General features: G+C 60.0%; 91 protein-coding genes, 1 tRNA gene and 1 pseudogene (1 of these 93 only partly in view). 31 read left to right on the top strand and 62 right to left on the bottom strand.

Annotated elements, in window-relative coordinates; translation table 11 throughout:
- Positions 1–388 precede the first annotated feature (388 nt).
- The gene (locus QYH43_RS10480; protein ID WP_003223300.1) at positions 389–604 is read left to right on the top strand and encodes a ribosome modulation factor; all 216 of its coding nucleotides are present in this window, start codon (positions 389–391) and stop codon (positions 602–604) included.
- Between the two features lie 160 nt (positions 605–764).
- Here QYH43_RS10480 and QYH43_RS10475 read toward each other — a convergent pair whose 3' ends face one another.
- On the bottom strand, positions 765–1,784 hold the full coding sequence (locus QYH43_RS10475; RefSeq protein ID WP_095059390.1) for a quinone-dependent dihydroorotate dehydrogenase: 1,020 nt from the start codon (positions 1,782–1,784) through the stop codon (positions 765–767).
- A 226-nt stretch (positions 1,785–2,010) separates the two neighbouring features.
- Between QYH43_RS10475 and QYH43_RS10470 the strand changes: the two genes are divergently transcribed.
- From QYH43_RS10470 to cobA, 5 genes are all read left to right on the top strand, one after another.
- Positions 2,011–3,222, top strand: coding sequence for a CmpA/NrtA family ABC transporter substrate-binding protein (locus tag QYH43_RS10470; RefSeq protein WP_301157020.1), 1,212 nt, complete (start codon positions 2,011–2,013; stop codon positions 3,220–3,222).
- Between the two features lie 15 nt (positions 3,223–3,237).
- Complete coding sequence (locus QYH43_RS10465) at positions 3,238–3,813, top strand: ANTAR domain-containing response regulator (protein ID WP_095059388.1); 576 nt, start codon at positions 3,238–3,240, stop codon at positions 3,811–3,813.
- A gap of 193 nt (positions 3,814–4,006) precedes the next feature.
- The gene (locus QYH43_RS10460; protein ID WP_095059387.1) at positions 4,007–5,218 is read left to right on the top strand and encodes a NarK/NasA family nitrate transporter; all 1,212 of its coding nucleotides are present in this window, start codon (positions 4,007–4,009) and stop codon (positions 5,216–5,218) included.
- A gap of 7 nt (positions 5,219–5,225) precedes the next feature.
- Positions 5,226–6,896 carry a bifunctional protein-serine/threonine kinase/phosphatase gene (locus tag QYH43_RS10455; protein WP_095059386.1) on the top strand — a complete coding sequence of 557 codons (1,671 nt, stop codon included), beginning with the start codon at positions 5,226–5,228 and terminating at the stop codon, positions 6,894–6,896.
- Between the two features lie 57 nt (positions 6,897–6,953).
- Positions 6,954–7,727 (top strand): uroporphyrinogen-III C-methyltransferase, encoded by a 774-nt coding sequence (gene cobA, locus QYH43_RS10450; protein WP_301157019.1) that lies wholly within the window; start codon positions 6,954–6,956, stop codon positions 7,725–7,727.
- 77 nt (positions 7,728–7,804) lie between these two features.
- Here the strand turns inward: cobA and QYH43_RS10445 are convergent, their stop codons facing one another.
- From QYH43_RS10445 to ppsA, 8 genes are all read right to left on the bottom strand, one after another.
- Positions 7,805–8,833, bottom strand: coding sequence for an OmpA family protein (locus QYH43_RS10445; RefSeq protein WP_095059384.1), 1,029 nt, complete (start codon positions 8,831–8,833; stop codon positions 7,805–7,807).
- Between the two features lie 107 nt (positions 8,834–8,940).
- A complete protein-coding gene (gene sigX, locus QYH43_RS10440) occupies positions 8,941–9,531 on the bottom strand; it encodes an RNA polymerase sigma factor SigX (RefSeq protein WP_015096065.1) in 591 nt (196 codons plus the stop codon).
- A gap of 90 nt (positions 9,532–9,621) precedes the next feature.
- Positions 9,622–10,446, bottom strand: a complete 825-nt coding sequence (locus QYH43_RS10435) for a mechanosensitive ion channel domain-containing protein (RefSeq protein ID WP_008048604.1) — start codon at positions 10,444–10,446, stop codon at positions 9,622–9,624.
- Between the two features lie 2 nt (positions 10,447–10,448).
- A complete protein-coding gene (locus tag QYH43_RS10430) occupies positions 10,449–10,697 on the bottom strand; it encodes a hypothetical protein (protein ID WP_064678886.1) in 249 nt (82 codons plus the stop codon).
- Between the two features lie 63 nt (positions 10,698–10,760).
- A complete protein-coding gene (locus QYH43_RS10425) occupies positions 10,761–11,756 on the bottom strand; it encodes a zinc transporter ZntB (RefSeq protein ID WP_095059383.1) in 996 nt (331 codons plus the stop codon).
- A 26-nt stretch (positions 11,757–11,782) separates the two neighbouring features.
- Entirely contained in the window at positions 11,783–12,274 is a 492-nt protein-coding gene (gene rraA, locus QYH43_RS10420) for a ribonuclease E activity regulator RraA (protein ID WP_053157411.1), read from the bottom strand.
- 135 nt (positions 12,275–12,409) lie between these two features.
- The gene (locus QYH43_RS10415) at positions 12,410–13,399 is read right to left on the bottom strand and encodes an alpha/beta fold hydrolase (protein WP_095059382.1); all 990 of its coding nucleotides are present in this window, start codon (positions 13,397–13,399) and stop codon (positions 12,410–12,412) included.
- Positions 13,400–13,592: 193 nt separating this feature from the next.
- The gene (ppsA, locus tag QYH43_RS10410) at positions 13,593–15,914 is read right to left on the bottom strand and encodes a phosphoenolpyruvate synthase (RefSeq protein ID WP_367316891.1); all 2,322 of its coding nucleotides are present in this window, start codon (positions 15,912–15,914) and stop codon (positions 13,593–13,595) included.
- Between the two features lie 228 nt (positions 15,915–16,142).
- On the opposite strand from ppsA, the gene QYH43_RS10405 reads away from it, so the two are divergent.
- Positions 16,143–16,961, top strand: coding sequence for a pyruvate, water dikinase regulatory protein (locus QYH43_RS10405; RefSeq protein WP_095059380.1), 819 nt, complete (start codon positions 16,143–16,145; stop codon positions 16,959–16,961).
- Positions 16,962–17,024: 63 nt separating this feature from the next.
- Here the strand turns inward: QYH43_RS10405 and prpD are convergent, their stop codons facing one another.
- The 6 genes from prpD to QYH43_RS10375 form a co-directional block, all read right to left on the bottom strand.
- Positions 17,025–18,509 carry a 2-methylcitrate dehydratase gene (gene prpD, locus QYH43_RS10400; RefSeq protein WP_095059379.1) on the bottom strand — a complete coding sequence of 495 codons (1,485 nt, stop codon included), beginning with the start codon at positions 18,507–18,509 and terminating at the stop codon, positions 17,025–17,027.
- 167 nt (positions 18,510–18,676) lie between these two features.
- A complete protein-coding gene (prpF, locus tag QYH43_RS10395) occupies positions 18,677–19,867 on the bottom strand; it encodes a 2-methylaconitate cis-trans isomerase PrpF (protein WP_301157017.1) in 1,191 nt (396 codons plus the stop codon).
- Positions 19,868–19,931: 64 nt separating this feature from the next.
- Positions 19,932–22,526, bottom strand: a complete 2,595-nt coding sequence (gene acnD / locus QYH43_RS10390) for a Fe/S-dependent 2-methylisocitrate dehydratase AcnD (RefSeq protein WP_095059377.1) — start codon at positions 22,524–22,526, stop codon at positions 19,932–19,934.
- A gap of 204 nt (positions 22,527–22,730) precedes the next feature.
- Positions 22,731–23,858 (bottom strand): 2-methylcitrate synthase, encoded by a 1,128-nt coding sequence (prpC, locus tag QYH43_RS10385; RefSeq protein WP_053157390.1) that lies wholly within the window; start codon positions 23,856–23,858, stop codon positions 22,731–22,733.
- Between the two features lie 159 nt (positions 23,859–24,017).
- Positions 24,018–24,908 carry a methylisocitrate lyase gene (gene prpB / locus QYH43_RS10380; RefSeq protein WP_053157387.1) on the bottom strand — a complete coding sequence of 297 codons (891 nt, stop codon included), beginning with the start codon at positions 24,906–24,908 and terminating at the stop codon, positions 24,018–24,020.
- Positions 24,905–25,624 (bottom strand): GntR family transcriptional regulator, encoded by a 720-nt coding sequence (locus QYH43_RS10375; RefSeq protein ID WP_095059376.1) that lies wholly within the window; start codon positions 25,622–25,624, stop codon positions 24,905–24,907. The genes prpB and QYH43_RS10375 overlap by 4 nt, the downstream gene beginning before the upstream one ends.
- 299 nt (positions 25,625–25,923) lie before the next feature.
- Here QYH43_RS10375 and QYH43_RS10370 point away from each other — a divergent pair, with 299 nt between their 5' ends.
- From QYH43_RS10370 to pabB, 4 genes are all read left to right on the top strand, one after another.
- Positions 25,924–26,460: an ATP-dependent zinc protease gene (locus QYH43_RS10370; RefSeq protein WP_301157016.1), complete on the top strand. Its 537-nt coding sequence runs from the start codon at positions 25,924–25,926 to the stop codon at positions 26,458–26,460.
- 5 nt (positions 26,461–26,465) lie between these two features.
- Entirely contained in the window at positions 26,466–28,001 is a 1,536-nt protein-coding gene (locus QYH43_RS10365; protein ID WP_095059374.1) for an inactive transglutaminase family protein, read from the top strand.
- Complete coding sequence (locus tag QYH43_RS10360; RefSeq protein ID WP_095059373.1) at positions 28,001–28,987, top strand: alpha-L-glutamate ligase-like protein; 987 nt, start codon at positions 28,001–28,003, stop codon at positions 28,985–28,987. The genes QYH43_RS10365 and QYH43_RS10360 overlap by 1 nt, the downstream gene beginning before the upstream one ends.
- Positions 28,988–29,140: 153 nt before the next feature.
- A complete protein-coding gene (pabB, locus tag QYH43_RS10355; protein ID WP_301157015.1) occupies positions 29,141–30,484 on the top strand; it encodes an aminodeoxychorismate synthase component I in 1,344 nt (447 codons plus the stop codon).
- A gap of 93 nt (positions 30,485–30,577) precedes the next feature.
- Here pabB and thrH read toward each other — a convergent pair whose 3' ends face one another.
- On the bottom strand, positions 30,578–31,195 hold the full coding sequence (gene thrH, locus QYH43_RS10350; protein WP_095059371.1) for a bifunctional phosphoserine phosphatase/homoserine phosphotransferase ThrH: 618 nt from the start codon (positions 31,193–31,195) through the stop codon (positions 30,578–30,580).
- Between the two features lie 172 nt (positions 31,196–31,367).
- On the opposite strand from thrH, the gene QYH43_RS10345 reads away from it, so the two are divergent.
- The gene (locus QYH43_RS10345) at positions 31,368–32,102 is read left to right on the top strand and encodes a phosphoadenylyl-sulfate reductase (protein ID WP_301157014.1); all 735 of its coding nucleotides are present in this window, start codon (positions 31,368–31,370) and stop codon (positions 32,100–32,102) included.
- Between the two features lie 30 nt (positions 32,103–32,132).
- Here QYH43_RS10345 and QYH43_RS10340 read toward each other — a convergent pair whose 3' ends face one another.
- Entirely contained in the window at positions 32,133–33,059 is a 927-nt protein-coding gene (locus QYH43_RS10340; RefSeq protein ID WP_095152705.1) for a LysR family transcriptional regulator, read from the bottom strand.
- 126 nt (positions 33,060–33,185) lie between these two features.
- On the opposite strand from QYH43_RS10340, the gene QYH43_RS10335 reads away from it, so the two are divergent.
- Complete coding sequence (locus QYH43_RS10335) at positions 33,186–33,932, top strand: 3-oxoacyl-ACP reductase family protein (RefSeq protein ID WP_301157013.1); 747 nt, start codon at positions 33,186–33,188, stop codon at positions 33,930–33,932.
- 57 nt (positions 33,933–33,989) lie between these two features.
- Here the strand turns inward: QYH43_RS10335 and QYH43_RS10330 are convergent, their stop codons facing one another.
- Positions 33,990–34,685, bottom strand: coding sequence for an HAD-IA family hydrolase (locus QYH43_RS10330; RefSeq protein WP_095059364.1), 696 nt, complete (start codon positions 34,683–34,685; stop codon positions 33,990–33,992).
- Between the two features lie 244 nt (positions 34,686–34,929).
- Here QYH43_RS10330 and QYH43_RS26910 point away from each other — a divergent pair, with 244 nt between their 5' ends.
- Both QYH43_RS26910 and QYH43_RS10310 read left to right on the top strand, forming a co-directional pair.
- On the top strand, positions 34,930–39,804 hold the full coding sequence (locus QYH43_RS26910) for an RHS repeat-associated core domain-containing protein (protein ID WP_367316890.1): 4,875 nt from the start codon (positions 34,930–34,932) through the stop codon (positions 39,802–39,804).
- The gene (locus QYH43_RS10310; protein WP_095059135.1) at positions 39,801–40,205 is read left to right on the top strand and encodes a hypothetical protein; all 405 of its coding nucleotides are present in this window, start codon (positions 39,801–39,803) and stop codon (positions 40,203–40,205) included. The genes QYH43_RS26910 and QYH43_RS10310 overlap by 4 nt, the downstream gene beginning before the upstream one ends.
- Positions 40,206–40,418: 213 nt before the next feature.
- On the opposite strand, the gene QYH43_RS10305 is transcribed toward QYH43_RS10310, so the two are convergent.
- From QYH43_RS10305 to QYH43_RS10265, 10 genes and pseudogenes are all read right to left on the bottom strand, one after another.
- Complete coding sequence (locus QYH43_RS10305) at positions 40,419–40,664, bottom strand: hypothetical protein (RefSeq protein WP_256580351.1); 246 nt, start codon at positions 40,662–40,664, stop codon at positions 40,419–40,421.
- A 92-nt stretch (positions 40,665–40,756) separates the two neighbouring features.
- Positions 40,757–40,975, bottom strand: a complete 219-nt coding sequence (locus QYH43_RS10300; RefSeq protein ID WP_095059134.1) for a hypothetical protein — start codon at positions 40,973–40,975, stop codon at positions 40,757–40,759.
- Between the two features lie 199 nt (positions 40,976–41,174).
- Complete coding sequence (locus QYH43_RS10295) at positions 41,175–41,642, bottom strand: glycine zipper domain-containing protein (protein ID WP_301157012.1); 468 nt, start codon at positions 41,640–41,642, stop codon at positions 41,175–41,177.
- Positions 41,643–41,753: 111 nt separating this feature from the next.
- On the bottom strand, positions 41,754–42,122 hold the full coding sequence (locus QYH43_RS10290) for a bacteriocin (RefSeq protein WP_095059132.1): 369 nt from the start codon (positions 42,120–42,122) through the stop codon (positions 41,754–41,756).
- A gap of 310 nt (positions 42,123–42,432) precedes the next feature.
- Positions 42,433–42,621, bottom strand: coding sequence for a hypothetical protein (locus QYH43_RS10285; RefSeq protein WP_095152341.1), 189 nt, complete (start codon positions 42,619–42,621; stop codon positions 42,433–42,435).
- Between the two features lie 147 nt (positions 42,622–42,768).
- Positions 42,769–43,089, bottom strand: a complete 321-nt coding sequence (locus QYH43_RS10280; protein WP_095059129.1) for a YbjQ family protein — start codon at positions 43,087–43,089, stop codon at positions 42,769–42,771.
- Positions 43,090–43,195: 106 nt separating this feature from the next.
- Entirely contained in the window at positions 43,196–43,378 is a 183-nt protein-coding gene (locus tag QYH43_RS10275; protein ID WP_095152358.1) for a hypothetical protein, read from the bottom strand.
- 269 nt (positions 43,379–43,647) lie between these two features.
- Positions 43,648–57,564, bottom strand: a complete 13,917-nt coding sequence (locus QYH43_RS10270) for an autotransporter-associated beta strand repeat-containing protein (protein WP_301157011.1) — start codon at positions 57,562–57,564, stop codon at positions 43,648–43,650.
- Positions 57,565–57,720: 156 nt separating this feature from the next.
- A pseudogene (locus QYH43_RS26905) lies at positions 57,721–57,816 on the bottom strand (universal stress protein); the annotation flags it as partial.
- A gap of 29 nt (positions 57,817–57,845) precedes the next feature.
- The gene (locus QYH43_RS10265; RefSeq protein WP_301157010.1) at positions 57,846–60,530 is read right to left on the bottom strand and encodes an EAL domain-containing protein; all 2,685 of its coding nucleotides are present in this window, start codon (positions 60,528–60,530) and stop codon (positions 57,846–57,848) included.
- A 294-nt stretch (positions 60,531–60,824) separates the two neighbouring features.
- On the opposite strand from QYH43_RS10265, the gene QYH43_RS10260 reads away from it, so the two are divergent.
- Positions 60,825–60,962: a hypothetical protein gene (locus QYH43_RS10260; protein ID WP_301157009.1), complete on the top strand. Its 138-nt coding sequence runs from the start codon at positions 60,825–60,827 to the stop codon at positions 60,960–60,962.
- Between the two features lie 199 nt (positions 60,963–61,161).
- Here QYH43_RS10260 and QYH43_RS10255 read toward each other — a convergent pair.
- Positions 61,162–61,251, bottom strand: a tRNA-Ser gene (locus tag QYH43_RS10255).
- A gap of 308 nt (positions 61,252–61,559) precedes the next feature.
- On the opposite strand from QYH43_RS10255, the gene QYH43_RS10250 reads away from it, so the two are divergent.
- The 3 genes from QYH43_RS10250 (at position 61,560) to QYH43_RS10240 (ending at position 64,313) form a co-directional block, all read left to right on the top strand.
- Positions 61,560–62,249, top strand: a complete 690-nt coding sequence (locus QYH43_RS10250; RefSeq protein ID WP_301157008.1) for a crotonase/enoyl-CoA hydratase family protein — start codon at positions 61,560–61,562, stop codon at positions 62,247–62,249.
- A 214-nt stretch (positions 62,250–62,463) separates the two neighbouring features.
- Complete coding sequence (locus QYH43_RS10245; RefSeq protein WP_301157007.1) at positions 62,464–63,186, top strand: 1-acyl-sn-glycerol-3-phosphate acyltransferase; 723 nt, start codon at positions 62,464–62,466, stop codon at positions 63,184–63,186.
- A gap of 155 nt (positions 63,187–63,341) precedes the next feature.
- On the top strand, positions 63,342–64,313 hold the full coding sequence (locus QYH43_RS10240; RefSeq protein ID WP_095059124.1) for a magnesium and cobalt transport protein CorA: 972 nt from the start codon (positions 63,342–63,344) through the stop codon (positions 64,311–64,313).
- 53 nt (positions 64,314–64,366) lie between these two features.
- Here QYH43_RS10240 and QYH43_RS10235 read toward each other — a convergent pair whose 3' ends face one another.
- The 3 genes from QYH43_RS10235 to QYH43_RS10225 all read right to left on the bottom strand — a co-directional run bounded on the left by QYH43_RS10235 (position 64,367) and on the right by QYH43_RS10225 (position 68,567).
- Positions 64,367–65,095 carry an amidotransferase gene (locus QYH43_RS10235; protein ID WP_095059123.1) on the bottom strand — a complete coding sequence of 243 codons (729 nt, stop codon included), beginning with the start codon at positions 65,093–65,095 and terminating at the stop codon, positions 64,367–64,369.
- A 96-nt stretch (positions 65,096–65,191) separates the two neighbouring features.
- Positions 65,192–67,336: a 3-hydroxyacyl-CoA dehydrogenase NAD-binding domain-containing protein gene (locus tag QYH43_RS10230; RefSeq protein WP_301157006.1), complete on the bottom strand. Its 2,145-nt coding sequence runs from the start codon at positions 67,334–67,336 to the stop codon at positions 65,192–65,194.
- Positions 67,337–67,361: 25 nt separating this feature from the next.
- Positions 67,362–68,567, bottom strand: coding sequence for an acetyl-CoA C-acetyltransferase (locus tag QYH43_RS10225; RefSeq protein ID WP_301157005.1), 1,206 nt, complete (start codon positions 68,565–68,567; stop codon positions 67,362–67,364).
- 617 nt (positions 68,568–69,184) lie between these two features.
- Here QYH43_RS10225 and QYH43_RS10220 point away from each other — a divergent pair.
- Positions 69,185–69,991, top strand: coding sequence for a cytochrome c (locus QYH43_RS10220; protein ID WP_301157004.1), 807 nt, complete (start codon positions 69,185–69,187; stop codon positions 69,989–69,991).
- Positions 69,992–70,077: 86 nt separating this feature from the next.
- On the opposite strand, the gene QYH43_RS10215 is transcribed toward QYH43_RS10220, so the two are convergent.
- From QYH43_RS10215 to QYH43_RS10170, 10 genes are all read right to left on the bottom strand, one after another.
- Positions 70,078–70,887 carry a transglutaminase family protein gene (locus QYH43_RS10215; protein WP_095059119.1) on the bottom strand — a complete coding sequence of 270 codons (810 nt, stop codon included), beginning with the start codon at positions 70,885–70,887 and terminating at the stop codon, positions 70,078–70,080.
- Positions 70,884–71,834 (bottom strand): alpha-E domain-containing protein, encoded by a 951-nt coding sequence (locus tag QYH43_RS10210; RefSeq protein WP_301157003.1) that lies wholly within the window; start codon positions 71,832–71,834, stop codon positions 70,884–70,886. The genes QYH43_RS10215 and QYH43_RS10210 overlap by 4 nt, the downstream gene beginning before the upstream one ends.
- Before the next feature lie 12 nt (positions 71,835–71,846).
- Positions 71,847–73,256, bottom strand: a complete 1,410-nt coding sequence (locus tag QYH43_RS10205; protein ID WP_301157002.1) for a circularly permuted type 2 ATP-grasp protein — start codon at positions 73,254–73,256, stop codon at positions 71,847–71,849.
- A 368-nt stretch (positions 73,257–73,624) separates the two neighbouring features.
- Positions 73,625–73,969, bottom strand: coding sequence for a ribonuclease E inhibitor RraB (locus QYH43_RS10200; RefSeq protein WP_053157306.1), 345 nt, complete (start codon positions 73,967–73,969; stop codon positions 73,625–73,627).
- Between the two features lie 210 nt (positions 73,970–74,179).
- Positions 74,180–74,413: a hypothetical protein gene (locus QYH43_RS10195; RefSeq protein ID WP_095059116.1), complete on the bottom strand. Its 234-nt coding sequence runs from the start codon at positions 74,411–74,413 to the stop codon at positions 74,180–74,182.
- Positions 74,414–74,628: 215 nt separating this feature from the next.
- Complete coding sequence (speE, locus tag QYH43_RS10190; RefSeq protein ID WP_301157001.1) at positions 74,629–75,504, bottom strand: polyamine aminopropyltransferase; 876 nt, start codon at positions 75,502–75,504, stop codon at positions 74,629–74,631.
- A gap of 253 nt (positions 75,505–75,757) precedes the next feature.
- Positions 75,758–75,949 carry a PLD nuclease N-terminal domain-containing protein gene (locus QYH43_RS10185; RefSeq protein ID WP_301157000.1) on the bottom strand — a complete coding sequence of 64 codons (192 nt, stop codon included), beginning with the start codon at positions 75,947–75,949 and terminating at the stop codon, positions 75,758–75,760.
- 82 nt (positions 75,950–76,031) lie between these two features.
- On the bottom strand, positions 76,032–76,562 hold the full coding sequence (locus tag QYH43_RS10180; protein WP_301156999.1) for a hypothetical protein: 531 nt from the start codon (positions 76,560–76,562) through the stop codon (positions 76,032–76,034).
- Positions 76,563–76,716: 154 nt separating this feature from the next.
- A complete protein-coding gene (locus QYH43_RS10175) occupies positions 76,717–77,235 on the bottom strand; it encodes an ankyrin repeat domain-containing protein (protein ID WP_301156998.1) in 519 nt (172 codons plus the stop codon).
- A 97-nt stretch (positions 77,236–77,332) separates the two neighbouring features.
- A complete protein-coding gene (locus QYH43_RS10170) occupies positions 77,333–79,171 on the bottom strand; it encodes a long-chain-acyl-CoA synthetase (protein WP_301156997.1) in 1,839 nt (612 codons plus the stop codon).
- Positions 79,172–79,549: 378 nt separating this feature from the next.
- On the opposite strand from QYH43_RS10170, the gene QYH43_RS10165 reads away from it, so the two are divergent.
- Positions 79,550–79,825, top strand: a complete 276-nt coding sequence (locus QYH43_RS10165; RefSeq protein WP_095059110.1) for a DUF3509 domain-containing protein — start codon at positions 79,550–79,552, stop codon at positions 79,823–79,825.
- A gap of 108 nt (positions 79,826–79,933) precedes the next feature.
- On the opposite strand, the gene mtnC is transcribed toward QYH43_RS10165, so the two are convergent.
- The 5 genes from mtnC to aroC are packed head-to-tail and all read right to left on the bottom strand — an operon-like array spanning position 79,934 to position 84,076.
- Positions 79,934–80,617, bottom strand: coding sequence for an acireductone synthase (gene mtnC / locus QYH43_RS10160; protein ID WP_301156996.1), 684 nt, complete (start codon positions 80,615–80,617; stop codon positions 79,934–79,936).
- Positions 80,618–80,621: 4 nt separating this feature from the next.
- A complete protein-coding gene (locus QYH43_RS10155; protein WP_095152353.1) occupies positions 80,622–81,167 on the bottom strand; it encodes an acireductone dioxygenase in 546 nt (181 codons plus the stop codon).
- A gap of 20 nt (positions 81,168–81,187) precedes the next feature.
- Positions 81,188–81,808, bottom strand: coding sequence for a methylthioribulose 1-phosphate dehydratase (locus tag QYH43_RS10150; protein ID WP_095059107.1), 621 nt, complete (start codon positions 81,806–81,808; stop codon positions 81,188–81,190).
- Positions 81,805–82,956 carry an MFS transporter gene (locus QYH43_RS10145; protein WP_095059106.1) on the bottom strand — a complete coding sequence of 384 codons (1,152 nt, stop codon included), beginning with the start codon at positions 82,954–82,956 and terminating at the stop codon, positions 81,805–81,807. Before QYH43_RS10145 ends, QYH43_RS10150 begins: the two co-directional genes overlap by 4 nt.
- 28 nt (positions 82,957–82,984) lie before the next feature.
- Positions 82,985–84,076: a chorismate synthase gene (aroC, locus tag QYH43_RS10140; protein WP_095059105.1), complete on the bottom strand. Its 1,092-nt coding sequence runs from the start codon at positions 84,074–84,076 to the stop codon at positions 82,985–82,987.
- Positions 84,077–84,159: 83 nt separating this feature from the next.
- Between aroC and QYH43_RS10135 the strand changes: the two genes are divergently transcribed.
- A complete protein-coding gene (locus QYH43_RS10135; protein ID WP_301156995.1) occupies positions 84,160–85,158 on the top strand; it encodes an alpha/beta hydrolase in 999 nt (332 codons plus the stop codon).
- A 98-nt stretch (positions 85,159–85,256) separates the two neighbouring features.
- A complete protein-coding gene (locus QYH43_RS10130) occupies positions 85,257–86,048 on the top strand; it encodes a hypothetical protein (RefSeq protein WP_301156994.1) in 792 nt (263 codons plus the stop codon).
- 20 nt (positions 86,049–86,068) lie between these two features.
- Here QYH43_RS10130 and QYH43_RS10125 read toward each other — a convergent pair whose 3' ends face one another.
- The 3 genes from QYH43_RS10125 to QYH43_RS10115 are packed head-to-tail and all read right to left on the bottom strand — an operon-like array spanning position 86,069 to position 89,538.
- On the bottom strand, positions 86,069–86,920 hold the full coding sequence (locus QYH43_RS10125; protein ID WP_301156993.1) for a helix-turn-helix transcriptional regulator: 852 nt from the start codon (positions 86,918–86,920) through the stop codon (positions 86,069–86,071).
- A gap of 53 nt (positions 86,921–86,973) precedes the next feature.
- Positions 86,974–88,392, bottom strand: coding sequence for an aminotransferase (locus QYH43_RS10120; protein ID WP_301156992.1), 1,419 nt, complete (start codon positions 88,390–88,392; stop codon positions 86,974–86,976).
- 39 nt (positions 88,393–88,431) lie between these two features.
- Complete coding sequence (locus QYH43_RS10115) at positions 88,432–89,538, bottom strand: polyamine ABC transporter substrate-binding protein (protein ID WP_301156991.1); 1,107 nt, start codon at positions 89,536–89,538, stop codon at positions 88,432–88,434.
- Between the two features lie 217 nt (positions 89,539–89,755).
- Between QYH43_RS10115 and QYH43_RS10110 the strand changes: the two genes are divergently transcribed.
- From QYH43_RS10110 to QYH43_RS10095, 4 genes are all read left to right on the top strand, one after another.
- Positions 89,756–90,538, top strand: a complete 783-nt coding sequence (locus QYH43_RS10110) for an enoyl-CoA hydratase-related protein (RefSeq protein ID WP_301156990.1) — start codon at positions 89,756–89,758, stop codon at positions 90,536–90,538.
- The gene (locus tag QYH43_RS10105) at positions 90,535–91,716 is read left to right on the top strand and encodes an acetyl-CoA C-acyltransferase family protein (RefSeq protein ID WP_095059098.1); all 1,182 of its coding nucleotides are present in this window, start codon (positions 90,535–90,537) and stop codon (positions 91,714–91,716) included. The genes QYH43_RS10110 and QYH43_RS10105 overlap by 4 nt, the downstream gene beginning before the upstream one ends.
- A gap of 275 nt (positions 91,717–91,991) precedes the next feature.
- A complete protein-coding gene (locus QYH43_RS10100) occupies positions 91,992–93,113 on the top strand; it encodes an HlyD family secretion protein (protein WP_301156989.1) in 1,122 nt (373 codons plus the stop codon).
- Positions 93,110–94,702 carry a DHA2 family efflux MFS transporter permease subunit gene (locus QYH43_RS10095; protein WP_301156988.1) on the top strand — a complete coding sequence of 531 codons (1,593 nt, stop codon included), beginning with the start codon at positions 93,110–93,112 and terminating at the stop codon, positions 94,700–94,702. Before QYH43_RS10100 ends, QYH43_RS10095 begins: the two co-directional genes overlap by 4 nt.
- Positions 94,703–94,723: 21 nt before the next feature.
- Here QYH43_RS10095 and QYH43_RS10090 read toward each other — a convergent pair whose 3' ends face one another.
- From QYH43_RS10090 to QYH43_RS10070, 5 genes are all read right to left on the bottom strand, one after another.
- On the bottom strand, positions 94,724–95,164 hold the full coding sequence (locus QYH43_RS10090; protein WP_301156987.1) for a carboxymuconolactone decarboxylase family protein: 441 nt from the start codon (positions 95,162–95,164) through the stop codon (positions 94,724–94,726).
- Positions 95,165–95,343: 179 nt separating this feature from the next.
- Positions 95,344–96,786: a mechanosensitive ion channel family protein gene (locus QYH43_RS10085; RefSeq protein ID WP_301156986.1), complete on the bottom strand. Its 1,443-nt coding sequence runs from the start codon at positions 96,784–96,786 to the stop codon at positions 95,344–95,346.
- A gap of 213 nt (positions 96,787–96,999) precedes the next feature.
- Entirely contained in the window at positions 97,000–97,626 is a 627-nt protein-coding gene (gene ycaC / locus QYH43_RS10080; protein ID WP_095059093.1) for an isochorismate family cysteine hydrolase YcaC, read from the bottom strand.
- Positions 97,627–97,682: 56 nt separating this feature from the next.
- A complete protein-coding gene (locus QYH43_RS10075; RefSeq protein ID WP_095059092.1) occupies positions 97,683–98,366 on the bottom strand; it encodes an isochorismatase family protein in 684 nt (227 codons plus the stop codon).
- A gap of 94 nt (positions 98,367–98,460) precedes the next feature.
- Complete coding sequence (locus tag QYH43_RS10070) at positions 98,461–99,327, bottom strand: pirin family protein (protein ID WP_301156985.1); 867 nt, start codon at positions 99,325–99,327, stop codon at positions 98,461–98,463.
- A gap of 104 nt (positions 99,328–99,431) precedes the next feature.
- Between QYH43_RS10070 and QYH43_RS10065 the strand changes: the two genes are divergently transcribed.
- Entirely contained in the window at positions 99,432–100,340 is a 909-nt protein-coding gene (locus QYH43_RS10065; protein WP_095059090.1) for a LysR substrate-binding domain-containing protein, read from the top strand.
- 217 nt (positions 100,341–100,557) lie between these two features.
- Here QYH43_RS10065 and QYH43_RS10060 read toward each other — a convergent pair whose 3' ends face one another.
- From QYH43_RS10060 to QYH43_RS10030, 7 genes are all read right to left on the bottom strand, one after another.
- Positions 100,558–103,788: a transporter substrate-binding domain-containing protein gene (locus QYH43_RS10060; RefSeq protein WP_301156984.1), complete on the bottom strand. Its 3,231-nt coding sequence runs from the start codon at positions 103,786–103,788 to the stop codon at positions 100,558–100,560.
- On the bottom strand, positions 103,789–104,415 hold the full coding sequence (locus QYH43_RS10055; protein ID WP_301156983.1) for a response regulator transcription factor: 627 nt from the start codon (positions 104,413–104,415) through the stop codon (positions 103,789–103,791). It lies immediately after the preceding gene.
- 98 nt (positions 104,416–104,513) lie between these two features.
- Positions 104,514–104,927, bottom strand: coding sequence for a response regulator (locus QYH43_RS10050; RefSeq protein ID WP_301156982.1), 414 nt, complete (start codon positions 104,925–104,927; stop codon positions 104,514–104,516).
- A gap of 174 nt (positions 104,928–105,101) precedes the next feature.
- Complete coding sequence (locus QYH43_RS10045) at positions 105,102–105,818, bottom strand: MgtC/SapB family protein (protein ID WP_301156981.1); 717 nt, start codon at positions 105,816–105,818, stop codon at positions 105,102–105,104.
- A 177-nt stretch (positions 105,819–105,995) separates the two neighbouring features.
- Positions 105,996–108,710: a magnesium-translocating P-type ATPase gene (gene mgtA / locus QYH43_RS10040; protein ID WP_301156980.1), complete on the bottom strand. Its 2,715-nt coding sequence runs from the start codon at positions 108,708–108,710 to the stop codon at positions 105,996–105,998.
- 571 nt (positions 108,711–109,281) lie between these two features.
- On the bottom strand, positions 109,282–110,619 hold the full coding sequence (locus tag QYH43_RS10035) for a lysine N(6)-hydroxylase/L-ornithine N(5)-oxygenase family protein (protein WP_301156979.1): 1,338 nt from the start codon (positions 110,617–110,619) through the stop codon (positions 109,282–109,284).
- 144 nt (positions 110,620–110,763) lie between these two features.
- Positions 110,764–111,246, bottom strand: coding sequence for a sigma-70 family RNA polymerase sigma factor (locus tag QYH43_RS10030; RefSeq protein WP_095059084.1), 483 nt, complete (start codon positions 111,244–111,246; stop codon positions 110,764–110,766).
- A 297-nt stretch (positions 111,247–111,543) separates the two neighbouring features.
- Here QYH43_RS10030 and QYH43_RS10025 point away from each other — a divergent pair, with 297 nt between their 5' ends.
- The 3 genes in view from QYH43_RS10025 to QYH43_RS10015 are tightly spaced (at most 22 nt apart) and all read left to right on the top strand, a layout consistent with a single transcriptional unit that may run on beyond the window.
- On the top strand, positions 111,544–112,716 hold the full coding sequence (locus tag QYH43_RS10025) for an efflux RND transporter periplasmic adaptor subunit (protein WP_301156978.1): 1,173 nt from the start codon (positions 111,544–111,546) through the stop codon (positions 112,714–112,716).
- Positions 112,717–114,690, top strand: coding sequence for a MacB family efflux pump subunit (locus QYH43_RS10020; RefSeq protein WP_301156977.1), 1,974 nt, complete (start codon positions 112,717–112,719; stop codon positions 114,688–114,690).
- 22 nt (positions 114,691–114,712) lie between these two features.
- A protein-coding gene (locus QYH43_RS10015; RefSeq protein ID WP_301157033.1) for an efflux transporter outer membrane subunit crosses the window boundary here: on the top strand, positions 114,713–115,343 show its 5' end (the start). The gene runs 764 nt beyond the window's last position; only the first 631 of its 1,395 coding nucleotides appear in the window; its start codon is at positions 114,713–114,715; its stop codon lies beyond the right edge, outside the window.

The raw sequence follows: 115,343 nt of genomic DNA, 5'->3' as shown, positions 1-115,343 counted from the left end.
TGCAAGGACAGATAAAAAAGTTGAAGCAACAAAATGTCATAAACCGACCCTTCGTCGAATAATCCTTCCCGACAACGGGAGGCATTCTCACCGAAGGATTAACTCAATCATCTAACGCAGGGCCGATCATACCGGGGTTTGACGAATAAAAATGGCACAAACATCGTGTTACTTAGTGCCATACCACATTAACGGTTACGTCCTTATGACAAAACGATCATTCCCTCGATGTGACGCATTGGTTAGAACTCAACTCAGGTTGGCGCCGCAATGACGCCAACACCTTGGCTCGTCACGCCGGCAACGAGCCCCAACGGCAGAGTTTTTCTGCCTGACCTCGATAGAGGTCGACGCGATACATACAGTCAACAAGTGAGGGCAACACCCTATGAGAAGACTTAAGCGTGATCCGTTGGAAAGAGCATTTTTGCGCGGATATCAATATGGCGTTGGTGGCAAATCCCGTGAGCTTTGCCCATTTACTCTACCGTCGGTACGTCAAGCCTGGATTAACGGCTGGCGAGAAGGACGCGGCGACAACTGGGACGGTATGACCGGCACTGCGGGAATCCACAGACTCAACGAACTTCACGCCGTCGGCTAATTACAGGGCACAACACTCCGACACGACAATCTGATTTGTACTGAATTAACCACGCACGTCCCATCCGGACGGCGGGCTCCGGCCCAGGGGCTCCTTTAAAGGAGCCCTTTTTTATGCCTGCCAGAAACCCAATTCTGCCGAAGGCTGCGCCTACCAGGGGTCAGCGGAGTGCCGCGATGGCGTCGACAGACTCGCGAATCAGCGCCGGGCCTTTGTAGATGAAGCCTGAGTAGATCTGCACCAGGCTCGCACCCGCAGTAATTTTCTCTGCCGCATGTTTGCCTTCGGTAATCCCGCCCGCCGCAATAATCGGCAGGCGACCACCCAGTTCCGATGCCAGCACGCTCACCGTGTGGGTGCTCTTGTCGCGAACCGGTGCGCCGGACAGACCGCCCGCCTCGTCACCGTGCTCCATACCTTCGACGCCCACGCGGCTCAGGGTGGTGTTGGTGGCAATGACCGCGTCCATACCGGTTTCGATCAGCGCTTGTGCAACCTGCGCGGTTTCTTCGTCGGTCATGTCCGGTGCGATCTTGATCGCCAGCGGCACATGCTTGCCATGACGCAGCGCCAGTTCCGCCCGGCGCTCGGCGAGATCGGCCAGCAACTGCTTGAGCGAATCGCCGAACTGCAGGCTGCGCAGGCCCGGGGTATTCGGCGAACTGACGTTGACCGTCACATAGCTGGCATGCGCGTAAACCTTGTCCAGGCAAATCAGGTAGTCATCGACCGCACGCTCTACCGGTGTATCGAAGTTCTTGCCGATGTTGATGCCCAGCACGCCCTTGTACTTGGCCGCAGCCACGCGAGCCAGCAGGTGATCGACGCCGAGGTTGTTGAACCCCATGCGATTGATGATCGCCTCGGCTTCCGGCAGACGGAACAGGCGTGGTTTCGGGTTGCCCGGCTGCGGACGCGGGGTGATGGTGCCGATTTCGACAAAGCCGAAACCCAGCTGAGCAAAACCGTCGATGGCCGCGCCGTTCTTGTCCAGACCGGCGGCCAGACCCACCGGGTTCGGGAAGTCCAGGCCCATGACATTCACCGGCACCTTCGCCGGCGCCTTGCACAGCAAGCCGTTGAGCCCCAGACGCCCGCCTGCGCCGATCAAGTCCAGGGACAGATCGTGGGAGGTTTCCGGGGAAAGTTTGAACAACAGCTGACGGGCCAGGGTGTACATGGGCGGGTTGACTCGATTGGCGGCGAAATGAGGAGGCGATTATAGCCGGGCATGTGGGTCGCAAGCGAGGCGCGCAGTGAAATCAGACGGGGATGGCATATGCCTTGCACCGGTTCAGCCATCAGCACGCATGCCGACGGCGGAATGCGTGCAAGGACAATGGCGTCGTCACCCGGCCTTATCAGTAGAGGCTGGGGACGACGCTTTTTTTGAAGGTGCGAAATCGATGAACGAACCATCAGCCGACCCTCTGGCCTGGGTCAATGGCAGCGACGCCCCGGAAAAGACTGAAATCAATCTCGGCTTCATGGCCCTCAGCGATTGCGCCTCGGTCGTGGTCGCCGCCACTCAGGGCTTTGCTCAACCCTACGGCCTGACCCTGAACCTCAAGCGCCAGTCGTCGTGGGCCAATCTTCGGGACAAGCTGGTCAGCGGCGAACTGGATGCCGCCCACAGCCTGTACGGTTTGATCTACGCCGTGCACCTGGGCATCGGCGGTATCGCAGCGACCGACATGGCAGTGCTGATGGGCCTGAACCAGAACGGTCAGAGCATCAACCTTTCCCATGGCTTGCAGGCGCTGGGCGTGACCGGTCCTGAGGCACTGGAACGGCATGTGCACCAAACTCGCCCAAAACTGACCTTCGCGCAGACCTTTCCCACCGGCACCCATGCCATGTGGTTGTATTACTGGCTCGCCAGTCAGGGGATTCATCCGTTACAGGACGTCGACAGCGTCGTGGTGCCACCGCCGCAAATGGTCGCGCACCTGCAGGCCGGGCGCATCGATGGCTTTTGCGTCGGCGAACCTTGGTCCGCCGCTGCCGTTCAACAGGGGCTGGGCTTTACCCTGGCGACGACGCAGACCCTCTGGCCCGATCATCCGGAAAAAGTCCTCGGCTGCACCCGCGCGTTTGTCGAGCAATACCCCAACACCGCCCGGGCATTGGTGATGGCGATTTTGCAAGCCAGCCGCTTTATCGAAGACAGCACCGAGAACCGCCGCAGTACCGCGCAGTTGTTGAGCGCGCCGCAGTATCTCGACACGCCGGTGGACTGCATCGAACCGCGATTGCTCGGCGACTACACCGACGGACAGGGTAATCAGTGGCAAGACCCGCACGCGCTGCGTTTCCATGGCAAGGGGCTGGTCAATGTGCCATACCTGTCCGATGGCATGTGGTTCATGACCCAGTTCCGTCGCTGGGGTTTGTTGCGGGACGACCCGGACTACCTGGCAGTCGCCCGTCAGGTCCAGCAACTGGATTTGTACCGGGACGCTGCCACCGCGGTCGATGTCGCGTACCCGGACAAGGAAATGCGCAGCAGCCAGTTGATCGACGGCAAGGTCTGGGACGGTTCAGACCCGGCCGGCTATGCCCGTAGCTTCAAGCTGCACGCCATGAGCGATCACTCGCCCCTTCTCGCCAGCCGCTGACAGGAGACTGCGAACATGTTGCGAATCCTGCTGATCAACGACACCGCGAAGAAAGTTGGACGCCTGAAAGCGGCCCTCACCGAAGCCGGGTTTGAGGTCATCGATGAATCGGGCCTGACCATCGACCTGCCCGAGCGCGTCGAAACGGTGCGCCCGGACGTGATTTTGATCGATACCGAGTCACCGAGCCGCGATGTCATGGAACAAGTGGTGCTGGTCAGCCGCGACCAGCCACGACCGATCGTGATGTTTACCGACGAACACGACCCGGTCGTGATGCGCCAGGCGATCAAGTCCGGGGTCAGTGCCTACATCGTCGAAGGCATTCACGCACAACGCCTGCAGCCGATTCTCGACGTCGCCATGGCGCGCTTTGAAAGCGATCAGGCCCTGCGTGCGCAATTGAATGCCCGCGACCAGCAACTGGCCGAACGCAAGCGCATCGAGCTGGCCAAGGGGCTGCTGATGAAGCTGAAAGACTGCAACGAGGAAGAGGCCTACACCCTGATGCGCCGCCAGGCCATGAGCCGTCAGCAGAAGCTGATCCAGGTGGCGGAGCAGATTATTGCCATGAGCGAGTTGCTGGGTTGACCCAAAAAGATCGCAGCGCCACAAAAATCCGCATGTGGCACAAATCTGGCTAAGTAATCACCACAGGTAACCAACGGCGGTTGCCCAATCTACGACAAAGACGTCGCTCACCTCGTTTGCCTCAAGGCGAATCAGGTGGCGGCGTTTTTTTGTTTTGGCTCCCGTTCGAGACTCCTATCAGCTGAGGTGCGCGATGAATTCAAGCTTCTGGAAATCCGGCCATACCCCGACCCTGTTCGCGGCCTTCCTCTATTTCGACCTGAGCTTCATGGTTTGGTACCTGCTGGGCCCCTTGGCGGTGCAGATCGCCGCCGACCTGCACCTGACCACCCAACAACGCGGGCTGGTGGTGGCCACGCCGATCCTGGCCGGGGCCGTGCTGCGTTTTGTCATGGGCATGCTGGCTGATCGCCTGTCGCCGAAAACTGCCGGCCTGATTGGCCAGGTGATCGTCATCTGTGCACTGTTCGGTGCCTGGAAACTAGGCATTCACAGCTACGAGCAAGCGCTGCTGCTGGGGTTGTTCCTCGGCATGGCTGGCGCGTCGTTCGCCGTGGCCCTGCCACTGGCATCGCAATGGTATCCGCCGCAGCACCAAGGCAAAGCCATGGGCATCGCCGGTGCAGGCAATTCGGGCACCGTGCTCGCTGCATTGATTGCGCCGGTACTGGCTGCCGCATTCGGTTGGAGCAACGTATTCGGTTTCGCCGTGATCCCGCTGATTTTGACCCTGATCGTGTTCGCCTGGATGGCCAAGAACGCGCCCGAGCGGCCAAAAGCCAAGTCGATGGCTGACTACTTCAAGGCGCTGGGTGACCGCGACAGTTGGTGGTTCATGTTTTTCTACAGCGTGACCTTCGGCGGCTTCATCGGCCTGGCCAGCGCCCTGCCCGGCTACTTCAACGACCAATATGGCTTGAGCCCGGTCACCGCCGGTTACTACACCGCTGCCTGCGTGTTCGGCGGCAGCTTGATGCGTCCTTTGGGCGGCGCCCTGGCCGACCGATTCGGTGGCATTCGCACCCTGCTCGTAATGTACACCGTGGCAGCGATCTGCATCGCCGCCGTCGGTTTCAACCTGCCTAGCTCCTACGCAGCGCTCGCCCTTTTCGTCTGCACCATGCTCGGTTTGGGTGCAGGAAACGGGGCGGTGTTTCAGTTGGTACCGCAGCGTTTTCGCCGCGAGATCGGCGTGATGACGGGTTTGATCGGCATGGCCGGCGGCATCGGTGGCTTCGCGTTGGCGGCAGGCATGGGCGCCATCAAGCAAAGCACCGGCAGCTATCAGATGGCGTTGTGGTTGTTCGCCAGCCTTGGCGTCCTCGCCTGGTTTGGCCTGCACGGTGTGAAGCGACGCTGGAGAACCACTTGGGGTTCGGCCGCCGTGACCGCTGCTCGGGTCTGAGGCATTCATGAGCCTGCAACTGAGTTTCGCCGAAGCCAGCGCCATCGGCCCGCGCGATGAAAATCAGGACGCCCTGCGCCTGGTCACGCCGGCCGCTGAGCTGGCGGCCAGCAAAGGCTACCTGTTCGCCATCGCCGACGGCGTCAGCCAATGCGCCGATGGCGGTCTCGCGGCTCGCTCGACCTTGCAGGCCCTGGCGCTGGACTACTACGCCACGCCAGAGACCTGGGGCGTCGCCCAGGCGCTGGATCGGCTGTTACTGGCTCAGAACCGCTGGTTGCAGGCCAATGGCGGCGGGCAACCGCTTCTGACCACCGTTAGCGCTCTGGTGCTGCGCGGTCGGCGTTTTACCCTGGCCCACGTCGGCGATTGCCGGGTCTATCGCTGGCACGCCGACCAGTTGCAGCGAATCAGCGAGGATCACGTCTGGGACCAGCCGGGCATGCAACATGTGCTGAAACGGGCGCTGGGGCTGGATCAGCATTTGGTGCTGGATTTCCTCGACGGTGAACTGCGCGTCGATGAGAGCTTCGTGCTGCTCAGTGACGGCATCTGGGCGGTCCTGGGCGACACCGCGATTGCCGCCATCCTGCGCGATCAACCGGATTTGCCCAGCGCCGCGCAAACCCTGGTCAGCGCCGCCCATTTGGCTGGCAGCCAGGACAACGCCAGCGCTCTTTTGGTGCGGGTCGATGCTTTGGGTGAAACCAACATCGGTGATGCTTTGATCCACTTGCAGCAATGGCCGTTGCCTGCGGCGTTAAAACCAAGGCAGGAATTCGAAGGCTGGCACGTCGAGGGGATCCTCGCCCAAAGCCAACAATCACTGCTCTATCGGGTGCGCGACGCTCACCAACAGGCTTGGATATTGAAAACCTTGCCAGGTCGCCTGCACGACGATCCTCAGGCTGCGCAAGCCTTGCTGTCGGAGGAGTGGTTTCTCAAGCGCGTGGCCGGACGGCATTTCCCCGAGGTCCATGCCGCTGGCCAGCGTCAACATTTGTACTACGTGATGCGCGAATACCCGGGAACGACGCTCGCCCAGCTTCACGACAGCACCGGCCCGCTGCCATTGGCTCAATGGCACGACTTGGCCGAACGCCTGTTGAGAGCGGTCGGGATGTTGCATCGCCGGCAAATCCTGCATCGCGATATCAAACCGGAAAACCTCCTGCTGGGTGATGACGGCGAACTGCGCCTGCTGGATTTCGGTCTCGCCTACTGTCCCGGGCTCTCCGAAGATCAGCTCGCGACCTTGCCGGGCACACCGAGCTACATCGCGCCTGAAGCTTTTCGCGCACAGCCACCGACAGCGCAACAGGATCTGTATTCCGTCGGTGTGACCTTGTACTTCCTGCTCACCGGGCATTACCCCTACGGTGAAGTCGAAGCGTTCCAGCGCCCCCGTTTTGGCGTGCCCGTCAACGCCGGCCGCTATCGTCCGGACCTGCCGGAATGGGTCGCACAGAGCCTGGAGCGCGCAGTGGCCGTAGACCCCGGTCATCGCTTTGAAACGGCAGAAGAGTGGTTACTGCTGATGGAGCAAGGAGAGCGCCGCAGCCTGAGTGTGCGACCCAGGCCACTGCTTGAACGCGAACCGATAAAGGTTTGGCGGACATTGGCGTTGGTGTCGTTGTTGGCCAATTTAACCCTGCTGTATTGGGTGCTCCATGGCTGAGTTTCTTTCGATTGTGTATTTGAAAACCGATTGCCGTCATCCCGTGAGGAAAACACTATGAGCGCGAAAGTCTGGCTGGTGGGTGCGGGTCCTGGCGATCCGGAATTGTTGACCCTCAAGGCTGTACGGGCATTGAGGGAAGCCGATGTCGTGCTGATCGATGATTTGGTCAACGAGGCCGTGCTGGAGCATTGCGCGACGGCGCGGATTATTCCCGTGGGCAAACGGGGTGGCTGTCGTTCGACACCGCAGGCGTTCATTCATCGCCTGATGTTGCGTTATGCCCGCCACGGCAAATGTGTGGTTCGGCTCAAGGGCGGCGACCCGTGCATTTTTGGCCGGGGTGGAGAGGAAGCGCAGTGGCTGCGCGAGCGCGGGGTGGAAGTCGAACTGGTCAATGGCATCACCGCAGGGCTGGCCGGTGCGACGCAATGCGACATCCCGCTGACCCTGCGAGGCGTGGCGCGAGGCGTGACGCTGGTCACCGCCCACACTCAGGATGGCAGCTGTTTGAACTGGCAGGCGCTCGCTCAAAGCGGCACAACCTTGGTGATTTACATGGGCGTGGCAAAACTGAGCGAAATCCGCGAACAACTGCTCAAAGGAGGAATGGCGATGGACATGCCGGTAGCGATGATTGAAAACGCCTCCCTGCCCCATCAGCGCGAATGCCGGAGCAATCTGACATCAATGGAAGAAGACGCCTACATCTTTGAGCTTAAGAGCCCGGCTATTCTTGTGATCGGTGCGGTGGCGGCGGCCTGCGCAGAAGCAGGCATCCCCGAAGAAGTCCTGTCGATGGAAACATGCGTTATAGATCAGCGTGCCTGATTAGCCGATTACTGCATTAAATCGCAGGCAAAGAAAAGCCCGGCCTAAGCCGGGCTTTTCTCAGAGCTGCGAGCTAATTACTTAGCTTCAGCTTCAACCTGCGCTTCTACGCGACGGTTTACAGCACGGCCAGCGTCAGTAGCGTTGTCAGCAACTGGGCGGGATTCGCCGTAGCCAACAGACTGAACGCGGGACGATTCAACACCGTACTCGGTGGTCAGAACTTGCTTAACGGCGTTTGCACGACGCTCAGACAGTTTCTGGTTGTAAGCGTCAGGACCGACGGAGTCAGTGTGACCTTCAACAGTAGTGCTGGTGGATGGGTACTGCTTCATGAAGTCAGCCAGGTTCTTGATGTCGCCGTAGCTGTCTTGCTTAACAACAGCTTTGTCGAAGTCGAACTTGACGTCCAGCTCAACACGAACAACTTCAGCAACTGCCGGGCAGCCATCAGCGTCAACAGTTACGTTGGCTGCGGTGTCTGGGCACTTGTCAACGTTGTCGCAAACGCCATCGTTGTCGCTGTCGGAGCAGACTTCAGCTGGTACTGGAGCTGGAGCTGGCTTGGAGCCGCCACCGAAGTTCACACCGATACCGACGCTAGGAGCCCACTCGGTGTTGCCCTGGTCGATGTTGTACTGAGCTTCAACGCCAGCACGGGCGTAGAAGTTGTCAGTGAAGTACAGCTTGGCACCGCCACCAACGTTGGCGAAGGTCGAACGGTCACGGCTGTTCGAACCGAACTGGTCGATGCTCTGGTCGGAGAAACCGGCCGAGACGTATGGACGCAGCATGTCACCTGGGTTATTGAAGTGGTACAGAGCGTCCAGAGCGGTGTTCGCGCCCTTTACGTTCTGGCCGTCTTTGGTAACGGCGTTGTGAACTTCGTCGTAGGCCAGACGCAGTTCAACGTCGTCAGTCAGGAAGTAACCGATCGAACCGCCCGGATTTACGCCGTCGTTCTTGAAGTTACGGTCGGTATCGAAATACTGTTTCTTTGCGTAGCCTTCGATTTCAACTGCGCCTTGGCCCTGTGCCAGAGCGCCGAACGAAGTGGCGGCAATAAGAGAACCAATGGCAAAGCCCAAGGTGTTTTTCAGTTTCATCCGTTAAATCCCCATCTGGTGATTGTGAAGCAGTCCCGCAAACCGGGGGACAACTCGGCGACAAGTCTAACAGAACTTGCCTAAGCGTAAGAGATATTTGCGCCGAACTAAGTTTCAGCAATGCCTGCAAATTTCTCACGCAATTTATCTAGAGCGCGTTTGTACCGCATTTTTGTTGCACTCAAACCCATGTGCATTATGTCTGCGATTTCCTGAAACTCCAGCTCTGCGACAAATCGTAGCACCAAAATTTCACGGTCAATCGGGTTCACATACACCAGCCAGCGATCGAGCCCGCCCTTTTCCTCAGGTTTCGGCGTCTTTTCTTCGGACGCTTCCTCGAGGGGGTCAAGACTCAAAGCGTCCATCAAGCGACGCTTTCGCCGTTCCTTTCGATACTGTGTGATGCATTCGTTGTACGTGATGCTATATAGCCATGTCTTGAACTTCGATTTGCCTTCGAAGTTCTTCAGGCCATACAGCACCTTCAACATGACCTCCTGACAGACATCATCTGCGTCGCGATCGTTCCCAAGGTATCGTGCACACACGTTAAATAATGTTCGCTGGTAACGCCGCATCAGCTCTTCATAGGCGCGCGTTACGTGAAACAGCTCGGTATGCGAGCGCGCGACCAACTCCTCATCAGAGAGCTCGCGGGGGTCGTAGCGCATGGATAGCGATTGGGCTTTATTCAAAACAAGTCGGGCCGACAGTCAGGTCAATGTCCGCCGCAACCAGCGTCAGCTGGAATTTTGCGGCGGCATACATTAGCAGGGTTTGCCGGATTAGCGGCTACTCACATGCTGCTCGAGAAGGATCCGATTGGAAAGAGAGACTAGCTCACCTTCATCGGTCAGCAATGTGGTTTTAACCGTGCCGATCTCTTCGATCTGCCCTTCGACCTCGCCCACTCGCACTTGTTGCCCAACCTGATACAGCTCACGCACATAGATTCCAGCGAGAATCTGACCGGCAATTTCCCGGCTTCCCAACCCCATTGCCAGCGCAACCGCCAGACCAACGGTAATCAATACGATTACGATCACATGGTTCAGCAGGTCAGTCTTGACCTCCAACTGACTGATCGCAACCGAAATACTGATGATAATCACCAAGCCCTGGGCAATTCGCCCAAGTCCTGAAGCGTAGTCCAGTCCTACGCCTTCTGCCGCACCGCGCACCAGCCCATTGGCCAATTGCGCCAGCAAAACACCCACCAGCAACACCAGCGCGGCACCGAACACCTTCGGCAAATACAACGCCAACATATCCAGCGTAGCTGAAACTCGCTCAAGTCCAAGAGATTCTGCGGCAGAAACCAGAAAAATCAGCAGAACGAACCAATAAACGATCTTGCCGATCAAGGTCGAGATCGGTACTTGAAGTCCGGCACGGGAAAGCAATTTAGTCAGACCGGTGCCGCCCATCAGGCGATCAAGGCCCAGTTTGGCGAGCAACTTGGACAGCAAGGTGTCCAGCAATTTAGCGACGACAAAACCCAACAGCAGCACAACCAGTGCGCCGAACAGGTTCGGAATGAAGTTCGCAACCTTGGTCCACAACGCAGTCATTGCAGTGACGAGGCTCTGAGTCCAGAGATCAAGTTCCATGTTCAATCAGCCTTATCAGCAGTGCGAGCGGTAGGTTTACGATGACGGGAAACCGGTGAAACGTGGGCCGATCCGTTGTTCAGGGCGATCATCAGCGCAGGCAACCAGCGGCCCAGGAGGCTGAACAAATCACCGGCGCCGACCTGACGGTTGGCGGTTTTCAGCACACGGCCAAGGCACGCATCGTCGTCCCGGGTGGACGGTGATGCCTTGAGCATGTCGCGCAAAGACTGTTCAAACGGATCGTGCATACGCACCTCTCGTGATGTCTGTGAAAGACGCGGCCAAATTTGCTCGGGTCACATGCTTCATTTTCAAACCCAGCGCAAACGTCGGAACAACCACCACTGCCCGAGTGCTACCGAGAGCATCAGCGTGCACGCGACAAGGAAGCCATAGGGGCTTTCGGAAAACGGAATACCCCCGACGTTGATCCCCAGCAGCCCCGTCAAAAAACTCATCGGCAAAAATATCCCGGTGATGATCCCGAAGCGGTACATCGTGCGGCTCATGCGCACGCTCAAACGCCGGTCTTCAGCCTCAAGGACCAGCCCCACCCGCTCCCGGGTCAATTCCAGCTCCTCAAGATAACGGGTCAGGCTGTTGTTCAATTCGTTCCAGTAATCGCCGTCATCCTCGACAAACCAGGGCAGTTTGATTCGCGTGAGCTGACCGAAAATATCCCGCTGCGGCGCCAGAAAACGCTTCAACGCGGCAGCCCGGCGACGGATCTGTAAAACCGCTCCGTGCTCGGGAGTATACCGCTCGTCGGCATCGATCTTTTCTTCTTCTGCATCGACCACTTCCGAGAGGTCGCTGACCAGATCCTGCACCTTGTTGGTGAGGTATTGCGCCATACACAGGATGAGTTCGGAGGCGGTTTTCGGCCCCTTGCCCTCTTCCAGCTGTACCAGCAACTCTTCAGTGGCGCGCAGGGGACGTAGACGCAGGGAAATGACGCGCCGGGCCGAACCGAAGATCCGCACCGAGACCATGTCTTCAGGCTCGGCGCCAGGATTGAGGTTAACCCCGCGTAAAAAGAGCAGCAGTTCGCTGTCCGAAAGCTGCAAAAGTCGCGGACGGGTGTTTTCTTCAAGCAACAGGTCGCAGTTGAACTCGCTTAAACCGCTGGATTGACGCAACCACGTCCGGGTTTGCGGATGACTGCGATCCCAATGCAGCCACAGGCTTTCATGGGGCTGCATCTGCAAGTCATCGAGTTCCGTCCGGGCTATCGAACGCGCGCCGCCTCTACCGTCCAGCACGAGGGCATGCACCAGCCCCCATTGCGCGTTTTCTTCCTCGAACATCCGCATTCCTTTAGTCAATCGGCGCTTTATTCAGGCATTTTCAGCGGGCTTGGCGAGATGATCACGCCGTTGTTATCCGCGTAGATGTATTGACCCGGATGGAAGGTCACGCCGGCAAAGGTCACGGCCACGTTGAGATCACCGATACCGCGTTTGTCGGTCTTCATCGGGTGACTGGCCAGTGCCTGAACCCCCAGATCGGTTTGCGCGATGACATCGACATCACGGATGCAGCCGTAGATCACCAGCCCTTCCCAACCGTTTTTGGCGGCTTTCTCGGCCAACATGTCGCCCAACAGCGCGCGACGCAGCGAACCGCCGCCATCGACCACCAGGACTTTGCCATTACCTTTGAGTTCGACTTGCTCCTTGACCAGCGAGTTGTCTTCGAAACACTTGATGGTCACGATTTCGCCGCCGAAAGAATCACGGCCACCGAAATTGCTGAACATCGGTTCCAGCACCTGCACCAGCTCCGGGTAGGCGTCGCACAGGTCAGGCGTGAGGTAATGGTTCATCGAGAAACTCCTGTAGAGAGAAACAGCACGAACATCACGGGTGAATCAGTCATCGAAAATGACCAGAACAGCTCAATGCGTCATATCTTAGCCGCAAGCCGATCAGAGCGAAATGCCCTTGTTAGAGCATCAGGCTCAGATTGCCGTGGCCAAATCCTGTTGAGCGCCCGGCAATGGTGCCTGCGGATCCGCCAACCAGCGAGCGACCAAGGGCCAGACTTCCGCCTGAGCAGCCTTGCTGACGAGCATTTCAACGTGACCGAAATTGTCGGTAAAGCCCTGCTCACGTCCCAGGTTGATGAATTGCTTGTGCTCGGAGCCGATTTGCTCGAACAACTTGCGGCACGCCCAGGCCGGGTCCTGATGGTCACCTGCGGCACTGACGGCCAGTACGGGTAATTTGACCTCGGCCAATCCCGCCCACCAGTCCTTGTCAGCGTCGCCAAAGCGTCCGAACAGGCCAAACCAGCGCATGCTTTCCAGGGCCAGGCCGATGGGCTCGTCCTCCGGGCCGCGCTTGAGACGTGAACCGGACAATTGTGCAAAACGCTTGAGCAGGAAGCGGCCACTCCACTCCACTGGCGGGATTTTCAACGGCCAGTAAGTACGGCTGACTTGCGTCCCAAAAAACGCCGCAGAGGCAACCACCGGCTCACCGATGTACTCGCCACCCAGTGCAGCCGCCAGCGTAATGCCGCCCAGTGAATGGCCGATCCAGTGGGGAGTCTGCCCGCTCTGTTCGCGCACAAACGCGCCTATGGCCGGAAGATCGTAGCGGGCATAGTCGGCGACGCCGTTCTTGCGGTAGTTCTGGTTACGCTGGGACAAGCCGTGACCGCGCATTTCCGGGACCCATACATCGAATCCCTGGCGGGCCAGATGAGCGCCAAGCCCAAGGCCTTTGGGCGAAAACCAGAAGCGTCGATTGGAAAAACTGCCGTGCAACAGGATCACCGGCACGCCACGGGTGGCCGGTTCATCGGCCATGCCAAGGCGGGTCACAGCCAGTTCGACCGTGTAGTCGGGGCTGTTACCGGGTTTCAAGCGGTATACGTCTTCGCTCAGATCACCGCGCCGTTCGGCGCTGATCAAGGCGACAGGAAATAGGTTGCTGCTGCTTTGCATAATCTCTTGCACAAAAAAGGGCGGCATCCAGAGGAGCCCGCCCTACTTCAATCTCAAAAGACCGCCCCTGCAGGAGCGAACTTGCTCGCGATGGATGCCAACGATAACGCGTCTATCCTGGATAAACGGGGTGTCGTGACGTCCATCGCGAGCAGGCTCGCTCCTACAGGGAGAGCGGCCCGTTCACACTAGATCAGGCCGTAGCTTGACCTTCCGCCAGGAAGAACCAAGTTTCCAGTACGGAATCGGGGTTCAACGAAACGCTTTCGATGCCCTGTTCCATCAGCCACTTGGCCAGGTCTGGGTGGTCCGAAGGGCCCTGACCGCAAATGCCGATGTACTTGCCGGCCTTGTTGCACGCGGCAATGGCGTTCGCCAGCAGCTTCTTGACCGCCGGGTTACGCTCGTCGAACAGGTGCGCGATGATGCCGGAGTCACGGTCCAGGCCCAGGGTGAGTTGGGTCAGGTCGTTGGAGCCGATGGAGAAACCGTCGAAGAACTCGAGGAATTCTTCAGCCAGAATGGCGTTGGACGGCAGTTCGCACATCATGATGACGCGCAGTCCGTTTTCGCCACGGGCCAGGCCGTTTTCGGCCAACAGGTCGACCACCTGGCTCGCTTCGCCCAAAGTACGGACGAACGGCACCATGATTTCGACGTTGGTCAAGCCCATCTCGTTGCGCACACGCTTGAGCGCACGGCATTCGAGTTCGAAGCAGTCACGGAACGCTTCGCTGATGTAACGCGAAGCGCCACGGAAGCCCAGCATCGGGTTTTCTTCTTCCGGCTCGTACAGCTTGCCGCCGATCAGGTTGGCGTATTCGTTGGACTTGAAGTCCGACAGACGCACGATGACCTTTTTCGGCCAGAACGCAGCGGCCAGGGTGCTGATGCCTTCAACCAGTTTCTCGACGTAGAAACCGACTGGATCGTCGTAACCGGCGATGCGCTTGTCGACGCTTTCCTTGATGTCCAGCGGCAGACCGTCGTAGTTCAGCAGAGCTTTAGGGTGCACGCCGATCATGCGGTTGATGATGAACTCCAGACGGGCCAGGCCCACACCGGCGTTCGGCAGCTGCGCGAAGTCGAAGGCGCGGTCCGGGTTGCCGACGTTCATCATGATCTTGAACGGCAGATCAGGCATGGCGTCCACGGAGTTCTTCTTGATGTCGAAACCCAGTTCGCCTTCGAAGATGAAACCGGTGTCGCCTTCAGCGCAGGAAACGGTCACGCCCTGGCCGTTTTTCAACAGCTGGGTGGCGTTGCCGCAACCGACCACGGCCGGGATGCCCAGCTCACGGGCGATGATCGCCGCGTGGCAGGTACGGCCGCCACGGTTGGTGACAATCGCGCTGGCGCGCTTCATGACCGGTTCCCAGTCCGGGTCGGTCATGTCGGAAACCAGTACGTCGCCTGGCTGGACCTTGTCCATCTCGGACACGTCTTTGATGATGCGAACCTTGCCGGCGCCGATGCGCTGGCCGATGGCACGACCTTCCACCAGCACGGTGCCGGTCTCTTTCAACAGGTAACGTTCCATGACGTTGGCCTGGGTGCGGCTTTTCACGGTTTCCGGACGGGCCTGCACGATGTACAGCTTGCCGTCGTCACCGTCCTTGGCCCACTCGATGTCCATCGGGCACTTGTAGTGCTTCTCGATGATCATCGCCTGCTTGGCCAGTTCGCTGACTTCGGCGTCGCTCAGGCAGAAACGTGCGCGCTCGGCTTTGTCCACGTCGACGGTCTTCACCGAACGACCGGCCTTGGCTTCGTCGCCGTAGATCATCTTGATGGCTTTGCTGCCCAGGTTGCGGCGCAGGATCGCAGGACGACCGGCAGCCAGCGTACCTTTGTGGACATAGAATTCATCCGGGTTCACCGCGCCTTGTACGACGGTTTCACCCAGGCCGTAGGCGCCGGTGATGAACACCACGTCACGGAAGCCCGACTCGGTATCGAGGGTGAACATCACGCCGGCAGTGCCGGTTTCGGAGCGGACCATGCGCTGTACGCCAGCCGACAGGGCGACCAGCTTGTGGTCGAAGCCCTGGTGCACGCGATAGGAAATGGCGCGGTCGTTGAACAGCGAAGCGAACACCTCTTTGGCGGCGCGAATAACGTTTTCGACACCACGGATGTTCAGGAAGGTTTCCTGCTGACCGGCGAAGGAAGCGTCCGGCAAGTCTTCGGCGGTAGCGGAAGAACGCACGGCCACGGCCACGTCAGGGTTGCCGGCGGACAGCGCGGCGAACGCGGTACGGATTTCAGCATTCAGTTTTTCAGGAAACTCGGCTTCCATGATCCATTGACGAATCTGGGCGCCGGTTTTGGCCAGGGCATTCACGTCTTCGACGTCGAGGGCATCAAGGGCGTCGTGAATCTGCTGATTCAGACCGCTCAGTTCCAGGAAATCACGATACGCCTGAGCGGTCGTGGCGAAGCCACCGGGCACCGATACACCGGCACCTGCCAGGTTGCTGATCATCTCGCCCAGGGATGCGTTCTTGCCCCCCACGTGCTCAACGTCGTCTTTGCCGAGCTTGTCGAGGGAAACTACGTACTCTACCAAGGTGATCTCTCCACTAACTGTGTTGGAAAAGCTCAGAAGCCGGCGCTCTAAAGGAGCATTTACCGGCTATATGGCCTGGACCTGGAAAATAAGTGAGAATGCGGGCCAATGGCGGCCGGCAAATCGCGCCTATCATATCCAAGATTCGTCACTAGCTTAAGGCCCAAGGTGCAAATGAAACGATCTGCTTTCTTTATTTCCGATGGTACGGGCATTACTGCCGAAACCCTCGGCCAGAGTCTCCTGGCGCAGTTCGAAAACATTACCTTCAGCAAAGTCACGCGGCCGTACATCGACAACGTGGACAAAGCGCGGGCCATGGTACAACAAATCAACAAAGCCGCCGAAACCGACGGCTTCCGTCCGATTATCTTCGACACCATCGTCAATCAGGACATTCGTGAGATTCTCGCAACCTCGAATGGTTTCATGATCGACATTTTCTCGACATTCCTGGCACCACTTGAACAGGAACTGACCGAGCATTCTTCCTACACCGTCGGCAAGTCCCACTCCATTGGCGCCAATACCAATTACATGGAGCGTATCGAGGCCGTTAACTTCGCCCTCGACAACGACGATGGCGCCCGCACGCACTATTACGACAAGGCCGACCTGATCCTGGTCGGCGTGTCGCGCTGCGGCAAAACCCCGACGTGTCTGTACATGGCCATGCAATTCGGCATCCGCGCCGCCAACTACCCGCTGACCGAAGAAGACATGGAGCGCCTGCAACTGCCCAACGCCCTTCGCGCCCATCAGCACAAGCTGTTCGGCCTGACCATCGACCCTGACCGCCTCACTGCGATCCGCAACGAGCGCAAACCCAACAGCCGCTATTCGAGCTACGCCCAGTGCGAGTTCGAAGTGCGCGAGGTGGAAAACCTGTTCCGCCGCGAGAACATCCCGCACATCAACTCCACGCATTTTTCCGTGGAAGAAATCTCCGCGAAAATCCTTGTGGAAAAAGGTGTGGAGCGGCGGTTCAAGTAACTCTGTAGCGCCTGATCTATTGCCATCGCGGGCAAGCCCGCGATGAACGATGACGCGGTCTATCTAAATAACAAACAAATCCACAAACCGGTTCACCGGTGTCGCCTCAAGTGCCTGCTGATCCTTGCACAGCGCGAAAATCTCATCGCTGCGCTGCCCCGCGAATCGTGTCAGCAAGTTCGCCTTGAACTTGTCCTCCAGCAACGGGATCCCTTCAGCCCGACGTCGACGATGCCCGATCGGGTACTCCACCACCACATTTTCGGTACTCGAACCGTCCTTGAAAAACACCTGCACCGCATTGGCAATCGAGCGCTTGTCGGGCTCCAGATACTCGCGGGTGTAACGCGGTTCTTCGACGATAAGCATTTTCTCGCGCAGCACATCGATGATCGGATGCGCCTTGTGGAAATCGTCTTCGTAGTACTCCGCCACCAGGTTGCCAAAGGCCAGCGGCACAGCGGTCATGTACTGGATGCAGTGATCGCGGTCGGCGGCATTGGCCAGCGGACCGACCTTGGAAATGATGCGAATCGCCGACTCATGAGTGGTGATGACGATCCGGTCGATTTCGTGCAGCCGATTGCGCACTTGCGGATGCAGGGTCACTGCCGCTTCACAAGCGGTTTGCGCGTGAAACTCCGCCGGGAAGCTGATCTTGAACAGCACATTTTCCATCACATAACTGCCGTACGGCCGCGAGAAACTGAACCCGCGCTTGTCGTCAGGCTTGAGCGCCAGATCGCTATTGGTGTGGCTGAACAGCACGTCGTAAAAACCCCACTGCTTGGCACTCAATACGCCGGGTATACCCATCTCGCCTCGCATCGCCATGTCTGCCAGACGCACGCCCCGACTGGACGCATCACCTGCCGCCCAGGACTTTCGCGACCCGGCATTCGGCGCATGCCGATAGGTGCGCAATGCCTGACCATCAGCAAAAGCGTGGGACAACGCCGACAACAACTGCTCGCGATTGGCCCCCATCAGTTTGGCGGTGACCGCGGTTGAGGCGACCTTCACCAGGATGACGTGATCGAGGCCGACACGGTTGAACGAGTTTTCCAGCGCGATCACACCCTGAATCTCATGGGCCATGATCATCGCTTCAAGGACCGTGCGCATGGTCAACGGCGCCTCGCCATTGGCCAGCCGTTTTTGCGACAGATGGTCAGCCACCGCAAGAATGCCGCCGAGGTTATCCGACGGATGCCCCCACTCGGCCGCAAGCCAGGTGTCGTTGTAATCCAGCCAGCGCACGATGCAGCCGATGTCCCACGCAGCCTTGACCGGATCCAGCCGATAAGACGTGCCCGGAACCCGCGCCCCGAACGGTACAACAGTGCCTTCGACCACAGGTCCGAGATGCTTGGTGCACTCGGGAAAACGCAGGGCCAGCAGGCCGCAACCCAGGGTATCGATCAGGCAGTTGCGCGCGGTGTCCAGCGCTTGCACGGACTCGATCTTGTAGTTGAGAACATAGTCTGCAATGTCCTGCAGGACCTGGTCATAGTCGGGGCGGTTGTTGAGGTCGACGTTGGCGCTCATGTTCGATTCACTCTTTGAAGAGGGTCGTTGATGGGACCTCGGCTCAGGAATCTTGGTGTATCGCTGCTTTCTTGTTTTGAAATGCGATCCTTTGTAGGAGCCGGCTTGCTGGCGATGGCGATTTCAAGGACGCCATCGCCGGCAAGCCGGCTCCTACAGAGAGTGAATCAGAAGGAGTCGCCAGGCACACGCACATAACCTTCCATCAACACCCGCGCACTGCGGCTCATGATGGCTTTGTTCACGGTCCATTCGCCGTTCACCAGACTGGCCTCGGCGCCGACGCGCAGGGTGCCGGACGGATGGCCGAAGCGCACCGCGTTGCGTTCGGTGCCACCCGCCGCGAGGTTAACCAAGGTGCCGGTGATCGCTGCCGCCGTGCCGATGGCTACCGCTGCCGTGCCCATCATCGCGTGGTGCAACTTGCCCATCGACAATGCACGCACCAACAGGTCGACATCGCCCGCCGCAATGGCTTTGCCGCTGGACGAAACGTAGTCCGCCGGTTTGGCCACGAAGGCCACTTTCGGCGTGTGCTGCCGCTTGGCCGCTTCGTCGACGTTCGAGATCAGGCCCATACGCAATGCGCCGTAAGCACGAATGGTTTCGAACATCAGCAAGGCTTTCGGGTCGCCGTTAATGGCGCCTTGCAGCTCGGTGCCGTTGTAGCCGATGTCTTCGGCATTGACGAAAATCGTCGGAATGCCAGCGTTGATCAGGGTCGCCTTGAAGGTGCCGACGCCGGGTACTTCGAGGTCATCCACGAGGTTGCCGGTCGGGAACATCGAACCGCCACCGCCCTCTTCGTCCGCTGCCGGATCGAGGAATTCAACCTGTACTTCTGCAGCCGGAAAGGTCACGCCGTCGAGTTCGAAATCGCCGGTTTCCTGCACTTCACCGTTGGTGATCGGCACGTGGGCGATGATGGTCTTGCTGATATTGGCCTGCCACACGCGAACCACGGCCACGCCGTTGTGCGGGATGCGGCTGGCATCGACCAGGCCGTTGCTGACGGCGAACGAACCGACTGCCGCGGTCAGGTTGCCGCAGTTACCGCTCCAGTCCACGAAAGGCTTGTCGATGGAGACCTGACCGAACAGGTAGTCGACGTCGTGATCGGCCTGGGTGCTTTTCGACAGGATCACGGTTTTGCTGGTGCTGGAAGTCGCGCCGCCCATGCCGTCGATTTGCTTGTCGTACGGATCGGGGCTGCCGATCACGCGCAGCAGCAAAGCGTCGCGGGCCGGGCCTGGGACCTGTGCTGCTTCGGGCAAGTCTTTAAGGCTGAAGAACACGCCTTTGCTGGTGCCGCCGCGCATGTAGGTGGCGGGAATTTTGATCTGCGGTGCGTGAGCCATGGTGCTCGTTACTCCTAATCTAGAAACAGACATGGGACTTAAAGTCCCATGTCTGTGCAGCGTTTTAGACGGCAACCGCCGATTCTTCGAGGAAGTCCTGGGCGAAGCGTTGCAGCACGCCACCGGCTTCGTAGATCGACACTTCTTCAGCGGTGTCGAGGCGGCAGGTCACCGGCACATCGACGCGTTCGCCGTTCTTGCGATGGATCACCAGCGTCAGGTCGGCACGTGGAGTGCGGTCGCCGATCACGTCGTAGGTTTCGCTGCCATCGATAGCGAGGGTGTGACGGTTGGTGCCCGGCTTGAACTCCAGCGGCAACACGCCCATGCCCACCAGGTTGGTGCGGTGAATGCGCTCGAAACCTTCGGCGGCAATCGCTTCCACACCGGCCAGACGCACGCCTTTGGCGGCCCAGTCGCGGGACGAACCCTGACCGTAGTCGGCGCCGGCGATGATGATCAGCGGCTGCTTGCGATCCATGTAGGTTTCAATCGCTTCCCACATGCGCATCACTTTGCCTTCCGGCTCGACGCGGGCCAGCGAACCCTGCTTGACCTTGCCGTCTTCCAGAACCATTTCGTTGAACAGTTTCGGGTTGGCGAACGTCGCGCGCTGTGCGGTCAGGTGGTCACCACGGTGAGTCGCGTAAGAATTGAAGTCCTCTTCCGGCAGGCCCATTTTCGCCAGGTATTCGCCAGCAGCGCTGTCGAGCATGATGGCGTTGGACGGCGACAGGTGATCGGTGGTGATGTTGTCCGGCAGTACCGCCAGCGGGCGCATGCCCTTGAGCGGACGAGCGCCGGCCAGCGCACCTTCCCAGTACGGCGGACGGCGGATGTAGGTGCTCATTTCGCGCCAGTCGTACAGCGGCGCGACTTTCGGGCCGGTGTCTTCGTGGATGGCGAACATCGGGATGTACACCTGACGGAACTGCTCAGGTTTCACCGAGGCTTTCACCACCGAGTCGATTTCTTCGTCGCTCGGCCAGATGTCTTTCAGACGGATTTCCTTGCCGTCGACCACGCCCAGCACGTCTTTTTCGATGTCGAAACGGATGGTGCCGGCGATGGCGTAAGCAACAACCAATGGCGGCGAAGCCAGGAACGCTTGCTTGGCGTACGGGTGAATCCGGCCGTCGAAGTTACGGTTGCCGGACAACACGGCAGTGGCGTACAGGTCGCGGTCGATGATCTCTTGCTGGATCACTGGATCGAGTGCGCCCGACATGCCGTTGCACGTGGTGCAAGCGAAGGCCACGATGCCGAAACCGAGCTGGTCCAGCTCACTGGTCAGGCCAGCTTCGTCAAGGTACAGCGCGACGGTTTTCGAGCCCGGTGCGAGGGACGACTTGACCCATGGTTTGCGGGTCAGGCCAAGCCTGTTGGCATTGCGCGCCAGCAGGCCAGCGGCAATCACGTTGCGCGGGTTACTGGTGTTGGTGCAGCTGGTGATGGCGGCAATGATCACCGCGCCGTCCGGCATTTGACCCGGAACCTCGTCCCACTGACCGGAGATACCTTTGGCGGCCAGATCAGAAACCGCTACGCGAGCGTGCGGATTGCTCGGGCCGGCCATGTTGCGCACAACAGAAGACAGATCGAATGTCAGGCCGCGCTCATATTGCGCACCCTTGAGGCTGTCAGCCCACAGACCGGTCTGCTTGGCGTAGTTCTCGACCAGCTGCACCTGCTCGTCTTCACGGCCGGTGAGTTTGAGGTAGTCGATGGTCTGCTGGTCGATGTAGAACATCGCCGCGGTGGCGCCGTATTCCGGGGCCATGTTGGAGATGGTCGCACGGTCGCCGAGGGTCAGCGCGGAGGCGCCTTCACCGAAGAACTCCAGCCATGCGCCAACCACTTTTTGCTTGCGCAGGAACTCGGTCAGCGCCAGCACCATGTCGGTGGCGGTGATGCCCGGTTGCAGTTTGCCGGTCAGCTCGACGCCGACGCTTTCTGGCAAACGCATCCACGAGGCACGGCCGAGCATGACGCTTTCGGCTTCCAGGCCACCGACACCGATGGCGATCACGCCCAGCGCATCGACGTGCGGGGTGTGGCTGTCGGTACCGACGCAGGTGTCAGGGAACGCGACGCCGTCACGTACCTGGATCACCGGAGACATTTTCTCCAGGTTGATCTGGTGCATGATGCCGTTGCCTGGCGGGATCACGTCGACGTTCTTGAACGCTTTCTTGGTCCAGTTGATGAAGTGGAAACGGTCTTCGTTACGACGGTCTTCGATGGCGCGGTTCTTTTCGAACGCTTCCGGATCGAAGCCACCGCGCTCGACGGCCAGGGAGTGGTCGACGATCAGTTGGGTCGGCACGACCGGGTTCACTTGCGCCGGATCACCGCCCTGCAGGGCGATGGCGTCACGCAGACCGGCCAGGTCGACCAGTGCGGTCTGGCCGAGAATGTCGTGGCACACCACGCGGGCCGGGAACCACGGGAAGTCGAGGTCGCGCTTGCGTTCGATGAATTGCTTCAGGGATTCGGTGAGCGTGGCCGGGTCGCAGCGACGCACAAGGTTTTCCGCCAGCACGCGAGAGGTGTAAGGCAGGGTGTCATAGGCGCCGGGCTGAATCGCCTCGACTGCCGCACGGACGTCGAAGTAATCCAGTTTGCTGCCGGGCAGCGATTTGCGGAATTCTGTGTTCATCGGTCAGGACTCGGTCACGGTAGATACAAAGGGTGGGGCCTGGCACAGGGTTCGAATTGAAACCGACCTCTGTAGGAGCCGGCTTGCTGGCGATCGCGTCGGGTCAGGCAACGAAAATGTTGAATGACAAATCGCAATCGCTGGCAAGCCAGCTCCTACAGGGTCACCGGTTCATTCAGTGACCTGTGCAGGCATTCCCACCATTCAGCGTTGTTCGATTGGCACGAACTTGCGCTGTTCGACGCCGGTGTATTCGGCGCTTGGACGGATGATGCGGTTGTTGGCACGCTGTTCGTACACGTGCGCCGCCCAGCCGGTCAGGCGCGAGCAGACGAAAATCGGTGTGAACAACTTGGTCGGAATGCCCATGAAGTGGTACGCCGAGGCATGGTAGAAGTCGGCGTTCGGGAACAGTTTCTTTTGCTCCCACATGGTCTTGTCGATGGCTTCGGAGACCGGGAACAACACTTTGTCGCCCACTTCGTCAGCGAGTTTTTTCGACCAGCCCTTGATCACTTCATTGCGCGGATCGTTGTCCTTATAGATCGCATGACCGAAGCCCATGATCTTGTCCTTGCGCTCGAGCATGCCGAGGGTGCCTTCGATCGCCGCTTCCGGCGAGCTGAAGCGCTCGATCATTTCCATCGCCGCTTCGTTGGCGCCGCCATGCAGCGGACCGCGCAGCGAACCGATGGCCGCAGTGATGCAGGAATACAGGTCGGACAGGGTCGATGCGCAAACACGAGCGGTGAAGGTCGATGCGTTGAACTCGTGCTCTGCGTACAGGATCAGCGAAACGTTCATCACCTTGACGTGCAACTCGCTCGGCTTCTTGCCGTGCAGCAGGTGCAGGAAGTGACCGCCGATGGACTGCTCGTCGCTCACGCATTCGATGCGCTTGCCTTCATGGCTGAAGCGATACCAGTAGGTCATGATCGCCGGGAATGCAGCCAGCAGGCGGTCAGTCTTGTCGTGCTGCTCGGAGAAGTTGTTCTCCGGCTCCAGGTTGCCCAGGAACGAGCAGCCGGTGCGCATCACGTCCATCGGGTGGGCGTCGGCGGGGATGCGTTCCAGCACTTCTTTCAACGCTTGCGGCAGGTCACGGAGCTTGCTCAGCTTGGCAACGTAGGCGGCCAGTTGCGCTTTGCTCGGCAGTTCGCCGTACAGCAGCAGGTAAGCGACTTCTTCAAACTGCGCGTCAGCCGCCAGTTCACGAACGTCATAACCACGATAGGTCAGACCGGCACCCGACTGGCCCACGGTGGACAGTGCGGTTTGCCCGGCAACCTGGCCACGGAGCCCGGCGCCACTGAGTACTTTTGCTTCGGCCATTGCTGTCTCCAATCTTGAATTTATTAGGGAATCGGCAAAATTTGATTCATCAGGTCTATCGCGTATTGCCGAAGAGATCGCAGCCTCGTTTCACTCGACAGCTCCTACAGGAGAAAGAGGTCGGTGCAGGAGCTGCCGAAGGCTGCGATCTTTAGATCATTACTTCTTCGCGGCGAACAACGCATCGAGCTTCTGCTCGAAGGTGTGGTAGTCGATGCGATCGTAGAGCTCCATGCGGGTCTGCATGGTGTCGATGACATTCGCCTGGGTGCCATCGCGGCGCAGCGCGTTGTAGACGTTTTCTGCGGCTTTGTTCATGGCGCGGAAAGCCGACAGCGGGTACAGCACCAGCGATACATCGGCCCCGGCCAGTTGCTCGGTGGTGTACAGCGGCGTCGCGCCGAATTCGGTGATGTTAGCCAGGATCGGCGCTTTCACGCGGCTGGCGAACAGCTTGTACATGTCCAGCTCGGTGATGGCTTCCGGGAAAATCATGTCGGCGCCGGCTTCGATGCAGGCAGCGGCACGATCCAGGGCAGACTCCAGACCTTCCACCGCCAGGGCGTCGGTACGGGCCATGATCACGAAGCTGTCATCGGTACGGGCATCGACGGCGGCCTTGATACGGTCGACCATTTCCTGCTGGGTCACGATCTCTTTATTAGGACGGTGGCCGCAGCGCTTGGCGCCGACCTGGTCTTCGATGTGAATCGCCGCTGCGCCGAACTTGATCATCGACTTCACGGTGCGAGCCACGTTGAAGGCCGACGAACCGAAACCGGTGTCCACGTCCACCAACAATGGCAGATCGCAGACGTCGGTGATGCGACGCACGTCGGTCAGCACGTCATCCAGACCGGTGATGCCCAGGTCCGGCAGGCCGAGGGAGCCAGCAGCCACCCCGCCACCCGACAGGTAGATCGCCTTGAAACCGGCGCGCTTGGCCAACAGCGCGTGGTTGGCGTTGATCGCGCCGACCACTTGCAATGGATGCTCGCTGGCGACCGCATCGCGGAAACGCTGGCCTGGAGTGCTCTTGTTCAAACTCATGACTCACCTCGTTTGGCTGTCGGGTTAGCGCCGTCCTGGTAATGACGGGCGATGTTGCGTTTGGAGGCGCCGATGTGACGGCGCATCAACAACTCGGCCAGTTCACCGTCACGGTCGGCGATGGCATCGAGAATTCGGTGGTGCTCGGCAAACGCCTGGTGTGGGCGATTGGGCGTGGTGGAGAACTGGATGCGGTACATGCGCACCAGTTGATACAGCTCGCCGCAGAGCATTTGGGTCAGCGTGCGGTTGCCGCTGCCCTGGATGATTCGGTAGTGGAAGTCGAAATCGCCTTCCTGCTGGTAGTAGCCGACACCGGCCTGAAACGCCGCATCGCGCTCGTGGGTTTCCAGCACCCGACGCAATTCGTCGATTTCTTCTACGCTCATACGCTCGGCAGCCAGACGGCAGGCCATGCCTTCAAGGGACTCGCGGATTTCGTAGAGTTCGACCAGTTCGGCATGGTTAAGCGACACCACTCGCGCCCCGACATGCGGAACACGTACCAGCAGGCGCTGGCCTTCCAGACGGTGAATGGCTTCGCGCAGCGGTCCACGGCTGATGCCGTAGGTGCGCGCCAGTTCCGGTTCGGAGATTTTGCTGCCCGGGGCGATATCGCCTTTGACGATGGCCGCTTGAATGCGGCGGAAGACGTTCTCGGAAAGCGTCTCCGTATCGTCTTGCGTGAACACCGGGGGATCGAGTTGATCCAGCATGATTGTCGACACCTTGTAAGCCAGTGCCGCAAAAATTAGCGAATACAGGGCGCCGAGTCAAAGGTTAAATCGATATTGTCGACAATCTTCTGATAACCGGTTGCTTCATAATGAAGCAGCCTGACGATTTTTAGCTGTCGGCCAGCGCTGGCACCATAAAACCACCGTGCTAGAATGCCGCCCGATTTGTTTGTCACATCTGCACGGCCTGTCATAAAACCCTGACAGGCATACGAAGGAGCTTGCGCAGCGATGCCAGGGCCCTGAATCGAAGTACGGACCGCTGCGCACCAGGATTTATGAGACTCAAGCCCTTCCCCACATTCCTTTATTTCCTTTGCCTGCCCGGCTTTGCGCTGGCAGGGGAAAAGACCGTGTATGGCCTCAACGAATACGCTTCCCTTAATGGCATCGACCTGGAAGTGGCCGCCAAACTCGACACCGGCGCCAAAACCGCTTCTTTAAGTGCACGAGACATCAAACGTTTCAAACGCAATGGCGAGTCATGGGTACGGTTTTACCTGGCCATCGACGCCGCCCATTCGCACCCGATTGAACGGCCACTGGCCCGTGTCAGCAAGATCAAGCGCCGGGCCGGCGACTACGACCCGGAAGAAGGCAAGAAGTACACGGCCCGCCCTGTCATTGAGCTGGATATCTGCATGGGCTCGGCTTTGCGCAGTATAGAAGTGAACCTTACTGACCGAAGTGCTTTCCAATACCCGCTCTTGATCGGCTCCGAAGCCCTCAAACGATTCGATGCGCTGGTCGACCCCAGCCTTAAATATGCTGCCGGCAAACCCGCCTGCACCACCGACGCTCATACCGCAGAGTAATTCCAATGCGCTCTCTTACCCTTCATCTGAAACTGCTGATCGCCATCCTGGTGGTGCTGGGCATTTCAGTTACGGCCTATCAGATCTTCGTGCTGGGCATTCCGGTGACCGAAGACGCCACCGACGACCTGTGGAACATCGACGCCAAAGTCGAGTTCGTCGCCAGTGCCAAGGACCCGGTCAAGATCCAGATGTTCGTGCCGCCCCTGAGCCGCGACTTCGTCAGCCTTAATGAAAGCTTCATTTCCAACAATTACGGCGTGGCGGTGAACCGGGTCGACGGCAACCGCAAGGTCACCTGGTCGGCGCGCCGGGCCAAGGGCAACCAGACCCTGTATTACCGTTTGGTGCTGACCAAGCGCTATTCCGGCGAGAAACTCAAAGTAAAAGGCCCGACGTTCCGTGACAGCATGGTCATCGAAGGCCCGGAAAAAATCGCCGCCGAAGCCCTGCTCGCGCCGATCCGCCAGCACTCGGCCGACGTCGAGACCTTCATCGGCGAAGCCATCAAACGTGTCAACAATCTCGGCGACGACAACGTGAAACTGCTGCTGGCCGGTGATCCGTCCACGCCGCACAAGGCGAAAATCGTCGAATTGCTGCTGTCCATCGCCCACGTGCCGGTGGAAAAAGTCCACACCATTCGCCTGGTAGCGGACCAGCCGCAAGTACCGGAGCTGTGGCTGCGCAGTTTCAACGGCACCGACTGGCTGTACTTCAACCCGGAAACCGGCGAACAAGGCCTGCCAACCGACCGCCTGCTGTGGTGGACCGGCGACGAAAACCTGATCACCGTCGACGGCGGCAAGAAAGCCAGCGTGACCTTCAGCCTGAACAACAGCGAAATGAACGCCATTCGCCTAGCCAAGCTGACCGATGAAAACACCGACGCCAACTTCCTTGAATACTCGCTGTACGGCCTGCCGCTGCAAACCCAGCAGACCTTCATGATCATGGTGATGATCCCGATTGGCGTGCTGGTGATCCTGATCCTGCGCAACCTGATCGGCCTGCAAACACTGGGCACGTTTACTCCGGTGCTGATCGCCCTGGCGTTCCGCGAGACCCAGCTGGGCTTCGGCATTGTGCTGTTCACGATCATTACCGCATTGGGCCTGTCCCTGCGCTCCTATCTCGAACACTTGAAGTTGCAGATGCTGCCGAGACTGTCGGTGGTGCTGACCTTCGTGGTGGTGTTGATTGCGGCCATCAGCCTGTTCAGCCACAAGCTTGGCCTGGAGCGCGGGTTGTCGGTGGCGCTGTTCCCGATGGTGATTCTGACCATGACCATCGAACGCCTGTCGATCACCTGGGAAGAACGCGGCGCCAGCCATGCGATGAAAGTGGCCATCGGCACGCTGTTCGCAGCGTCCCTCGCGCACTTGATCATGAGCGTGCCGGAGCTGGTGTACTTCGTCTTCACCTTCCCGGCGATCCTGCTGATCCTGGTGGGTTTCATGCTGGCGATGGGGCGTTATCGCGGCTACCGCCTGACCGAACTGGTGCGTTTCAAGGCCTTCCTGAAAAAGGCTGACGCTTGATGTTCGGCTTCTGGAAGACCTGGAAGGCCCTGGAAGCCCGGGGCATCATGGGCATCAACCGGCGCAACGCGGACTACGTGCTCAAGTACAACAAGCGCAGCCTGTACCCGATTGTCGATGACAAGATCATCACCAAGGAGCGCGCCATCGCGGCTGGCATTCATGTGCCGGAGCTGTATGGCGTGATTTCCACCGAGAAGGAAATCGACAACCTCGACAAGATCATCGGCGGGCGCAACGACTTCGTCATCAAACCGGCCCAGGGCGCTGGCGGCGACGGCATTCTGGTGATTGCCGACCGCTTCGAGGGCCGCTATCGCACGGTGTCCGGCAAGATCATCAGCCACGAGGAAATCGAGCATCAGATTTCCAGCATCCTGACCGGCCTGTACTCCCTCGGCGGGCACCGCGACCGGGCGCTGATCGAATATCGCGTCACCCCGGACCAGATCTTCAAGAGCATCAGCTACGAAGGCGTGCCGGACATCCGCATCATTGTGCTCATGGGTTACCCGGTGATGGCCATGCTGCGCTTGCCGACCCGTCAGTCCGGCGGCAAGGCCAACCTGCACCAGGGCGCCATCGGTGTCGGCGTCGACCTGGCGACAGGCTTGACCCTGCGCGGCACCTGGTTGAACAACATCATCACCAAACACCCGGACACCACCAACGCGGTAGACGGCGTGCAACTGCCCTACTGGGACGGTTTCATGAAACTCGCCGCCGGTTGTTATGAGCTGTGCGGGCTGGGTTACATCGGTGTCGACATGGTGCTGGACCAGGAAAAAGGCCCACTGATCCTGGAGCTCAATGCCCGGCCGGGCTTGAATATCCAGATTGCCAACGATTGCGGACTGACGTTGCGCACCCATGCGGTCGAAGCGCGGCTGGAAGAGCTCAAGGCTCGCGGCGTGATTGAAACCGTTGAAGAGCGCGTGGCGTTTGTGCAGGAAATGTTTGGGCATATTCCGCCGGTCGAGGGCTGACTTATGGCACTTTGTGGCGAGGGAGCTTGCTCCCTCGCCACAGGTGTCACACTCACCGCTACTGATCTGCCAATCCCCGACATCCCCTCTAGGAGCAATTCCCCGAGGGGACTACAATCGCCACCCCGCCTCGATGGCTGATCTTCCCCGCCCATGTTGACCTGTTCCGTACACCCGCTGCCCTATCGCACCAACCCCGCCCAATACTTCGCGGCGATCCGCCATGCCCCCGGCGCCGTGCTGCTCGACAGCGGCCGGCCGAGCGCCAACCGTGGCCGCTATGACCTGCTCAGTGCCTGGCCGCTGGAGCAATTGGCGGTAGCGTCTGACGAAAGTGGCAGCGATTTCCTGCAACGCCTGCGCGCTAACCTGACACGGCTGGGTGAAGCGTCGATTTCGGCACCTTATGAACTGCCGTTTGCGGGTGGTTTGATCGGCTACCTGAGTTACGACTTCGGCCGACATCTGGAAAACCTGCCGAGTCAGGCGTCGGACGACCTGCAATTGCCCGATGCACGTTTCGGCCTCTATGACTGGGCGCTGATCAGCGATCACCAGCAGAAAAGTAGCCAACTGGTGTTTCACCCGACCCTGACCGACAGCGAGCGCCAACGCTTGATCGCGCTGTTCAGTCAACCGGCGTCTGAGCCGGTAGGGCCTTTCAAACTGCAAACCCCGATGATTGCCGACCTGAACGCTGGCGAGTATCGCCAGGCGATCGAGCGCATTCAGCAATACATCCAGGCCGGCGACTGTTATCAAGTCAATTTCGCCCAGCGTTTCCGTGCGCCCTGCCAGGGCGATCCATGGGTGGCTTATTGCGCGTTGCGGGCGGCGTGCCCGACACCGTTTTCCGGTTTTCAGAGCCTGCCCGACGGCGGTGCTGTGCTGAGTTTGTCGCCGGAGCGCTTCGTCAAAGTCAGCGAGCGTCACGTTGAAACCCGCCCGATCAAAGGCACGCGCCCCCGAGGCCTCACACCCGCCGAAGACGCGGCGAACGCCGCCGAACTCCTGGCCAGCCCCAAGGATCGCGCGGAAAACCTGATGATCGTCGACTTGCTGCGCAACGATCTTGGGCGCACCTGCCGCACCGGTTCGGTTCGGGTGCCGGAGTTGTTCAGCCTGGAAAGCTATCCGAACGTGCATCACCTGGTAAGCAGCGTGACCGGCGAACTGGCGGATGAGCGCGATGCCCTGGACCTGATCGCCGGCAGCTTCCCCGGCGGCTCAATCACCGGCGCACCGAAGATTCGCGCCATGCAAATCATCGACGAGCTGGAACCCACCCGACGCGGACTGTATTGCGGTTCGTTGTTGTATCTCGATGTGCGGGGCGAGATGGACAGCTCCATCGCCATTCGCAGTTTGCTGGTCAAGGATGGGCAGGTATGTTGCTGGGGCGGTGGCGGGATTGTGGCCGACTCCGAGTGGCAGGCCGAATATCAGGAATCGATCACCAAGGTGAAAGTGCTGCTCGATACCCTGCAAAACCTTTGAAGCATCGCCGGCAAGCCGGCTCCTACAAGGATCGCGTGCCTCGCATCGATCTTGTAGGAGCTGGCTTGCCAGCGAAAGCGTCAGTCCGGCCGATTAAAGACTCAAGGTCCGATTCGAAGCCTTGATGAACTCCTGCTTCAACGCTTCAAATGTATGCACCGCCGGGAACTGCGGGAACTCGGCAATCACGTTGTCCGGCGCATGGAACAGAATCCCCGCATCCGCTTCACCGAGCATGGTGGTGTCGTTGTAGGAATCGCCCGCCGCAATCACGCGGTAGTAAAGGCTCTTGAACGCCAGGACCGACTGACGCTTGGGATCTTTCTGACGCAACTGATAGCTCGTTACCCGCCCGGTGTCATCCGTAATCAGACGATGGCAAAGCAAGGTCGGGAAGCCCAGTTGGCGCATCAAAGGCTGCGAGAACTCATAGAAGGTGTCCGACAGAATCACCACCTGGAAGCGCTCACGCAGCCAGTCGACGAACTCGATGGCGCCGTCCAGCGGCTTGAGCGTGGCGATCACTTCCTGAATGTCCGAGAGCTTCAGGCCGTGTTCGTCAAGGATCCGCAGGCGCTGCTTCATCAGCACGTCATAGTCGGGAATATCCCGGGTGGTGGCCCTGAGGGATTCGATCCCGGTTTTTTCGGCGAAGGCGATCCAGATTTCCGGGACCAGTACACCTTCAAGATCCAGACAGGCAATTTCCACAAGACACTCCCATTTGTATTGATTATTGAGTCGAGCGAGCAAAAAGACTGCCGAACTCTAGCGATTCGGGCCTGCCTGCGCAACGCAGAGGGTGCCCCGATCAGCGCAGCTTTTTGTTAACATCGGCCCATATAGAGCGCCCAGCGCCACCGACCTGTAGGAAGCCGCCCTGATGAGCCCATCGTTCGACGTCGTGGAACTCGCCACGACCTATGCCAATAAATCCGCCCAGGACATTCTGAAACTGGCTTTTGCCGAGTTTGGCGATGAGCTGTGGATCTCCTTCAGCGGCGCTGAGGATGTGGTCCTGGTGGACATGGCCTGGAAGCTGAACAAGAACGTCAAGGTGTTCAGCCTAGACACCGGTCGCCTGCACCCGGAGACCTACCGCTTCATTGATCAAGTGCGCGAGCACTACAAGATCGACATCGAACTGGTGTCGCCGGACCACACCAAACTCGAACCGTTTGTGAAGGAAAAAGGCCTGTTCAGTTTCTATAAGGACGGTCATGGCGAATGCTGCGGTATCCGCAAGATCGAGCCGCTGCGCCGTAAGCTGTCTGGCGTGAAGGCCTGGGCCACCGGCCAGCGCCGGGACCAGAGCCCGGGCACCCGCAGCGCCGTCGCGGTGATGGAAATTGACACCGCGTTCTCCACCCCGGAGTGCACCCTGTACAAATTCAATCCACTGGCACAAATGACCAGCGAAGAAATCTGGGGTTACATCCGCATGCTGGAGTTGCCGTACAACAGCCTGCACGAACGCGGCTTCATCAGCATCGGTTGCGAGCCTTGCACCCGCCCTGTGCTGCCGAACCAGCACGAGCGCGAAGGTCGCTGGTGGTGGGAAGAAGCCACGCAGAAAGAATGTGGGTTGCATGCCGGGAACATCATCAGCAAGGGCTGACCCCGATTCAACTTCGGTCTCGAGTGCTGCTCAAGCAGCACTAAATCGCTGTGCCAACCCTTGCTCGGCAAACTGCTCGATGATGAAGTCGACGAACGCTCGAGTCTTGCCCGGCAGCAGTTTGTGCTCGGCGTAATAGATCGAAATGTTGCCGTCATCGATGTACCAGTCCGGCAACACACGCTGCAATGTGCCCGCCTCCAGATAATTCACCGCGAACGGCATGCTCACCAGCGCAACCCCCAAACCCTGGGCCGCCGTCGCGCAAGCCGCATCCGAATCACTCATGGTCATTCGCGCCTTGAGCATCAATGGCCGGCAGTGCTGGGGGCTGCGTCCGCTCAACTGCCAGGAACGCACTCGACCGGTCTGGGGCGACCGGATGAGGATGCCATCGTGGTGTTGCAGATCATCGGGCTCCCTGATCGTTTCGCGCCGCGCAAGATAATCGGCAGATGCCAGCAACACCCGATGCGCCGGTGCCAGCTTGCGCGCCACGACCCCCTGGGGTAATTCAAATCCGCCACCAATCGCCGCGTCGAACCCTTGGGCGATCAGGTCAACCTGACGATTATCAAAATGCCAGTCCGGGTTGATCGCCGGATATCGCTGCAGAAACTCACCGAGCATCGGCACGACATACAACCGCCCGAACACCGTGCCCATGCTGACTTTCAAGGTGCCCGCCGGGAGACCTTCGGCGCTGGCCAAATTGGCCACGGCGTTCTGAATAGTCGTCAGGCTGGCGCTGACCTGACTCAAAAACAACTGGCCAGCCTCAGTCAAGGTGAGGTTGCGGGTGCTGCGCTGAAACAACCGCACCCCCAGATTCGCTTCAAGTTTGGCCACGCTCTTGCCCACCGCCGCCGGTGTCAGGCTCAAGCGTCGCGCGGCTTCGGCGAAACTGCCGACTTCGGCGCTGCGCACAAAGCATTCAATACTGCTGAAGGTTTCCATGACACACCACTATAAACTTATGGTTTACACAGACTATAGCAATTACCGTCTACACAGCCTGTAATCCTCAATCGATACTAGGCTCCATCAACCGGGACATCTCGCCTCGGGACTTTGGAGATCGACATGACTACTCAGAACCTCAGCGGCAAAGTGGCATTGATTCAAGGTGGTTCCCGCGGTATCGGCGCCGCCATCGTCAAACGCCTGGCCGCTGAAGGCGCGATCGTTGCCTTCACCTACGTCAGCTCCACGACCAAGGCCGAGGAACTGCAAAACAGCATCACCGCCCAAGGCGGCAAAGCCCTGGCAATCAAGGCTGACAGCGCCGACGCCGAGGCCATCCGCAGCGCGGTGAATGCGACGGTGGAAGCTTTCGGACGACTGGATATCCTGGTCAACAACGCGGGGGTTCTGGCCGTCGCACCGCTGGCCGATTTCAAACTCGAAGACTTCGACCAGACCTTGGCGATCAACGTGCGCAGCGTGTTCATCGCCACTCAAGCCGCCGCACAGCACATGACCGAAGGCGGCCGCATCATCAACATCGGCAGCACCAACGCCGATCGCATGCCCTTCGCCGGTGGCGGCCCGTACGCCATGAGCAAGTCGGCGCTGGTCGGCCTGACCAAAGGCCTGGCCCGTGACCTCGGCCCGCAAGGCATTACCATCAACAACGTGCAACCGGGCCCGGTCGACACCGACATGAACCCTGCCCACGGCGACTTCGCTGACAGCTTGATCCCGTTGATGGCGGTGGGCCGTTACGGCAAAGCCGAGGAAATCGCCAGCTTCGTCGCCTATCTTGTTGGACCGGAGGCTGGCTACATCACCGGGGCAAGCCTGACCATCGACGGTGGTTTTGGCGCCTGATGAGTTAAACGAAAAACCAATGTGGGAGCGGCTTGCTCGCTCCCACATTTTCTGTTGTCAGCCCCATTCCAGTGCCGGCAAACCACAAGCACCGGGCTCGAACGCTTTTAACGTACGAAGAATGCCATCCGCGTGTGCGTATTTTTCGTCAGCCATCGCCGCATCCGGAATCGCAATCGCCGCCATCCCCGCCGCTTTCGCCGCTGTGACACCAAAAGGCGAATCCTCGAACACCAGGCAATCCCCGGGGGCAACCCCCAACCGCCGCGCCGCCGTCAGGAAGATATCCGGTGCCGGTTTCGCTGCGCCCACTTCCGGGTCATCCGCCGTGACAATGAAATCGAACAGCGCAAACCAGTCGCGGTGCAAGGTGGTTTTCTGGCCGAACGACTGGCTCGTCGAACTGGTGCCCACCGCGATTGGGATGTTGTTGGCCTTCAGATGCCGCACCAGTTCCTGTGCGCCAGGCATTGCCTGCGCTGTAGGAAAACGCTCGCGCATCAGAGGTTCGCGGATCACCAGAAACTCTTGCGCGGTAATCGGCAGGTCCAGCGCTTCAACCACATAACGCGCCAGATCACCCGCGCCGCGCCCGATGATGTTCTGCTTGATGCTCCAGTCGAAGGTTCGGCCATACCGCGCAGCGATGATCGACGTGACTTCGGTGTAGATGCCCTCAGTATCGAGCAGCAAACCGTCCATATCAAAAATCACAGCTTTGATCGGGCCGATTGCTTTCAGCGTTGCATTCATCGCGTCTGATCCGTTTTCAAAGGCATCCCGGGATGGATAACTGGAACGGGGGCCGGGCTGATTAAAGGTTTCAGCAGCATAACGAGCGTCGCAGGCGCAGAGCAATGAAATCCCGATCGCTGTCGAGCGGATCGCTGCGAAATAGCGATTCCCCCTACATCAAACACCTCCTTTCCTGACTTCTTTCCTCGTTGATCCCCCGCAGAGTTTGGCGCCCCACATTCCGCCAAACGAAAGACTGCCCATGCTCGCCCCTGACAAGCTGCTGGCCCTGAACAACACCATTGGCTTGCTCGTGGTCGCCGCCATGAACCCCGAGCGGCCGAACTTTGAAGCCCTGCTCGGGGAATTCCGCCTGTGCCTCAACGATTACGAGGCCTGGGCGGAAAGCTTCTGGACCGGTCGGGTGCTGGATGTCGAGCAGGTGTTTACGGTCGGCAACGAAGTACGTCTCAGCGCCCCTAAAAATTCCACCACGCCCGTCAGCTCAACCGTCGCCAGCTGCCCCGCCAGCGGCCCGTTGACCTTGGTGCATATGTTTGAATCCGCGCGCTTCGTGCCGATCGGCAACACGCCGGTGATGCTCGAACCGCTGCTCAACGAAGGTCAGGGTGAACCGCAGTACGGTGAGCCGATTCACGAAACCATCGGCCCCAGCGGCATCCTCGAAATCCCCCGCTGTTGGCGCGGCCAGCGTTATCGAATCACGTTCTTTCCTAACGTCACCACCGACCACGTCAAAGCGCTGTACGCCTCCTATCAGGGCGTTATCGGTGAACTCGAAGGCTGGTTACGCAACGAGTGGAGCGCTGAGTTCGAGCCCTTGTGGGCGGAGTTTTCCGCAGCGGGCTTCGCAGAGCGTTATCGCACGCTGCAACAGGCTGACTGGCGTGGTTTCGAACTGTCGCTGCACGGTTTGTGGGATGACGTGAAGCAGGTTTATGCCCTGATCGAAGACCTGCAAGCGAACAGCGAAAAGCTCCTTGAGTACCTGACTGAAGCCGAACTGGAAACGTTGCTGAGCGCTTCGTCCGAGGCCATCGCCAACCTGTTGCTGGTGCTGAGCGATGAGCCGTTGATGTTCATCTATGTGGCCGCGTTTACCAGTTGGTTGAAGCTGCTGCCACCGCAGTACATCGCCGAGGTTGTGGCGCAAGTTCGCACGGAACTGCTGGTCGCTTTCCTGCTGATGTGTCTGACCGGTCCGATGGGTCTGAAGATCCGCTTGAGCGCCAAGGTGCTCAACAAGATCAAATCCGGGCGCGCTCGCCAATGGCTGGCAGCGGCAAGCCTGCGCCTGGCCGAGCTGACATCGCGGTCTGACCTGGCGGCCCACGCCGGTGCGCTCAAGCCATTGATGGTCAATGCCCGGAATGCGCCGTTGAAACCGGCGCCTGCGGTTCCATTGTTGATCTCCGCTGCCAACTCACCGGTGCTGGAGGTGCCGAACCCGGTCGCCATGGCGCGCAAAAAGTCCGCCCCCAGCACCCGCCTCGGACGTCACGAACAGCGGGACGACGCCCCGAAACAGGCCACCAACCCCAACGGCGACAGCGCCGACACCGTCGATAACACCGCCACCAACAAATGCCCGGTGTCGATGGTCACCGGCGAAGAACTGCTGACCCTCACCGACGGTACGCTCGACGGCATTTTGCCGTTCGACTTCACCCGCCTCTATCGCACCAGCGCCGTCGAACTCGACAGCGGTCTGGGTTTTGGCTGGAGCCATTCCCTGGCCCAGCGCCTGGAAATCGACGGCGACCAGGTGATCTGGATCGACCCGGAAAACCGCCGCACGCCGTTTCCGCGACCGAGCGTCGAACGCCCGGTGATCCACAACAGCCTGTCGCGGGCGGCGATCTATCTGGGTGAAGTGGCGGACGAACTGATCCTCGCCCTGGCCGGCGACACGCCGCGTTTCTACCACTTCCGCGACGGCCGCCTGAGCGCAATCAGCGACGCCTACGGCAACCGGCTGAGCGTGTCCCGCGACCGTCTGGATCGTCTGCAACGTCTCGACAACGGCGCCGGTCGTGCGCTGTTGCTGCGTTACGACCGGCGGCACCTGATCGCCGTCGACTATCAAGTGCGGCAACGCGCCAGCACCGAAGAACACGCCTGGCGCACCGAACAGACCCTGGTCAGTTACCGCTACGACGCCTGCCAGCGCCTGATCGAAGCCAGCAACGCCGCGGGCGAAAGCGAGCGTTATGACTACGACGAGCAGCACGTCATCCTGCAACGGCAACTGGCCGGGGGCGCGAGTTTTTTCTGGGAGTGGGAGCGCACCGGCAAGGCGGCACGCTGCATCCGCCACTGGGCCTCGTTTGCGCAGATGGAGGCGCGTTACACCTGGGATGACCACGGCCAGGTCACGGTGCACAACAGTGACGGCAGTGAAGAGCTTTACCAACACGATGAGCGGGCGCGGCTGGTGCGTCAGGTCGGGCTCGACGGCGGCGAACAGCACAAGGCCTACGACGCACAGGGCCGCTTGATCGCCGAGCAGGACGCCCTCGGCGCCGTCACCGAATACCGCTACGACGAAGTCGGACGGCTGATCGCGCTGATTCCGCCGCTGGATGAACCGACGTCCTACGAATACCGCGACGGCTTCCTCCACGCCCGTTATCGCGGGCAGGCGACGTGGACATACGAGCGCAATGCCCAGGGCGACATCTGCGCTGTCACCGATCCGGACGGGCAGATCACCCGCTATTTCTACGACCAGCAAGGGCGGCTGCTGACGATTCGCTACCCGGACCGCAGCGGCCATCAATTCGTCTGGAACGACCTCGGGCAACTGCTTGAAGAAACCCTGCCGGACGGCAGTCAGCGGCGTTTTTCCTACGACGTCCTGGGACGCCGGATTACCCAAACGGACGCCCACGGCGCACTGACCCGTTACGAGTGGGACGCCGTCGGCCGCCTGCTGCAACTGACCCTGCCCAACGGCGCCCACCGCGCCTACAGCTACAACGCCTACGGCAAGGTCACCGCCGAACGCGACGAACTCGGGCGCATCATCCGCTACGAGTACGCCGACGACCTGCATCTGGTCAGCCGCCGCCTCAACCCCGACGGCACGCAGCTCAATTACCGCTACGACCACGCGCAGCTGCTGCTCACCGAGATCGAGAACGAGTCCGGCGAGCGCTATCGCCTGGACTACACGGCGGGCGGATTGATCCGACAGGAAACCGGCTTCGATGGGCGGCGCACCGCGTATGCCTACGACCGCAACGGCCAGTTGCTGGAGAAAACCGAGTTTGGCGATGACGGGTCTACGTTGGTTACGGCGTACGAGCGGGACAGCGCCGGGCGCCTGCTGCTCAAGACCCTGCCCGACGGCATTGAGGTCCGTTACCGCTATGACAACCTCGGACGGCTGCTCAGCGTCGACGACGGCCACGACCACCCGCTGGAATTCGAGTACGACCGCCAGGACCGCTTGATCACCGAGCACCAGGGCTGGGGCACCCTGCGTTACGCCTATGACAGCTGCGGCCGGCTCCAGCGTTTGCGCCTGCCGGACGCCAGCGTGCTCGAATATCGGCACGGCCAGGACGGTGCGCTGACGGCGATCGACCTCAACGGTTCACGGTTGACCGCACACAGCTTTAGCCAAGGTCGCGAACAGCAGCGCCAGCAAGGCCTGCTGCTCAGCGAATACGCCTACGACGATCAAGGCCGTTTGCAGGCGCATGCTGTCAGCCAGAACCGCCAATCGCTGTACCGCCGCGATTATGCCTACAGCGCCAACGGCAACCTCGACGCCCTGTCCGACACGCGCCACGGCCAGCGCCGTTACCAGTACGACCCGCTCGACCGCCTGACCAGCGTGCGCCACACCCGCGCACAACCGCCGGAAAACTTCACCCACGACCCGGCCGGCAACCTGCTGATCCACGACCGCCCCGGCCCGACGGCGTTCGACGGCAATCGCCTGCTTCGCAACGGCGACAGCCACTACGACTACGACGCCTTCGGCAACCTGATCCGCGAACGCCGCGGCACAACGCCGACGTCAGTCACGGCATACGCCTACGACAGCCAGCACCGTCTGATCCGCCACACCGCCGCCGACGGCCGCGAAACGTCCTACCGCTACGACGCCTTCGGCCGCCGCATCCAGAAAACCGTCGACGGCCAGACCACCCAGTTTTTCTGGCAAGGCGACCAGCTCGTCGCCGAAAGCGGCCCGAAGCACTACCGCAGCTACGTCTACGAACCCGGCACCTTCCGCCCGCTGGCCCTGCTCGACGGCAAAGGCCCGAAAAAAGCCTGCCCGTTCTACTACCAACTCGACCACCTCGGCACCCCGCAAGAACTCACCGCCTACAGCGGCGAAATCGTCTGGTCGGCGCAATACAACGCCTACGGCAAGGTCCGCCAACTGAGCCACGGCGGCGGCGAACAACTGGAACAACCGCTGCGTTTTCAGGGGCAGTACTTCGACGCGGAAAGCGGCCTGCACTACAACCGGCATCGGTATTACCACCCGGACATCGGGCGTTATCTGACGCCGGATCCGTTGAAACTGGCGGGTGGGTTGAATTCGTATCAGTACACGCGGAACCCGACGGGGTGGGTGGATCCGTTGGGGTTGGCTGAATGTCCGGGGGGGGATGGGTGCAAAAAGCCGTCGATTGGGGAGCATGATCCGGCGGGGAAGGCGAAGGTGGATGAGGGAGCACCCAATGCGCCCTATTCAAAACCTAAAAATCGATATCTTTACCGAGGAGACTCACGGGAACCCTGGGAGATTTTTGACGTTGGATTTGAACCACTCGGAGAGAGTATGGATGTTTATTTACACGCACGAGACAACCGAAATCCTCCAAGCTTTTTTGTCAGTACGTCGACTTCAGAAACACAAGCAATAAACTTTGCAACCGGGCAAGGATTTGAAGATGGATTCGTCTATACAATAAAAAATATTCGCGGGATAGATGTAAATAAAAAACTCGGCATTCTTTCGCCTCATAGAAGAGAAGTCGAGATAGCGATGCCAGGAGGCATAGATAGCAAAGATATTCTAGGCGCCTCTCCCGTTAACGCTGATGGTAGCTACAAGGGTTACTCAATACCTAATCCAAACAGGAAATGGCCATGAAGATTATTGAAATACCGACAAGCACAAATGGGATTACTCAGAAAATCTTTATTGAATGTGATCGGCAAAAGCGAACGATCGGATTAGTGATGGAGGACGGCTCAAAAAAAATCTATGCAGCACATGACTTGTATGAATGCCTCGGACTATTACGAGCCGACTTTTCAGAAACGAAATTCTTCTGTAAAGGAGCGAAGCTCAATGTCTACCCATCAAGAATGGCATCACAAATGTCTGCTGGTATAGTGGCTTATGAACTTACGTTAGGCCAAACATCTGAACCGGAAGATATAGTCAACATTTTCGACTATGAAGAAACAGACATTACAAACGACATTCAAGAGCAAAGGGAATTTTATAAGCAATGGATTGACTCCTTTCCAAAGCAACCGGAGGTATGAATTGATTCTCTTTTCTCACGGTCTGGCATGATCATTACTATAATGAGACCGAGGATCATACTTAACGTCATATACAAAAACCCAGCGGATCGCTGGGTTATAAACTTCGGAGCAGGAACTGAAACTAACCACCCGCCCCCACACTCGTATTCTCCTCAGAACGACCTGATCCTCCAGCCCCCCCAGGACCACTCTCCCTCAAACCGCCACCACTCATAGACCCACTCCCCTTCCCCGGATTTGTATTACTCCCATCCGCATCCCCCCATTCCCGCCACCAATACTGCCTGGTGGCAACACATTCTCTGGTCCCGACTTCTCTGCGTTCATTTCCGTATAGGGCGGCATTCCACCCTTGTCGACTGGCGGCCCGCCGCCCGAAGACTGAACAAAGGCAATCAATGAATTGGCCGATAACAATCCAGCTACCGTCAACGCGATCACTTTTGACCTGATCATGGTGCACCTCCTTTCAAAGTCGCATACCTGATCTGGCAGCCGCGCTGTTTCAAGGGGGTAGCTCCATCAACTCGCGGCCCTGGAAATATGGATCAGCTCGGCTCACCCAAGCCGTCCTCATCGGCACTATCTGAATCATCAGGATTCGCCTCAACATCACTATCACCACGCCTTACATCCTCGTTCGGCACTTGCTCGACACCTGCCTCGTCATCAGGCGGGCGCTGATCGCGGCTTAAGGAATCGGTAGGGGACGGCAGCGGATACTCCGGCGTTTCGTCGATATCGGAGTCTTTCGGATCAGTGTTCATCTGGCACCTCTCATGGGGCCTGAAATACAGGCTCTGATGTTTTGAGGGCCAGGGCGATGACCGCGTTCGATCCAGAAGACAACCGGTCATTCGACTGCAAGACTCGATCAATCGGCCTACAGGTCACTGCTACGAAGTCCGAGCGACAGAAACAAGAAACCCGGCACCGGGCCGGGTTTCTGCTGTTGAGCACTGTGGCTCAATGGTTTTTATTTTTGTGTTTGTTCTTATGTTTATGACCCCCATCGGAATGGGAGTGGTCATTATCGGTGCCCAGGTTGTTGCCGACGGCCCCCCCCACTGCGCCACCCACGCCAGCGCCGATGGCCGACCCGGTCGAGCCACCGAGGCTGTTACCGATCACCGAACCACCCGCCGAGCCCAAACCGCCGCCAACCGCCGCTTCTGTGCGACTGCCCTTGGGCGCCGCGACCGCGCTGCCCGCCGCCCCGCCCACGCCAGCGCCAATGGCTGCACCGGTGCTGCCGCCCATTTGCCCACCGACGACGTTACCCAACACCCCGCCAAGACCGGCGCCTACCGCCGCATCACCATCACCTGCAGCCAGCGCAACCGGGGCAATCAACAATCCAAAAACAAACGCAGGCAACGACAAACGTCGAACATTCAGACTCGTAGAATTATTGCCTTGGGCTTTCGGGTTCATGGCACGCCTCACGATCTTCCAGGGTATGCAGTATTCGAGGCGTTATAGCGCAAATCGTTCATAAACGAAAAAGCCCGGCATCAAACCGGGCTTTTCGAGAGTCAATCAGGATCAGTGACCTTTTTTACCGTGGGCCAGGTTGCTGCCCACGCCGCCGCCCAACGCACCGCCCAGACCTGCACCGATGGTCGAACCGGTTTTGCCGCCCAGGCTATTGCCGATCACCGAACCACCCGCGGCGCCAACACCACCACCGATCGCTGCGCTGGTGCGATGACCTTTTTTGGCGGCCGCTGCACTGCCTGCCGCGCCAGCCACGCCAGCACCAATCGCAGCACCGGTGCTGCCGCCCATGCTCTGCCCCACGACGTTACCCAGTGCGCCGCCCAAACCACCGCCGATTGCGGCGGTGCCGTCGCCAGCCATTGCACCTTGAGTAACCAAAAGCCCCAGAATCACAGCAGGCAGTGTTAAACGCATCACGAAAACCTCAAAAATAGAGCTAAACAAAGAAGGGGCGAGATTGAATGCTTTCGTGCAGACGATGTCCAGCACGCCGGTTCAACATCGCGTTTTGCGAGCGTTGGACAGCGTTTTGGGGAAAGGTTTTATTGCGGACAAAAAAAAGCCCGCTGGGGAAACGGGCCAGGTGTTGCTTTCTAACGGATGAGCTGAGACTACGAGGGTGTCTGTGAAAACTTTGTGAAAAATCTCTGGCAGATGATTGCTGGTTACAAATCTTTCCGGCAAGAAAAACCCCGCTCATTGGCGGGGTCTGCTTTCGGGTCAATTACTTCCTGACAGGGGCAGGAACCTTGGGTAGGAATTTGCCCTTCTGGACTCGGCAAGCTCGGGTTTTGATTCTGTCGACCTCCGTCTGGTCTTCACCAAAGCTGGCTACATACTCGGTCTGCCCACACTGTACATAGTTGTTGATCGGAAACTCTGCACCGTCGTCCTCGATATACGGATCAGCCATCTCTTCACCCCTCTCCAAACGGAATCGATACCGGCAAGTCCGGATTTGCCTGAAAAATACCGATCACCAAGGGTTTCAGACTAGCCGGTCACAACCAGACCTGTCATCCAGCTCATTGCGTGCCCGACGAATGACTTACTCCCTGTTTCATCCAAGCTTGACCGCCGTCCCGGTCACAAACACCACCACCATTCCACCCTTGCCGGCTGGCATGCTGATCTCAAAATCCAGCCCCACCACCGCATCCGCATGAAGGGCGCGCGCCCGCTCCTTGATTTCGTCGGTGGCCTGCATCCGCGCTTCCTGCAACGCGCGCTCCAACGTCTGGGAACGCCCGCCAAAGATATCCCGCATCCCGGCGAAGACGTCGCGGACAACGTTGATCCCCTGCACAGACTCGGCGCTGACAATGTCCAGGTAAGCCGTGATTTGTCGGCCTTCAATGGTTTGGGTCGTGGTGGTGATCATGGAGCTTCCTTTGGTCGATTTCTGGGGTTTCACGCAAGGCGTTTAACAGGACACGCCACTGCAGAAGCCATTGATAACGCTTTCTTACAGGCTTCGGTAAATGGAGTTACAGAAGTTTGATCAACACTGTAGTGACAGTCGCTACAGTCCCAATCAGGCCTGTGGCAACGGCCACCGGATACCAAAAAGTCTCGCGGGTCATCTTTCCAGCCTCAGCGTTCAACTTGCGCTGCTCGGCCATGAGCTTGACGATCTCCACATGAATCTTTTCCAGCTCCGCCTGTTCCATGGTGAGGTCCTGCATGACGAGTGTGTATCCACCCCGGTAGAGGCACGTGCCCGTCACGTCGCCGTTTGATCCATTTTGTACCAGAAAGCGAAAAAACGACCACCCCTACCGAATTGGCGTCCTGCAAAAATATTACGGCCCAAAACGCACAAAACCCCTGGCTTCTTTCGAAACCAGGGGTTTTGTTTACATCGAATTTGGCGGTGAACGAGTCCGCCAAATCAATATCCAGCTACAGCCACGACAATCCTATAAGCCATCAGCCCCCCTTACCAAGTCCAGCGTACTCCGAGGCTAACCTGCTGCTGACTCACATCGCTGCCACCCAGGTTCGCGCCTATCACCGAAGCCGTGCCAAATACCCTCAGATCCTGAGTGACCTGGGCCTCCAGCCCCACATCCAGAGTTGCGTTCAATCCCAAGTCATGTCCGGAGAAGTCCTGCCGTGTCCCGCCCGGCAGTGTCACTTCCAGGTTTGTTGAGTTTTCCCCCAGGGTGTCCTGCAACCCTACGGTCAGCCAAGGTTTCAGGGTCGCGCCGCCATCCGTCACGACGGTCTTTTCGAGGCGCACCGCAGTCCTCACTAACCCCAGTACATCGTCCTTTATATTCAGTTGCTTGCCGCTTGAGTCGGTCTTGTCATCCCAGCGCATGTGGATGGCACTCGCCTGGAACTGCGGCTCTACTACCCACCCGTTGCTCAGGGGAAACCTGTGCCCTACTTGTCCACTGAGACTCAAGATGTCGCCGTGCACCTGCTCGCTGAAGCCATCGGACGAACGGACCTGCGCATCGGGCAGCAGAGCCGTCAGGCTCAGGTCGGCATAGGTGCCGCTCTGCCAATCCAGGCTTCCATAGGCGCCAAACGCCAGTGCGTCCATGTCCACGTCGGATCTGCCCACACTCACCGGACCGGTCGAACTCTCGCCTGTGGTCGAGTAATTGCCCCGCTGCTGGCCGATGAACAGACCGCCACGCATGCGGGAAGCCTGTTCGTCCACGAACAGGTGGTCGTAGCCGGCATAGAGCCCCGTGCTGTTGCCATCGAACTCGAACCCCGGATTCGATTCCATCGACAAGTGACTGCCGATGGCGGCCAGCCATAACCCTTCGCAGGTGCCGAACCACTCCAGACCAATGCGCGTGCGCTCTTCCTCGCTGCGGTTGCAGTAGGGGTTATCCCCACGGCCGCCGGCCATGCGGTCAAACAGCAGTCGGTTGTTATCCAGAGTCATGCTATAGCCGATATCCGGCACCACCGTATAGCCGGGAATCTCCGGCAACAGCAATTTGTCGGCCGAACTCAAATACCAGTCCGAGTCATTCTCGCCCTGAGCGAAATTCCAGGCCAGGACACTACCGTTCAAACGCACGGTCTTGTCCGACACGAAGCCTCCGGCGGTCGACGGATTGTCATTGGGGCTGCTGATGACTCGGATCGTTGTCCCCGGCTTGGCCTCAGTGCCATCGTTGGCGAAATTGACACGCGTCGAACCGACCACATCACCGCCTATGTCCAACCCACCAGACGTACCGGCGGAGGCAGCGACCTGCACGTCGAGGGTGCCGTTACCGCCGTAGTCGCCGCTGATCGCCAGACGGTGCGATCCGACATCAATCAAGCCGTCGTTATGAACGCTTCCTCCAATGCTTGCACCGGAGCGGGCGAGCAGTCGCGAAGTGCTGTCGAGGGTCAGTAGACCAGCGTTCAGGTCGAGTGGACTGGCCAGCGCGAAAACGCTGCCGTCGAGTAATTCGACCTGCTCCCAATTGTTCAGCGCCGGAGCACCGGTACCGAGGTCCAGACCGCTGAAACTGAGGTGATCATCGCCTTCCCCCCCACCCAGACTGCGCAGACCGCTCAAATCACCGCCGATGAAGCTGACCGAGTCATTACCGGTACCGAAGTCCAGCATGCCGCGCACGGTGCCTCTCGAGGTGAAGCTGTCATCTGCGGCGGTACCCGCATAGCTGCCCTGCACGTCGAGCGTGGCACCGGCGGCGACCGTCGTGTTTTGCGCCTTGACGCTGCCGTTGGCGCCCACGTTCAAGGTGCCGGCGAGCACATTGACCGTGGTGAATTCCGACCCCAACGGGCCGTTGATGTTGAGCACGCCGACATTGGTCTTGCTCAGGGTCTCGAAGCCCTGCACGGCGCCCAGGTCGGCGCTCGCCGCGATGTCGGCATTGAAGACGTCGTTGCCTGCTCCTGCTGCCACCGTGCCCAGGATTTTAGTGCCATCGTGGATGGTCAGCGTGTCGTCGCCATCACCCAGTGCAAAGATCCCGCCCCCGGTGTCGAGTGTGCCGGCGACATCCAGCACGTCGTTGCCCGCACCCAGGTCGCCACTGGCCAGCAGCGTGCCGCCCGCACCGATCGACACCGTATTGGTGCCGGCGTTGCCGGTGATCGTCGCCGCCGTACCGCCGACCGCCTGCAACCTGCCGTCGACATTCAGCGTGGTGTTGTCACCCAGCGCGACGGTCGGCGTATTCAACGTGCCATCCACGTCCAGGGTGCCGGCATTGAGCGCGGTACCACCGGAGAAGGTACTGGTGCCGACCAGGGTCGCGACGCCTATGTTGTCCTTGGTGAGGAATTCGAAGTTGGTCGTGTGGAGGCCGTCGAGTGTCATCGCCGCGACATTGTTCAACACGACGGTGTCGCCTGCGCCGTTCGCGCCACCGTCGATGACGTTGTTCAGCACCGCGCCATCGTTGAGGGTCAACGTATCGTCGCCGCCACACAGATCGATGGCGCCGCTACCACTGACGGTGCCCGACACGCTCATCGTGTCGTTGCCGGCGCCGCAGCCGTAGCTGCCGTCCACATTCAACGTCGCACCGCTGCTCACTACAGTGGCGAGCGTGCTGCCAGCGGTCGCCACCACGCTGGCGTTGGGGCCGACATTCAGGGTACCGCCCAGCACGTTGACTTCCTGAAGATCGGTCGCGCCCGGCCCGTTGATGTTGAGCACGCCGGCCCCGGTCTTGGTCACACCCTCGAAGTTCAGCAATTCGCCCAGGTTGGTGGTCAGGTTGATGTCGTAGACGCGGGTATCCTGCCCGGCGCCGCCGTCGATCGTGCCCAGCACCACAGTGGCGTCGTGCACCACGAAGTTGTCGTCGCCATCACCCAGTGCAAAGATCCCGCCCCCGGTGTCGAGTGTGCCGGCGACATCCAGCACGTCGTTGCCCGCGCCCAGGTCGCCAATGGCCAGCAGCGTGCCGCCCGCGCCGATCGACACCGTATTGGTGCCGGCGTTGCCGGTGATCGTCGCCGCCGTGCCGCCGACCGCCTGCAACCTGCCGTCGACATTCAGCGTGGTGTTATCACCCAGCGCGACGGTCGGCGTATTCAACGTGCCATCCACGTCCAGGGTGCCGGCATTGAGCGCGGTACCACCGGAGAAGGTACTGGTGCCGGCCAGGGTCGCGACGCCAACGTTGTCCTTGGTGAGGAATTCGAAGTTGGTCGTATTGCTGCTATCGAACGTCATCGCCGCTGCATTGTTCAATACGACGGTGTCGCCTGCGCCGTTTGCGCCGCCGTCGATGACGTTGTTCAGCACCGCGCCATCATTGAGGGTCAGCGTATCGTCGCCGGCAGCCAGGTCGATGGTGCCACTGCCGCTGACCGTACCGGACAGGTTGAAGCTGTCGTTGCCCGCGCTGCCCGTGTAGACGCCATCGACATTCAACGTCGTGCCGCTCGCCACCGTCGTGGTGAGCACGCCGTTGATCGCACCGCCGGCACCGATGTCCAGCGTGCCACCCGCCACATTGACGGCAGTGAAGCTCGAGCTCGCCGGCCCATCGACGTGGAGTGTGCCGATGTTGCTCTTGGTCAGGGTCTCGAAATTGATCGCGCCGCCCAGCGTGGCGTTGCCTGCAATGTCCGCCAGGAAGGTATCGGTACCCGCCCCACCGTCTACGGCATTCGCCAGGCCCGAAAGATCGGCGCCGTCCTGGACAGTGAAGGTGTCGTCGCCGTCGAGCAGATCAACGGGGCCCGTGCCTGTCAGCCTGCCGGCTACGGTCATTGTGTCGTTACCGCTCGTGCCGGTGAAGCTGCCGTCCACGTTCAACGTCGCGCCGTTGGCGACCGTGGTGTCCTGTGCCGATACCGTGGCGCTTGGCCCGATGTTCAGCGTGCCGCCGAGTACATCGACTTGCAGCAGGTTGGTCGCGGCGGGGCCGTTGATGTTGAGGGTGCCGACACCGGTCTTGGTCACACCTTCGAAGTTGACCAGCGTGCCCAGGTCGGCGGTCAGGTTGATGTCGTAGACGCGGGTGTCCAGGCCGGCGCCACCGTCGATGGTGCCGATGATATTGGTGCCGTCGTGCACGGTGAAGGTATCGTCGCCATCGCCCAGCGTGAAGATTGCGCCCTGCGTGTCAACCGTGCCGAGTACATCGAGCACATCGTTGCCGGCGCCAAGGTCGCCGCTGGCGAGCAACGTTCCGCCCGCCCCCACAGTGACGGTGTTAATGCCCGCACTGCCGGTGATCGTCGCGGCCGTGCCGCCCGTGTCTTGCAGCGAACCATCGACATTGAGCGTCGTGTTGTCGGCAAGCGCCACTGTCGGCGTACTCAGCACACCGTCCACATCCAGCGTGCCGCTATTGATGGTGGTGCCGCCAATGAAGCTCTGTGTGCCGGTCAGTGTCGCCGTGCCGGTGTTGTCCTTCTGAAGGAGTTCGAAGTTGATCGTGTTGCCGGCGTTGAAGCTCAGCGCGTTGGCGTTGTTCAGCACGACAGTGTCGCCTGCGCCATGTGCGCCGCCGTCGATGACGTTGTTCAGCGCCGCACCGTCGTTGAGCGTCAGCGTGTCGTCGCCGGCAGCCAGGTCGATGGTGCCACTGCCGCTGACCGTGCCGGACACGTCGACGCTGTCGTTGCCCGCGCTGCCTGTGTAGACGCCATCGACATTCAAGGTCGCGCCGCTTGCCACCGTCGTGGTGACCACGCCGTTGATCGCGCCGGCGGCACCGACATCCAGTGTGCCGCCGAGGACATTGACCGTGGTGAACGACGAAGACGCCGGGCCATCGACATTGAGCGTGCCGATGTTGGTCTTGGTCAGCGTCTCGAAGTTGACTACACCACCCAGGATCGCACTGCCGGCGATGTCGGCCAACACCGTATCCGTTCCGTTTCCGCCACTCAGCGCATTGACCAGACCCGACAGATTCGCGCCGTCGTTCAGGATCAGCGTGTCGTCGCCGTCACACAGATCGATGGTGCCGCTGCCCGTCACCGTGCCGCCCACGGTCATCGTGTCGTTGCCGCTGCCGCAGCCGTAGCTGCCGTCCACATCGAGGGTGGCGCCACTCGCAACGAGCGTATTGAGCGGACTACCGTCGGCGGGCCCCTCCACGATGCCATCCAGCCCGATGTTCAACGTGCCCTCCAGCACGTTGACGTTCTGGATGGAGGACGGGAACAACACGCCAACGGTATCGCCATTGATGTTCAGGATGCCGGTGCCGGTCTTGGTCAGGACCTCAAACTGAACCAGTGCGCCGAGATCGGCAGTCAGGTTGATATCGGCGATGGCGGTGTCGGTGCCATCGCCGCCGTAGACGACGCCATCCACCAGCGCCCCGTCGTGCAGGGTGAACAAATCGTCGCCGGCGCCCAGCGAAAGCACGCCGCTGAAGCCGCTGCCATTCGTGTCGAGCTCACCGAACACGTCCAGCACGTCGTTGCCGCCCGCCAAGTCGCCTGCCGCAAACAGCAAGCCGCCGGCCCCGATCGTTACCGTGTTGACGTCATCATCACCGCCGAGAAACACTTCGGCGCCATTGAAGCCTCGCACCACGCCGTCAACGTTGAGTGCCGTGCCGCCAAACAGAACCAAAGTCGACGTCTCCAGCGTGCCGTCCACATCCAGCGTGCCTGCCATCACATCGACGCTGTTGAAACCCTGGGTTCCGATCAGGGTCGCAATTCCCGTGTTTTCCTTCTGCAGGAGCTCGAAGTTGGTCGTGTTGCCAGCGTCGAATGTAAAGGCGTTGGCGTTGTTCAGCACCACGGTATCGCTGGCGTTGCCGCCGCTGACGACGTTGCTCAGCACCGCGCCATCGTTGAGGGTCAGCGTGTCATCGCCGTTACACAGGTCGATGGTGCCGGAACCCGACACCGTGCCGGACACCGTCATGGCATCGTTGCCGTCGCCGCAACCGTAGCTGCCGTCGACGTTCAAGGTCGCACCACTGCCCACTACCGTGGTGAGTGTGCTGCCCAGGGTCGCCACCACGCTGCCGGCGGGTCCGATGTTCAACGTACCGCCCAGCACGCTGACTTCCTGCAGATCGGTCGCGCCGGGGCCGTTGAGGTTGAGAGTGCCGGTACCGGTCTTGGTCACACCTTCGAAGTTGACCAGTTGGCCCAGGTCGGCGGTTAGATTGATGTCGTAGACGCGAGTGTCCACGCCGGCACCACCGTCGATAGTGCCGATGACATTGGTGCCGTCGTGCACGGTAAAGGTGTCGTCGCCATCGCCCACCGCGAAGCTCCCGCCCAGCGTGTCGAGCGTACCGACCACGTCGAGCACATCGTCGCTGGCCCCAAGGTCGCCGGTCGCGACCAGCGTGCCATCGACCGTCACCGTATTGATGCCGGCGCTGCCAGTGATCGTCGTGGCCGTACCACCCGCGCCCTGCAGTGAACCATTGACATTAAGCGTCGTGTTGTCGGCAAGCGTCATGGTCGGCGTAGTCAGCGCACCGTCCACATCCAGCGTGCCGCCATTGATCGCCGTGCCGCCGCTGAAGCTCTGTGTCCCGGTCAGCGTCGCCGTGCCGGTGTTGTCCTTCTGCAGGAATTCGAAGTTGACGATGTTGCCGCCGTTGAGGGCAAATGCGCCGGCGTTGTTCAACACCACCGTGTCGCCTGCGCCATGCGCGTCACCGTCGAGTGGATTGGCCAGCCCGCTCAGGTCAGCGCCGTCGTTCAAGGTCAGTATGTCGTCGCCGCCGAGCAGGTTGATCGTGCCCGTGCCATTGACCGTGCCCGACACCGTGAAGGTGTCGTTGCCCGTGGTGCCTTGGTACGTCCCGTCCACGGTCATGGTCGCGCCCGAGGACACCACAGTGGTCTGCGGATCGACAACGGTACCCGCAGCGATGTACAGCGTCCCGCCCTGCACCAGCACCGTATCGAACTGCGAAGTCACCGGTCCGTTGATGTTGAGCGTGCCGACATTGGATTTGATCAGGGTTTCGAAATTGACCGCGCCCCCCAGGGCCGCGGTGGTGGCGATGTCGGCCGTCAGCGTATCGATGCCGAGGCCACCGTCGATCGCGGTCGTCAGACCGCTTAGATCCGCGCCATCCTGTAGCGTTAACTGATCGTCGCCATCGAGCAAGTCGACGGTGCCCGTCCCCGCAACATCGCCTGCAACGGTGAAGCTGTCAGAACCTGTGGTGAAACCCAGGCTGCCGTTCACGTTCAGCGCCGCGCCGCTGGCGACCGTCGCCTCGGATACCCCGGTAAAGCTGGCCGCGGCATTGATGTTCAAGATGCCGGCCAGCACGTTGACGGTCGTGAAGTCCGAACCCGTCGGGCCATTGAAGTTGAGTGCGCCGACGCCGGTCTTGGTCAGGGTTTCAAACCCTTGCACGGCGCCCACGTCTGCACTGGTATTGATATCAGTGGCGAAAGTATCGGTGCCCGCACCCGCCGTCACGGCGCCGATGATGTGAGTGCCGTCGTGGATGCTCAGCGTGTCATCGCCGTCGCCGAGTGCGAAAGTACCGCCATCGGTATCGAGCGTGCCGGCCACGTCCAGGACATCGTCGCCGCCACCCAGATCGCCACTGGCGACCAGGTTGCCGCCAGCCCCCACCGTCAAGGTATTCGCGCCGGCACTGCCGGTGATCGTGGCCGCTGCTCCGCCAACACTCTGCAGTGAGCCGTTGACATTGAGCGTCGTGTCGTCCGCCAGTGCCACGGTGGGCGTTTCCAGCGCACCCACCACATCCAGTGCGCCGCCGTTGATCGTGGTTCCGGCACTGAAACTCTGACTGCCGGTCAGGGTGGTGACGCCGCTGTTCTGCTTGAGCAGGCTTTCGAAGCCCGCAGTCGCGCCGCCGTTGAAGGTCAGTGCCAGGGCATTGTCGAGCACCAACTGGTCATTGCCGGTTCCGGCATCGATACCCACGCCGCTGATCACGGCGCCGTCACGCAGGGTCAAGGTTTCGTCCCCCGCTCCCAGGTCGAGGGCGGCGCCATCGGTGTTGAGCGTACCTGCGAGGGTGACGTTGTCAGTACCGTCGCCCAGGCTGCCGTTTGCTTGCAGCGTCGCGCCGCTGTTGATGTTGAGGGTGTTGGCGCCGGCGCTGCCGGTGAGGGTTGTAATCGTCCCGCCCATGCCCTGCACTGTGCCATCCACGTTCAAGGTGGTGGCGTCCGCCATCGAGACGGTCGAGGTATCGAACGTACCGCTCACATCCAGCGTACCGCCGTTGATCGCGGTACCGGCGCTGTAGCTCTGGTTGCCGGTCAGCGTCAGCGTGCCCGTGTTCTGCTTGGTCAGTTGCTCGAAGCCACTGAAACCACCGAAGGTCTTCGCCAGGGCGTTGTTGATCACCAGGCTGTCGGCGGTGCCGGCACCCGCGTCGACGCCGGCGCCGTTGATCACCCCGTCATTGATGGTCAGGGTGTCGTTGCCTGCTCCCAGGTTCAACACCGCAGCACCCGTGTCCAGCGTGCCGGTCACAGTGAGGGCATCACTGCCATCGCCCAAGTCGCCGTTGGTGTGCAGGGTCGCACCGGTGTTGACGTTGATCGTGTTAGCGCCTGCGTCGCCGGTGATCGCGGCAGTCGTTGCGCCCGCCGCCTGCACGGTGCCGTCCACGTTCAGGGTGGAGGTACCGCTCATGGCGATGGAACCGGTGTTCAGCACGCCATTCACGTCCAGCGTGCCCGCGCTCACCGTGGTGGCGCCGATACTGTTGCCCGCGGTCAGCGTGGTGGTGCCGGTACCGACCTGCGCAAAGGTGCCCGGACCGCTCATGGTGGCGTTGAAGATGACCGTATCGCTGCGATTCATCGACAACGTCGAGGTCGCCGAATCGACGATCACGTTGCCGGTGCCGAGATTGCCCGACGTGTTGCCGTCGCCGATCGTCAGGTTGCCGTCGTTGATGACGGTGTTGCCGGTGTACGTGTTGTTGCCAGTCAGGACCCAAGTGCCGCTGCCGTTTTTGGCCAGCGTGGTAATGCCGGTGCCGCTGTTGCCGATCACGCCGGCCACGGTGTTGTTACCGGTGTTGGTGCCGCCCAGGGCGACGGTGCGCGCCACGTTCGGATTCGATAGCCCGATCGTGCCGGGATTGGTGAGGTTGATCGCGCCCGTACCGGACGATTCGAGGAACGAAACGCCGCCCGCCAGCGTGAACAGTCGATCACTGCTGTCGCCCGCGCCGGTGTAGCGCAAGGTCGAGCCGTTGCCAATCACCAGGTTGGCGGCCGCACTGGACGCCGCGCCGATACCGCTGGCCGTGCCGCCATTGCTGAGTTTGCTGACCCCGAGCACGCCGCCGTTGATGGTGGTGACACCGGTGTAGTTGCTGGTGTTGTTGGTCAGGATCCAGGTGCCGGCGCCGGTCTTGGTCAGCGAGCTGACGCCCGCACCATTGTTGTCGAGCTGCGCCGACAGCGTGTTGTTGCCGGTGTTGGTACCGTTGAGCGTCAACGTGCGCGCGACGCCGGTGCCGGTCAACGCAATAGCGCCGACGTTGGTCAGGTTCAATGCTCCTGTGCCCGAGGAATCCAGCGAGCCACCGCCCGCACCGAGCGTGAACAGGCGATCGCTGATTTGGCCCGCGCCGCTGTACGACAGGGTGGCGCCATTGTTGATGAGCAGGTTGCTTGCGGCCGCACTGCTGGCGCCGGTGCCACTGTTGCTGCCGCCGTCGGCCAGGCAGTCGACGGCCAGGGTGCCGCCGTTGATGGTGGTGGTGCCGGTGTAGCTGTTGTTGCATCCGGTCATTCGCTGGACCTGCGCGCCACTCTTGACCAGGTTACCGGCGCCAATGATGTTGCCGGCATAGGCAACGCCAGCCGTATTGTTACCCTGACTGATTGTCAGTGTCTGTCCGCCCAGGTTGATGTTGCCGCCCGTGGTGCCACCCCCTTGCAACCACGTGAACGACTGATTGAAACCGTTGGCATCCAGCGTGGCGCCGGTCACGTTGCCCATGCTCAGGTAGCCATTGCCAAAGGCCGTGGCTGAGCCGGCGCGCAGGATGCCGGTCTGATCGACCACTGTGCCGCCGGTGTACGTATTGTTACCGGACAGCACCAGCGTGCCGGGCCCTCTCTTGTACAGGGTGCCGGCGCCGCCCACCGCTCCGCTGATGCCCAGGGTGGTCGCCGCATTGGTGACATTAAGCACGCCAAACCCGCTCTGCATCGTCAGCCCGCGATCGATGCTGACGTTGCCACCGGTGTAATTGAGAGTACCGCTGTTGAACAGAACGTTGGAAGCAGCGCTGGTCGATGCGCCGATACCGCTTGCCTGCCCGCCATTGGCCAGACAATCAACGCTAATCCCACCGTTGTTCATGGCGGTGGCGCCGGTGTACGTATTGTTGCAACCGGACATGGTCTGGGTGCCGCCGCCCTGCGTAAAGCCGCCACTACCGCTGATGACCCCGCCGAAGGTCCCGCTGAGAAGCGACGTTAGCGTGGCGGAGCCCAGGTTCACATTGCCGAGGCCCTGTAGCGCCCCGACCGAGATATTGAAACCGTTGAGATCCGCCGTGGCTCCGCTCGCCACGCTCAGGCCGTTGTTTGAAGTGCCAAAAGCCTGGGTGGACCCAGCGCGCAGCGTGCCGGCAGCGACCGTGGTACCGCCCGAGTAGGTATTGGTGCCGGAGAGCACCAGAGTGCCCGGCCCGTCCTTGCGAAAACCGTCATCACCCACTGCCGTACCACTGATGGTCAGGGTCGTGGCAGCGTTGCTCACGCCAATGGCACCCACGCTGCCGCCAGCACCGGGCGTGCCGAGGGTGAAACCACGGTCAGTGCTGGTCGTACCACCGAGGTAACCGAGCGTGCCGCCATTAAGGACGAGACTGCCAGAAGCATTGCCGGACGCACCGATGCCGCTGACCAGACCGCCATTGGCCAGGGTGTTGACCGCCAGTGTGCCGCCGGAGACAGTGGTGATGCCGGTGTAGTCGTTGCCCGCGTTGCCCAGCGTCAGCGTGCCGGCGCCGGTCTTGGTGAACGTGGCGCCATCGGCGCTGGTGACCGGACCGTTGAACGTCAGGTTGCTGGCGGCACTGGTGACATCGACGATACTGCCCAGGATCGAGCCGGATTTGGCAAGGGTGAAACCGCGGTCGCTGGTCGTCGTGGCACCGGTGTAGCGCAGCGTGCTGCCTTCCAGCAACAGATTGGACGATGCCGAGGACGAGGCGCCGATGCCGCTCGCGGTGCCGCCGTTGGTAATGTTGCCGACCGAGAGGATCCCCTGCGACACGGTGGTGGCGCCGGTGTAGGTGTTGTTGGCGTTGGTCAGTGTGACCAGCCCGGTACCGGCCTTGGTGAAGCCGATCCCGGTGCCGTTGTCGACGATCTGGGACCCTATGCTGAAGTTGCCGGTGCCGTTCTGCTGGATGCCCAACACACCACCGCCGGAGGTACCGGTGAGCGAACCGCCCGTGAACGTCTGATTGCTGGCCCCGACCGACGGCGCAACGATGATGGTGCCATCCACACCCAGGGTATTACCGGCGCCCACGGTCACGGTGGAGTTGGCTGCCGCGGTGTACTGCAAGCCGCCGATTTGCTTGCTGCCGCTCACCGTGCCGAAAAAGGGCGAGTTCGCAGTGCCACCGGCATCGCTGAGGATCTCGTTGTTCAGCCAGGCGGAAGCATCGTCCTTGTTGACATAGTCCGTCGTGGTGAAGGCAAGGATGTTGCCACCGACCACCTTGGCATAATTGGTGCCGTTGACCGTGGCCCAACCGCCCAGGGTGGTATTGGTGGTGGTGATGTTGCCACTGCCCGGCAAGTTGAAGTTGACCAGGCCGTCGGTGCGGGTGATCGCTCCCAGGTTAAGCGTCATGCTGCCACCGGCGCCGGATGTCGCGCCAATCGTGTTGTTGCCTGCGGTGACGAGGAGACCGTTGAACGTCTGTGTATTGGCCTCGCCAGCGGCACCGATCACATTGAGCACCCCGCCGCCCATGTTCAGGGTCGAGGCGCTGGAAATGATGTTGCTGGTGGGCGCGGTGGCTGCACCGTAGTCCAACCGCAGCGTGCCGCCGTTGATCGTGGTCGCACCCGTATAGGTGTTGGTCCCGGTGAGGGTTTGCGTGCTGGCTCCGGTCTTGACGAGGCCACCGCTGCCGGTGATGTTGCCGGCGTAGGCGGTACTGATACCCGCAGCATCGCTCAGGTTCAGCGTCCCCGATCCCAGGTCGACGGTGCCGCCCGTACCAGTCAACGAGCGCACCGTGATGTCCAGATCGTTGAGATCCAGCGTACCGCCGCTGTTCACGGCAACCCCACTGGTTGCTCCAAAGGCCGTGGTGCTGCCGGCGCGAAGCGTGCCGCTATTGACCGTGGTGCTACCGGTGTAGGTATTGGCGCCACTGACCAGCCACGTGGAGGCGCCGCTCTTGGCCAGGCCGCCCGTACCCGAGATGACGCCCGAGAGGAGGTTGTCGGCCCCCGTGTAGCTTCCGCCGAGCGTGCCGGTGTTGGTGAGTGCCAGGGTGCCGCTGAGCGCAAGCGCGCCGGTGCCGTCATTGTTGATCGCGCCGCCGTTGAGCCCCCATGTCCGATTGCTGTTATCGCCAGCGCCAGTGTAAGACAAGGCGCCATTGGTGATACCGATGCCACCACCCGTGCCGGTGCCAAAGGAACTGGCGGTGCCAGTGTCCTTGAGCGAGCCGGCCCGCACGGTTACGCCGTTGATGCCGGTGGCGGTCGTATACGTATTGACGTTGCCAAGCGTGATGGTTCTTCCGGCGCCACCGGTATAGGAGACCGACCCATTGCCTGAAATGATGCCCAGCAATGACATGTCGGCGTTATTGGCACTGAAGCTGGTGCCAAAGTTACTGCCACCGGACACGACCATGTTGCCGGTCAGTGTCAACGTGCCTGTCCCTATGTTGCGGAAGGTGAGCGGCGCTACGGTGCCCGCGGCGCTGAGTTGCCAGTTGCGGTTGGAACTGCTGCCGGCACCGAAATAGCTCAGAGTTGCACCAACACCACCGCCGGACGCAAGCGTGATGGTGCCATTGGCCACCGTCGTTGGCGCCCCCAGGGAACTGGCCACGCCCAGATCGGCGATGGAGTTGAACGAAAAACTGCCGCCATTCCCGTTACCGAAAATGGTCGCCCCGGTATAGTTGCTGGCGGCGTTGGTGAGGCTGACACCGCCATTGAGTCTGAGCCCGCCGGCGCCGGTGAAGCGGGCCGAGCCGACTCCTGCGCCGCCCAGCAGGAGAGTCCCGCTGGTGAGGGTGATGTTCCGGCTCGCTGCGAGGGCACCGGTGCTGCTCAAGCTTGTGCCGCCGGCCATAGTGACGCCGTTGCCCGCCGCACCCAGCGCAGAATCGCCGTTGAGGGCCAGGCTTCCGGTATTGACCACAACACCACCGCTGAAGGTGTTGGCGCCGTTGAGGGCGAGGGTCCCGGCCCCCGCCTTGGTCAGACCCGCGCCGCCCGCCAGGATCGAGTTGATGGTGGCGCCGCCAGTAACGTTGATGGTGGGCGTGATTCCCCCCAGGGTCAGGGTGCTGCCGCTGAGCGTGTAACCGGTGGTTTGAAAGGTGAGGTTGTGCACGGTGATCGGTGTGCCCAAGGTCACGGTGCCGGCGGTACCACCGAAGAAGGCGTCGTCCAGGGCGACGTTGTTCCAGACGCTGTAGGGGCCGCTGACGCCGTCGTTGTTGGGGCTCCAAAAAGCGCTGGAGAGATTCCAGGTGCCGGTCCCCCCCGAGCCCAGTGTCGTGCCGTTGGTATCCCAATACCGATCGGCTGCCTGCAGTATGGGGCTGAACGCCATGCCCGCCGACAACAACAAGGCCAGCGTCCGGAGCCTGCGAACCCGCCGCCCACCGCGGCGACCTTTACCATGGGACTTCGCATGCTCGCTGACGGCTACGAAAGTACCTGAACGTGCACTCCAGACAAGGCGAAATACATGATTCATGATCTTTCCCTTTTTTTCTTATGGGGTTGTGCCCTGTCGAGTTGCCCGCTCAACACGTACGTGCTGACAACCACACGCACCCAGTGCACGCCGATACGTCAAATCCAGGCAGATATATCACTAAGAACATTCTGAAAATGTGCGAATAGCCCGTACACCCACCCATTTTCCCAGCCCCTTGCGATGCGCATTTCTCATCACGATTACATCGGTTCGGTGATGCCCGGCAAAGTCGGCCAGCGCTTTGTCGGGTCAAAACCCGCTACAGGACTATGGGGGCCTCACTTACGCTGATACCCCGAGCGATCTGTAAGGACGAGGTCCATTCCGCTTTCGATGTAATCCTCTAATGCATCTACTGCCATGGGGTGGCCAAATAAATACCCCTGATAGTTACGGCAACCCAAATCCGCCAACATATCGCGCTGAGCTTGCGTTTCCACCCCCTCAGCAATGACCGACAAACTCATGCTGCGTGCTAATGCGACCACCGTCTTGGCGATTGCAGCGTCGTTTGGGTCCACCAGGATATCGCGGACAAATTCCTGGTCGATCTTGAGCTGGTCCAGCGGCAGGCGCTTGAGATACGCCAGGGAGGAATAACCGGTGCCAAAGTCGTCCAGCGAAAATCCAACGCCGATGGACTTCAACGCATTCATCTTGGCAATCACATCCTCGACGTTGGAGACCAGCATACTTTCAGTAATCTCCAGCTTGAGACGATGAGGATTGGCACCGCAGCGCTTGAGCACAGACCGTATTTGTTCGACAAAGTCATCCTGATTAAACTGCCGAGTACTGACGTTGACGGCGATGCTCAGGTGCGAGAATTCGGTTCTATCTGCCCATACCGCCAACTGCTGACAGGCCATCTTCAACACCTGCTGGCCTAGCGGAATAATCAAGCCGCTCGCCTCTGCCAGTGGAATGAAATCTGCCGGAAAAATCATACCGCCGCGCGGGTCTTCCCAGCGCACCAACGCTTCAACCCCTGTAATGCGACCTTGGTCCGTGATCTGCGGTTGATAGTGCAGCAGGATTTGGTGTTGTTTGATCGCCTCGCGCAAGCCATCCTCAAGTGCGATTCGAGCGCTGACGATCGCCTGCATCTGTGGGTCAAAAAAGCGCAAGACGTTGCGCCCGCAGGATTTGGCCTGGTACATAGCCAACTCGGCGCGCTTCAAGGGCTCGCTTGCATCCTCATGCTGTTCGCCGAACAGAGTGATACCTATGCTGCCCGTTCGGTGCAGGATGGATGTGCACAGTTCATAAGGATGCTCGATCTTCCGCAAAGCTATTTCGCCAATGCTTTCAGCATGGCTCGCCGCCTCCTGAGTATTGGCGCTCTGGCTTTCCAGAATAAGAGCGAATTTGTCGCCTCCAAGGCGGGCGACGGTATCGCCCTCCCGCACACAACGCCTCAATCGGTGGGCGATTTCAATTAGAAACAAGTCACCCTGGCCATGCCCCATGGTTTCATTGATTGACTTGAAATCATCGAGATCGACGAACATCAATGCACCGATCCATTGATGGCGAGCACTCGAAATCAATGCTTGCTCCAGTCGATCCATAAAGAGTCGGCGATTGGGCAATCCCGTGAGCTGGTCAGAGAACGATAGCCGTTGGATCTGCTGCTCGGCAGCCTTTCGGTCGCTAATGTCCCGGACGATCGCCTGAATGCACAAAGTGTCATCCAGGGTCATCACGTGCGCCGAAACCAGACCGGGCCACGTTCGGCCATCCTTGCTGACAAATTCAGCTTCACGATCAATGAAATATCCGTTTTGCTGCAAGAGACGAACCGACGTGTGACGCTCTTCCGGGTAGCGCCAGATATCGATATCAAAAACCGTTTTGCCAATAGTATCTTCCCGTGTCCAGCCAAATACGGGTGTAAATCCGTCATTGACCTCAAGTAGTCGCCCATCCTCAAGGCGGGTGATGACTTGACTATCCGGGCTGGTGCGGAACACGGTACGAAAGACCTCCATTTTTTTCGCCTTACGCGATTCAGTTTCACGTCGATAGCTGGTACGCGTGAAAACAAGAATGGCCAGGGTGAAAACTGCCACCAGCAAAAGTGTGATGACCACTTCCTTTCGCCAGGGAGCAAGAAAGTCGTCGGTGCTTTTTGCGACAAAAACATACAGAGGGTAATTAGCAATTTTTCGATAGCTGTAGAGTCGCTCGATGCCATCTACTGGAGCCACGGCGGTGTAACTCCCGGCCTCCGGGGACGATCGAGTCGCTTCTGTAGCCTCGGCTGAAACCAGCCTGGCGCCAACTTGCCCGCTATCATTGGCTACTTTCGGAAACCGGACGATGAGCGCCATCTCCTCATCACGAATAGCGATGACCCCTTGTTTCCCAACATCAATAGTGGAAAACATGTCGGTGAAATACTCCATCATTCGCAACGAGCCCAGCGCTACACCTGCAAAGGAGCCATCAGCGTGGTTGATGCGTCTGGACAGGAGGACCGACCAGGCTTTTGTGGTGCGTCCTATCACGGGCTTGGATACGACCATTCCCAGATGCGAATTCTCACGCAGGCGTTGGAAATACTCTCGGTCGGTTATATTCGTTATCTTGCCGGCGGTCATCAATGTTCCCCAGGGGACATTACCTTTCTCATCCGCCACCCACAGCCCTTCGCAATCCCGAATATGCGCCTGCTGCTGTGTCAGATACCCGTTGAGCAACGGCCCATCAATGCCTCCGGCAGCCATTTGCCGCTCGATTTCGCTGGTGATAGCAAACAGGGCAACATCCACTTTATCAAGGATGCCAGAGACGTTGATTGACAAGGACCGCGCCAGGTTCTCCGTTGTGATGATCGCTTGAAGCTCATGCTGTTGTTTGCTCTGGTAGAGCGCCAGGCCAGCCAGCGCATAGACAAACAAAATGATGGAAACAATACCTGCCGTAAGACGGACCGCTAAGGAATGTGAACGCCACTGCATGAGAAAGCCTCGACAAATCCAATTGGGGGCATTGCAGGTCTGTTCTTAGATTAGTCGGTCAGAAAATACTTGGCGTCAAAAAAATGAAGTACTCAACAGTTTTTTGCGTAGCGACGCGCAAATTGATCTTTTCCATGATTCGCACGGGTAGACAGACTCGTCGCAAAAGTGGTCAAAGCGCAGTCTTAATCGGAGCAAGGACAGCGGAGAAAACACCGATGTCTGGGTGCGTGCGACCGTCTGCTTCCGCAAGATCGGCGTCACGTGGAGCTGCTAGTGATGTGGGAATCGTCGATGGAAATCAATCACACCCCTTTCAATGGCGACGAGGCTGATGCACGTCGAGAGATCGAAAAGCGGATGACGGGGGTGCAGAGGTCGCTCAACCTCATTGCGTTTGAGCATGACGTTGTCAGCGAAAGGTTGATTTGAGCGCAAACAGAGACGCGTGCGGAAAAACTACCTGCCAATTGAGCCACGGAAGAAAATCCCACACGCCGCAATAATGGGTGACGCCTCAGGCGGAAAGCAGGACAGAGTTCACAGAGCGAAAATCAACGAAATCCAGATGGGGAACAAAATACAGCGAGCACAAAAAAGCCCCGTAAAACGGGGCCTTTAGGTTTAAATTTGGCGGTGAAGGAGAGATTCGAACTCTCGATACAGTTTCCTGTATACACACTTTCCAGGCGTGCTCCTTAAGCCACTCGGACACTTCACCGTATCTCTTCAAACATGTTCTGTCTGTCGAGGCGCGCTAATGTAGTCGAAAGCATTTCCGATGGCAAACATTTTTTTCAGAATTTTCATGTGGTTAACGCAATCTGGTGTTTCCCCCTGCTTGGGCCCATGGCAAACCGGCCAATCTCCGGCTTCGCGCCTTCTTCTATATAGAGGGAAATCGGCAGCCAGCACGGCGGACTACGCTCGGCGGGCGGGAAAAGGGTGACTGGCGGGTCAGTCACGGCGCTTTACCTGGCCTGCGACGGTGGGTAACGTCTGCGCAACTTTACTAAAAGGATTAGCGTCATGAGTGAGTTGATTTCTTACCATCTCGAAGACGGTATCGCGACCCTGACCTTGAGCAATGGCAAGGTCAATGCCATCTCCCCGGACGTGATTGCTGCGTTTAACGCTGCGCTGGATCAGGCTGTGGCTGATCGTGCGGTGGTGATCATTACCGGTCAGCCAGGCATTCTGTCCGGCGGTTATGACCTGAAGGTGATGACGTCCGGGCCAAAGGAAGCGGTGGCCCTGGTGACCTCCGGCTCGACGCTGGCCCGCCGCCTGCTCTCGCACCCGTTCCCGGTGATCGTCGCATGCCCTGGGCATGCCGTGGCCAAGGGCGCGTTTTTGCTGTTGTCGGCCGACTACCGCATCGGTGTCGACGGCGCCTTCAGCATTGGCCTGAACGAAGTGCAGATCGGCATGACCATGCACCACGCCGGTATTGAGCTGGCCCGTGATCGCCTGCGCAAGTCGGCATTCCATCGCTCGGTGATCAACGGTGAGATGTTCAATCCGCAGAGCGCCGTGGATGCTGGATTCCTCGACGTCGTGGTGTCGGCCGAGGAGCTTCAGGGGGCTGCGTTGGCGGCAGCTCGTCAGTTGAAGAAAATCAACATGACCGCCCATAAAAATACCAAGTTGAAAGTGCGTAAAGCGCTGCTGGAGACCCTGGATAGCGCAATCATTCAGGACCAGGAGCATTTGGGCTGAGCCCTTTGCTGCGATAACGAAAAGCCCGACCGTCGTGTCGGGCTTTTTCGTACATAACGCAGTTAAATGTCTGTAACCGCTCTAGGCTGCATCTGACCAACAAGTCGGAAACATACGCACAAACATCGGCCATCTCCTACATCTGTAACGGCAATTGCCGAAAACAGTGCACATCCGTACACTGCGCCACCTTTTGTCCCGGTGGGGCCTGCAAATGCTGTTTGTTTTGCGTATGTCATTGATGGGTCTGCACTTTATTGTGGCGGGTGTGCTGGGCGTGATGCTCGGCCTGTGCCGACCGTTCAATCCGGACAATAGCCGCCTGTGCGCGCGCCTCTATGCATGGCCGGCCATGTGCATTTTGCGCCTGCGGGTGAAAGCTGAAGTCGGGCCGTTGCTGGATAAGCCCGAGAGCTGCGTGATCATCGCCAACCATCAGTCCAACTATGACTTGTTTGTGTTCGGCAACGTGGTGCCCCGCCGTACCGTGTGCATCGGAAAAAAGAGCCTGAAATGGGTTCCACTGTTCGGCCAATTGTTCTGGCTGGCCGGCAACGTACTGATCGACCGTGGCAATGCGCAAAAAGCTCGCCAGTCGATGTTGACCACCACCCACACCCTGCAAAACGAAGACACCTCGATCTGGGTGTTCCCGGAAGGCACGCGCAATCTGGGTGAGGAGTTGCTGCCGTTCAAGAAAGGCGCCTTCCAGATGGCCATCGCTGCCGGAGTGCCGATCGTGCCGGTGTGTGTCAGCAGTTACGTCAAGCACATGCGATTGAACCGCTGGCACAGTGGGAAAATTCTGATTCGCTCGCTGCCGGCTATTCCTACCACTGGATTGAGCCTGGACGACATGCCGACGTTGATGGCCCAGTGCCGTGAACAGATGCGCGAATGCATCGAATCGATGGACCGGCAACTGCAAGCCGCCTGAAAACGAAACCCGCCCAGTGCGGGTTTTCTTTTGCCTGCAAACTTATGCTGGCGAACTCGGCAGAATTCACTGACTCTCAAGGAGCAGAAGGCTAAGCTGAGCGCCTTTAGAAATAAACGATAACCATAAGAGCTACCAATAAGTGAATCAAAACCATGGGTAGAGTTGTTGCTGCTGCCGTTTACAGCGCGGGTAAGAAAGTCACTGATATCACCCTCGACGAAGGCGCGGCCTGGGCTGCAAAGCCGGGGCACTTCGTCTGGATCGGCCTCGAAGAGCCGAATGCAGAGGAGCTGTTCAATCTGCAACGCCAGTTCAACCTGCATGAACTGGCCATCGAAGACGCTCTGGAAAAACACAGTCGACCAAAACTCGAAACCTTTGGTGATGCGCTGTTCATCGTCACGTATTCACCAATACGGGAGGACGGCAAACTCAAGTTCATCGAGACGCATATATTTGCCGGCAATGGATACATCATTACTGCGCGCAACGGTCATTCGGCGTCCTACGCGTCTGTCCGACAGCGTTGTGAGGCGCGTCCGATATTGCTCGAACACGGGGAAGATTTCGTTCTCTATGCCATCCTCGATTTCGTGATTGAAAACTACCAGCCGATGGGCGAAGCGATCCATGGGGAAATCGACGAGCTGGAACGCAATGTCATGAGCAGTTCCCTGAACGAGCACGACATTCAAAAACTCCACAGCCTGCGCCGCGATGTGTTGCGCTTGCGCCGATTTGCAGCGCCGATGGTGGAGATCGGCGAGGAATTGCAAAAGCTGAGCTTTCCGTTCATCGACAAGAACATGCGCCCGTATTTTCGTGATGTGCAGATTCATGTCACGCGGCAGATGGAAGACCTTACGACGCTCGCGGACATTGCCAGCCAGACCATCGAGGTCGGCGTTTTGCTAGAGGCGTCACGTCAGAGCGTGGTGCAACGCAAGTTTGCCGCATGGGCGGCGATTCTGGCGTTCCCGACAGCGGTGGCGGGGATTTACGGGATGAACTTCCAGAACATGCCGGAGTTGACCTGGCACTACGGATATTTCGCCGTGTTGGGATTTATTGCCGTGGGGTGTGTAAGTTTGTGGGCGAGCTTCAAGAAGTCAGGGTGGCTCTGACAGACTTTGTGGTGAGGGAGCAAGCTCCCTCACCACAGGTGAGGTTACGCCTGTTAAATAGCTTGGTTTGCCGGCTTGTGCGCCACAAACCGCATCATCCATTCGGCAACCGTTGTGCCGTGGTGTTCCTGCTCCAGGCTGGCGATGCCTTTCGAGTAAACCTGCTCGCCCAACGCCTGCTGGCGAATTTCCAGCAATGCCCGGGAGTAGTCATGAATGAACTCCGGATGGCCCTGGAAGCACAGCACCTGATCGTTGATGTGGTACGCGGCAAACGGGCAGAAATCGCTGGAGGCGATCACCGTGGCGTTTTCCGGCAGTGAGGTCACTTGGTCCTGGTGGCTGATCAACAAGGTCAGCTCTTCACGCACCGGGTTCATCCACGGCGCCTTGGCAGCCAGTTTGTAGTTGTGCGTGCCGACGCCCCAGCCCTGGGTCGCCCGTTCGCTCTTGCCACCCAACAGCAGCGCCAGCAATTGATGGCCAAAGCACACGCCCAACAGTTTGTCGCCACGCTCGTAGCGGGTCAACAGGTAGGCCTTGAGGGTTTCGATCCACGGGTCGGTGCCGAAGGAGTCGGCCTTGCTGCCCGTCACCAGATAGGCGTCGAAGGTCTGCTCATCATCGGGATAGTCGCCCTGAACCACGTTGTAGGTCGTGAATTCAGCAGCAATGGGTTGCTGCGAAAACAGGTGTTTGAACATCTGCCCGTAGCCCTGATATTGGTCGACCAATTCCGGACGCAGGTTGTCGGTTTCCAGAATGCAGATGCGTAACGACATAAAAAATACCTGACACGTGATGGGAATAATGCACACCCCAGAGCCTGCCTCGAAACACGGTGCCAAGGCAAGCCCCGAAATGCACCATCACACCCTTTAGAACGGCTCTCCTTTTGCGGCTTTTTCGAGCAACAGCGCAGGCGGCGCGAAGCGCTCGCCGTATTGCCTGGCCAGATACTGCGCTCGGGCAACGAAGTCCTGCACGCCGTACTGGTTGATAAACTGCAATGCACCGCCCGTCCATGCGGCAAAACCGATGCCGAAGATCGAGCCGACGTTGGCGTCCGCCGTCGAAGTCAGCACGCCCTCCTCCACGCAGCGCACGGTTTCGATGGCCTGCACGAACAACAGGCGATCACGTACATCCTTTGGCGAAATCTGCCCATCGGCTTTTTCGAAGCGGGTTTTCAGCTCCGGCCACAGATGCTTTTGCCCGCTCGCCGGATACTCGTAAAAACCGCCTCCAGCGGCCTTGCCCGGACGCTTGTATTCATTGAGCAGCAAGTCAATCACGGCGAACGCCGGATGCTCTATCAGCGGTTTCCCTTCTGCCTGCAGGTCTTTGGCGGTTTGCGCGCGGATATGGCTCATGAGGCTGAGGGAAACTTCGTCGGAGATCGCCAGAGGCCCGACAGGCATGCCGGCCTTGCGGGCCTCAGACTCGATCATCGGCGCACTGACGCCTTCGCCGAGCATGGCGATGCCTTCGTTGGTGAAAGTGCCAAACACCCGTGAAGTGAAGAAGCCGCGACTGTCGTTGACCACAATCGGGGTCTTCTTGATTTGCAGGACGAAATCGAAGCCTCGGGCCAGGGTTTCATCGCTGGTGTTGGTGCCTTTGATGATCTCCACCAATGGCATTTTTTCCACGGGACTGAAGAAATGCAGGCCGATGAATTTGCTTGGGTCCGGCACGGCCGTGGCAAGGCCGCTGATCGGCAGGGTCGAGGTATTCGAAGCGATCACGGCGTCCGCACCGACAACTTTCTGCGCCGCCAATGAAACCCTGGCCTTCAGCTCACGATCCTCGAACACGGCTTCGATGACCAGATCGCAGCCACTCAGGTCAGCATCGCTTTCGCTGGGCTGGATACGGCCAAGCACGGCGTCTCGTTGTTCGGTGGTCATCTGTCCGCGAGCGACTTTTTTATCCAGCAACGCCGCCGAGTGCGCCTTGCCCTTCTCGGCCGCTGCCAGGCTGATGTCCTTGAGCACCACGTCGATACCGGCCGAGGCACTGACAAACGCGATACCGGCGCCCATCATTCCGGCGCCGAGCACGCCGACTTTACGGGTGACATAAGGGGCATGCCCCTGAGGCCGCGAACCGCCCGCGTTGATTTCGTTGAGCTGGAACCAGAAGGTGCCGATCAGGTTTTTCGACACCTGGCCGGTGGTCAACTCGGTGAAGTAACGGGTTTCGATCAAGTGTGCGGTGTCGAAATCCACTTGGGCGCCCTCGACCGCCGCGCAGAGAATTTTCTCCGGTGCGGGCAGCGTGCCCTGGGTTTTGCTGCGCAAGATGGACGGCGCGATAGCCAGCATTTGCGCCACTTTCGGGTTCGACGGCGTACCGCCGGGAATCTGATAGCCCTTCACATCCCAACGTTGCACGACCGCAGGATTGGCGAGAATCCAGGCCCGTGCCTTGGCCAACAACTCTTCGCCATCTGCCGCGAGTTCATCGATCAATCCCGCCTGCAGCGCTTGCTGCGGCCGTACTTTCTTGCCTTCGAGCAAATACGGCAGCGCTTTTTCCAGGCCCAACATGCGCACCATGCGCACCACTCCGCCGCCGCCCGGCAACAGGCCAAGGGTCACTTCCGGCAGGCCGAGCTGCACTGACGAATTGTCCACTGCGACCCGGTGATGACAGGCGAGGCAGATTTCCCAGCCTCCGCCGAGCGCCGCGCCGTTGATGGCCGCGACCACGGGTTTGCCGAGGGTTTCCAGGGTGCGTAACTGACCTTTGAGGGTCAACACCCTGTCGTAGAAGGCTTTGGCTTCGGGTTTGCCAATCTTGATCAGTTCATTGAGGTCGCCTCCGGCAAAAAAGGTTTTCTTGGCCGAGGTGATGATCACGCCGGCGATGTTTTCCTTGTCGGCCACAAGGCGGGCAACACAGTCAGCCATGGCCTCGCGATACACCGCGTTCATGGTGTTGGCGCTCTGGCCCGGCATGTCGATGGTCAGGATGACGATCCCGTCCTGGCCCTTTTCGTAACGAATGGCTTCGGTCATGTATGCGTTTCCTTGGATTCGGGGCTCAGAGGCGTTCGATGATGGTGGCAATGCCCATGCCGCCGCCGACACACAGGGTCGCGAGGCCATAGCGCAGGCGCCGGGCTTCCAGCTCATCGAGCAACGTGCCGAGGATGGCGCAACCGGTGGCGCCCAGCGGGTGGCCCATCGCGATGGAACCACCGTTGACGTTGACCTTGTCCGGGTCGACCGCCATGTCCTTGATGAACTTGAGCACCACCGACGCGAAAGCCTCGTTGACTTCGAACAGGTCGATGTCTTCGACCCGCAGCCCGGCCTTGGCCAGCGCCTTGCGCGTGGCCGGTGCAGGACCGGTGAGCATGATGGTCGGATCGGTGCTGGTGACCGCCGTGGCGACGATCCGCGCCCGTGGCTGCAAGCCCAGCGCCCGGCCCTTGGCCTCGGAGCCGATCAGCATCAGTGCCGCGCCGTCGACGATCCCGGAGCTGTTGCCGGGGGTGTGGACGTGGTTGATCCGCTCGACATGGCTGTAGACCCGCAGCGCGGTGGCATCGAAGCCCATTTGCCCCATCATTTCAAAGCTCGGCTTGAGTTTGCCCAGGCCTTCGAGCGTCGAGTCGTCGCGGATGAATTCATCATGATCGAGCAGGATGATGCCGTTCTGGTCCTGCACCGGCACCAGTGATTTTTTGAACGAGCCATCAGCCCGTGCCCGCGCAGCCTTTTGCTGGGAATGCAGCGCGTAGGCATCGACGTCATGGCGACTGAAGCCTTCAAGCGTGGCAATCAGGTCGGCGCCCACCCCTTGTGGGGTGAAATGGCTGTGCAGGTTGGTGGCCGGGTCCAGCGCCCACGCCCCGCCATCGCTGCCCATCGGCACCCGCGACATGGATTCGACGCCACCGACCACCACCAGGTCTTCGAAGCCGGAACGCACTTTCATCGCCCCCAGATTCACCGCTTCCAGGCCCGACGCGCAGAACCGGTTGATCTGCACCCCCGCCACGCTGACGTCCCAATCAGCCACCAGGGCCGCGGTCTTGGCAATGTCGGAACCCTGATCGCCGATCGGCGTCACGCAGCCGAGCACCACGTCATCGACCTGGCGGGTATCGAGGGCGGTCCGCTGTTGCAGGGCAGTGAGCAAACCGGCGACCAGGTTCACCGGTTTGACGCTGTGCAAGGCGCCGTCAGCCTTGCCTTTGCCACGGGGCGTGCGTAACGCGTCGAATATCAAAGCTTGGGTCATGACGTCCTCGAACCGCAGTGCAGGTGAGTAAATTCAGAATGCTCACTCTTGGCCCGAGCCGGGTTTGATTCAATGACCGCAGCGCTCACAGACGTTGACGCTCACGCTCAGACGAACGGTAGTCGGCTATCGGATTAACCGTTTCAGGACGCCAAGCTGTCTAGCCAACGGGCGGCAAAGGAGCTGGCAATAGGCCTCATACCTTTTTTAGAGCAAATTCTGCGAACACCATATGAAATGGATCTAAACCAAGCGCGCCGCGGACTCTAAGGTGAACTTGTACGAAGTTGTCGTCGGGTTTTGCCGAGGCGCTCGTCGTTACAGGAAGTGCATCGTCCTGCCAATACGGAGCAATGCAGGCAGGCATCAGGAAATAACAATAAAGGCGGTCAAGCCATGTTCAAACAATCAAAAGTACGTCAAGCCGGGCTCATTCTTTTCGCCACTACGTTGTTGTTGATTCTGCCGAACCTGACCAAGGTGATCGGCTAGTCGTTCGTAACATTCGGCGCCACGGTTTTTTATATCGCCAAGATAAAAATGTAACTGGCTCGCTACCCGGGCCAGCATGGCTGTGCCAATCTTTGCGGCACTTCCATGACAGGGATGGCGATCCATTGAAAAAGCTTATTGCGTTGGGGGCCTTGCTGTTCGGCACGCCCCTGCTGGCCGCACAGCTGAATCTGGAGCTGGGCGCGAACAGTCGCACCTGGCAAACCGAGGCGCTGCTCAAGCATCCTCAAGTTCAAACCATCAACATCAGCAACGACGTTTCCTATAAACGGAACATGAGCTACCGCGCCGTGCCGGTGGCGGCGTTGCTGACTGGCATCAAGCCTGACGATCATCTGCAAGCGGTGGCGCTGGACGGCTTTGCCGCCGAGATGGCCGCCGCGCCGCTGCTCAATACCCAGGGCGCCCGGGCCTGGCTGGCGATTGAAGACCCGAAACAACCGTGGCCACCCATGGCCGAAGGCAAACACAGCGCCGGGCCGTTTTACCTGGTGTGGACCGATCCGCAGGCCGGCAACATCAGCCCGGAGCAATGGCCGTTCGAAGTCGCCAGCATCAAGCGCATGGCCCCGGTGGCGGAGCGCTTCCCTGCCCTGCTGCCCGATCCGGCGTTGAAGGCGGACGATTCGGTGAACAAGGGCTTTGCGCTGTTTCAGAAAAATTGCCTGGCCTGTCATCGATTGAACGGTGCCGGGGATGCGCAGTTCGGGCCTGATCTGAACATTCCGTACAACCCGACCGAGTATTTCGGCGCGGACTTCCTCAAGCGCTACATCCGTGATCCGCAGAGTCTGCGTCAGTGGCCGCAGGCGAAGATGCCCGGGTTCTCGACGCAGGTGTTGCCGGATGAGGACCTGGGGATGTTGGTGGGGTATTTGAAACACATGGCGGGGCGCAAAATCCAACCCTGACCGACCTCCCCCGCAGGCTGCGATCTTTTGATCTTTAGTATCAAAAGATCGCAGCCTGCGGCAGCGCCTACGAGGGTGACCTGTCGTTATTGCTGCTGCACGGAAATCACCGGCGCGGGCGTCGGTGACACCAGTACCTTGGCGTGCATCTGTTCGCAGCCACCGCCACGGCGCATGCCGCGGACCGGGCAGGCATCGAGGTAATCCAGGCCCACAGCGAGTTTCAGGTGACGTTCCGGCCGGGCCAGTTCGTTGGTCACGTCGAAGCTGTACCACGCGTCATCCAGCCAGGCTTCAGCCCAGGCGTGACTGGCCAGATGCTCGCAGTTCTCGCTGTACAAATACCCCGACACATAACGCGCCGGAATGCCCAGGCTGCGGGTGCAGGCCAGGAACGCATGGGTGTGGTCCTGACACACGCCCGAGCGCCCGGCGAAGGCCTGGGCCGCGCTGGTGTCGACCTCGGTGGAGCCCGGCGTATAGGTCATGTGCTGATTGAGCCCATGCATCAAATCGATCAGTGCCGTGCGATCGCGACGTTGCTTGCACTCCTTCTCGGCGAATGCGCGCAGGGCAGCATCGGCTTCGGTCAATCGGGTGAATCGCAGGAATGGCAACGCGGACTGGCTCTCATGCTCGGCCTCGCTCAATTCATCGATATCAACCTGGCCCCGGGCCCCGATGATGATCGCCTCATGGGGTTCATCCATGGTCAGCACGTGCAGGATGTTGCCGAACGGATCGAGTTGCGCACGCACCGGGCGCGGCAAATCGAGCTGCCAGCTGAGCACATGCTGGCGCTCGCTGTCGTGGGGTGTCAGTCGCAGGTACTGGATGCTCGCCCGCACCTGATCCTCATAGTGATAGGTGGTTTCGTGGCTTATGGAAAGTCTCATGCAGCCTCCAGGTAAGAACTGTGAATGGCGTTGCCCAACTGGCGCACCAGCGGGATGAACTCGGTGAGCCAGGCGTGCAGGCCTTCGTCGAGAATTTCATTGATGCCGGTGTAGCGCAGCCGTGCGTCCATTTCCGCGGCCAGCCGTTGTGCGGGACGGCCATTGGCCCCTGGCAACTGGGCGAGGATCTGGTCGATCTCTTCAGTGCAGGCGCGCAGGGAGCGCGGCACGTCGGCCCGCAGCAACAGCAATTCGGCGACATGCCGAGCACCAGGCGCGTCACGGTAGATTTCGGTGTATGCCTCGAATGACGACAAGGCCCGCAGCAGAGCGCTCCACTGGTAATACGCGTAAGCCGTGCCATCGCTGACCGCTTCCGCTTGATCACCGGCCATTTCGTAACGGGCATCGAGCAGGCGCAGCGTGTTGTCGGCCCTTTCGATAAACGTCCCCAGGCGAATGAAACGGAACGCGTCGTTACGCATGATGGTGCCGTAGGACGCCCCCCGGAACAGGTGGGAACGTTCCTTGATCCACTCGCAGAAACGGCTCATGCCGTAGCGGCTCAGCCCCTGTTGGGCGATGCCGCGAATCTCCAGCCAGGTCGCGTTGATGTTTTCCCACATGTCGGCGGTGATTCGTCCACGCACCGCATGGGCACTGGCCCGCGCCGCGCCGAGGCAACTGTAGATGCTCGCCGGGTTCTCCGCGTCCAGGGCGAAAAAATGCAGCAGCCGTTCGGCATGCAGTTCGCCGTGGCGTTCGAGGTAATCGTCCAGGGTGCCGGTAATCAACAGCGGCATCGCCAGTTCGTGCAGACCGTTGCCACGGCCATCCTGTGGCATCAGCGACAGCGAATAACTGATATCGAGCATCCGTGCGAGGTTTTCCGCCCGCTCCAGGTAACGCGACATCCAATACAAATCCGAGGCAGTTCTACTTAACATGTCAGGCTTCCTTCATTCCTCGACCACCCAGGTGTCCTTGGTTCCGCCGCCCTGGGAGGAATTCACCACCAGGGAGCCTTCACGCAGCGCGACACGGGTCAAACCGCCGGGCACGACCCGGGTTTCACGGCCAGACAAGACAAACGGACGCAGGTCGATATGGCGCGGTGCAATACCGTTTTCGACAAACGTCGGACAGGTCGACAGCGACAGCGTCGGTTGCGCGATATAAGCATGGGGTTTGGCGATGATGCGCGCGCGGAAGGATTCGATTTCCGCTGCCGTCGCCGCAGGCCCCACCAACATTCCGTAACCGCCGGAGCCCTGGGTTTCCTTGACCACCAGTTCTGACAGATTGGCCAACACGTGGGAAAGCTCAGAGGGATTACGACACTGCCACGTGGGAACGTTCTTCAGGATCGGCTCTTCATCCAGATAGAAGCGGATCATGTCGGTGACGAACGGATACACCGATTTGTCGTCCGCCACGCCGGTGCCGATGGCATTGGCCAATACGACATTGCCGGAGCGGTAAGACGACAGCAGTCCCGGCACGCCGAGCATCGATTCCGGGTTGAACGCCAGTGGATCGAGAAATGCATCGTCGAGGCGCCGGTAGATCACGTCGACAGCTTTCGGCCCGTCGGTGGTGCGCATGTAGACCTTGTCATCGCGCACGAACAAGTCCGCGCCTTCAACCAGTTCCACGCCCATTTCCCGCGCCAGAAACGCGTGCTCGAAGAACGCGCTGTTGAAGCGCCCCGGCGTCAGCACCACCACGTTCGGATTGTCGATAGGGCTGGAGCTTTTCAGGGTGTCGAGCAACAGATTCGGGTAGTGATCGATAGGGGCAATGCGTTGCGCCGCGAACAGCTCGGGGAACAGACGCATCATCATCTTGCGGTCTTCGAGCATGTAGCTGACGCCGCTGGGCGTGCGCAGATTGTCTTCGAGCACGTAATACGTGCCGTCGCCGTCGCGCACCAGATCGACCCCGGAAATGTGCGAGTAAATATCGCGGTGCAGATCCAGCCCCTGCATCGCCAACTGATACTGCTCGTTGGCCAGCACTTGCTCGGCCGGAATGATGCCGGCCTTGATGATGCGTTGCTCGTGGTAGAGGTCGGCGAGGAACATGTTCAACGCCTTGACCCGTTGAATGCAGCCACGTTCGACGACCCGCCATTCGCTGGCGGGAATGCTGCGGGGGATGGTGTCGAAGGGAATCAGGCGCTCTGTCCCCTGCTCGTCCCCATAGAGCGTGAATGTAATCCCGGCGCGATGAAATAACAGATCGGCCTCGCGTCGCCGTTGTGCCAGAAGCTCGTCAGGCGTCTCGGCAAGCCAACGGGCAAACTCCCGATAATGCGGGCGGACCTGGCCGCCGGCATCGTACATCTCATCAAAATAGGTGCGGATCATGCCGTACTCCTTGTCACCCGGACATGCAGGCCTTCGCAAGGCCCGTGCCATCGGCAGAAACGCTTTGATATCAATCGGTTGGATTGTCACTGCGCATTCGCCGCACCAATCCTGTGCGGTAATTACCCCAACCCGATCGCCCCCGCTCCATTACAAGGCGTGATGAACGCCTACGACCAGCATAGTCGGTAGGAGCCGGCTTGCTGGCGATGGGGCCTATGAGTCATGTGCTGCACTTCAAAGACGCCTTCGCTGGCAAGCCAGCTCCTACGAAAAGCCGGAGAGTCGTGGCCTCATGATCGACGGCAAAAACGAAAACGGCCAACCCGAAGGTCAGCCGTCATTGCTGGTTGTCACTGTTCATAATTTTATGCGAGTCGCCCTCGTACCTCCTGTTTCACACCCCAGCCTTCGATAATGCCCCCTAATGGCTCGACCACCGCTTCGAAACCCTGTTCGAAATCGCCGATGTCGTCGTAAGTGGCATACATGACTTTACTCAACTCCAACGCCCAGGCACCGTCGTCACGCACGCTGATCTGCGCATTCAGGGATTCACCACGATGAAAATGACCTGCCGCCCTGCGCGCCCGCTCCTCGTCCGGGAAAATGGCGTAGAACTCGATGGGATGAAACCGCGAAAAATCAAAACCGCCTTCTTTCATGCGGCGCAACACGCTGCTGCTGATGTCTTCTTGATAGGCTGTGCTCATGAAACGTCCTCCTCAAACGATGGATAGACTTTCCGTACTCCCAGCGCCCGCAACCGAACAGCGCGAGCGACGGCAACCGATGTGCCGACGGGAAACAAGCATGGAGCTGACAAGACCAGACCTTAGCGATCCGTTCGCTGATCTCGATTGCAGAGTAGCTTCAAGATAGAGCTGCTGCCAAGGTCTGGATGAGAATGCGACAGGAGATGTTCAGATTGGCGTAATGCCGAGGATTTGAATGCTGTTCTGGCTTTTGAGGCTTTTGACGCCTGCATCGGCGGTACGCCCTTCCAGATCGTTCAGATCCAGTTCGGCGGCGACAGGAAGGAAGCGTTCCTTGATGAGTTTGGCGGCCTGCTCGTTGTTCGGGCATTCCGCGCTCTCGAATACTTCGTCAACTTGTTCGCCGTGATCATCTACGAAGGTGACTTTCCACTTTTGCATTGGTGCCTCCTCGATAAAACCCATGGACGGGCTTACACCTATCTCGACCTTGTCAGCTGTCTAATGTTCCGCCGGATCTGCACCCATCGCAGATCTCTGTAGGAGCGAGCCTGCTCGCGAAAAACTTGAGAACGCCGCGTTAAATCAGACATCCCGCGTCATCGTTCACGTCCATCGCGAGCAGGCTCGCTCCTACAGGTCTACGTTTCAATCCATCAGTCGTTGCTTGGCTTGTTCACCGCTTGCAGCACGTACTGCGGCAGGGCGAAGGCGCCGATGTGGATTTCCGGGTTGTAGTAGCGGGTGACGATGCCGCTGCCGGCGAAGCGTTGTTGCAGGGTGTCGCGCGACAGTTTGCGATAAGCCGTGTCGGTTGCGCCCCAGGCGAAGGTCATCGCGCCGCCGATGTAGGTCGGTATGGCGGCCTGGTAGAAGTGCCAGTCGGGGAACAGGCTGCGCAGGCGACCGGCGGTAGTCTTCACTTCTTCGATCTGCATGAACGGTGTGCCGTTCTGCGTCACCAGGATGCCGCCCTCATTCAGGCAGCGGTGGCAGGCCTGGTAGAAATTTTCCGAGAACAGCACTTCACCCGGGCCGATCGGGTCGGTGGAGTCGGAAATGATCACGTCGAATTTTTCGGTGGTGGTGGCGACGAAACGCATGCCGTCGTCGATCACCAGGTTCAGGCGTGGATCATCGAACGCACCCTTGGAATGGTTCGGCAGGAATTCCTTGCACATGTCGACCACGGTACCGTCGATCTCGACCATGGTGATGTGTTCGACGCTGCGGTGCTTGGCCACTTCGCGCAACATGCCGCCGTCACCGCCGCCGATGATCAGCACGCGTTTGGCTGCGCCATGGGCCAGGATCGGCACGTGGGTGAGCATTTCGTGGTAGATGAATTCGTCGGCTTCGGTGGTCTGGATCACGCCGTCCAGTGCCATCACGCGGCCCATGCGCGGGTTTTCAAAGATCACCAGGTGCTGGTGTTCGGTGCGCACTTCGTGCAGCAGTTTTTCCATGCGAAAACGCTGGCCGTAGCCTTCGTAGAGGGTTTCCAGGTAGTCGCTGGCGGGGACGTTGCTCATGGGAAGTGCTCCGATGAATGCGGGTGGCAACGGACGGTTACCCGCCCATGATGGCCAATCGATCGACTCGATTGACCGGGAAAGGCGCGCATTCTACGTTGCGGAACATGACAGGTCGAACCTCTGTTGATCGGCTCGCCACAATCCTGTGGGAGCGAGGCTTGCCCGCGATGGGATCGCCTCGCTCTATCGGGTAGACCACGTCGTGTGCATCGCGGGCAAGCCACGTTCCTACCGGTTCAGTGTCGCTTGTTCAGATTTTGACATTGCCCCGCGGTCCGGCAATGGCCCAGATGATCAACCCCAGCACCGGCAACAGCGCGATCAACAACACCCAGACGACTTTCATGCCGGTCCCGGTGCTGCTTTTGACCACATTGATGATGGCCCAGATGTCCAGGACGAAAATGATCAAGGCAGCCAGATTGTTGAACGTTGAACCCATGGTGATGCTCCGAAAGAGTGATAAGCCCGCTTAGGATAGTCCGTCGTCGCGCAGGCATCCTTAATTTGACTTTGTTTTGCTATCAGACGTGGATGGCCACTTTCAGGGCTTCCAGCGACGGCGCGGCGGCGATGCCGACTTCGGCGCACAATTCCAGCACTCGCGGCACGTCGTTGCCGAAGACCAGCACCACTTGCAACTCGTCGTCCAGCAACTGGCTGAAGTTCATCAGCGTGTAACCGCCGTTTTCCTTGTTCAGGCTGCTCATCTGCACCTGGATGCGATTGAGCGCGGTCAAGGCTTCGGTCTTGGCCAGTTGCTTGGGTTTGATGTTGAAGTCGATGCCAGGGCCGAACGAGGCAACGATCTGGGCGAACAGATCCATGTAGGTGTCAGCCTGGAACAGCACGGTCTCCGGCAGGCTGCCGACGACGACCCATTCACCCAGCGGGATCGGGAAAGTCTCGTCGTAGTTGATGTCCGGATTGGCCGTCAGAAACGCCGCTGGATCGGCGTAGGCCTGAGCCGCTTCGTCGGCGACCTTGAGGATTTCGTCTTCGCCCATGCACCCGGAGCTGATTTTGCTGATGAGTTCGACGAGTGCGGCTTTCATGGGCGGATCCTGTAGCGAAGGGAATTTTGAGGGCGCGAAGGATACCGCAAGGATAGGTTCAAATGACCAAAAAGATCGCAGCCTGCGGCAGCTCCTACAGAGGGACACCCTCCCAATGTAGGAGCTGCCGCAGGCTGCGATCTTTTGAAACCAATCAACCCAGCAATTTTTCCAACTGAGCAACGGTATCGGAAGCACCCATGGTTCTGGCCGCGTCCAGTGCCGTGATGCCATTGGCATCCTTGGCTTTCGGGTCGGCGCCTTTGCTGATCAGGTAGTCGACCACTTCAACGCGGTTGAACATCGCGGCCATCATCAGCGCCGTGCGGCCATCGAAAGACGAACCTTCAACCTGCGCACCACCTTCGACCAAGGCCTTGATCACCGCGAGATCGCCCTTGAAGGCAGCACCGGCAATCGGGCTTTGACCGTTGTCGTTGCGGATCTCCGGGTCGGCCTTGTGCTCCAGCAGGACTTTCACCGTGTCCACGTGGCCGTGGTAGGCGGCCAGCATCAGCAGGGTGTCACCCTTGTGATTACGCAGGTTCGGCGGCAACCCCTTGCTCAGCAGCGCGGCCATCATCGCCGCATCACCTTCCCGTGCCTTGTTGAATACCTGTTCGGCAAATTCGGCAGCTTCTTCGGGGGTCATCTGGCGGCTTTTGTCTGACATCGGGCACTCCGTTTTCTGTCATTCGTAAAAGCCGACAGTTTCCCGAGCGCGTCCGACACTGTCACTTGTTTTTTCTCATGGGTCGCCATAGCCAGATTCAATAGCGGTACTTGCCACTGTGAATGTCAGACAGCAACTGCTCGGTCACTTGCACATAAGTCTGCGTCCCAGGCAGCCAGGCGTAGATCGGATCATCACCGGTCTTGCCCGGGTCGAAGGCTTCGTCCTTGAGGCGGGTCTTCTGGTACTTGAAGGTTCCGGTGGTTTCCATTTTCACTTTCACCCGCAGGAACAGCGGCACGGCATAAGACGGCATTTGCTGTTGGGCGAAGGCCAGCAGTTCACTGAAATCCAGGGTCGCCAGGGATTCGGCGGGCGTGATCGCCGCCATGCCGGCCCGGCCATTGGTGTTGTGGATTTCCACGCCGTAAGCCACGGCCTCGGAAATATGCGGATGTTGCAGGAGGATGTTCTCGACCTCGGTGGTCGAGACGTTTTCGCCCTTCCAGCGATAGGTATCGCCCAGGCGATCGACAAACTGCGCGTGACCGAAACCGATGTTACGCAGCAAGTCACCGGTATTGAAGTAACGGTCACCCTTCTCGAACACATCATCAAGCACCACCTTGGCGGTCTTCTGCGGATCGGTGTAACCATCCAGCGGGGCCTTGTCGTCGATTTTCGCCAGCAACAAACCCTGCTCGCCCTTGGCGACTTTGCGCATCAGGCCCTTGGCATCACGGATTGGCGCCCCGCTGTCGTGGTCATACGCCACCAGTTCCCAGGACATCAGGGAAAAACCGATGGTGTTATCGAAATTCAGAACGTTGGTGAAGCCGATGTTGCCATCGCTGGCCGCGTAGAGCTCGCAAATGTGATTGACCGCAAACCGGGTCTTGAACGCGTTCCAGGCCCCGGGACGCAGGCCGTTGCCGATCATTTTCTTTACGCCGTGCCGGTTGTCCTCGGCGCTGGGTGGCTGGTCCACCAGATACCGACACAATTCACCGACGTAGCCGATGGTGGTGGCCCGGTACTGACGCACGTCATTCCAGAACTGACTGGCGCTGAATTTTCGGCGGATGGCAAAACCGGAAGCGCCGCTGATGGCCGAACCCCAGCACACACACAGCCCAGTGGCGTGATACAGCGGCAAGGTGCAGTAGACGATGTCGTCCGGCTGCATATCCAGGGCGATCATCCCGAAGCTCGCGGAGCTGCGCATCCAGCGGCCATGCTTGAACACGCCGGCCTTGGGCAAGCCCGTGGTGCCCGAGGTGTAGATATAGAAACAAGGGTCGTCGAAGAAAATCTGCCGGCAGCTGAGCGGATTGTCGCTGGACGCGTCGAGGCTGGCGGTCATTAGATTGATGAAGCCTTCGGGGGCAATACCCGGTTGGCGAGAGGTATCCTTGTCGGCGACAAACCAGGTGCGTCTGGCGTCGATCGCCACCCGTTCACGGACCGCCGAATAGGCTGGGACCAATTCCTCGCCGACCACCATCGCCTTCGGCGCCACCAGGTTCAGACTGTGCACCAGGGTGTCGCGGGTCTGCGAGGTGTTGACCAGCGCACTGACCGCCCCGACCTTGGCCACGGCCAGAATGGTCACCAGCAGTTCCGGACGGTTTTCGATGAACACCGCCACCACATCGCCCTTGCCGATGCCTTGGCTGATCAGGTGATGGGCGATGCGATTGGCCCACTGGTTGACGTCGGTGTAGCTCAGCGTCACCGGGCCCTGCAGCAGGGCCGGGCCATCGGGGTTGCGCAACGTGGCCTGCTCGAAGCTCCAGCCCAGACCGCACGACTGGGTCGGGTCCGTGACGTTTGCGACCTTCATGCCTTTCACCACCCGTGGGATGGCTTTGGCAATGGAAGGCAGCTTGCGGAGCATCATGCTCCAGGTAATCGTGTCCTTCGATGTACGGCTCATGCTTGCTCCCGTTCGATCTTCTTATTGTCGGGCAACGGTGATTGAACCCGAAAATACGTCAACGGTTCTTGAGCTGTACACGCGGTTTTTGAAATGTTTTGTATCTGCGACCTTGGTCCGCGACCTTGGTCCGCAAGTTGTTCCGCAATCCGCCTCTCATCGCGAACCCGGGCTTGCGCAATGGTTCCATCGAGTCGCCGAGCGACCTCGCAAAATGCAGGATGCACGATGGCCATTCATGCAGAATGCACGAAAGCAAAAATCACCACAAAAACCAAGTCATTGTTTTTTATAGGATTTTCTAAAAAACAAATGCTGGCACAATCACTGCAACCCTCTCCGCATGCTTGCCATTAAAAGCCAACGGAGCCGAAAGACATGAACCTGATCCAGGAAAAATTTTCGTCATTGTTCTCCAACTTCGAAGTCACCACCCAGAATCGGCCTGACGGCGGAATCCTGCTGACGCTGAGTGCTGAGGGCAAAGTGTTCAAACGCTCGATTTCCTATCAGCAATTGCACAATGGCGACCAACTGTCGTGGGTCATCAGCGCCATACGCCGCGATCTCGCGGAACAGGCCAGTGAGCTGCCGCAGATTTGCATGCTGCAAAGTCAGCAACGGTTTGCGCTGCCGACTTATCACTCGCTGTAAAAAACTGTAGGAGCGAGCTTGCTCGCGATAACGGGGTGTCAATCAACATTGATGTTGAATGACAGATCGCAATCGCGAGCAAGCTTGCTCCTACAGGTTTTGTGGTGTTTAGAAGACAGCAGGATCTATCCGCGCAAAGCTGTCCACGGTGACATGTCCGGTTAGTTCCCCACCCTCGCGGGCCAGGCCGCAAGTGGCCATTCCCGCTTCGCGTGCGGCGTCCAGTTCTTCGACGATATCTGACAGAAACAGAATCTGCCCCGCCTCGACGTTGATCGCCTGTGTGATGTTGGCGTAGGACTGCGCCTCGCGCTTGGGGCCTGATGTGGTGTCGAAATAGCCACTGAACAGCGGCGTCAAATCCCCCGCTTCCGAGCAGCCGAAGATCAGGCGTTGAGCCTGGATCGAACCGGACGAGTACACAAACAGTTGATAGCCCTCCTGATGCCAGCGCTTGAGCGCTTCAACGGCGTCCGGGTACACGTGGCCCTTCAATTGCCCGGCCTGGTATCCCTGCTCCCAGACCATTCCCTGCAACGCCTTCAATGGCGTGGCCTTGCGGTCCTCGGCGATCCAGCCCAGCAGGATCTCGATGACGCGCTCGACGTCAGCGTTCGGCTCCTGGCTGTCGCTGCGCACGGCAGTGAGTTGCGCGGCCACATCGGCACGCGCGGCGTTCTGGCGGACAAAGTCCGGCAGGTGTTTGGCGGCGTAGGGAAACAGCACGTCGAACACAAAACTCACCGCGCTGGTGGTGCCTTCGATGTCGGTGAGGATCGCTTTGATCGGCATCGACTCAGTCCTCCAGACGCGGGAATTGGTTGGCGATGTCTTCGCCGGTGAAATTGGCGACCCAGCCTTCCGGGTTGTTGAACAGGCGAATCGCGATGAAATGCGGATGCTCACCCATGTCGAACCAGTGCTTGGTACCGGCCGGCACCGAAATCAGGTCGTTTTTCTCGCAGAGCACGGCGTAGACATAATCGTCGATGTGCAGGGTAAACAAGCCACGCCCGGCGACGAAAAAGCGCACTTCGTCCTCGCCATGGCGGTGTTCGTTGAGGAACTTGGCGCGCAGTTCGACTTTTTGCGGGTGATCGCTGTTGAGGCTGATCACATCGACGGTGATGTAGCCGCGTTCGCTCATCAACTGGTCGATTTGCGTCTGATAGGCGGCGATCACTTCTTCCTGGCTGGCGCCCGGCTGGAGTTTCGCAGCGGCCTGCCAACGGTCGAAACGCACGCCCTGCTCGGCCAGGGTCGAGGCGATGTCTTCGAAATGGGTCAGCACCTTGTTGGGGATTTCAGGGCTGGAGACGTGATAGACGGACAGGCTGCTCATCAGGGCAACTCCTTAACGGTTCAAGCTTTAAAGAGCGAGCGCATTTTCAACTCGCACTCGAACAAAAATTCAAAGGCCTCGATCTGCCGCAGGGCATCGCTCATGCGTGCGCCCCAGGTGTAGAGGCCATGACCGCGAATCAGGTAACCGACGCAATCGGGATGGGCGTCGAGCCAAGGCTGCACCTTGGCGGCCAGGCGTGCAATGTCCTGGTCGTTGTCGAAAATCGGCACCCGCACCCGGGATTCGTGGGTCGTCACACCGCTGAAGGCCTTTTGCAGTTCGTAGTCTTCAAACTCGATGAAGTCTTGCGGCGTCAGGCGCGACAGCACCGTGGCGTTCACCGAATGGGTGTGCAGCACGGCACCGATTTCCGCCCGCCAGCTATAGAGCTGGGTGTGCAGCAGGGTTTCGGCGGACGGTTTCTTGCCCGGCTCCAGGCTGTTGCCCGAGAGGTCGGTGGCCAGTACATCGTCCTGGCCCAACTGGCCTTTGTGCTTGCCGGATACAGTCAGCAAGGCTTCGGTCGGTGAAAGTCGGGTCGAATAATTGCTACTGGTGGCCGGCGACCAGCCGCGGCCATACAGAAAACGCCCGGCGTCGATGATTTCCTGGGCGAGGTGTTCACGGGTAAGGCTCATGGCCTGTCCTCTTGCATACATGTGGCAATGATAACGGCAGCCGCGACAGCGGCGAGGCTGGCAATACTAAAGGTCAATGCGGCGCCGAGCGTGTTCCAGCTATAGCCGGAATACAAAGCGCCCAATGCGCCGCCGGTGCCGGCCAATGCGGCGTACAACGCCTGGCCTTGCCCTTGCTGGCGCGCACCGAAGCTACGTTGCACGAATGAAATGGCAGCGGCGTGAAAGCTGCCGAAAGTCGCCGCGTGCAATACCTGGGCAAACAACAGCACCCACAAAAATTCGGCCAGCGACCCGAGCAGCAACCAGCGCAGCGCCGCCAACAGAAAACTCGCCATCAGCACCCGGCGCAGGGAGAACCGCGCGAGGATCTTGCTCATGGCCAAAAACATCAGGACTTCGGCGACCACGCCGACCGCCCAGAGCATGCCGATCACGCCACGGCTGTAACCCAATCGCTCAAGGTGCAGGGTCAAAAATGTGTAATACGGCCCGTGGCTCATCTGCATCAGCGCCACACAGCCGTAAAACGCCAACACGCCGGGGTTGCGCAATTGTCTGAGAAAGCCCTCCCCCGCCACCCGGTTGCCTGGCGCCGGTTGGGCATTCGGCACCCACAGGCTGCTGAGCACGATGCCAGCCATGATCAGCGCCAGCGCCGCCGGGTAGATGTCCAGGCTCAGCCATTCGAACAACCGGCCCAGCGCCACCACGGTGATGATGAAACCGATCGAGCCCCACAAGCGAATCTGGCTGTAGCGCGAGGTCTGGCCCTGCAAATGCGCCAGGGTAATGACTTCGAACTGCGGCAACACCGCGTGCCAGAAAAAGGCGTGCAAAGCCATGACCATCGCCAGCCAGGCGTAGGACTTGCTGACGAAAATCAGCGAGAACGTCAGCAGCGTGCACACCGCGCCGAAACGCACGATAGCCAGCCGCCGCCCGGTGTAGTCGCCCAGCCAGCCCCAGATGTTCGGCGCCACGCAGCGCATCAGCATCGGGATCGCCACCAGTTCGCCGATGCGTGCGGCGCTGAAACCCAGGTGATCGAAGTACAGCGCCAGAAACGGCGCCGTCGAACCGAGCAAGGCGAAATAGAACAGATAGAAACTGGAGAGCCGCCAGTACGGCAGCGCCGCTGTCGTCATCAGACAGCAGCGGCTTTGAGGTCAGCCATTAAAGCTGACCCAGCACCGGCGTGCTCACCCGCACATCGGCGTTCTGCCCTCGGTGACGCAGCAGGTGGTCCATCAGCACGATGGCCATCATCGCTTCGGCAATCGGTGTGGCACGGATGCCGACACACGGGTCGTGGCGACCCTTGGTGATGACCTCGACCGGGTTGCCATGGATGTCGATGGAGCGGCCCGGCGTGGTGATGCTCGAGGTTGGCTTCAACGCCAGGTGAGCGACGATTGGCTGACCGGAGGAAATACCGCCGAGAATGCCGCCAGCATTGTTGCTGAGGAAACCTTCCGGGGTCATTTCGTCACGATGTTCGGTGCCGCGCTGGGCGACGCTGGCGAAACCGGCGCCGATCTCAACGCCCTTGACCGCGTTGATGCTCATCAGCGCATGGGCCAGCTCCGCGTCGAGGCGGTCGAAAATCGGCTCGCCGAGGCCCGGCATCACACCTTCGGCCACCACGGTGATTTTCGCGCCGACCGAATCCTGGTCGCGACGCAGCTGGTCCATATAGGCTTCCAGCTCAGGCACTTTGTCCGGGTCCGGGCTGAAGAACGCGTTCTCTTCCACCGAATCCCAGGTCTTGAACGGGATTTCGATCGGTCCGAGCTGGCTCATGTAGCCGCGAATGACGATGCCCTGGCTGGCCAGGTACTTCTTCGCAATCGCACCGGCCGCCACGCGCATCGCGGTTTCACGGGCCGAACTGCGGCCGCCGCCGCGATAATCGCGCTCGCCGTATTTGTGATGGTAGGTGTAGTCGGCGTGGGCCGGGCGGAACAGATCCTTGATCGCCGAGTAGTCCTTGGACTTCTGGTCGGTGTTGCGGATCAGCAGGCCAATGGCGCAACCGGTGGTGCGACCTTCGAACACACCCGAAAGGATTTCGACTTCGTCGGCTTCCTGGCGCTGGGTGGTGTGACGGCTGGTGCCGGGCTTGCGGCGATCCAGGTCGCGCTGCAGATCCTCAAGGGAGATCTCCAGGCCCGGCGGACAGCCATCGACAATGGCGACCAACGCCGGACCATGGCTTTCGCCCGCGGTGGTGACAGTGAATAGCTTGCCGTAGGTATTGCCGGACATGCAGGACGCTCCGTGAAATGAACCTGAATACGTAATGCGCGCCAGTATACGCAGGCAACCCAAGTAGTTCATCCTCGAACCTTATGGGTGCCTGCGAGTCCAACCGGCACCTTGATCATGATGGCGTGATGATGCTGCGAGTTATAGCCTTGAGCCTTACCCTGATTTCCGGCTTCGCCCAGGCGACAGTCCTGCAACGACCGATCACATTGGATACCGGCGCAGGTGAGCTTTTCGGCTCGCTGTTGCTGCCCAAGTCCGACAACCCGGTACCGGTTGTCCTGCTGATTTCCGGCTCCGGTCCTACGGATCGCGACGGAAACAACACCGACGGCGGACGCAACGACAGTCTCAAACGGCTGGCCTGGGTGCTGGCCAAACACAACATTGCCAGCGTGCGTTATGACAAACGCGGCGTCGCGGCGAGCCTGGCGGCGACCCCGGACGAACGTAACCTGTCAATCGAAGCCTATGTGGCCGACGCCGAAGCCTGGGGGCGCAAGCTCAAATCCGATCCGCGCTTCGGCCAGTTGATTCTGCTCGGGCACAGCGAAGGGGCCTTGATCGCCAGCCTCGCTGCACCGAGCGTCGATGCGGCGGGGGTGATTTCCTTGTCCGGCAGCGCCCGCCCCGTCGATGAGGTCATTCGTCAGCAGTTGAGCAATCGCCTGCCGCCCCCGCTGATGTTGCGCAGCAATGAATTGCTCGACAGCCTCAAAGCCGGGAAAACCGACCAAAACGTCCCGCCGCAGCTACAAGTGATTTTCCGTCCGAGCGTGCAGCCCTACCTGATTTCATTGTTCCGCCAGGACCCGGCCGCCGCGTTCGCCAAGCTGAAAATGCCGGCGCTGATCATTCAGGGCAGCAACGACATCCAGGTCGGCGTCAATGACGCGCGGCTGCTCAAGGCGGCAAAACCGGATGCCGAACTGGTGTTGATCGAAGGCATGAACCACGTCCTGCGGATCGTGCCCAACGACGTCAAACGCCAATTGGCCTCTTATAAAGATCCGAATTTGCCATTGGCGGCGGAGCTGGGCACACGGATCATCGGATTTATTGACGGACTTCGCTCCAGTTAAGCTCTATTTACCCTCCAGTCCTGGGAAAAACGGCCGATAAGTCTTTGTCGCCAGCACACACGCTGGCGGCAAGCAGAGCTTGGACAGGACTCGCCGCTATGACTGATACCCAGACCTCACCCGACACCACCGCTGAAAAAGACGCACCGCCAGCGGTCGAGCTGCCCTGGGCGGATGTTCAGGCCGAGCACCACAAGATGCTCCGTCTGGCGCCCCTGCAGACCGATCGCAACACCGGCGGACGGCCTTTGCGCTTTGTCGAATTCGGCTACGCCGAGCGCAACGACAAGGAACGCAGCCTGATGCGCATGAGCATCAACCTTCCCGGCCAGCGTGTGCGCAAGGAACAGAATCATCTGGACGTCTGGGTCGATCACGTGGAAAAACGCGTGCATTTCGGGCCGGACAGCGGTCTGCAGATTGAACCGATGAACCGTGGCATCGGCCGATTCATGGCGGCCCAGGGCATTGTTTGGGCGAAGAAGCGCTGGTCCGGCTACACCGTCGACGGCTCCGACCTGAACAACAAGGATGCGTTGAACGAAGACACGCGCCTGCGCCGCGATCACTTTTTGCGTGTGCACGGTTTCGACGTGGTCTACGCCGACGCCCAGCATTTGAAGGGCAGCGTCAAGGACGTGAAGGTCGGCGACCTGCTGACGGACTGGAACAGCGAAAAACTGCAGGTTGTGGAAATTCTCGAAGCGGCGCAGATGCTCCAGCAAGCCGAGCAGAACCTGGCCGAACAGGAAGTCAAACTCAAGAAGCACGAAGAGAAAGTCAGCAAGTACAAGCGCGAAGACGCCGGACTGCGCTTCACCATTACCTGCCTGGTGGCGTTTGCGGTGTTTCAGGCCGGGCTGCTGATCTGGATCGCCACGCACCGATAACCGGTGTTGATCGTTCCCGCTCAGTGCTTGCGCAACCACTCGATGAACAGCGCAAACAGCTCCGACTGAGAGCCGACCTCCAACTTCAGGTACAGGTTCTTGCGGTGCATGCGCACGGTTTCCGGCGAGATGTTCAACTGGCTCGCCGTGGACTTCACCGAGTGCCCGCGAAGGACCATGTGCGCGACTTCCCGCTCGCGTTCGGTCAGCAAATCACAACCGAACTGCTCGAACGCCGCCTGCACCCGGTGTTTGAGATCGCCGCCCTCCCCGATTGCCTGCTGGCCTTGCAGCGCCTCGTTGCGCTGTAAGCCCCGACGCCCGAACTCGCTCACGAACTCCCGCACCAAGGGCTCGACCGCCCGCAGCAGATTCAACTGCTCGGCCCGCAGGATTTCCCCGCCGAAGCCCTGGAACAGGCTGACCGAGATCTGGCTGTCATGGCCGGTATCGACCAGGTAGAAACTGTCTTCGGAGCTGCCGGCCTTCAGGTAGTAAGTCTTGTAGTACTCGCTGTCGAAGAAGTTGTCCGGGGCGATTTCTTCCAGGTGGTAGAACCCTTGCGCCAGCCCCTGCTCGACCGCCAGGCAGAACGGATCGAGCAAGTAGCCCCCGGTAAAATAACGGTCGATGATCGAGTCGCGGTACTGCTCGGCAATGCCGCGCTGATACAGCAATTGCGGCGGCCGATCCTTGTGCTCAAGGCTGATCATCACCGATTCGATGCCCACCAGATGCCCGAACGCCGACGCCAGGTGGCGCAGGGCGTCGGGTTCATCGATGTGGGCGAAGGCTTCGCGCATGTCGCCGTGCCAGCGGTGCAAGGCGCCAAAGGTCAGGGCTACCAACGTATCGTCTTGTGCTTTGCTCATGCCCCGCAGTCTAGCGGGTGAGCCGGCCCTTGGTAACCGTGCGCCAGGCAAAGTCATTGCCCGCCGTACTGACCGCTGGCCTGAAGTTCGGCCGCCACTTCCAGGATGCACTGGCGCAGGATCTCGACGATTTCATCGACCTGGACAAACGTCAAAATCAGCGGCGGCGACATCACGTTGAGGTGCAGAATCGGCCGCACCAGCAAGCCCCGGGCCTGTGCCCGCACGTGAATTTTCTCGCCGATGTTGATCTCGTCGGCAAACAGCGCCTTGGTGCGTTTATCGGCGACGAACTCTACGCAGGCCATGAGTTTCTTGCAGCGCACGTCACCCACCAGCGGCAGGTCCCGCAGGGTCGCCAGGCGTTCTTCGAGGTAGGCGCCTACGGTGTCGACATGGGCCAGCAGGTTTTCCCGCTCGATGATTTCGATGTTCTTCAGCGCCGCGGTGCAGCACACCGGATGGCCACTGTAGGTGAAACCGTGGGTGAAGCAGCGGCCCTTGCCCGGTTCGGCTATGACTTTCCAGATGCGGTCGGAAAAGATGCAGGCGCCCAGCGGCAGGTAAGCCGAGGTCAGGCCCTTGGCCGTGGTGATGATGTCGGGCTGCACGTCGAACACGTCATACGAGGCGAAGAATTTGCCCAGGCGTCCGAACGAGGTCACCACTTCGTCGGCGACGAACAGAATGTCGTAGCGCTGGCAGACGTCCCACATGCGCTTGAGATAACCCTGGGGCGGAATGATCACCCCGCCCGAGCCCATGATCGGTTCGGCGAAGAAGCCGGCGACCTTGTCCGCGCCAATCGACAGGATCTTGTCTTCGAACTCCTTGACCAGGAACTCGAGAAACTGCGCCTCGTCCATGCCGTCCGGGGCGCGGTACGGATTCGGGTTGGAGACGTGGTGGATCAACGGGTTGGCGTAATCGAACTCCGGCACCCGGTCGGCGGCCTTGTTGCCAATCGACATGGTCAGCGTGGTCGAGCCGTGATAGGCGTTGAAGCGCGCGATGACGTGCTTCTTTTCCGGTTTGCCGCGGCAGTTCTGGTAGTACTGGATCAACCGGTACGCGGTGTCCACCGCGGTGGAGCCGCCGGTGGTGAGGAACACATGATCGAGGTCGCCGGGGGCCAGGCTGGCGAGTTTCTCGCACAACTGGATCGCAACGTTGTTCGACATGTCGGAAAACGGATTCGAGTAGGCCAGTTGCCGCACCTGATCGGCGATGGCCTCGGCCATTTCTTCACGGCCCAGGCCGATATTGGTGCACCACATCCCGCCCACGGCGTCGAGAAAGCGGTTGCCCTGGCTGTCATAGATGTAGGCGCCGTCGCCAGCGACGATGTTCAGCGAGCCTTGTTCGGCGTGCTCGTCGAACACGTGGTAGCCGTGCATGTGATGAGCCTTGTCGGCCTTGACCAGCCGGGACTCGTCCGCCGGCGAAAGAACGGTGCGTGTTGGCGTCGCCATAAGTAAACCTCTAACCGAATTGACTAACGATCGAACAAATCAGATCCCGCTTTTTACCGTGCTCCAGACCCGGGTCATGGCGCGCATGTCCTTGGCGTCCTGGGTCTTCTGCGGAAACAGGCGTTCGCGGGTTTGCGCATCGGGGTAAATGGCCGGGTTGTTGCGCACGTCGGCATTCAACAAGGGCGTGGCTGCCGCGTTGCTGTTGGCGTAATTGATGTAGTCACTGACGTCGGCCATCACCTGCGGCTGCATCAGGTATTCCAGAAACTTGTGAGCGTTGGCGACGTGGGGCGCGTCGGCCGGGATGTAAAGGTTGTCGAACCAGATCAGCGAGCCTTCCTTGGGAATGAAGTACGCAAGGTCGATCTTTTTCTTCGCTTCTGCGGCGCGGGCCATGGCGGTGGCGTAGTCGCCGGACCAGGTCATGGCCATGCACACATCGCCATTGGGCAGGCTGGTCAGGTAATTGACCGAGTCGAATTTGCGGATGAACGGCCTGACCGACAGCAACAATTCCTGCGCGGCTTTCAGGTCCGCCGGGGCGGCGCTGCTCGGATCACGTCCCAGATACTTCAGGGCCATGGGAATGACTTCGGTCGGCGCATCAAGCAAGGTCACGCCACAATCGGCGAAGCGCGAGATGATCTTCGGATCGAAAATCATCGCCAGCGAGCCGATCGGCGCGTCCGGCATGCGTTCCTTGATCTTGTCGACGTTGTAAGTGACGCCGTTACTGCCCCAGGTGTACGGCGCCGAGTACGTGGTGCCCGGATCGAACCCTTGCAAATCCTCCAGGACTTTCGGGTCCAGGTTGGTCCAGCCCGGCAGCTGTTTCTTGTCCAGCGGCTGGAACACCTTGGCCTTGATTAACGGAGGCGCGAGGGACGCGTTCAACACAATCAAGTCATAGCCGGAGTGGCCGGTCAGCAACTTGGCCTGCACCGTTTCGTACGCATCAAAGGTGTCGTAGATGACTTTGATGCCGGTGGCCTTCTCAAAATCCGCCAGGGTATTTTCACCAATGTAATCCGCCCAGTTGTACAGCCGCAGCGTATTGGCGTCGTTCACCTCGGCGGCGTAGGCGTTGAGGGTCAGCGGTACAACAAACAGACTGGAAATCACCTTAAGCAGTGTCTTGCCCATAGCAAATGCACCTTATCAAGCGAGTTCGGCTCTGGATGAGCGGATGTGCTCACTATTGGTGGATTCGCTGGGCGGCACCATACCCCGAATGGGTGTGTGCCCTGTTTTGTGCAGCGGCATGGCAAAAAGCGGCAGTGCAGTTGACCCGTTTAGCCATAGATCCCGGCTTTGCCGGGCGCTTAAAGTGGCGGCCTGATTCGACCACCCTGGGCATTCGATGACTGACCTGATCAAACACGAGCAATGTGACGGCGTTCTGACGCTGACGCTTGACCGTCCCGACAAGCTCAATGCGCTGAACAACGCCATGTACACGCAGCTGGCCGATCTGTTGCTGGCCGCTGACGAAGACGAGCAGACGGGTGTGATCATCCTCACGGGCGGCCCGAGCTGTTTTACCAGTGGCAATGACCTGGTGGATTTTCTCCAGCATCCGCCGACGCATCTGGACAGCCCGGCGTTCCGTCTGATGAAGGTGGTCACCCGTCTGCAAAAACCGCTGATTGCCGCGGTGTGCGGGGCGGCCGTCGGTATCGGCACTACACTGCTGCTGCATTGCGATCAGGTGTTGGTCACCCGTAACGCCAAACTGCGCATGCCATTCGTCAACCTGGGCCTGTGCCCTGAATTCGGCGCCAGCCTGCTGCTGCCCCGTCGACTCGGCCACGCCCGCGCCGCACGTCTGCTGTTGCTGGGCGATAGCCTTGATGGCAACGAAGCGGTGGCACTGGGCCTGGCCAATGAGGCCTTCGACGACGGCGTACAATGCCTGGCGGCGGCGACAAAAATTGCCCAACGCTTTCTGGCGATGCCCCAGCAAGCCTTGCGCCAATCGCGACAACTGATGAAACAGGCGTCCCTGGAAGAACTGGAAGCCACCCTGCGCGAAGAAAACCTGCTGTTTATCGCGCGCCTGAATACCGATGAGGCCAAAACGGCCTTGAACGCCTTGCTCAATCGCAGCACAGAAAAGCATTCACCGAGAGGAAACCAGCCATGAACACCCCGGAAATCTACGTCGTCAGCGCCGCCCGTACCGCCATCGGTACTTTCGGTGGTTCGCTCAAGGACGTGCCACTGGCCGACCTGGCAACCACGGCTGTAAAAGCCGCCCTGCAAAAGGCTGCCGTGGACCCGGCGCTCGTTGGCCATCTGGTGATGGGCAATGTGATCGCGACCGAAACCCGCGACGCCTACATCTCCCGCGTTGCCGCGATGAACGCCGGCATCCCGAAAGAAACCCCGGCCTACAACGTCAACCGCCTCTGCGGTTCGGGCCTGCAAGCCATCATTAACGCCGCGCAGACGCTGATGCTCGGCGATGCCGACATCGTCGTCGGCGCCGGTGCCGAATCCATGAGCCGTGGCCCGTACCTGATGCCGGCCGCCCGTTGGGGTTCGCGCATGGGTAACGCCCAAGTCATCGACTACATGCTCGGCATCCTGCATGACCCGTTCCATGGCATCCACATGGGCATCACTGCCGAAAACGTCGCAGCACGCAACGGCATCACCCGCGAAATGCAGGACGCCCTGGCGTTTGAAGATCAGCAACGTGCGGCCCACGCGATTGCCAACGGCTACTTCAGCGAGCAGATCGCGACCGTGGAAATCCAGGATCGCAAAGGCGTCAAACTGTTCAACGTCGACGAGCACCCACGCGCCACGTCCCTGGAACAACTGGCGGGCATGAAGCCTGCGTTCAAGAAGGACGGCTCGGTCACCGCCGGCAACGCTTCGGGTCTGAACGACGGCGCCGCCGCGCTGGTCATGGCCACCGGTGCTGCGGTTCAGGGCAACAACCTGAAACCACTCGCTCGTCTGGTCAGCTACGCCCACGCGGGCGTTGAGCCTGAGCTGATGGGCCTGGGCCCGATCCCGGCCACCCGCCTGGCGCTCAAGCGCGCCGGTCTGACCGTCGCCGACCTGGACGTGATCGAAGCCAACATCGCCTTCGCCGCCCAGGCCTGCGCCGTCAGCCAGGAACTGGACCTCGACCCGGCCAAGGTCAACCCGAACGGTTCGGGCATCGCCCTGGGCCACCCGGTCGGCGCAACCGGCGCAATCATCGCCACCAAAGCCATCCACGAACTGCATCGCACTGGCGGCCGTTACGCGCTGGTGACCATGTGCATCGGTGGCGGCCAAGGCATCGCCGCGATTTTCGAACGCGTTTAACCCATCAGGTTAACGCGAACCTTGTGGCGAGGGAGCTTGCTCCCGCTGGACTGCGCAGCAGGCCCTGCTTTTCAGGTGAAGAGCCGGGGCCGCTTCGCGACCCAGCGGGAGCAAGCTCCCTCGCCACACTTGATCACCTAAAGATTCATGCTCCGGCAGTTCCCCCTCTTCTCTCGGCCCACACCTGATGACCGGCAACAAAAAACAATTGCCACTAAATATTACCTGCGTCATATTACAGTCGTAATCAAAACTGATTCCGACAGGTAATCCCCATGACCAGCATGCCCACCGTTGAACCTGATCTGGCCTCCCCGGTGAAGCCCGCAAAACCACCGCTGCACAAACGCCTGCTGCTGCCGACACTGGGTATCGCGGCATTGGTGCTGGCCGGTGTGTACGGCACGCACTGGTGGACGGCCGGGCGTTTCATCGAAGAAACCGACGATGCCTACATCGGTGGCGACGTGACGGTAATCGGGCCCAAAGTCGCGGGTTACATCGATGAAGTGCTGGTGAGCGACAACCAGAAGGTCAAGGCCGGTGACGTGTTGATCCGCCTCGATGCGCGAGACTATCGCGCACACCTCGCCAAGGCAGAAGGCGCCGTCGCGGCCGAAGAGGCGTTGCTCGCCAACCTCGACGCAACCGAACAACTGCAACAAGCCGTCATCGGCCAGGCCCGGGCCGGCATTGATGCCGCCGGGGCTGAAACCTCCCGTTCCCGGGACGACGATGCGCGTTACAAAAAACTGGTCACCACCAACGCCGTCTCGGTGGAAAGCGCGCAACGGGCCAACGCCACGTTCAAGACCGCACAGGCCCAAAGCAACCGCGCCCAAGCCGAACTGCTGGCCGCGCAACGCCAGTTGAACGTGATCGCCACTCAAAAACAGCAGGCCCGCGCGGCGTTGACTCAAGCAAAAGCCGAACGCGATCTGGCGCAATTGAATGTCGACTTCACCGAACTGCGGGCACCGGTCGATGGCGTGATCGGCAACCGTCGGGCGCGGGTCGGCGCCTACGCCCAGGCCGGGTCGCAATTGCTCTCGGTGGTGCCGGCCAGCGGTTTGTGGGTCGACGCCAACTTCAAGGAAGACCAACTGGCGCACATGATCCCGGGGCAACGGGTGGTGATTCATGCCGACGTGCTCTCGGGGCAGGAATTCCACGGTCATCTGGACAGCCTCGCCCCCGCCAGCGGTTCGCAATTCAGTGTGCTGCCGCCGGAAAACGCCACCGGCAACTTCACCAAGATCGTGCAACGGGTGCCGGTGCGCATTCACCTCGATCCGGCCGACAGCCTGCTCGGTCACCTGCGGCCCGGCCTGTCGGTGACCGCTGAAGTCGACACTCGCAAGGCACCTGAAACCCCTTCCGTGGCCAGCGCACCATGAACCGCGCCCTCGCCGTCCCGGCGCAGCCGTTCGATGCGGCGAGCATGGCGACCGGGACCAAAGTCTTTGCCTTCGCCACCATGTGCATCGGCATGTTCATTGCGCTGCTGGATATCCAGATTGTCTCGGCGTCATTGCGCGACATCGGCGGCGGGCTGTCTGCCGGCACTGACGAAACCGCTTGGGTGCAGACCAGCTACCTGATCGCCGAAATCATCGTGATTCCGCTGTCCGGTTGGCTGTCCCGGGTATTTTCCACACGCTGGCTGTTTTGCGCGTCGGCGGTGGGTTTCACCCTGACCAGCCTGTTGTGCGGCGCCGCCTGGAACATCCAGAGCATGATTGCCTTTCGCGCCCTGCAAGGCTTTCTCGGCGGCTCGATGATTCCGCTGGTGTTCACCACGGCATTCTTTTTCTTCACCGGTAAGCAACGGGTGATTGCTGCCGCGACTATCGGCGCAGTGGCTTCGCTGGCGCCGACCCTCGGCCCGGTGATCGGCGGCTGGATCACTGACATCTCGTCCTGGCACTGGCTGTTCTACATCAACCTCGTCCCAGGGATTTTCGTCGCGGTGGCCGTGCCGATGCTGGTGAAAATCGATCAACCGGAGTTGTCACTGCTCAAAGGTGCGGACTACTTGAGCATGGTGTTTCTGGCGCTGTTCCTCGGCTGCCTGGAATACACCCTCGAAGAAGGCCCGCGCTGGAACTGGTTCAGTGACCACACGATTGTGACCACGGCGTGGATCAGCGGCCTCGCTGGGCTGGCGTTCATCGGCCGGACCTTGCACGTGGCCAACCCGATTGTCGATCTGCGGGCCTTGAAGGATCGCAACTTCGCCCTCGGTTGTTTCTTCTCGTTTGTCACCGGCATCGGCCTGTTCGCCACCATTTACCTGACGCCGCTGTTCCTCGGCCGGGTGCGTGGCTATGGCGCGCTGGACATTGGCCTGGCGGTTTTCTCCACCGGGGTGTTCCAGATCATGGCGATTCCGCTGTATGCCTTTCTGGCCAACCGCGTGGATCTGCGCTGGATCATGATGACCGGCCTTGGGTTGTTCGCGTTGTCGATGTGGGATTTCAGCCCGATCACCCATGACTGGGGGGCCAAAGAACTCATGCTGCCGCAAGCCTTGCGTGGCATTGCCCAGCAATTGGCGGTGCCGCCAGCGGTGACCCTGACCCTCGGCGGCCTGGCACCGGCGCGGCTCAAACATGCGTCGGGCCTGTTCAACCTGATGCGCAATCTGGGTGGCGCCATTGGCATCGCCGCGTGCGCGACCATTCTCAATGACCGCACCAACCTGCATTTCACGCGGCTGGCGGAAAACCTCAACAGCACCAACGAAGCACTCAACCAATGGCTGTCCCAGGTCGGCAACAACTTCGCCGCCCTCGGCCAGGGCGGCGACGTCGGCGTCACTGCCGCCCTGCATCACCTGTGGCTGCTGACTTATCGCGAAGCGCAGACACAAACCTACGGCGACGCGTTTCTGATGATCATGGTCTGCTTCATCATCGCCACGGCCATGGTGCCGCTGATGCGCAAGGTACAACCTCCAGCCGCGCCGAGTGCCGATGCTCATTGAACCTCGGCCCCCTTGTCGACATCAGGCCTGAGGGGTTTTGCGGAAACCGACGGCCAGACGGTTCCAGCTGTTGATGGTGTTGATCGCCACGGTCAGATCGACCATTTCCTTGGGCGTGAACTGGGCGCTGACCACTTCGTAGTCTTCGTCCGGCGCATGGGTCAGGCTCAGTTGGGTCAGGGATTCGGTCCAGAGCAGCGCAGCACGTTCGCGGTCGCTGAAGAACGGAGCCTCGCGCCACGCCGTTACGGCGAACAGGCGACGCGGGGTTTCGCCACCCTTGATTGCGTCGCTGGTGTGCATGTCGATGCAGAAGGCGCAGCCGTTGATCTGCGAAGCCCGCAGCTTGACCAGTTCGATCAGGTTTTTTTCCAGCGGCAGCTTCGACACTGCGGTTTCCAACGCGATCATCGCTTTGAGGGCATCAGGGGACGCGGTGTAGAAATCGATACGCGGTTGCATGGTCTGCTCCAGGGCAAGTGGGTGTGTGACTACGTTAGCCCCCCGCCCCGGTTGCACAAATAGCCAATATTCCAGAAGTCGAGGAGGCCATTGGGTTTTGCTCACTGCCGTCAGCGCGAGCACAGGGAAACGCGGTCAAATGTGGGAGCGATCCGCGCAGCGGCCATTCACCAGCAAATTCAGACCCGATTGCGCAGCCACTGCAAAAAGCCTTTTTTCTCCACCATCGCCGGCAAATCCTGAGTCAGGGTTTTCGCTTTGTGCAACCGGTAATCGAGCAAGGTTTTCATCGCATCGCCGATGTCGTGACGGGCATCCAGGCATGGCTTGAGGTACGACTTTTCGATGCGGTACAAGCCACAAAAGGTCTTGGCGGTAAACTGCGCGGGCACCGAACTGTCGTCCAGGATGCCGGCCTCGCCAATCACTTCACCCGGCCCCATGCGCCCGGATTCGAAAGGTTCACCGTGCCGGGTCAGCGTCACCGTCACCACCCCCGACTCGATGATGAACAAGTGATCACTGACCTCCCCCGCCTCCAGGATCGTTTCGCCGGCACGAAAGGTTTGCAGCGACATGTTCTGGCTGAAGGTGTCTTTTTCTTCCTGGCGCAACGTAGAGAAAATCGGCGAACTGTCGAGCAGTGCCCGGGGCCGCGACAGGCTGCCCGACAGCGTGGGCTCGACGCTCGACAACAGGTTGACCCCGGAGGCCTGCAAGTGCCGGTACGCCAGGTCGAACAGCTGATTACGCACCGTGCGTTTCTCGTTCATTGATGCGACAAACCCGCTGATTTCGTATTCCACACCCGTGCTGCTGGAGCTTTTCAGGGCGACGTTCGGTGCGGGCGTATCCAACAGAAAACGGCAACCTTGCATGGCGCGCTCAAGGGCATCGATCACCGTATTCGGCCGCGCATGGGGGCTCACTTGAAGGGTGATGGAAACACCAAACATATCGCTCGGGCGGCTGAAGTTGATGATCTTGGCCTTGGCGGCCAATGAGTTGGGGATCACCGCCAGGCTGCCCTGGGCGGTTTGCAGGCGCGTGGCTCGCCAGTCGATGTCGGTGACCCGGCCTTCGGTGCCGTCGATGGAGATCCAGTCATCCAGTTGATAGGGTTTGGTGGTATTCAGGACGATGCCGGAAAACACGTCGCTGAGGGTGCTCTGCAAGGCCAGGCCGACGATGATCGCCAATGCGCCGGAGGTCGCCAGCACGCCTTTGACCGGCAGTTCGAGCACGTACGCCAGCGCGGCGATGACTGCAATCAGGAAAATCACCGCGCCGAGCAAATCCTGGAGCAGCCGCCCGGTGTGCCCGACCCGTTGCATCATCACGGCGCCGATCAACACGGTCAGGGTCCGCGCGCCGAACAACCACCAGCCGATCTGCAAACCGGTGGCCGCCAAATGCAGGGGCACGTTGTCAGGCCACGGCGCGGGCTCCAGCGGATTGAGGCCCTCGTTGAACAGCAGAAAACTGAACAGCGCAAAAATCACCACCCGCACCAACAGCCGCCAGGCACTGCCCGTCGCACTGAGCAAGCGCCACAAACCCAGGTCGATCAGGATCAGCAACATCGCGCAGATCAGCGGGTGTTCGGTGAGCAATGACAGCATCAAGCAACTCCAGCAAAGGCCAATGACGGGGAAATCGAACAGATTGGCCATAGTGTAGGAGCAATTGATTCGGCGGGATTCGGCAAGCATCACAAAAACAAATGTGGGAGCGAGCCTTGCTCGCGAAGACGGCCTGACAGTCACTGCAACAGTGTCTGTTCTACCGTCATCGCGAGCAGGCTCACTCCCACAGGGGAACGTGTGTTGGCTGGATTACTTGTTGTTGGCCAGTGTGTTGTAGCTGGTCATCAGGTTGCGATAATCCGGGATGTGGTTGGAGAACAAGGTCCCCAGCCCTTCAACGTCGTTGCGCCAGTCGCGGTGCAGTTCACAGGCCAGGCCGAACCAGGTCATCAGTTGCGCGCCCTGAGCGGTCATGCGGCTCCACGCCGATTCCCGGGTCAGTTCGTTGAAGGTGCCTGACGCGTCGGTAACCACGAACACCTCAAAACCTTCGGCCAGGGCCGAGAGGGCCGGGAACGCCACGCACACCTCCGTTACCACACCGGCGATGATGAGTTGCTTCTTGCCGGTGGCCTTGATCGCCTTGACGAAATCTTCGTTGTCCCAGGCGTTGATCTGCCCCGGGCGAGCGATGTACGGCGCGTCCGGAAAGAGAGCCTTGAGCTCCGGCACCAGCGGGCCGTTGGGGCCGGTTTCGAAACTGGTGGTGAGGATGGTCGGCAGCTTGAAGTACTTGGCCAGGTCGGCCAGGGCCAGCACGTTATTCTTGAAACGATCCGGGTCGATGTCGCGCACCAGCGACAGCAGGCCCGCCTGATGATCAACCATCAAAACCGCGGCGTTATCCTTGTCGAGACGCTTGTAGGAAGTGGTCATTGCAGTAGTCCTCGCGTGTTATCGATGCCGAATGGAAGTCGGCGTGGGGATTTCGATCAGCGCTGCGAATCCAGCACTTCGTGTTCGTTCGCCACTTGCTGAGCCTTGAGGTAGCTTTCGATCAGCAATTGATAGTGCGGCATGGCCTGGGCGTAGACGGCGGCCCACTCTTCAGCATCCGGACGGTTCCAGGAACCTTGCAACTCGGAAAGCGTAGCCATGATATCGATCGGCACAACTCCGGCCTGAGCCAAACGCGCGATTGTCAGATCAGTGGCCAGTTTCGAGTGATTGCCCGATGCGTCGACCACAGCAAACACTTTGTAGCCTTCATGCACCGCCGCGATGGACGGGAATGCCAGACAAACGCTGGTCAGGGTGCCGGCGATCACCAGGGTTTTCTTGCCGGTGGCTTTGACGGCGGCGTGAAACTCCGGATTGTCCCAGGCGTTGATTTCACCTTTGCGCGCCACGTACTGCGCATGGGGCGCGGCTTCATGGATTTCCGGAATCAACGGCCCGTTCGGCCCTTGCGGTACGGAGGCAGTGGTGATCACCGGCATCTTGAGCAAGGTCGCAGCCTTGGCCAGGGCAATGGCATTGGCGCGCAATTGCGGTACGTCCATGTCCTTGACGATCTGGAACAGTCCGCTCTGGTGATCGATCAACAGCATGGCGCTGTCGTTGGGGTCGATGGTCGGTTTCTGGCCGTTGAAGTTGGCCGCGTTGACGGTGTTCATGAGCGTTTCCTCTTTCGTTTGGGCAACAGCCATCCCTGGCCTGAAAACCGGCCTACTCATCCTGTGTAGCGTCGGGTTATGGAAGGGCTACGGATTAACCGTGCATCTGGCCGAAGCGGCCGGACTGAAAGTCGGCGAAGGCCTGGTGGATTTCCTGCTCGGTGTTCATCACGAACGGACCATGGCCGACGATTGGCTCGTCGATCGGTTCGCCGCTGAGCAGCAACACCACCGCGTCACCATTGGCTTCGAGGGTCAACTGATTGCCATCGCGTTCGAGCAGGGCCAACTGGCCCTCGCGCATCAGTTCCAGCCCATTGACCTGAACCGTGCCGCGCAGCACCACCAAGGCTGTGTTGCGACCTTCGTGCAGGTCCAGTGTCAGCAACTTGCCGCCGTTGAGGCGCAGATCCCAGACGTCAATCGGCGTGAACGTGCGCGACGGGCCGGTATGGCCGTCGAACTCACCGGCGATCAGGCGCAGGCTGCCGGCGTTGTCTTTCAGGGCGATGTTCGGAATGTCGCCATCAAGGATCGTCTGGTAACCGGGCTCGGCCATTTTGTCTTTGGCCGGCAGGTTGACCCACAGTTGCACCATCTCCAGGGTGCCACCGCTTTTGGCGAAATCTTCGGAGTGGAACTCCTCATGCAGGATGCCCGACGCGGCGGTCATCCATTGCACGTCGCCGGGGCCGATCTTGCCGCCACTGCCAGTGGAGTCGCGATGTTCGACTTCACCCTTGTAAACGATAGTCACGGTTTCGAAGCCGCGGTGCGGATGCTGACCAACGCCACGTCGCTCGGTGGTCGGGGTGAATTCAGCGGGGCCGGCGTGATCGAGCAGCAGAAACGGGCTGATGTGCTTGCCCAGGTTGTCGTAGGAAAACAGCGTGCGGACCGGAAAACCGTCGCCGACCCAATGGGTCCGTGGGCTGGTGTAGATACCGATGATGTTTTTCATGGTGTCTCCTGATGAGGTGAGTGAAGCCATGGACAAAGCTTAAAACCGTGACCTTTGATGCGCTAGACTGCAAAAATCAGCTTTAGCGTTCTATCAGAGGAACGATGATGGAAGACCTCAACACCCTCTACTACTTCACCCAAGTGGTGGAACATCACGGTTTCGCGGCGGCCGGGCGGGCACTGGACATGCCCAAATCCAAGCTCAGCCGGCGCATCGCCGAACTCGAAGAGCGCCTCGGCGTGCGCCTGCTGCATCGCACCAGTCGTCATTGCTCGCTGACCGAAATCGGCCAGGCCTATTACCAGCGCTGCCTGGCCATGCGCGTAGAAGCGGAAAGCGCCGCCGAACTGATCGAACGCAACCGCTCCGAGCCCCAGGGCCTGGTGCGCGTCAGTTGCCCGACGGCGCTGCTCAACTCCTGGGTCGGGCCGATGCTGACCCGCTATCTGCTCAAGTACCCGTTGGTGGAGTTGTTCATCGAGAGCACCAATCGCCGGGTCGACCTGATTCACGAAGGCTTCGATCTTGCGTTGCGGGTGCGCTTCCCGCCGCTGGAAAACACCGACATGGTGATGAAGGTCCTGGGCAACAGCACCCAAAGCGTCGTCGGCAGTCCGGCGTTCGCCGAGCGCCTGTCGACCCCGCCGTCGCCGGCCGACCTCAGTGGTTTGCCGAGCCTGCACTGGGGCGCGGCGCAACGTGAATATCAGTGGGAATTGTTCGGCGCCGATGGCAGCACGGCGCTGATCCGTCATGCGCCTAGGATGGTCACCGATGACCTGTTGGCCTTGCGCCATGCGGCCATCGCCGGTATCGGCGTGGTGCACCTGCCGAACGTGGTGGTGCGCGATGAGATCGCCGCCGGGCGACTGGTGGAACTGGTGCCGGGCTGGGCGCCAAAAACCGGCATCATCCATGCGATCTTCCCGTCGCGACGGGGGTTGCTGCCGTCGGTGCGCACGTTGATCGATTTTCTCGGGGATGAATTCAGCCGCAGTGATATTGCATGAGGGCAGCTGCAAGCTTTGAGCTGACCGCGTCGCCACCATCGCTGGCAAGCCAGCTCCCACAGGTAATTGGGTTGTACGCCAATGTCGAGTACATCCAATAACCCTGTGGGAGCAACTGTCTTCACCATGCCACTCGTCAGCGCCATTCAGTACCGTCCCGTAGCATGGCATTCAGTCTGACCAGCCCCAAAGGTATCGCGCCCGTTTGGGACTGAGTTCAATCCTGCTGAAGCCGCCGGTCCAGCCGGGTCATGGCGTGTTGCAACTGATCGACGGCCTCGTCGATCAGTGGCGCCTGATTGTCATTGAGTGCACGTTCCAGTTGCTCGCAGCACTCCACCAGAGCGAGCGCCCGGACCATCAGCGCCCCGCCCTTGATCCGGTGCGCCAGCTCGCGCAAACCGATGCGATTACCACTGGTATGCAAGGCGAGCAGATGAACACGATCCTCGCGGTTGGCCAGCTCCAGGTCGTGCAGCAATTGATCCATGAGTTCACGGTCCGTATCGACAAAGCGATCCAGCCCACTCAAATCGAATACCTCCGGGTCGTCGGTCTGATTCGTCGGTGCGCTGGAAAACTGCTGGGCCAACCATGCCTGCAGATCCATCAAGCGGATAGGTTTGAACAGGCAATCGTCCATGCCCGCCTCCTGGCAGCGGACCTTTTCCTCCCTTTGCGCATTGGCGGTAAACCCGAGGATCAGCGTCGGCGGCAAGCCCTGTCTACGCTCTTCGTCGCGTATCGCACCTGCCAGTTCGTACCCGCTGAGCGCTGGCATGTTGCAGTCGGTAATCACCAGGTCGAACTGATGCTCAAGCCATAGTTCCAGCCCCTGCGCGCCATCTTCCGCCAACATCACGTGGTGCCCCAAATAGCTCAGCTGCCGTGAAAGCAACAAGCGATTGGCTGGATAATCGTCCACCACCAAAATCGTCAATGAGCCCGTCCAGAGCAGAGTTTCCCCTTGGGACAGCTCACTGGCGGGCAGTGTTGGCAAGGTCATCAAATCGAGACTGATGTGCACCTGCGTCCCGTAACCCAGAGCGCTGTCGAGCTGCAATCGCCCGCCCATCATCTCGCACAGGGTTCGGCTGATTACCAGCCCCAGACCGGAACCCTGCCGGACCGACTGTTGGTGGTTGCCCGCCTGCACGAACGGACTGAACAGGCGTTGCTGGTCGAAAGCACTGATACCGACACCGCTGTCGGCAATGTGCACGCTGACGGCCAGATGCGCCGAGGGTCTTGGCTCTACCCGCAAGGTCAGGCTCACCCCGCCTTCATCGGTGAACTTGATCGCGTTGCTCAACAGATTGGACAGCACCTGTTTGAGGCGGGTGGGATCGAGCATCACATCGCAGTCACTTTGCTCGTCGAGTTCGACCCGCCACTGCAGGTTTTTCTGCAACGCCAACCCTTCAAAAACCCGACAGACCGATGCCACCAGTTCACGCAAATTGACCCGTTCCGGTGTCAGCGACAACTGTCCGGATTCGACCCGGGCGATGTCCAGAATGTCGCCGATCAGGGCCAGCAGCTGCTGCCCCGCCTGGGACGCCACCTCGATGGCGGAACGATCCGTCACGCCTTTATCCGCTTGTTTCAGTGCCAGCTCGAGCATGCCGATCAGCGCATTCATCGGGGTGCGGATTTCATGGCTCATGGTCGCCAGAAACGTGGTCTTGGCACGATTGGCATCGTCGGCAGCCTCCTTGGCCTCCTGTAATTGACTGAGCAATAGCTGACGCTGACGAATTTGCCGACGCTGCCAAAAAATCCCCACGAACGCGAGCAGGAGCATGACTCCCGCCACAGCAAACGCCTGAAAAATCGCCTGCCGATGACGCAGCCAATAGCTCTGCTCCACCATCGAGTCATAGCGCCAGGGATGGGTCAGTTCGTCGATTTCATCGGGGGGGATGCTTAACAGCGCCTTGTCCAGGATCGAGTGCAGCTCAGTCGCGTCCCGGCTAGTGGCCAACGTGCTGCGCGCGGGGTCGGTGCCCACCGTACTGGTCACCTGCAGACGATCACGATACTGACGGGCAATCAGGTAACGCGCACTGATCAACGAATTGAGGCCGCCCTGTGCTTCACCTTGGGCGACCATCTCCATGGCATCAATCGTCAGGGGCGCGTCCACCAGCCGGATCAGAGGAAAGTGCTGGCGAATGAACTCACCGGAAATGTTGCCCTGGGTCAGCGCCAGCTCTTTTCCGGCCATGTCGTCCAGCGTCCTGGGGCTGTCCGGTGCCACCCGGGTCACCAGCACCGACGGGCTGTTCAGGAACGAGCGGGTAAACCGCAACTGACCTTCACGCTGCGAACTCAGGCCAATGCCCGCCAGCACATCGACCTGGCCATCCTGGATACCCGCCAACATGTCCGCCACGGACTTCATGCCCTGCAGATCGAATTGCAGCCCGGTGCGCTGGCTGATTTTCGTCAGCACATCAATCACGATCCCCCGAAACTGGCCTTCGCTATCGATGAATGAAATCGGTGGGATGTTGACATTGATCGCCACTTTCACACGCGGGTGTCGATCGAGCCAACGCTGCTCTGCCACGCTCAATTGCAGCGACTGATTACCCGGAATGGACGCTCCGTTCGCCCCCCAGCGGCGAAGGATATTCATTTGTTCATTGGTCGTGACCACCGCCAGCGCCTTGTTGACGATGTGCAACAACTGCGGGTTTTCGCGGCCCATCGCGAATGCAAAACGACCGGACTCCATCGGCGAAAAATCTGCCAGCTGTACATTGCCCAGATAGTTTTTGCTGATCAGGTAATGGGCACTGATGGCATCCCCCAGATAGACATCAGCCTGACCGAACGCCACCGCGCCCATGGCGGCCAGTGTCGATGGGAAGAGTTCCAGCTGCGCGCTGGAATAGAACTGCTGCACGCTGTATTGGGGCAAGTAGTGATAAAGCGTCACCAGCCGTTTGCCGGCCAGCGTCGGGTCCAGAGCCTCGGTTGAGTCTGTGCGGGTGACCAGTACCGGTTGATCGACCGCGTAAGCGCTGGACATCTGCAACTGCGGGTCTTCGGCTTCAAAACGATTGGCCGTTCCCAGCAGGTCAGCCTGCCCTTCCTTGATGGCCTGTACCGCTTCGGCTCGCGACGGGTAGCGTTGAACCTCGATCCTGACGCCCAGCAATTGCTCGAGCAGACCGGCGTAATCGGCGGTGATGCCCTCGAACACCTTGCCAGCGGTATTGAACTCGAAGGGTGGATAGTCCGGGGTAGAGACCGCCAGCACCAATCGTCCCTTTTGCTGCAACCAGCGTGATTCAGTGTCCGTCAGTTTGACGGAAACACCTTCGAGGCTGGAGCGTCCCAGCAGCGCCAGCGAATGCGGTTGCGGTTGCGCCCAGGCAGCCGATGACCACTGCAGAAGGCTCGCCAACACCATGACAGACAGTCGTCGGAATGCGTTCATTCAGATCAGGCCATTGCGCAAGGCAAAGTCCCTCAAATGCACCAGCGACTTCACGTTGATCTTTTCAATCAACCGCGTCTTGTAAGTGCTGACGGTCTTGAAACTCAGGTGCATGATCTCGGCGATTTGCTTGTTGCTCAAGCCTTTGGCCAGGTATTGCAGAATGGTCAATTCACGGTTGGAAAGCAGGTCAATCAACTCTTTCTCACTGCGCTGCAACGCCCCCATCGAAACGAGACTCGATGATAGCTGGACGAAGCAGGTGTAACCGGCCAGCACGGTGTTGATCGCGGCTTTCAGATCATCCAGGTCCTTGCTCTTGGGGACAAAGGCCGCCGCCCCGGCACGCATGCAACGTTCCTGATAAAACCGGGCATCAAGCGAAGTGAAAACCACCACTCGAGAATGAGTCTTTTCGGCCTTGATTCGGTCCAGTACATCCAGCCCGTCCAGGCCAGGCAGGCTTAAATCCAGCAGCACGATATCCGGTCGATGCTCACGTAGCTTCGACATGACCTCATCGCCACGGGTTGCTTCATGGATCTGCTTGAACCCCAGCTCCCTGAGTACGAGTTTGATCATGGAGCAAACCACCGGATGGTCTTCCACAACCAGTGCTGATTTCATGAAAACTCCCTGTGCAAAACACCACGACCGAAAAAATGACGGGCCGCGTAAAGACGCAACGGCTGCGCTGAAACTCTTGCATGAAAAGTTGGAAGGAACTACCTGACAGAAATGACAGTTCCGACGAATGGTCGACGCGGGTCGACTGTAGCCATCAACTGCGCGATGGACGCCAGGTCCGGCAGTGCAGCATGGCTGACATTGACGTTGTGCCGGACATTGCCCGCCATCGGCGGCAACTGCGCCTGCCGACCATCGAAGATAAACGCGTGACGGGCCTGTGGGTTGTCGACAAAGAAGTCGAACAGATTCAACCGGCCATTGGCCAAGGCTCCATTGACAACCACCAGATCGAAGGGCTCGGTGCTGTACTCCATCAAGCTCAGCAGCTCTTCGACGCCTTGCACCGGAGCCACCCGAAAATAACCCAGCTGGTTAAACAGCCGCTCGATCCTCATACGGTGAAAGTGCTGCGTATCGGCAATCAGGATACGTAACGATTTACTCGGCAACGTGGCCTCCATCGGTATGTCGGATTCATGAGGCCGCACAGGCTACGGAAGCAACAAGGATCAATCTGTAGGACTTTTCCCAAATGCATCCGGGTCAATCCGACGCTTGCCCCGGTCATATCAAGCCTCCATCTTCCTTCGCCCGTGGCTACACACTGTCTTTCGGCGCCTCCACTATTCGGTGGTACTTGGGCTCCAGAATGCCTGCACCACCAACATCGAAGTCGAAATCCGCGCCACCAGTGCATCGAGTTCATCACCATCGACCGAGGTCGTCGCCAGCGTCGCTTCGATTTCTATTTCGTCCGCGCCGAAGGCATGTACATCCACATCACTGGCCGGATAGTTGCTGCGCTCCAGTTCGGCTTCGAGCATTGCCAGCACGGCTTTCTGCTGGGAACGCCGGGCGATGACGTAAACGATGTTGGTGACCTCCGCCGAAATCACATCCAGGGGCTGACGGTTGATGTTGTTGACGATAGGCCGCAGTAAGGTGTTAGCCGCGAGCACGAAGAGCGTACCCAGCACGGCCTCGCCCAACAGGTCGGCTCCCGCGCAGGCCCCCACCGCCGCCGACGTCCAAAGGGTGGCGGCCGTGTTGAGCCCGCGCACGTTGCCCTCTTCACGCATGATCACCCCGGCACCCAGAAAACCGATGCCGGAGACCACGTACGCGACGACCCGAACTGCGCCTTCGGCCCCGGCGAGACGATTGGCCATGTCGACGAAAATCGCCGCGCCGACCGCCACCAACACGTTGGTGCGCAGGCCCGCAGTGCGTTGCCGGTACTGGCGTTCGAAGCCGATCAGCCCACCGAGGATGAAGGCTGCGCTGAGGCTGACCAGGGTGTCGAGCAGCGAGGTCAGGTTGATGTTGTTGATGGCTTGCATGATGAAGCTCCTTGAAAAAAACACGATCCCCTTGTGGCGAGGGGGCTTGCCCCCGTACGACTGCGCAGCAGTCGCAAAGCCTGCCTACTTGATCTATCTGATCGTTCGCGTCGCTTTGTTTTGGGGCTGCTTCGCAGCCCAACGGGGGCAAGCCCCCTCGCCACAATGCTCGCGGTGTTACTGCCAGCCAAACCGGCGAATGTAGAACCCCTTCACCGCCTGGGTCAGCGCCATGTACGCCAGCAGGATCACCGGCAGAAACACGAAGTACAGCGACGGCAACGCCTGCAATTTGAAGTAATGGGCCAGCGGTCCCATCGGCAGGAAAATCCCCACAGCCATGATCAATCCGGTCATCACCAGCAATGGCATGGCGGCGCGGCTTTGCAGGAACGGGATTTTCGGCGTGCGGATCATGTGCACGATCAGCGTCTGGGTCAGCAGCCCGACCACGAACCAGCCGGACTGGAACAGGGTCTGGTGATCCGGGGTGTTGGCATCAAACACGTACCACATCAAGGCGAACGTGGTGATGTCGAAGATTGAACTGATCGGCCCGAAAAACAGCATGAAACGCCCGACATCGCCCGGCTGCCAGCGTTGTGGTTGCTTGAGCATTTCCTCATCGACGTTATCGAACGGGATGGCGATCTGCGAAATGTCGTAGAGCAGGTTCTGCACCAGCAGGTGCATCGGCAACATCGGCAGGAACGGGATGAACGCACTGGCCACCAGCACCGAGAACACGTTGCCGAAGTTCGAACTGGCGGTCATCTTGATGTACTTGAGCATGTTGGCGAAGGTCCGGCGCCCTTCCAGCACGCCCTCCTCCAGCACCATCAGGCTCTTTTCCAACAGGATGATGTCGGCCGCTTCCTTGGCGATGTCCACGGCGCTGTCCACCGAAATACCGATGTCGGCGGTGCGCAGGGCCGGGGCATCGTTGATGCCGTCACCCATGAAACCGACCACATGGCCGTTGCCCTTGAGCAGGCGGACGATGCGTTCCTTGTGGGACGGCGTCAGTTTGGCGAAGACGTTGGTGGTCTCCACCGCTTGCGCCAACTCGGCATCGCTCATGCGCTCGACGTCGTTGCCCATCAGCAGGCCTTGCTGTTCCAGGCCGACTTCGCGGCAGATCTTCGCCGTCACTAGTTCGTTGTCGCCGGTCAGCACTTTCACCGCCACGCCATGGGCGGCCAGGGCCTTGAGGGCGGGCGCGGTGCTTTCTTTCGGCGGATCGAGAAACGCCACGTATCCAATCAGCGTCAGTGCCTGTTCATCGGCCAGGCTGTAGGTGTCGCGCCCTTCGACCATTGGCCGCGCCGCAACCGCCACCACCCGCAGACCTTCAGCATTGAACGCGGCCGTGACCTGACGGATGCGCGCCAGCAGTTCTTCGGTCAAGGCTTCATCGTCTTCGCCGTGACGCACCCGCGAGCAGACCGCCAGCACCTCTTCCACCGCGCCCTTGCAGATCAGCAGGTGCGGTTGATCACGCTCGGCGACCACCACCGACATGCGCCGGCGGGTGAAATCGAACGGGATTTCGTCGACCTTGCGAAACGCCGTGCCGACTTTCAGTTCACGGTGGATCTCGACGTGTTCGAGCACCGCCACATCCAGCAGGTTTTTCAGCCCAGTCTGGTAGTAGCTGTTGAGGTAAGCCATTTCCAGCACGTCATCGGAGTCGTTGCCCCAGACGTCGACGTTGCGCGCCAGGAAGATTTTGTCCTGGGTCAGGGTGCCGGTCTTGTCGGTGCACAGCACGTCCATGGCGCCGAAGTTCTGGATGGCGTCGAGGCGCTTGACGATGACTTTTTTGCGCGACAGGAACACCGCACCCTTGGCCAGGGTCGAGGTGACGATCATCGGCAGCATTTCCGGGGTCAGGCCCACGGCGATCGACAGCGCGAACAGCAGCGCTTCGGTCCAGTCGCCCTTGGTGAAACCGTTGATGAACAACACCAGCGGCGCCATCACGAACATGAAGCGGATCAATAGCCAGCTGACTTTGTTGACTCCGGTCTGGAACGACGTCGGCGCCCGGTCGGTGGCGCCGACGCGCTGGGCCAGGGCGCCGAAATAGGTGCTGTTGCCGGTGGTGAGAATCACCGCCATGGCCGTGCCGGAGACCACGTTGGTGCCCATGAACAGGATGTTGTCCAGGTCCAGGGGGTTGAGCGTATCGCGGTCCTGCTGGCGGGGAAATTTTTCCACCGGCATCGATTCGCCGGTCATGGCCGCCTGGCTGACGAACAGGTCCTTGGCGCTGAGCACCCGGCAATCGGCGGGAATCATGTCACCGGCCGACAGCACGATCAGGTCACCCGGCACCAGTTGTCTGATCGGCAGTTCGATACGCTGCGCGCCACGGTCTTCAAGGTCGCGGCGCATCACCGTGGCGGTGTTGCTGACCATCGCCTTGAGGGCATCGGCGGCTTGGTTGGATTTGGTTTCCTGCCAGAAACGCAACAGGGTCGATAGCACCACCATGGAGAAAATCACGACGGCGGCTTTCATGTCTTCGGTCAGCCAGGAGATGACCGCCAGCAATGTGAGCAGCAAGTTGAACGGATTTTTGTAGCAGTGCCACAGGTGCGTCCACCACGGCAGCGGCTGTTCGTGCTCGACTTCGTTGAGGCCGAATTGCTCGCGCAGGGCATCGGCTTCGAATTCGCTCAAGCCGTCGGTGTGACTGCCCAGGGTATTGAGCAATTGACCGGTGTCGCTGCCGGCAGCGGCCACCAGGGTTTGCGCCAGGGTGGGCGGGACTTCACGGCTGACCGTGGTGTCGGTGAAGGTTTCCAGCAACGCCAGACGGCGGAAGTGCCGGGCGATGTGGCGGTTACGCAGGAAGCCTGCGAAGAGTTCCTTGAGGGTAAGTTTCATGGCTGGTGCCCCTTTGGTCAGCCGGGAAACCGTCGAGCAGGCAGGTCCACGCCGCTGTCGCCGGAACAACCGGCAAAGCAAGGCCTGGCGCGCCGGTCACGAATGACAGGCGTGTCGATAGAGCGGCGGCCACGACAAAAAGTCGAAACCACGCACTGTTCAGCGTCGATGAGAGGGACGTCGGGACATGGCCGGGACTGGCCATGATCGGGATGCCGCTGCTCGCTTGTCGGCGAGACAACGGCACAAGAGACTGCGCGTTATCTTGCCGAGAAAATGCCGGTTACCGAGACCGGCCGACAACTGTCACTCGAACAAGTACCCACTGTGGGTCTCCGTAATGGATGAAAACGCGCGAAGCTTACGCCCCGATGTTTGCAGCGTAAACCCGTTAACAGATCGGGTTGGGGGAATCGCGGGATTCTTCAGGAAGGGTTCAGGATTCGACATTTTTGCCGTTGTTGAGGGCCCTATCGCCGGCAAGCCGGCTCCTACAGGGATATGCATTGCGACGTAAACCTACTGTAGGAGCCGGCTTGCTGGCGATAGGGCCTCGTGGCCGCTACACATTTCAGCTGGCTGTGGCCAACAACAAATCCACCACTGAGCGGCTATGCCCGCGATGCTTGCCGTGCTCATACAACGAACCGGCGATCTCGTCGGCGCGGATCGGCAGGATCGACAACAAGGTGTCGCTCAGCCCGTGACTGGCCTGGCAGAAACCCTGCATGTAGAGCCCGGCCTTGCAGCGCTCGTCCGTGATCAGCTTGTAGTTGCGATCAACCTCGAAATCACCCAGATAGGCTTCCAGAGGCGCCAGCAGTTTGCGGTGCATCTGCCGCTCGTAACCGGTGGCCAACACCACCGCGTCGTAATGCCGGACCGTGACTTCACCCGTGGCATTGTTGCGCAACACCAATTCGATACCCCGTTCATTGGCCGTGGCTTTCTCGATCGTGGTCAAGGTGTGGAACGCATGGCGGGCGATGCCCGAGACTTTCTGCCGGTAGAAGATGCCGTAGATGCGCTCGATCAGGTCAATGTCCACCACCGAATAGTTGGTGTTGTGGTACTCATTCACCAGCCGCTCGCGTTCGCTGTCCGGTTGCTGGAACACCAGGTCGGTGAACTCCGGCGAAAACACTTCGTTGACGAAGGGGCTGTCGTCGGCCGGTTTCAGTGCCGAGCCGCGCAGGATCATGTCCACCTGCACCGACGGGAAGCTGTCGTTCAAATCGATGAAGGCTTCCGCCGCGCTCTGCCCGCCACCGATGATTGCAATGCTCATCGGCCGGTTGTCCACGCACGGTTGCTTGGCCATTTGCGCCAGGTACTGGGAGTGATGGAACACCCGGCCGTCATCCTTGAGCCCTTTGAACACCTCGGGAATGCGTGGCGTGCCACCGGCGCTGACCACCACCGAACGGGTGGTGCGCACATGTTGATGACCTAGGGCATCGCGGGAAATCACCCGCAGCGCCTCGACCTGCTGGTTGTGCAGCACCGGCTCGATGGTCAGCACTTCTTCGCCGTAACGGCTTTGCGCGGTGAACTGCCCGGCGACCCAGCGCAGGTAGTCGTTGTACTCCATGCGGCACGGATAGAAGGTGCCCAGGTTGATGAAGTCCACCAGGCGCCCGTGAGCCTTGAGGTAATTGACGAAGGAGTAAGGGCTGGTCGGGTTGCGCAAGGTCACGAGGTCCTTGAGGAAGGAAATCTGCAACTCGCTCTGGGCCACCAACGTGTTGCCGTGCCAGCGGTAATCAGCCTGCTTGTCGAGAAACAGCACATCCAGTTCGCCCTGCCTTGCCCCGCGCTCTTGCAGCGCGATGGCCAGTGCCAGGTTCGAAGGGCCGAAACCGACGCCGATCAGGTCGTGAACGATGGGCGATGCAATTGCCTGTGTCATTTCCAGTGTCCTCTGGATAAACCCCTCAACAATGGGGCATTGAACCTAAGTGACCTGACCGGCCAAGGGCAGCACAACAGGTCGTCTGTTGAGTAGGAACGAGGACACTGAAACAAAATTTAACGTGTTGGTGAATCCGTCAGCTCAATGGCCATCCCACTGTCGCATTCGTGTACGGCAATGCTTCATGGCGTTAACAATGTGCTTTTCGACCAGCGCACGGGAAATGCCAAGCTGTTCGGCAATCTCCGGATGGGACAGGCCTTCGATCTTGCGCAGCAGGAAACTTTCGCGGCACAACCGTGGTAATTCGGCCAAGGCACGCTGGAGCATTTCCAGGCGCTGGCCGTGATCGAGGGCAGTATGCGGTGACGGCGTGAAGTAGCGTTCTTCGGTATCGAGCACGTCCAGCGGCTCGATCTGACGCAAGGCATTGCGCCGATGATCGTCGATGACCAGGTTGAGTGCGGTGCGATACAGGAATGCCCGCGGTTGCTCGATCGGCGCGTCGCTGGTGCGCTCCAGCACCCGCAGATAGGCGTCATGCACCACATCTTCGGCGACCTGGCGGTTGCCGAGCCTGGCGTTCAGGAAACACACCAGCTCCCGATAGTAGTTTTCCAACATGACTCCCGTCCGCACGGGTGCGGTTTCTGTCCTTGAGCCCTGTGTACGACCGTTGCATTGAACGGTGGCACGATAGTGGCAATTCGAAGAGTGTAATTTATAGTAATTCTCATATAGATTTAAAGTACTGCGTCAAATCGTGCGGTAAATAGTTGTATTCCCTGCTCGCTCCCACAGGCAATTGTGTCGCCGGCTAAATTGGCCGGTGCTTTGATCGTTTACAAGGACAGCTCCCCGTCTCCGCCCGGTCTCCCCGCGGCTGAACGACGGACCTACTTCCCAAGGCCGGAACCCTGCATGAAACGCCCTCGACAGACCCGACGCGCCCTGTTTGCCGCACTTTTTCTGATTCCCGCCATTGCCGTCGCCGCCTGGCAGTTCATTCCGCCGGGCCGAGACCAGTTCGCCACCGTGCAGGTCAGCCGCGCCGACATTGAAAGCAGTGTCACCGCGCTGGGCACTCTGCAACCGCGTCGTTATGTCGATGTCGGCGCCCAGGCGTCCGGGCAGATCCACAAGATCCACGTGGAAGTCGGTGACGTGGTCAAGGAAGGTCAATTGCTGGTGGAAATCGATCCGTCTACGCAACAGGCCAAACTCGACGCGGGGCGTTTCTCCGTCGAAAACCTCAAGGCACAGTTGCAGGAACAACGGGCACAACACGATCTCGCCCGGCAGAAATTCCAGCGCCAGCAGAACCTCGCCGCTGGCGGCGCCACCCGTGAAGAAGACGTGCAGACCGCCCAGGCCGAACTGCGCGCCACGCAAGCACGGGTCGACATGTTCCAGGCGCAGATCCGCCAGGCCGAAGCCAGCCTGCGCAGCGATCAGGCCGAACTCGGCTACACGCGGATTTACGCACCGATGGCCGGCACCGTGGTGGCGCTGGACGCCCGGGAAGGCCAGACCCTCAACGCCCAGCAACAGACACCACTGATTCTGCGCATCGCCAAACTGTCGCCGATGACGGTGTGGGCCGAGGTGTCGGAGGCCGACATCGGCCACGTCAAACCCGGCATGCACGCCTGGTTCACCACCCTCAGCGGCGGCACCCGGCGCTGGACCAGCACCGTGCGGCAAATCCTGCCGGTACCGCCCAAGCCGCTGGACCAGACCAGCCAGGGCGGCGGCAGCCCGGCCAGCACCAGCAAAAGCGGGAGCGCCCGTGTGGTGCTTTACACCGTGTTACTGGACGTCGACAACGCCGACAACGCGCTGATGGCGGAAATGACCACCCAGGTCTTTTTTGTCGCTGATCAGGCAAAAAACGTACTCACCGCGCCTGTCGCCGCCCTGCAAACCGGCACCCAGGCCAACCTGCAAACCGCCCAGGTCGTGGCCAAGAACGGCAGCATCGAGCAGCGCGATGTGCGCACCGGCATCAGCGATCGCTTGCGCGTGCAGATCCTCGACGGCTTGCAGGAAGGCGATCACCTGTTGATCGGCCCTGTCGATGGGAGTGGCGGCTGAATGCAGACGCCCCTGATCGAGCTTTCGGACATCCGCAAAGTCTACGGTGGCGGCGACGCGCCTGAAGTTCACGTGTTGCGCGGCATCGACCTGTCGATCCATGCCGGTGAATTCGTGGCCATCGTCGGCGCGTCCGGTTCCGGCAAGTCGACGCTGATGAACATCCTCGGCTGCCTCGACCGCCCGACCTCGGGCGAATACCGTTTTGCCGGAGAAAACGTTGCCGCCCTCGACAGTGATGAACTGGCCTGGCTGCGTCGCGAAGCCTTCGGGTTCGTGTTCCAGGGCTACCACCTGATCCCGTCCGGTTCGGCCCAGGAAAATGTCGAGATGCCGGCGATCTACGCAGGCTTGCCGGCCGCCGAACGCCATGCCCGCGCCGCTGCCCTGCTCGACCGTCTCGGGCTGGCCTCGCGCACCGGCAACCGTCCGCATCAGTTATCCGGCGGGCAACAACAGCGTGTGTCGATTGCCCGTGCGTTGATGAACGGCGGCCACATCATCCTCGCCGACGAACCCACTGGCGCCCTCGACAGTCACAGCGGCGCCGAGGTCATGGCGCTGCTCGATGAACTCGCCAGCCAGGGCCATGTGGTCATCCTCATCACCCACGACCGCGAAGTCGCGGCCCGGGCCAAGCGCATTATCGAAATTCGCGACGGCGAGATCATCAGCGACAGCGCCCGGGATAATCCCGCCGCGCAACACTCGGCCAACCCCGGCGCCCTGCAAGCCGTGGATTTACGCAAGCGTCTGAGCGAAGGCGCCGAAGCCACCGGTGCCTGGAAAGGCGAACTGGTGGATGCGGTGCAAGCGGCGTGGCGGGTGATGTGGATCAACAAGTTCCGCACCGCGCTGACGCTGCTCGGCATCATCATCGGCGTGGCCTCGGTGGTGGTGATGCTCGCCGTCGGCGAAGGCAGCAAGCGCCAGGTGATGGCACAGATGGGCGCGTTTGGCTCCAACATCATTTACCTCAGCGGCTCGGCGCCCAATCCGCGCACACCACCGGGGATTGTCACCCTCGACGACGTCGCGGCCATCGCCAGCCTGCCGCAGGTGATGCGAATCATGCCGGTCAACGGCCAGGAAGCCGGGGTGCGTTTCGGCAACCTCGATCACTTGAGCTACGTCGGCGGCAACGACACCAACTTCCCGGCGATCTTCAACTGGCCTGTGGTGGAAGGCAGCTACTTCACCCATGCCGATGAACAGAACGCCGCCGCCGTCGCAGTGATCGGCCACAAGGTGCGCACCAAGTTGCTCAAGGACGTGGCCAACCCAATTGGCCAATACATCCTGATCGAAAACGTGCCATTCCAGGTGGTCGGCGTGCTCGCGGAAAAAGGCGCCAGCTCCGGCGACTCCGACAGCGACGACCGCATCGCCATCCCCTACTCCGCTGCGAGCGTGCGACTGTTCGGCACGCACAATCCCGAATACATCGCCATCGCCGCCGCCGATGCGCGCAAGGTCAAGGAGGCGGAACAGGCCATCGAACAGCTGATGCTGCGCCTGCACAACGGCAAGAAGGATTTCGAACTGACCAACAATGCGGCAATGATCCAGGCCGAAGCGCGTACGCAAAACACCCTGTCGCTGATGCTCGGTTCGATTGCCGCGATTTCGTTGCTGGTGGGCGGCATCGGCGTGATGAACATCATGCTCATGACCGTGCGCGAGCGCACCCGCGAGATCGGTATCCGCATGGCCACCGGCGCCCGGCAGCGGGACATCCTGCGCCAGTTCCTCACCGAAGCGGTGATGCTCTCGGTGGTCGGCGGACTCACCGGGATCGCCCTGGCGCTGATCGTCGGCGGCGCGCTGATTCTCAGTGAAGTCGCCGTCGCGTTTTCCTTGATAGCGGTGTTGGGCGCCTTCGGCTGCGCCCTGGTCACCGGTGTTGTCTTCGGCTTCATGCCGGCCCGCAAAGCTGCCCGACTCGACCCGGTCACGGCCCTTACCAGTGAATGATCTTTCCATGAAGCCGCTCTCGATCAAGCCGTCCCTCAGCCTGTTGACCGCGTGCCTGTTGCTCAGCGCCTGTGGCAGCCCAGCCCAACGCCCGGACAGCGGCATCCAGCCGCCCGCCGCCTGGCAATCGCCACACACGGCGGTTGCCGCTTACGACAACCAGCAATGGTGGAACCGCTTCGGCAGCCCGCAACTGGGACGCCTGATCGAACAGGCACGGCTTGGCAGTTACGACCTCGCCGCCGCTACCGCCCGGGTGCGCCAGGCGCGGGCCGACACGGTGATTGCCGGTGGCTCGCAACTGCCCGAGGTCAAGGCGGCGGTGAATGCCAATCGCGAGAAACTGCTGCGCGGCGATGGCTACAGCCAACTCGATGCCGATGACAGCAACAAGGCCGTGGATTACTTCGACGCCAGCCTCACGGCCAGTTATGAAATCGACTTTTGGGGCGGCCAGCGCGCCTCCCGGGACAGTGCGCAATTAGGCCTCAAAGCCAGCGAGTTCGATCAGGCAACGGTCGAATTGACGTTGCTCAGCGGTGTCGCCAACGGCTACGCGCAAGCCCTGTCGCTACAGGAACAAAGCCGCATCGCCGAGCTGAACCTGGCCAACGCCCAAAGCGTGTTGAAGCTGGTGCAGACCCGCTTCGACT

The organism is Pseudomonas sp. C32 (assembly GCF_030417915.1).
Taxonomy (GTDB): Bacteria; Pseudomonadota; Gammaproteobacteria; order Pseudomonadales; family Pseudomonadaceae; genus Aquipseudomonas.
Note: the sequence above shows the minus strand (reverse complement) of the source record. Positions and strands in the feature narration are given on the sequence as shown.

Bases quoted from the DNA above. Each gene is read 5' to 3' on its own strand.
- QYH43_RS10075 (WP_095059092.1), bottom strand. From the start codon at position 98,366: ATGAACACCGTCAACGCGGCCAACTTCAACGGCCAGAAACCGACCATC.
- QYH43_RS10460 (WP_095059387.1), top strand. From the start codon at position 4,007: ATGAATTCAAGCTTCTGGAAATCCGGCCATACCCCGACCCTGTTCGCG.
- prpC (WP_053157390.1), bottom strand. From the start codon at position 23,858: ATGGCCGAAGCAAAAGTACTCAGTGGCGCCGGGCTCCGTGGCCAGGTT.
- speE (WP_301157001.1), bottom strand. From the start codon at position 75,504: ATGAGCAACGTCCCCGCCAGCGACTACCTGGAAACCCTCTACGAAGGC.
- QYH43_RS10480 (WP_003223300.1), top strand. From the start codon at position 389: ATGAGAAGACTTAAGCGTGATCCGTTGGAAAGAGCATTTTTGCGCGGA.
- QYH43_RS10405 (WP_095059380.1), top strand. From the start codon at position 16,143: ATGAAACGATCTGCTTTCTTTATTTCCGATGGTACGGGCATTACTGCC.
- QYH43_RS10065 (WP_095059090.1), top strand. From the start codon at position 99,432: ATGATGGAAGACCTCAACACCCTCTACTACTTCACCCAAGTGGTGGAA.
- QYH43_RS10280 (WP_095059129.1), bottom strand. From the start codon at position 43,089: ATGATCACCACCACGACCCAAACCATTGAAGGCCGACAAATCACGGCT.
- QYH43_RS10215 (WP_095059119.1), bottom strand. From the start codon at position 70,887: ATGAGACTTTCCATAAGCCACGAAACCACCTATCACTATGAGGATCAG.
- QYH43_RS10445 (WP_095059384.1), bottom strand. From the start codon at position 8,833: ATGAAACTGAAAAACACCTTGGGCTTTGCCATTGGTTCTCTTATTGCC.
- QYH43_RS10205 (WP_301157002.1), bottom strand. From the start codon at position 73,256: ATGATCCGCACCTATTTTGATGAGATGTACGATGCCGGCGGCCAGGTC.
- QYH43_RS10330 (WP_095059364.1), bottom strand. From the start codon at position 34,685: ATGAATGCAACGCTGAAAGCAATCGGCCCGATCAAAGCTGTGATTTTT.
- QYH43_RS10115 (WP_301156991.1), bottom strand. From the start codon at position 89,538: ATGGGCAAGACACTGCTTAAGGTGATTTCCAGTCTGTTTGTTGTACCG.
- QYH43_RS26910 (WP_367316890.1), top strand. From the start codon at position 34,930: ATGCTCGCCCCTGACAAGCTGCTGGCCCTGAACAACACCATTGGCTTG.
- QYH43_RS10070 (WP_301156985.1), bottom strand. From the start codon at position 99,327: ATGAAAAACATCATCGGTATCTACACCAGCCCACGGACCCATTGGGTC.
- QYH43_RS10210 (WP_301157003.1), bottom strand. From the start codon at position 71,834: ATGTTAAGTAGAACTGCCTCGGATTTGTATTGGATGTCGCGTTACCTG.
- QYH43_RS10245 (WP_301157007.1), top strand. From the start codon at position 62,464: ATGCTGTTTGTTTTGCGTATGTCATTGATGGGTCTGCACTTTATTGTG.
- QYH43_RS10060 (WP_301156984.1), bottom strand. From the start codon at position 103,788: ATGAACGCATTCCGACGACTGTCTGTCATGGTGTTGGCGAGCCTTCTG.
- QYH43_RS10110 (WP_301156990.1), top strand. From the start codon at position 89,756: ATGACTGACCTGATCAAACACGAGCAATGTGACGGCGTTCTGACGCTG.
- QYH43_RS10055 (WP_301156983.1), bottom strand. From the start codon at position 104,415: ATGAAATCAGCACTGGTTGTGGAAGACCATCCGGTGGTTTGCTCCATG.
- QYH43_RS10265 (WP_301157010.1), bottom strand. From the start codon at position 60,530: ATGCAGTGGCGTTCACATTCCTTAGCGGTCCGTCTTACGGCAGGTATT.
- QYH43_RS10045 (WP_301156981.1), bottom strand. From the start codon at position 105,818: ATGCAAGCCATCAACAACATCAACCTGACCTCGCTGCTCGACACCCTG.
- QYH43_RS10285 (WP_095152341.1), bottom strand. From the start codon at position 42,621: ATGGCTGATCCGTATATCGAGGACGACGGTGCAGAGTTTCCGATCAAC.
- QYH43_RS10435 (WP_008048604.1), bottom strand. From the start codon at position 10,446: ATGGAACTTGATCTCTGGACTCAGAGCCTCGTCACTGCAATGACTGCG.
- QYH43_RS10085 (WP_301156986.1), bottom strand. From the start codon at position 96,786: ATGCTGTCATTGCTCACCGAACACCCGCTGATCTGCGCGATGTTGCTG.
- QYH43_RS10375 (WP_095059376.1), bottom strand. From the start codon at position 25,624: ATGCTGGATCAACTCGATCCCCCGGTGTTCACGCAAGACGATACGGAG.
- QYH43_RS10185 (WP_301157000.1), bottom strand. From the start codon at position 75,949: ATGGGTTCAACGTTCAACAATCTGGCTGCCTTGATCATTTTCGTCCTG.
- QYH43_RS10270 (WP_301157011.1), bottom strand. From the start codon at position 57,564: ATGAATCATGTATTTCGCCTTGTCTGGAGTGCACGTTCAGGTACTTTC.
- QYH43_RS10125 (WP_301156993.1), bottom strand. From the start codon at position 86,920: ATGAGCAAAGCACAAGACGATACGTTGGTAGCCCTGACCTTTGGCGCC.
- prpF (WP_301157017.1), bottom strand. From the start codon at position 19,867: ATGGCTCACGCACCGCAGATCAAAATTCCCGCCACCTACATGCGCGGC.
- QYH43_RS10415 (WP_095059382.1), bottom strand. From the start codon at position 13,399: ATGCAAAGCAGCAGCAACCTATTTCCTGTCGCCTTGATCAGCGCCGAA.
- QYH43_RS10425 (WP_095059383.1), bottom strand. From the start codon at position 11,756: ATGTTCGAGGAAGAAAACGCGCAATGGGGGCTGGTGCATGCCCTCGTG.
- QYH43_RS10195 (WP_095059116.1), bottom strand. From the start codon at position 74,413: ATGCAAAAGTGGAAAGTCACCTTCGTAGATGATCACGGCGAACAAGTT.
- QYH43_RS10230 (WP_301157006.1), bottom strand. From the start codon at position 67,336: ATGACCGAAGCCATTCGTTACGAAAAGGGCCAGGACGGGATCGTCATC.
- QYH43_RS10035 (WP_301156979.1), bottom strand. From the start codon at position 110,619: ATGACACAGGCAATTGCATCGCCCATCGTTCACGACCTGATCGGCGTC.
- QYH43_RS10090 (WP_301156987.1), bottom strand. From the start codon at position 95,164: ATGCAACCGCGTATCGATTTCTACACCGCGTCCCCTGATGCCCTCAAA.
- rraA (WP_053157411.1), bottom strand. From the start codon at position 12,274: ATGAACCATTACCTCACGCCTGACCTGTGCGACGCCTACCCGGAGCTG.
- pabB (WP_301157015.1), top strand. From the start codon at position 29,141: ATGTTGACCTGTTCCGTACACCCGCTGCCCTATCGCACCAACCCCGCC.
- QYH43_RS10465 (WP_095059388.1), top strand. From the start codon at position 3,238: ATGTTGCGAATCCTGCTGATCAACGACACCGCGAAGAAAGTTGGACGC.
- QYH43_RS10145 (WP_095059106.1), bottom strand. From the start codon at position 82,956: ATGACGACAGCGGCGCTGCCGTACTGGCGGCTCTCCAGTTTCTATCTG.
- QYH43_RS10175 (WP_301156998.1), bottom strand. From the start codon at position 77,235: ATGTCAGACAAAAGCCGCCAGATGACCCCCGAAGAAGCTGCCGAATTT.
- QYH43_RS10100 (WP_301156989.1), top strand. From the start codon at position 91,992: ATGACCAGCATGCCCACCGTTGAACCTGATCTGGCCTCCCCGGTGAAG.
- QYH43_RS10370 (WP_301157016.1), top strand. From the start codon at position 25,924: ATGAGACTCAAGCCCTTCCCCACATTCCTTTATTTCCTTTGCCTGCCC.
- QYH43_RS10455 (WP_095059386.1), top strand. From the start codon at position 5,226: ATGAGCCTGCAACTGAGTTTCGCCGAAGCCAGCGCCATCGGCCCGCGC.
- QYH43_RS10250 (WP_301157008.1), top strand. From the start codon at position 61,560: ATGAGTGAGTTGATTTCTTACCATCTCGAAGACGGTATCGCGACCCTG.
- prpD (WP_095059379.1), bottom strand. From the start codon at position 18,509: ATGAGCGCCAACGTCGACCTCAACAACCGCCCCGACTATGACCAGGTC.
- QYH43_RS10260 (WP_301157009.1), top strand. From the start codon at position 60,825: ATGGAAATCAATCACACCCCTTTCAATGGCGACGAGGCTGATGCACGT.
- QYH43_RS10235 (WP_095059123.1), bottom strand. From the start codon at position 65,095: ATGTCGTTACGCATCTGCATTCTGGAAACCGACAACCTGCGTCCGGAA.
- mgtA (WP_301156980.1), bottom strand. From the start codon at position 108,710: ATGAAACTTACCCTCAAGGAACTCTTCGCAGGCTTCCTGCGTAACCGC.
- QYH43_RS10025 (WP_301156978.1), top strand. From the start codon at position 111,544: ATGAAACGCCCTCGACAGACCCGACGCGCCCTGTTTGCCGCACTTTTT.
- QYH43_RS10345 (WP_301157014.1), top strand. From the start codon at position 31,368: ATGAGCCCATCGTTCGACGTCGTGGAACTCGCCACGACCTATGCCAAT.
- QYH43_RS10130 (WP_301156994.1), top strand. From the start codon at position 85,257: ATGACTGATACCCAGACCTCACCCGACACCACCGCTGAAAAAGACGCA.
- QYH43_RS10165 (WP_095059110.1), top strand. From the start codon at position 79,550: ATGAACCTGATCCAGGAAAAATTTTCGTCATTGTTCTCCAACTTCGAA.
- QYH43_RS10470 (WP_301157020.1), top strand. From the start codon at position 2,011: ATGAACGAACCATCAGCCGACCCTCTGGCCTGGGTCAATGGCAGCGAC.
- QYH43_RS10305 (WP_256580351.1), bottom strand. From the start codon at position 40,664: ATGATCAGGTCAAAAGTGATCGCGTTGACGGTAGCTGGATTGTTATCG.
- QYH43_RS10430 (WP_064678886.1), bottom strand. From the start codon at position 10,697: ATGCACGATCCGTTTGAACAGTCTTTGCGCGACATGCTCAAGGCATCA.
- QYH43_RS10365 (WP_095059374.1), top strand. From the start codon at position 26,466: ATGCGCTCTCTTACCCTTCATCTGAAACTGCTGATCGCCATCCTGGTG.
- QYH43_RS10135 (WP_301156995.1), top strand. From the start codon at position 84,160: ATGGGTGCCTGCGAGTCCAACCGGCACCTTGATCATGATGGCGTGATG.
- QYH43_RS10300 (WP_095059134.1), bottom strand. From the start codon at position 40,975: ATGAACACTGATCCGAAAGACTCCGATATCGACGAAACGCCGGAGTAT.
- prpB (WP_053157387.1), bottom strand. From the start codon at position 24,908: ATGAGTTTGAACAAGAGCACTCCAGGCCAGCGTTTCCGCGATGCGGTC.
- QYH43_RS10275 (WP_095152358.1), bottom strand. From the start codon at position 43,378: ATGGAACAGGCGGAGCTGGAAAAGATTCATGTGGAGATCGTCAAGCTC.
- QYH43_RS10475 (WP_095059390.1), bottom strand. From the start codon at position 1,784: ATGTACACCCTGGCCCGTCAGCTGTTGTTCAAACTTTCCCCGGAAACC.
- QYH43_RS10290 (WP_095059132.1), bottom strand. From the start codon at position 42,122: ATGCGTTTAACACTGCCTGCTGTGATTCTGGGGCTTTTGGTTACTCAA.
- cobA (WP_301157019.1), top strand. From the start codon at position 6,954: ATGAGCGCGAAAGTCTGGCTGGTGGGTGCGGGTCCTGGCGATCCGGAA.
- QYH43_RS10030 (WP_095059084.1), bottom strand. From the start codon at position 111,246: ATGTTGGAAAACTACTATCGGGAGCTGGTGTGTTTCCTGAACGCCAGG.
- QYH43_RS10120 (WP_301156992.1), bottom strand. From the start codon at position 88,392: ATGGCGACGCCAACACGCACCGTTCTTTCGCCGGCGGACGAGTCCCGG.
- QYH43_RS10200 (WP_053157306.1), bottom strand. From the start codon at position 73,969: ATGAGCACAGCCTATCAAGAAGACATCAGCAGCAGCGTGTTGCGCCGC.
- QYH43_RS10105 (WP_095059098.1), top strand. From the start codon at position 90,535: ATGAACACCCCGGAAATCTACGTCGTCAGCGCCGCCCGTACCGCCATC.
- QYH43_RS10225 (WP_301157005.1), bottom strand. From the start codon at position 68,567: ATGACCCAAGCTTTGATATTCGACGCGTTACGCACGCCCCGTGGCAAA.
- QYH43_RS10095 (WP_301156988.1), top strand. From the start codon at position 93,110: ATGAACCGCGCCCTCGCCGTCCCGGCGCAGCCGTTCGATGCGGCGAGC.
- ycaC (WP_095059093.1), bottom strand. From the start codon at position 97,626: ATGACCACTTCCTACAAGCGTCTCGACAAGGATAACGCCGCGGTTTTG.
- QYH43_RS10240 (WP_095059124.1), top strand. From the start codon at position 63,342: ATGGGTAGAGTTGTTGCTGCTGCCGTTTACAGCGCGGGTAAGAAAGTC.
- QYH43_RS10150 (WP_095059107.1), bottom strand. From the start codon at position 81,808: ATGAGCCTTACCCGTGAACACCTCGCCCAGGAAATCATCGACGCCGGG.
- QYH43_RS10155 (WP_095152353.1), bottom strand. From the start codon at position 81,167: ATGAGCAGCCTGTCCGTCTATCACGTCTCCAGCCCTGAAATCCCCAAC.
- mtnC (WP_301156996.1), bottom strand. From the start codon at position 80,617: ATGCCGATCAAAGCGATCCTCACCGACATCGAAGGCACCACCAGCGCG.
- QYH43_RS10295 (WP_301157012.1), bottom strand. From the start codon at position 41,642: ATGAACCCGAAAGCCCAAGGCAATAATTCTACGAGTCTGAATGTTCGA.
- QYH43_RS10360 (WP_095059373.1), top strand. From the start codon at position 28,001: ATGTTCGGCTTCTGGAAGACCTGGAAGGCCCTGGAAGCCCGGGGCATC.
- QYH43_RS10310 (WP_095059135.1), top strand. From the start codon at position 39,801: ATGAAGATTATTGAAATACCGACAAGCACAAATGGGATTACTCAGAAA.
- QYH43_RS10335 (WP_301157013.1), top strand. From the start codon at position 33,186: ATGACTACTCAGAACCTCAGCGGCAAAGTGGCATTGATTCAAGGTGGT.
- QYH43_RS10170 (WP_301156997.1), bottom strand. From the start codon at position 79,171: ATGAGCCGTACATCGAAGGACACGATTACCTGGAGCATGATGCTCCGC.
- acnD (WP_095059377.1), bottom strand. From the start codon at position 22,526: ATGAACACAGAATTCCGCAAATCGCTGCCCGGCAGCAAACTGGATTAC.
- QYH43_RS10340 (WP_095152705.1), bottom strand. From the start codon at position 33,059: ATGGAAACCTTCAGCAGTATTGAATGCTTTGTGCGCAGCGCCGAAGTC.
- aroC (WP_095059105.1), bottom strand. From the start codon at position 84,076: ATGTCCGGCAATACCTACGGCAAGCTATTCACTGTCACCACCGCGGGC.
- QYH43_RS10020 (WP_301156977.1), top strand. From the start codon at position 112,717: ATGCAGACGCCCCTGATCGAGCTTTCGGACATCCGCAAAGTCTACGGT.
- QYH43_RS10180 (WP_301156999.1), bottom strand. From the start codon at position 76,562: ATGAAAGCCGCACTCGTCGAACTCATCAGCAAAATCAGCTCCGGGTGC.